Here is a 115,343-nt window from a genome sequence, read left to right on the forward strand (position 1 = left end):
TCGCTTCCGGTGTCGGTTATTATGGTGAAAATGCGTATTTGTTTGACGACTCAGGACAATTGACCTACCTAAGCCTTAAAGCGGAACGCAACCAACCCAAACTTAATGAAATTCTATCGACGCAGATTATCGAAGAGCCCACGGTGATTGCGACCTCAACTGACGGGAAAGCCTGGTATGGATACGGTAACAGTCAGGGTCAAGTTGTCGTTGTTCGACCTGAATTTAACGTTTCTTTTTCGGATAACAGAAGAATCCTGACTCCAGATCTAGATGCTTTTCTCGATGGTGAGTTGATTGTTATCGATGATAGTCGAGTATCTGTGAGTCAGTTAGCCCTAGCTGTAACAGATAGAGAAGCGATATTTGTTGCTATCAATGACCAAGGAAAGACAGTAGCAAAAAAGGTTCAGGCAGAGCTAAGTAGCAAAGGCGAAGTCGTTGCTCAGACTTTAACGATTCCTCAATTACCCTCAACGGTATCTAAACTTATTTTGGCCCCGGATGGTTCTCAGCTTTTCGCATTGTCTGGAGATGAGTTAATAGTATTAACGCAGGGTAGAAGAGGCTTTCAGGTAAGAGAAGTCCTCGATGTTACTTTAGGTGGGACTCTCCGAGGAGCTGCGAATATTCAGCTCTTGGCGGGAGCACAATCAGTATTGGTTACCCATAAAGAAGGTATTATTTCCCAATGGTTTGATGTTCTTAGTGAAGGAATGAGAACACTTACTCATATTCGGGATATAGAAGCGGAAACCGATCTCGCTGTGCTGGTCCCCAATGCCTATAAGAAAGGTTTTTTTGCTTTCCATCAATCAGGTATTTTGCAGTCCCATTATACGACGGGCGAAAACCTTGTTTATTCTGAGAAACTGTTTGAGTCAGCACCAAACGTTGCTTCGGTTTCTGGCAATGAAAATTATTTGCTTACTATCGAAAAGGATACGTTGAGCGTGTTTAAAGTTGATAACGCTCACCCTGAGATCTCGTTTAACTCATTGTGGAACAAGATTTGGTATGAAGGATATCCTGAACCTCAGTTTGTCTGGCAATCAACGGCATCAACAGATAGTTATGAGACCAAGTTTAGCCTGATACCATTAACATTTGGAACACTTAAGGCTGCTCTGTTTTGTATGTTATTTGCCGTTCCTATCGCGGTATTTGGTGCAATCTATACAGCGTACTTTATGACGCCTGCGATGCGTAAAGTCGTGAAACCAACGATCGAGCTTATGGAAGCATTGCCAACCGTAATCATCGGCTTTCTTGCTGGGATGTGGCTGGCTCCAATTGTTGAATCAAACCTTCCTGCAATTGCTTTAATCATTGTTGCTCTTCCACTATCAACGATTTTAATTGGCTCTCTCTGGGCTCTGATTCCAAAGAAGGTTTCTGAAAAGCAGACTAAAGGTTGGCACGCTTTATTGCTCATTCCTGTAATCTTGGTTATTACATCGTTGTCATTTTCATACAGTGCGGATATTGAGAGGCTGTACTTCTCTGGTGACATTCGTGTTTATCTGGCGGATATGGGCATCGACTTTGACCAAAGGAACGCGTTAGTTATTGGTATAGCGATGGGCTTTGCTGTTATTCCAAGCATATTCACCATTGCAGAGGACGCCATATTTTCTGTTCCTAAGCACTTGTCTGATGGTGCGTTGGCGTTAGGTGCAACCCCGTGGCAGTCGTTGACAAAGGTTGTTTTGCTCACAGCAAGTCCCGGTATTTTTTCTGCCGTTATGGTTGGTTTAGGACGAGCAGTTGGTGAGACTATGATTGTTTTAATGGCTACAGGTAACACACCAATACTGGATTGGAATATGCTGGAAGGCATGAGAACACTTTCTGCCACTATTGCGGTGGAGATGCCAGAGTCTGATGTGGGGTCGTCTCACTATAGGTTACTGTTCTTGTGTGCTTTGATATTGTTTATGTTCACCTTTGCTGTGAACTCACTGGCAGAGATGATTCGTTTCCGCCTTAGAAAAAAATACAGTTCAATGTAGTTATTCAGAAAGTTACGGTTTGATAGTTAAAGGTAGTTAGTTTGTTAGTTCAATGGTTTAAAGCAGGAAGACCCTGGGTCTGGTTATCGGGAGGAGCCGTCAGCATTAGTCTGGTATCGGTTCTTGGCCTGCTATTACTCATTGGATGGAAAGGGTTGACGTATTTCTGGCCTGCAAACGTGTACCAATGGGTTGATGTAGACGGGAATCGAATTGTTGGACAAATCTACCAACGAGATAAGGTTCCCATAGATCATGTCGTCAATGCGAAAGATCGTTTGCCAGCCGAGGTGTATGAGAGTGGTACTGCAGAAAGGCTGAATATTAAAGTGGGTAACCGGGAGCTATATCCACTCGATTTTATTAATGTATTCAGCAGTGATTTAGTTCAGGAAGAGACTCCAGAAAGCATTCTGGTGCTCGAAAGAACTCGTAATGGCGACTTTATTGGGAGGCCGATTGCGTATATCTCTGAGGGCGTGCGTTTTAATGAAAACATAGAGCAACGACTAGAAGAAGGCATTGAGTTTGCCAACCAGTTACGAGCTGAGATCGAGCAGGTTAAGTCAACAGAGGTACAGAATCAAAGCTGGATGTTAAGCCAGTTAAGGCTAAAGCGGAAAAAAGCGGAGCTTAACGGGCAACTTACGGATGATTATCTGAATGACTATAACCAGAAGAAAAATGAGATAGTTGAGAACTTATCTGAAGCCGAACACAGACTAGAGTTACTTAAAGACAGACTTGCTCAGGAGATTCTGGTTGTAGAAGAAATGAGTGGAAATCTCATTGAGCTTCCTATGGGAACGGTGCTTTCTGGTTGGTACCCCAATAAGATGGGAGGGTTTGAAAAGCTAGGACATTGGTTTGCTCAAGTTAAAAGCTTTTTAGTAGAAAACCCTAGAGAGGCAAACTCCGAAGGCGGTATCTTCCCAGCGATTTTTGGTACGGTTTTTCTTGTACTACTGATGTCTGTGATTGTCATGCCATTGGGTGTTATCGCGGCAATATACCTTCATGAATATGCAAGAGAAAGTGCGTTAACTCGCCTGATAAGAATTGCGGTCATAAATCTTGCCGGAGTACCTTCGATTGTTTATGGGGTGTTTGGATTAGGCTTTTTTGTTTATACCATCGGCAGCTCACTAGATAAGTTTTTATATGCAGATAAACTGCCAGAACCTACATTTGGTACTCCGGGGATTCTCTGGTCAGCACTGACGTTAGCTCTGTTAACTTTACCAGTAGTGATTGTTGCGACCGAAGAGGGCTTGAGTCGAATTCCGAACTCAGTCCGGCATGGTGCCTTAGCTCTGGGGGCAACTCAGTTCGAAACAATTTGGCGAATCGTATTACCGATGGCCAGCCCTGCAATCATTACCGGGTTGATACTGGCGATAGCCAGAGCAGCGGGAGAGGTTGCTCCATTAATGCTGGTAGGTGTTGTTAAACTGGCTCCAGCTTTACCTGTGGATGGTAATTTCCCATATGTTCATTTGGAACGTAAGTTTATGCATCTTGGCTATCACATATACGATGTTGGATTTCAGTCACCTAATATAGAAGCTGCTCGGCCTTTAGTGTATGCCACATCGTTTTTACTTGTTACAGTAATCGTTGGATTAAACCTTACGGCTATCAATATCAGAAATAACCTTCGGGAAAAATACCGTACTTTGGGGCAAAATTAAGCATGTTTTCGGTCAATACTGCACTGGGTTATAAACCACCATTAGATGTAAATAATCTTTCAGATGAGGACTCTGCGATTACGATCGAAGGTCTGAATCTGTTTTATAAAAATGGTGGTCAGGCACTTAAAGATATCTCGATGCGAATCCCCAAAGGGAAAGTGACTGCGTTCATTGGTCCATCGGGTTGTGGTAAGTCTACATTGCTGCGTTGTATGAATCGTATGAATGACCTGGTTGACGGCTGCAAAATAGACGGCAGAGTTTTGCTCCATGGCAAAAACGTTTATGACCCGCAAGTTGATGTTGCCACGCTGCGTAGACGTGTAGGAATGGTATTCCAGCGTCCGAACCCATTTCCTAAATCGATTTACGAAAATGTTGTGTTTGGACTCAGATTACAAGGCGTTAAAAATGCCAGAGCACTGGATGATGCCGCTGAGCGTTCACTTAAAGCTGCTGCACTTTGGGACGAAGTAAAAAACAGGCTTCATGAAAATGCGTTTGGGTTGTCTGGTGGACAACAACAGCGTTTGGTAATTGCCAGAGCAATTGCCATTGAGCCTGAAGTTTTATTGTTGGATGAGCCAACATCAGCATTGGATCCTATATCGACGTTGACGATTGAAGAGCTGGTATACGAACTGAAGACCAAGTACACGGTTGTGATAGTGACTCATAATATGCAGCAGGCAGCGCGAGTGAGTGATCACACAGCTTTTATTCACTTGGGGCAATTAGTTGAATATAGTGATACAGATTCCATATTTACTTCTCCAAAGCAAAAACGTACGGAAGACTATATAACCGGGCGTTATGGTTAAGGATTATTCTCATTAGCAGTAGGAGATAGCATGCATTTTGGCCGTCATATATCGGGGCAGTTTAACGTAGAACTGGAGTCGATCAGAACCCATGTGCTCACAATGGGGGGGCTGGTGGAGCAACAACTGTCATTTGCGATGCAGGCTCTGAACAAAGATGATATTGAGCTAGCGAAAAAAGTTGTACGAGACGACCACAAGGTGAATGCTATGGAAGTCTCGATTGATGAAGCTTGTACCCGAATCATCGCTAAAAGACAGCCGACTGCAATTGATCTTCGACTTATTATGGCAATCATAAAAACCATTACCGATCTCGAGCGTATTGGTGATGTTGCCACTCGTATTGCTTATGTTGCGATAGAAACGCCCTCATCTAAAGAACAGAAGTTTCATGTTTCACTAGAACCTCTCTGTCGACAAGCAATTGATATGCTTCACCAGGTTTTAGATGCGTTTGCCAGAATGGATGTCGATGCAGCAGCAGAAGTCTATAAGCTGGATAACCAACTGGATTCCGAGTATGAAGCCGTGATTCGACAGCTAATGACCTACATGATGGAAGATCCGAAAAATATTCCAAGCATTTTGCAGGTAATGTGGTCAGCAAGGGCGATAGAAAGGGTGGGTGATAGATGCCAAAACATCTGTGAATACATTATCTACTTCGTGAAAGGGAAGGATATCCGTCATCTCGATGAGGGTGATATCGATGAGTATATTAAGTAATTAATCTTGCTTATTAAAAGTTTGAAAGGAACTCTTGCTCTTGCTTATCGAGAAGCGTTTGAATGAGTGAGTTAAGCCACTTGGTCAGTGGATCATTGGTATTCTTTTGGTGGTAATGGCTTTTAAGAGGGTGGTAAACATCAATCCCCGTCAAGTCTACCTTTATTGCTCTTAGCTTAGGATGGTCCATAAATGGAAATATTGATGTTGTAGGAAGATACATATCTGTTTCCTGGATCACGTCAACTAAGGCCATTAGATACTCTGAGCGAAATCCTAGCTTAGGCTTATAGCCCAATGATTGAAGTACTTCTTCAGCGATAACGGTATAGCTATTCCATCCGGGAACGATCAGTGAGGCAAGCTCGTAGTCAGCAAACACATCTGGGCGAGTTACTCGCTCTTTGATTGGGTGCCCTTGTCTTACTGCAACATAAGAGTTCATTCCAATGAGAGTTTCAGTTCTGACCATTTTCGATGTGCTCGGTCTTTCGTGGTTAACTCCTATTAAAATTTCACCTTTCTCAATATCGGATAGTGTTGATGCGCTCCAGGAATGTATTTGAAGATCGGCTTTAGGTGCCAGTCTTTTAATTTCCTTTACAATTTTGCCTGATATTGCGCAGAGTACTGTTGAGTTTAGAGCTATCTTTATTGTCTTATCTATCGACATAAGATCTAGCTCCCGACCGAAGTTAAGCGTGTTGGAAAGCTCATTCATAATGGGAGCTAAGCGAGTGGCTAGCTCCTCTGCATATGCTGTCGCTGTTAACCCTTTGGGTGACTTAATAAATAGATCATCAGAGAAATGAACTCTCAGTTTCTGAAGGGACTGACTAATGGCGGGCTGAGAGACATAAAGCCTCTCAGACGCCTTGCGCATATTGAGTTCCTGAGACAGAACGATAAAGGTTCGTAGTAGATTTAAGTCCAGATTCTGATAGAGATCTTTTGCCATTTAAAACTTCTCAGGTACGTGTTGTTGTTCTTCAATCGGGGCTCGAATATACCCCTCTTTGCTAATTTCCGGTAGTTCGATTTCAGGGTGTTTAACTTCCTGATATTCAATGGAAGAGAGCAGATGACTAATGCAGTTCAGGCGTGCTCTTTTTTTATCATCAGAAGGAACAACCCACCAGGGGCACTGCTTAGTGTCAGTGTATTTAAACATCTGATCTTTTGCTTCGGAATATTCTTTCCAGCGGCTACGGGATTGCAGGTCCATCGGACTAAACTTCCAGCGTTTAACAGGGGTATTAATTCTTTCCAGAAAGCGTTTCTCTTGCTCTTCATCTGATACTGAGAACCAGTATTTAAGCAGGATTATGCCTGATCGAATGAGCATTCTTTCAAATTCAGGACAGGATCTTAAAAACTCCTCATACTCATCATCACTGCAAAATCCCATGACTTTTTCAACACCCGCACGGTTGTACCAACTACGGTCAAAAAGTACCATTTCTCCGGCGGAAGGCAGGTGTGCGACATAGCGCTGGAAGTACCATTGAGTTTTTTCTCTTTCGGTAGGTGCGGGAAGCGCAGTAACGCGACAAACTCGTGGGTTAAGCTTTTCAGTAATGCGTTTGATAACGCCACCTTTACCGGCAGCGTCACGTCCTTCAAACAAAACAACGACTTTAAGGCCTTCTTGCTTTACCCATTCCTGAAGTTTTACCAGTTCGATCTGTAGCTTCGCGAGCTCTTTTTCATACTCTTCTTTTTTCAGCTTTCCCATAATCAACCTACTTCCGCTTATTTACGTATATAAAATTATAGGACAGCTGTTGAAAAACTAATCTAATGATTTCAGTGAATTGAGGACCTGAGCGATTTTTTCGCTGCTTGTTACCGGAATTAAGTGGTCATTCACATCTGAGCTGCCCATACGAGCAGTGGCGGAATGATTCATATAACTGTCTCTTTGATATTTACCGGAGAGATGCACTTCTTTGATCCCGGTAACTGAAATTATTTCAGCAGCATTATCTGCGGTTACTCCTGCACCAGCCATAATGGAAAGCTGGTTACCGGCAAGTTGAGTCATGTGGGCTATTGTTTTAGTACCTTCAAGGGCGTTGGATTTAAGTCCTGATGTCAGTACCCTTTCACAGCCTAAAGATTTAATGTCTTCGATAGCTTTTACGTAGTCTCTGCAATGATCGATAGCACGATGGAAGGTTACTCCAAGTCCAGAAGCTGCTTGCATCAACTTTTGGCAAGCTTCTATATTTACATGCCCATCAGCAGTTAGAAGGCCAAACACGACACCATCCATACCTGCTTTTTTAGCCATATGTATATCTTCCATCATGGACTCGATATCGTCACTGTCGTACAGAAAATCTCCCTGACGAGGGCGAATCATGGCGTAAACAGGAACTGTTGATATTTTAGCGGCTTGCTTCATCATGCCATAACTCGGCGTTAATCCACCTAAAGCGAGAGAAGAGCAGAGCTCGATTCTGGTTGCACCACCGTTAACAGCGTTGTGAAGAGATTCAAGGTTATCGATACAGACTTCAATTTCAAAAGACATGGAGAGAGACTCAAAACTAAAACGGATAGAGCAAGAGCCTAGCAGGAAATGATGTGTGTACCAAATAGTGAAATATGAATAAGTGTTTGGTCGGTTCAGAACTGGAAATAAAAAGCCCGAACTGCTGTCCGGGCTTTTTTCTTGGGCTGATTATTACTTTATAACTGATTGGCGTGCGTTTTTCGCTTTATATATTATCCAACCAAGTCCGTTGAGCTTAGGACTAAGTAATTACTTGTTCAGGTCGTCAGCGTGCTCTGACAGGAACGCAGCTACACCAGTTGGAGTTGCGTCCATACCTGCTTTACCTTCTTCCCACTGTGCTGGGCAAACTTCACCGTTCTTCTCGTGGAAGTTTAGTGCGTCAACCATACGTAGCATTTCGTCAATGTTACGGCCAAGAGGAAGGTCGTTAACTACCTGGTGGCGTACAAGGCCATCAGAATCAATTAGGAAAGATGCACGGAATGCAACACCAGCTTCTGGGTGCTCGATGCCGTATGCTTGGCAAACTTCGTGCTTAACGTCAGCAACTAGAGGGTATTTAACTTCACCGATACCGCCGTCTTCAACAGCAGTGTTACGCCATGCGTTGTGAGAGAACTGAGAATCGATAGAAACACCGATTACTTCAACGCCTTTTTCCTGGAAGTCAGCAAAACGCTTGTCAAAAGCGATAAGCTCAGATGGGCAAACGAAAGTAAAGTCTAGTGGGTAAAAGAATACAACCGCTTTTTTACCTTTAGTGAACTCAGCGAAGTTGAAGTTTTCAACGATTTCACCGTTACCTAGCACAGCTGCAGAAGTAAAATCTGGGGCTTGACGACCTACTAGTACCATTTTATTGCTCCTAATTTAGAAATATTTTTCAAACCTTTGGGTTTGGTTCCGTGTTTCGACAAGGAAACTATAGTACATATTTGTGTATGTAAAAAAGCGAATTAAATAGATTGATTTAATCGAAAAAATCGATAAATTTAAATGCTCAGAATATCGAGTCAATTCAAACACTATTAGTAAGTGAATTGATAATAAATATAGATGGTTACTATGAATAAATGGCCTAGTTTAAAACAGCTGCATTATTTGGTTACGTTACATGAGACGCGCCACTTTAGTGAAGCTGCTGAGCGCTGCTTTGTCAGTCAGTCCACTCTAAGTAAAGGGATTCAGAACCTTGAAGAGATGATAGGTTGTCCACTTTATGAGAAGAAGGATAAAAAAAGTCCACTGGTGTTCACTATGGCTGGCGAAAAGGTCGTTGCGCAGGGACGAGAGCTTCTGGCTAAGGGACAGGATCTGATAGAGCTCGGAAAGCTATGTCAGGGTGGAACGATGAATGGACAGCTTAAAGTTGGGTGTATCCCGACGATTGCACCATTCTTACTGTGTGAGTTAGTTCAGGAAATTAACCAACGTTTCCCTGAGTTGGATTTGCTCCTTCGTGAAGATACAACCGCTAACCTTCTTCAGGCACTTAAGCATGGTGAAATGGACGTGTTGATTTTGGCGTTGCCCGTTGATATTGGCAATATGCATAGTCAGGTTGTTGGGCAAGATCCTTTTCGTATGGTCATCAGCCGTAATCAGGCTAGCAATATTCGTGTGCCTATTAAATATGATGACTTACCTGATGAATCCGTGTTCTTGCTCGAGAATGAGCACTGCCTGACAGAACATGCAGTTTCTGCCTGTAAGCTAACAGATAAAGAGAAAATTAACCCATTTACTGCCACCAGTCTTCATACTCTGGTGCAAATGGTAGCAAATGGATTGGGGACAACCTTTATCCCTCAAATGGCTATAGAGCACGGATTACTGGAAAATCAGAATTTGGTTGTGGTTGATCCACCAGGGCAGAAAGCTTATCGAGATATTGGTTTGGTGTGGAGGCCGAGTTCTTCCCGCTACGAAACCTTTGAACAGTTGGCTGATGTGGTGTCAGAACTGCTGTAAACTTTGTGCTTGAAGTATAGGAAGCATAGAAAAGAAAGGAGGGGGCGACTTGGGCTTCCGTCTTGCCCCCTTTGAAAAAGCTTCCCCCGGGGAAGGGGAAGTGATCGTTATGATTTTTGGTTTTTAATCGTTAACTTACTGACTCTTTAGCTTCCGTCGCATCGCATGAAGCACTGGTTCGGTATAACCGCTTGGCTGAGCTTTTCCTTCAAATATCAGCTCACACGCAGCTTTAAATGCGATGCTTCTATCAAAATCAGGTGCCATATTTGTGTAGCTGGTATCTCCCGCATTTTGCGTATCTACAATTGCCGCCATACGCTTCAATGTTTCCATAACCTGCTCTTCAGAACAAATGCCATGATGTAACCAGTTAGCTATATGCTGGCTGGAGATTCGAAGTGTTGCTCTGTCTTCCATCAGGCCAGTGTTGTTGATGTCTGGTACTTTAGAGCAGCCAACACCTTGATCTACCCAGCGAACAACATAGCCTAAGATGCCCTGTGTGTTGTTATCCAACTCTTTCTGAATATCGTCACTGGTAAGCTTTTGGTCACCCAGTAGCGGAATGGTTAGAATGTCATCCACGCTTGCCTGAGCACGGTTACGCAGTTCGTCCTGGCGGTTTGGTACACTTACTTGATGGTAGTGTAGAGCATGTAACGTTGCTGCTGTTGGTGAAGGTACCCATGCTGTATTTGCTCCAGCCATAGGGTGGCCTATTTTGGCGTCCATCATCTTTGCCATATTGTCTGGTTCCGGCCACATGCCTTTACCTATTTGAGCTTTGCCCGGAAGTCCGCACGCAAGGCCGATATCAACGTTCTGATCTTCATAAGCGCCAATCCAGGTCATGGTTTTTAGCTGACCTTTCGGAGCGAATGGGCCGGCTTCCATACTGGTATGAATCTCATCACCAGTGCGGTCAAGGAATCCGGTATTGATAAAGACCACACGCTCTTTCGCTGCTCGAATACACTCTTTAAGGTTTACGGATGTACGACGCTCTTCATCCATGATCCCGACTTTAATGGTGTTCTCTTCTAGTCCCAGCGCTTGTTCAATTCTACCGAATAGTTCAGTTGTAAACTCCACCTCTTCAGGGCCGTGCATTTTAGGTTTAACGATATTGATACTGTTGGCGGTAGAGTTTTTGAATGGGCTGTTTCCTTTCAAATCATGCATAGCGATAAGTGAAGAGATCATGCCATCCATAATGCCTTCAGGGATCTCGTTGCCATCTTTATCCAGAATGGCCGGGGTTGTCATCAGGTGTCCCACGTTACGGATAAACAGCATACTGCGCCCTTTCAGGGAGACTTCGCCACCGTTGATGCTGGTATAAACTCGGTCAGAGTTCATAGCTCTTGTCATTAGTTTGCCATTCTTCTCAAATGTATCCTGAAGATCACCTTTCATCAGACCTAACCAGTTCTTGTAGGCTAAGGCTTTATCTTCACCATCAACAGCAGCTACCGAGTCTTCGCAGTCCATAATAGTGGTAAGAGCTGACTCAACAGCAATATCTTTTATACCGGCAGCATCCTGCTTGCCGATTGGTGCGTTTGGATCAATTTGGATTTCAAGGTGCAAATTGTTGTGCTTTAAAAGGATTGCACTTGGTGAAGATGCTTCCCCCTGATAACCAACAAGTTGAGAGTCGTCGACGAGTGTTACCTGCTCACCATTGTCTAATGTCGCGCTTAGTGATGAGCCAACTGAGTAACTGGTGATATCCTTGTGTGAGGCGCCATTTAATGGAGCGACGGTATCAAGCAGTTCACGTGCAAATCCTATTACCTTGTTGCCACGTACTGGGTTATAAGCACTACCTCTTTCTGCTCCGTCTTCTTCGCTGATAGCGTCTGTGCCGTATAGCGCATCATATAAGCTGCCCCAACGAGCATTGGCCGCATTCAGGGCAAAACGTGCGTTCATTATAGGAACAACTAACTGAGGTCCTGCCTGAGTCGCAATTTCAGGCTCTACGTTAGCTGTTGTGATTTGAAAATCTTCACCTTCAGCAACAAGGTAACCAATGTCTTGTAGGAACGTTTTGTATTCCTTTGGGTTCAAAGGCTGACCCGCACGTTCTCTATGCCAATGGTCTATCTGACTTTGCAGGCTTTCCCGCTTTTCCAGTAGTGTTTTGTTTTTTGGTGAAAGGTCATCCAGAATAGATTCGAATGCCTGCCAGAATTTGTCTGCCTCAACTCCCGTTCCCGGAATGATTTGTTCATTAACGAGTGAGTATAGGGTGCCATCGATTTGCAAGCTTCCCTGTTGAATTCGATTGCTCATTGAGATCTCCCTGGACGATTCTTCGATTTTGACTATGTGAAAGAGTCTAGGGAGCTGGTTAAAATTTAGCTAATTTATAGTGGTTATAATCAGTATTTATTGTGTGAATATTGGTCTTATCTAACTTACTTTCTTCACGGTATCCAGCTCGGTTGCGGTCTCTTTTATCAGCCTTCGCATCCATTGGTGACCAGGGTTACTTTGAAGCAGTGGACTCCAGGCCATTTTCACCTCAAGAGGTTCAACATTAAATGGGGTAGGGCGAACAACCAGTCTCGGATTAATAACGTGAGAAAGTGCTATTTTGCTAGGAACAGTGAGGATAAGGTTCTTTTGCTCAGCGTAGAGTACCGCTGATAAGTAGTGCCGGGTGAACACGGTGATGTTGCGTGTTTTACCAATTTTCATCAGCGCTGCATCAACCCAACCTAACTTCTGGATATCACTTGGGTTTACACCCACACCAGTTCCCATACCTGTTTTGTTAACCCATACATGTTGCGCTTGCAAATAGCTGTTGAGGTCAAAGTGGTCTGCGATAGGGTTGTCTTTGCTAAAGACACAACTGAAGGTATCGTGCCAAAGGCTGGTTTGGTGAAATGATTGAGGGATGTTATCAAAACGATTGATAATTAAGTCCACAGAGCCTTGCTCTACATCCTGATAGTTCACGTCACTGGGCGTCATGATGTCCAGCCGGACTTTTGGTGCAATATCGTTTAAGCGTTCAAGCAGAGGAAGTATCAAAGTAGACTCAGAATAGTCACTCGCCATGATACGAAAGACTCTGTCACTGTCTTCTGCATTGAATTCAGCGGTTGGCTGTACCGCTTTCTCTATATTTGACAGAACGTTTCTGATCATAGGTTGAAGTCTGGTAGCTCGCTCTGTAGGAACCATGCCTTCATTAGTTCTTACCAGTAAAGGATCTCCAAACAGTTCTCGCAATCTTCTTAAGGCGTTACTCATTGCCGGTTGGCTAACACCAAGCTGATTTGCTGATCGGGTAACGTTTCTTTCCCTCAATAAAACGTCCAGATATACCAGTAGGTTAAGATCGATTCTATTAACATTCATGAAATAAATACCGAATATAGAGACTATAAATTAACAGGATTGTCACACATAGACTTAAACTTTGTCCGTGATGTACGTTTTATAACCGACTTAAGTTGGTCACATTATTAAATCCAAGAGCGAGGGAACGGTCATGACAAGTTTAACTAACGATATCAATTCGATAACTGAAGCAAAAAACGCAGCAGGTGCACCATGGGATGCCATTAGTCCCGAGTCAGCAGCTCGTATGCGAGCACAGAACAAATTCAAAACAGGACTAGAAATTGCCCAGTATACGGCTGATATCATGCGTGCAGACATGGAAGCGTACGATAAAGATAAATCTATGTACACGCAGTCGCTGGGTTGTTGGCATGGCTTCATTGGTCAGCAAAAAATGATCTCTATTAAAAAGCATTTTGGTGGCAAGACAGATCGTCGTTACCTGTACCTTTCAGGCTGGATGGTTGCAGCACTTCGCTCTGATTTCGGTCCTCAGCCTGACCAGTCAATGCATGAGAAAACAGCAGTACCTGCGCTGATTGAAGAGCTTTATACTTTCCTTCGTCAGGCGGATGCTCGTGAGCTTGGTGGCCTATTCCGTCAGTTAGATGCAGCGCGTGAAGCTGGAGATGTAGAAGCGCAAGCAACGGTACAAGAGCAAATCGACAACCATGTTACTCACGTTGTACCAATCGTTGCAGATATTGATGCCGGTTTTGGTAACGCAGAGGCAACGTACCTTCTTGCTAAGAAGATGATTGAAGCGGGCGCTTGTGCACTTCAAATTGAAAACCAGGTGGCGGATGAGAAGCAGTGTGGCCATCAGGATGGCAAGGTTACAGTTCCTCATGCAGACTTCCATGCAAAACTACGTGCTCTTCGTTATGCCTTCCTTGAGTTGGGTATCGACAACGGCATTATCGTAGCTCGTACCGATTCACTGGGTGCTGGTTTGACGAAAGAGATTGCTGTGGTTAAAGAACCTGGCGATCAGGGTGACGTATATAACTCGTTCCTGGATGTTGAAGAAGTTGATGCATCGGCTCTGCAGCAAGGCGATGTATGCTTCCAGCGTGATGGCAAACTTGTACGTCCTAAGCGTCTTCCATCTGGTCTGTATGAGTTCCGTAAGGGGACGGGTGAAGCTCGATGTGTATTCGATTGTATCGAAGCTATCAATGCGGGAGCTGACCTGCTTTGGATTGAAACTGAAAAACCTCACGTTGGCCAGATTGGCGGCATGATGGATGAAATCAAGAAAGTTCATCCGAACGCTAAGCTGGTTTACAACAACTCTCCATCGTTTAACTGGACTCTGAACTTCCGTCAGCAGGTATTTGATGCAATGGTTGAAGCAGGTGAAGATGTATCTGGCTACAATCGCGAAAGTTTGATGAGTGCTGAGTACGATGATACAGAACTAGGCAGAAAAGCTGACGATAAGATTCGTACCTTCCAGGCGGATGCGGCTCGCGAAGCGGGTATCTTCCATCACCTGATTACGCTGCCTACATACCACACCGCAGCACTGTCTACAGACAATCTTGCTAAAGAGTACTTCGGTAAGCAGGGTATGCTTGGTTATGTTGCAAACGTGCAGCGTAAAGAGATTCGCCAGGGAATCGCATGTGTTAAACACCAAAACATGTCTGGTTCAGACATTGGTGATGATCACAAAGAGTACTTCGCTGGTGAAAACGCACTGAAAGCAGCGGGTGAGCTAAATACCTCTCACCAGTTCGACTAACAACGATAAAACGCGTTATTAAAGGCGGCCTTGAGTCGCCTTTTTAGTCAAATTATTCTGATAACATCTTATTTTTCAGCCAGTTTTTATTGGAGTTCTTATGAAGGAAACGCCTTTACACCTGCAGGATGCAAACGAATTGCTTACCTCCGATGGCTTTAAATCAAATGGGGTTTGGTATCACGGTACTTCTTCTGCACTTTTGGAGTCTATTAAAGAACAGGGTTTGAAGCGGTCTGGCGATCAGGCTTTAAATGATGCGATGAAAAGCACGATGAAGACTATTGGCAACAATTATGTCCAGTCAGCAGAGCCAGTGTTTTTAACACAGAGCAAAGAGCTCGCTTACTATTGGGCTCAGCAAACTGTACATGAGAGAAGTGTTCGGTTTGATGGGGAGGAGCTACCTGTAGTATTCGAAGTTTCTTTGCCTGATGAACTAGAAAGTGGTGTAAAGCCTGATGTTGGTGCTCGTACTCTGCTTATGATGGATATGGGTGAGAAGTATATGGCGCATTTAGCTCATATTTACGAACAATGCGGCTTCGGTGTTCCCGACATTAACCTTATGAGTGCGGACCGAATGGAGTTTCAGAACAAGCTTGGGATGGTTTACATCGATAAAGACGTAGCCGCGGAGTTTGTGAAAGAGTTGTCAGAATAGGCGCAGGCAGTAGTGAGCGGCAGTAAGCCGCTCTTTCTATAGCAGGAGATCAGTTAAACACAACTTATAGTTCGTTGAGTTCGTCGTCGTACTCTTCTTCTTCGAAGTCCTGGAACTCACCTTCTTCTGGTTCTACTTCTTCCTGAAGTTCAAGTAAATGAATTGCAATCGTAACAAAGTCACTGTCAGTGATAATGCCAACGAGCAGCCCATTGTCTACAACAGGCAGGCACCCAACTTTATGCTTTTGCATATACGTTGCACTTTCTTTAAGTCCTGCATTTGGATCAACCGTCATCACATTTTTACGCATTGCGATATCTAATGGCGTAGTCAATGTATGAGATTTTTCTTCTGGAATTTTTTGTAAGCTGGACTCTTGTGCAGATAAAACATCACGTTGTGTAACCACCCCTAATAAGTGGTGATCCGTATCAACAACAGGGACATGGCGTATATCGTGCTCTTCCATTAAGTGTTTCGCATCTGCAAGAGAGTTCGACCGCAACAGGGTATGAGGGTTGCGAGTCATCATGTCTTCAACTTTGATCATCCCGACCTCCTGTAATTATTGTTCTAACTGGTTGATATGGTTTATCAACCTTTTATTAACTATAGGATTATTTAACGTATATATCTGCGAGGTGACCCCATTTTTTGATCGATTTTTGTAACGGAAAAATATGTCACATTAAGTTACAAAATGAATTACGGAATAATGTTTATTTTGACCAATTATTTTCCCTCTATTTCTTGCTATTAGCGGGCTTGAGCCTATACTACCCGATGCTAAATTTTTAACTTCAACTCGCCCCAAAAGAGCAGTCTATGCAAGTATCCGATTTCCATTTTGAATTACCCGATGAACTCATTGCCCGCTACCCGAAAGCAGAGCGCTCTTCGAGCCGCTTATTGCAATTAAGTGGTGAAACCGGGCAGGTAACAGATAGATCGTTCAAGGATGTACTTGATCTGGTGGAAGAGGGTGATCTTCTGGTTTTCAATAATACTCGTGTAATTCCTGCCCGTGTGTTTGGTAGGAAAGCCAGTGGCGGCAAGTTAGAAGTGCTTGTAGAGCGTATGCTTGATGAAAACACAATTCTGGCGCATGTTCGTTGTTCTAAATCTCCTAAGCCAGGAACAGAACTTTTCCTAGGAGAAGAGGACCAATATAAGGCAGAAATGGTAGCGCGACATGATGCGTTATTTGAGATTCGTATGAAGTCAGACAAATCGGTTCTGGATATCCTGAATGATGTCGGTCATATGCCGCTTCCTCCTTACATTGACCGTCCTGACGAAGACGCAGATAAAGAGCGCTATCAAACAGTTTACAATGAAAAACCGGGTGCAGTAGCAGCGCCAACTGCAGGTCTCCATTTTGATGACGAACTGCTGGAAAAAATTAAACAGAAAGGTGCTGAGTTTGCCTACGTTACGCTTCATGTTGGTGCTGGTACGTTCCAACCCGTGCGTGTAGACAATATTCATGACCACCATATGCACGCTGAGTATGTTGAAGTAACTCAGGAAGTTGTTGATGCTATCAATGCTACAAGAGCTCGCGGTGGACGCGTTATTGCTGTCGGTACGACATCAGTTCGTTCTCTTGAAAGTGCGGCTCAGAGTGCTCTAAAGAATGGTACAGAACTTGTGCCGTTTTTCGATGATACTGAAATTTTTATTTACCCGGGATATGAGTATCAACTTGTGGATTGTTTGATTACTAACTTTCACTTGCCAGAATCTACATTGATCATGCTAGTGAGTGCGTTTGCCGGGTATGAGAATGTTATGGCAGCGTATAAGCATGCGGTGGAGCAAGAGTACCGCTTCTTCTCCTACGGAGATGCGATGTTTGTGACTAAAAAGGGCTGATTGCTTCACCAGTTACACGATAGCTACGTCAAAAGTGCTCATTTACTATCGTAAACTCCGCGCTTTTTCCTTGCTCTAGTGAAACTGGCTTTGCAATAAGTCTTTTTAGAGTACTTAAGAAAAGATATTAACTTGTTCCTACGCTCCTGCGTGGGAATACATGCAGTAATCAAAGCTGTGTGAATAAATCAAAGGCGATGAGCTACGCTTATCTTGCCGAATTTAAAACCGCCAGACTGTTTCTCTGGCACATTGGAGGCTTCGTGAAATACGAACTATTTAAAAAACAAGGTAATGCACGTCGTGGTCAGCTGACATTCGAACGTGGTACGGTTCAAACTCCTGCGTTTATGCCTGTAGGTACTTACGGTACCGTTAAAGGTATGACTCCAGAAGAGGTTAAAGGTACTGGTGCAGAAATTCTGCTTGGTAACACCTTCCACCTTTGGTTACGTCCTGGCCAGGAAATCATGAAAATGCATGGTGACCTGCATGACTTTATGAACTGGCATGGCCCAATTCTTACCGATTCAGGCGGTTTCCAGGTATTCAGTCTTGGTGATATCCGTAAGATCACTGAAGAGGGGGTTCATTTCCGTAACCCTGTAAACGGTGACAAGATCTTCATGGATGCTGAAAAATCAATGGAGATTCAGAAAGATCTGGGCTCTGACATCGTCATGATTTTTGATGAGTGTACGCCTTACCCGGCGACTCATGCAGAAGCTAAGAAATCGATGGAAATGTCACTTCGTTGGGCAAAGCGTAGCCGTGACCACTTCAACAAGCTTGAGAACCCAAATGCTCTATTTGGTATTGTTCAGGGCAGTGTTTACGAAGATCTACGTGATGTTTCCGTAGAAGGTCTTACTGACATTGGCTTTGACGGCTATGCTGTTGGTGGTCTGGCTGTTGGTGAACCTAAAGAAGATATGCATCGCGTACTTGAGCATACTTGTCCTCAACTACCTGAAGATAAGCCTCGTTACTTGATGGGTGTTGGTAAGCCTGAAGACCTTGTTGAAGGTGTTCGTCGCGGTATTGATATGTTTGACTGTGTTATGCCAACTCGTAACGCGCGTAACGGTCACTTGTTTGTTACTGGTGGCGTGATCAAGATTCGAAATGCGAAGCATAAAACAGATACAGGTCCACTAGATGAGCACTGTGATTGCTACACATGTCAGAATTATTCTAAGTCTTACCTGCATCATCTTGATCGCTGTAACGAAATTTTAGGTGCACGTCTTAATACTATCCATAACTTACGTTACTATCAGCGTTTGATGGAGAGTATCCGCAAGGCGATTGACGAAGATCGTTTTGATGCGTTTGTAGAAGAGTTCTACGCTCGTCGTGATCGTGAAGTTCCACCTTTGAATAAATAAGGCTTATATTTAAGTCTTTATAGATTCGCTCAATAGTAGATCCAGATCTAAGTTGAGCGATTTGAAGCATGGAGTTGCTTACATGTTGGGTGTTTAGACCTTGAAAAGAAGTGTTTAGCACCCAATAGAGTATACAAATTAAAACTTTTATTAATAGAGGACGTTTTTGAATGAGTTTTTTCATTTCTCAAGCTCACGCAGCTGCTGAAGGCGCAGCACCGGGTGGTGGTTTCGAAATGCTAATCATGCTTGGCATGTTTGCAGTTATTTTCTACTTCATGATTTACCGCCCACAGAATAAGCGTGTAAAAGAGCACAAAGCACTGATGGCATCTATGTCTAAAGGCGATGAAGTTCTAACAGGCGGTGGTCTGGTTGGTAAGATTGTAAAAATCGCTGAAGACAACGACTACATCTCAATTGCCCTAAATGACAACAATGAAGTAACTATCAAAAAAGACTACGTTACAGCAGTGCTGCCAAAGGGTACGCTTAAATCTCTATAATAAGGCTTAAGGGTCCTCACTGTGCTGAACCGTTATCCATTATGGAAGTATCTGATGGTGGTTTTTGCCATTCTCATCAGTGCGCTATATGCCCTTCCAAATATCTACGGTGAAGATCCAGCAATTCAAATTACAGGGGCGCGTGGCGCCTCTGTTGATATGGCGACGCTGGATTCTGTCACCCAAGCTCTTGATGAAAAGAGCCTTTCTCATAAATCCATTGCATTAGAAAATGGATCAATTCTTGTTCGTTTTGGCGATACAGATACTCAGATCAGTGCTCGTGATATTATCAGCGAAGCTTTAGATGACGATGTTGTTGTTGCGCTTAACCTAGCACCTGCAACACCTGATTGGCTTGAGTCTATTGGAGCTGCTCCAATGAAGCTTGGCCTTGACCTTCGTGGTGGTGTTCACTTCCTTATGGAAGTTGATATGGATGCTGCGATGGATAAGCTACTGAGCCAGCAGGAAGAGGCATTCCGAACTGAGCTGCGTGAAGAAAAGATTCGTTACCGTGCTATCCGTAAGCAGGGTAAAGAAGCGGTAGAAATTGTTCTTCGCAACGCTGAGCAACTCGAACAAGCTAAACGTGTTTTGAGCACTCAGCATCAAGACATGGTGTTTACTGATTCAGACAGCAATGGACAGTTTTTGTTAACCGCGACGTTCAGCGAAGCACGTCTTGCAGAGGTTCGTAACTACGCTGTTGAGCAGAATATTACTATCCTTCGTAACCGTGTAAACGAGTTGGGTGTAGCCGAGCCGCTAGTTCAGCGTCAGGGCGCCAGCCGTATCGTAGTTGAACTACCTGGTGTGCAGGACACTGCCCGAGCAAAAGAAATTCTTGGTGCTACAGCAACGCTGGAATTCCGTGAAGTTGATGACAAAGCGGACCTTGCAGCAGCAGCGAGTGGCCGTGTTCCAGCAGGAAGTGAGCTTAAGCTAGACCGTGATGGCCGTCCGGTTGTTCTTAAGAAGCGCGTTATTCTTGGTGGTGAGAGCATTACTGATGCAAGCTCTAGCAACGATGAGTATGGCCGTCCTCAGGTAAACATTTCACTGGATAGTGAAGGTGGTAACAAGATGTCAGCATTCTCTAAGAAGAATGTTGGTAAGCTGATGGCTACCGTGTTTGCTGAGTACAAAGATAGCGGACGCAAAACACCTGAAGGTAAAGTGATCCTGGATAAACACGAAGAAGTGATTAACCAGGCAACGATTCAGACTGCGCTTGGCCGTAATTTCCGAATTACTGGTATCGATTCTCCTGCAGAAGCACACAACCTAGCACTGCTACTTCGTGCTGGTGCACTGATTGCTCCTATCTCAATTGTTGAAGAACGTACGATTGGTCCTTCTATGGGTCAACAGAACATCGATATGGGTATCCAGGCATGTATCTGGGGTATGGTAGCTGTAATGCTATTTACTCTTATTTACTACCGCAAGTTTGGTCTGTTCGCGAACATGGCGTTGATTGCTAACTTGGTTCTGATTATTGGTGTTATGTCGATGATCCCTGGTGCAACAATGACTCTGCCAGGTATCGCAGGTATCGTTCTTACCGTAGGTATGGCCGTCGATGCCAACGTTCTGATATTTGAACGTATACGTGAAGAGCTGCGCGAAGGCAGAAACCCTCAGCAAGCGATCCACCAGGGTTATGCGAATGCGTTTAGTACCATTGCCGATGCGAACATCACAACGCTGATTACAGCGATCATTCTGTTTGCTGTTGGTACAGGTGCAATCAAAGGTTTTGCCGTGACTCTGTCTATCGGTATTCTGACGTCTATGTTTACAGCCATTATTGGTACACGTTGTATCGTGAACCTTCTGTATGGTGGTAAGCGTATTAATAAATTGTCGATCTAAGGAAAAGTTATGTTTCAGATAATGAAGGCAGACAAAACGATCGACTTTATGCGTTGGTCGAAAGTGACGTTTGTACTTTCTATCGTTGTTATTCTAGGTGCGATCTTTACTTTATCTACTAAGTGGATGAACTGGGGATTGGACTTTACCGGTGGTACGTTGATCGAAGTTGGTTTCGAACAGCCAGCAGATCTAGAAAAGATTCGTACTTCACTTGAAGCGAAAGGCTTTGGTGATGCAACTGTTCAGAACTTCGGAAGTGCTCGTGAGGTGATGGTTCGCCTACGTCCTCGTGAAGATGCGCAAGGTGAAAAACTGGGTAACCAGATCCTTGATGCTCTGAAAGAGGGTACTGGTGAAGAAGTAGAAATGCGCCGTATCGAGTTCGTTGGTCCTAACGTAGGTGATGAGCTGACTGAGGCGGGTGGTCTAGCGATCATCGTTTCTCTAATCTGTATCCTGATTTATGTATCGATGCGATTTGAATGGCGTTTGGCTGCGGGTGCGGTATTAGCACTTGCTCACGACGTTATCATTACGCTTGGTGTGTTCTCGTTCTTACAGATCGAAGTCGACCTGACGATTGTTGCGGCACTGCTTACGGTAGTTGGTTACTCACTCAACGATACCATCGTTGTATTTGACCGTATCCGTGAGAACTTCCGTAAAATGCGTAAAGGCGAGCCGGCTGACATCATGAACGCCTCTATTACGCAAACACTAAGCCGTACATTGATTACGTCTGCAACAACCTTGTTTGTAGTTATCGCACTGTTTACTCAAGGTGGTGCTAACATTCATGGTTTTGCAACGGCATTGCTACTGGGTATCGTTGTAGGTACTTACTCGTCTATCTATGTTGCTTCGGCACTGGCTCTGAAACTGGGTATCCAGAAAGAGCACCTAATGCCACCTCAGATAGATAAAGAAGGTGCTGAGTTTGATGAGATGCCATAACGGTTAATATCGTTAGCGTTTTACAAATTATTGATTCTGAAGCCGCAGTGAAAACTGCGGCTTTTTTTGTAGGTTTATAAGTGATAGGTGACAGGACGGACTTTGTCCTACAGGTTGTACAGAGCTTGATGGAAATGGTTATCTTGGATACTCAAGTTAGTCGCTAAGTATGCATTAATACGCCTTAGCGTTGGAACGAGTGGTGGATTGTAAGTATAAAAAAGCCCCTACCAACTTAGTTGGTAGGGGCTTAACTGGTTTCAGCTGTGACGGGCTAAGAAACCAGCTATTCGAATAATCTTTGGCGAATTACTTAAGAATCGCTTCGTTACCGTGCTCACGGATGGTAGTCAGGATAGACTTAACACCACGTGCACTTGAACCAACTAGGTTACCAGATTGCATGTAGTTTGTGCCGCCTGAGAAATCAGTCAGGATTGCACCTGCTTCACGGGCGATAAGCTCACCAGCAGCCATGTCCCACGGCTTAAGACCTAGCTCAAAGTAACCATCTACACGGCCAGCAGCAAGGTAACATAGATCAAGAGCAGCAGAACCCGCGCGACGGAAGTCAGCACAGTCTACAAATAGTGAAGACATGATCTTGAAGTATGTTTCTGAGTGCTGCTTTTGCTTGAACGGGAAGCCAGTAGCAAGGATTGCACCCTGAAGATCTTTAATTGGGTTTACTCGGATACGAGCATTGTTTAGTTGTGCACCACTACCACGCTGTGCTGTGAATAGTTCGTTCAGCATTGGGTCGTATACACAAGCTACTTCAGTACGGCCATTCAGGCGAACTGCGATAGAAACTGAGAACTGAGGGAAACCTTTAACAAAGTTAGTGGTGCCATCCAGAGGGTCGATGATCCACTGTGCGTCTTTATCTTTACCTTCGATAAGACCACCTTCTTCACCGATGATACTGTGCTCAGGGTAAGAGCTTTTGATTGTATCAATGATGATCGCTTCGGCTTCTTTGTCTACGTTTGTAACAAAGTCATTAGTGCCTTTCTGAGATGTTTGAATTTTCTCAGCGTTTTCTAGAGATTTGGCAATATGGTTGCCTGCTTTTCGTGCAGCACGAATAGCAATGTTTAGCATAGGATGCATACAAATATACCCAACGGATGTTAAAGAACAGAAAGCGGCGGCGAGTATACCAAAGTTTCTAAAAAAAGGAAGTGGTTATTTTTTGTTCTACTTAATAGGCAGTGAAGGCCATCAGGTATGCTCTACTACACAAGCCGCATAATAATTGCAGTGGACAAAGGATTTTTGTTCTATGCATGCTTATTCCATAGAGCATACCTGACAGCCAATTGTGTATTTATATAAAGCATTAAAAAAAACAAGACAAAGTAGAGAGATCTCAGGTGTAGGTGGGCAGGTGTTAATTAGCAGACCCTTCGTGCCATGGATGGCATGTCGGAGCCCCATGGATGGGTTTATGCGTGTCTGTGTTTAACTCCTGTCCATCTGCTTTGGTTGGCAAATTCTAGATTGAAAACGTTAATTCCAATTTTCGATATGTTAATATCTCGCCCCTTAACAGATTTAATCAGGTTACTCCCGAATGCTAGAAAACGTAAAAATTGTTCTTGTTGGAACATCCCACTCCGGAAACATTGGCTCTGCGGCCAGAGCGATGAAAGTGATGGGGTTGAGTAACCTTGTATTGGTGGATCCTCAATGTGAAGTTGATGAACAAACATTAGCGCTGGCAGCCGGTGCTGGTGATATTGCTCAAAATGCGACAATCGTAAATACGCTGGAAGAGGCGATTGCGGATTGTGGTTTGGTGGTTGGTTCTAGTGCGCGTTCGAGAACACTTGAGTGGCCAATGCTTGAGCCTCGCGAATGTGGCGAAAAATTTGCAGTTGAAGGTGAATCTCACCCTGTTGCATTGATTTTTGGACGTGAGCGCACTGGCCTTACGAATGATGAGCTTCAGAAGTGTCATTTCCATGTTTGTATTCCTGCAAACCCAGAATATAGCTCTCTGAACCTCGCAATGGCGGTTCAGACTCTTTCTTATGAAGTAAGAGTTGCTTTCCTGGAAAGACAAAATGCAGCACATCCAACAACCGAAATAGAGTACCCACGTCACAAAGAGCTAGAGATGTTCTATCAACACCTTGAAAAAGTGATTGTTGATACCCAATTTATCTCTGAAGATAAGCCTAATCAGGTAATGAACAAGCTGCGTCGCCTTTTCAGCAGAGCACGACCAGAAATACAGGAAATTAATACTTTACGAGGCATTTTAACCTCCGTAGAGAAGTCCCTGAAGAGTGAAAAATAACCACTTTTTGAAGAAGGTTAAATACCTGACTATTTTAGTCAAATAAATACTTGACCAAATCTGTCAGGTATGAAAAACTTCCTGTAATTACTTGTCGTGGATACATGCATTATGAGACTTACATCGAAAGGAAGATATGCGGTAACAGCTATGCTGGATGTCGCACTACATTCGCAGGAATCACCTGTCCCTCTTGCTGATATTTCGGAGCGACAAGGCATTTCGCTCTCTTATCTAGAGCAGCTTTTTTCTAAGTTGAGAAAAGCAGGTTTGGTAGCGAGTGTTCGTGGTCCGGGCGGAGGCTATCGCTTAGGAACAGACGCTTATAAGATTTCTATCGGTACCGTTATTTCAGCGGTTGATGAATCTGTAGATGCAACTAAATGTTCTGGTAAAGGTGATTGTCAGGGTGGTACACGATGCCTGACACATACACTATGGCGCGATCTTAGCAACCGAATCAGTGATTTTCTTGACAATATCACACTCGGTGAGCTGATGAATGACAATGAAGTGTTAGAGATTTCTGACCGTCAGGATATCGAACTGGTGGTTAATAATAGTGGGTTTAAAACAACAACAAGCACTGCTCCACTCAGTGCAAATGTACGCTCTTAAACGCGGCAATTTTTCACCGGAGTAAAGAATGAAACTGCCAATATATTTTGATTATTCAGCAACATGCCCAGTTGACCCAAGAGTAGCTGAAAAAATGGTTCAGTACATGACTATGGATGGAACGTTCGGTAACCCTGCGTCGCGTTCTCACCGTTATGGCTGGCAGGCGGAAGAAGCAGTTGACACTGCTCGAGAGCAAATTGCAGACCTGCTAAATGCAGATCCGCGTGAAATCGTATTTACATCTGGTGCAACAGAATCAGATAACCTTGCTATTAAAGGTGCTGCGCACTTTTATGGCAAAAAAGGTAAGCACATCATTACCTGCAAAACAGAACACAAAGCTGTTCTTGACCCATGTCGTCAGTTAGAGCGTGAAGGCTACGAAGTCACTTATCTTGAGCCAGAATCAAACGGTATTATTGACCTGAACAAACTTCAGGAAGCTATTCGTGAAGATACGATTCTGATTTCTATTATGCACGTGAACAACGAAATCGGTGTCATCCAAGACATCAATGCGATTGGTGAGTTGTGCCGTGAGCGTAAGATTATTTTCCACGTAGATGCAGCACAGTCTGCAGGTAAACTTCCTATCGACGTACAGGAAATGAAAGTTGACCTGATTTCTCTGTCTGCACACAAAATTTATGGACCAAAAGGTATTGGTGCACTTTACGTTCGTCGTAAGCCTCGCATTCGACTTGAAGCTCAAATGCACGGTGGTGGTCATGAGCGTGGTTTCCGCTCTGGTACTTTGCCAACTCATCAGATCGTCGGCATGGGTGAAGCTTTCCGTGTAGCGAAAGAAGATATGCAGAAAGACTATGACCACGCTAAAGCATTGCGTAACAGACTGCTTGAAGGTCTGAAGGACATGGAAGCTGTGACTATCAATGGTGACCTGGAACAGCGTTTACCAAATAACCTCAACATCAGTTTTGCATTTGTTGAAGGTGAGTCGTTGCTGATGTCATTAAAAGATTTGGCGGTATCTTCTGGTTCAGCGTGTACGTCAGCAAGTCTTGAACCTTCGTACGTATTACGTGCGCTAGGTCTTGATGACGAGCTTGCACATAGCTCAGTACGTTTTTCATTCGGCCGTTTTACAACGGAAGAAGAAGTAGACTACGCAGCAGAACAGATTCGCGTAGCAGTAAACAAACTAAGAGAAATGTCCCCTCTATGGGATATGTATAAAGAAGGCATTGATTTGAACACTGTTGAGTGGGCTCATCATTAATCTTGAGGAAGTGAGGAATTAATTATGGCTTACAGTGAAAAAGTAATCGATCACTATGAAAACCCACGTAACGTTGGCTCATTTGAGAAAGATGATCCAAACGTAGGTAGCGGCATGGTTGGCGCTCCTGCATGTGGTGACGTAATGAAACTTCAGATCAAAGTAACACCTGAAGGCATTATCGAAGATGCTAAGTTCAAAACTTACGGTTGCGGTAGCGCAATTGCATCTAGCTCACTTGTTACAGAGTGGGTAAAAGGTAAGAGTCTTGACGAAGCTGCATCAATTAAAAATGCTGAAATTGCGGAAGAACTAGAACTGCCTCCAGTTAAAGTTCACTGCTCAATTCTTGCAGAAGACGCAATTAAAGCTGCGGTTTCTGATTATAAGAAGAAGCACCAGGAATAAGTAAAAATTTTACTGATAATAAGAGACAAAAGATAAGGTTGTAGTATGGGCATCACCATGACAGAAGCGGCAGCAAGTCGCGTAAAAGCATTTCTGGATAACAGAGGCAAGGGATTAGGTTTGCGTCTGGGTGTTAAAACGACAGGATGCTCAGGGATGGCATACGTCTTAGAATTTGTCGATCAGTTAAATGAAGAAGACCAGATGTTTACCGAAAAAAATGTAAATATCATCATTGATCCTAAGAGTCTGGTCTACCTGGATGGTACTGAGTTGGACTTTGTAAAAGAAGGTCTTAATGAAGGCTTCCAATTTAACAACCCTAACGTCAAAGATGAATGTGGTTGTGGTGAAAGCTTTACTGTGTAAGAACGACATCTCTTTTTATGAATCACTTTGAATTATTCGGGCTACCAATCCAGTTTAAGCTGGATGGTAGCCTTCTTTCTGCCCAATTCCGAGAGCTGCAAAAACGCTTTCATCCTGATAACTTTTCTACGGCATCTGAAAGAGATCGACTTCTGTCTGTACAGAAGGCCGCTCAAATTAATGATGCTTATCAGGTTTTAAAGAATCCTGTTTCACGCATTGAATACCTGCTTACCCTCAATGGACTAGACATCAGCCATGAAAAACAGACAGTGAAAGATCCTATGTTTTTGATGGAACAGATGGAGTTAAGGGAAGAGCTAGAAGAGATCACATCTGATGATGCGCTTTTTGACTTTGATTCTAAGGTCAGCAAAATGTACAAACAACAGCTTGCTGATACTGAAAAAGAGTTAGATGACGCTCAGTGGGAACTTGCTGCTGAGAGCGTGAGAAAGCTTAAATTTATTGCCAAATTAAAAAATGAAATAGAGCGGGTTGAAGACAAGCTTCTTGCCTAACCCTCATCTAAAGCGTGATATAAAATAGGGACGCTTAATGTTACTTCAAATTGCTGAGCCGGGACAAAGCCCTGCTCCTCACCAACAAAAACTCGCTGCGGGTATTGATTTAGGAACAACAAACTCTTTGGTTGCTTCCGTCCGTAGTGGTGAAGCTAAGCCTTTAGTTGACGCTCAGAACAGAGCAATTCTGCCTTCAGTTGTTCATTATACTTCTGAAGAAAATCAAGTTGGGCATGAAGCGAGAGAGAATGCTCAAAGTGACCCTCAAAACACGATTATTTCGGTTAAAAGGCTGATTGGTCGCTCACTGGCGGATATAAACAAACGTTATCCAACTCTTCCTTATCAATTTGAAGAAAGCGATAACGGCTTACCGCTTCTTAAAACCGAAGATGGCCTTAAGAACCCAATTCAGGTTTCTGCTGATATTCTAAAAGCGTTGAATGCTCGAGCAGAAGAATCACTGGGTGGTGAACTTGAAGGTGTGGTTATTACTGTTCCTGCATACTTTGATGACGCTCAAAGGGCAGGTACTAAAGATGCTGCCACTTTAGCTGGTTTAAAGGTACTGCGTTTACTTAACGAACCTACTGCTGCGGCAATTGCCTATGGCCTGGATTCAGGTCAGGAAGGCATTATTGCTGTCTATGATTTGGGCGGTGGTACTTTTGATATCTCTATCCTTCGCCTTTCTAAAGGCGTATTCGAAGTGCTGGCAACGGGTGGTGATTCAGCTTTGGGTGGTGATGATTTTGACCATCTTGTAGCAGAGCACTTCCAATCTCAAATTGGACTGGAGTCACCGCTTACTGCTGAGCAGAATCGTGCGCTATTAGATGCTGCGACAGAAGCGAAGATTGGACTTTCTCAGACAGATACCGTCGATGTTTCTGTATTAGGATGGGAAGGTTCTTTAACTCGTGAACAGTTCGAGTCATTGATTCAACCTTTGGTTAAAAAGACATTAATGTCTTGCCGTCGTGCCTTGAAAGATGCAGGTGTTGATGCAGAAGAAGTGATGGAAGTAGTTATGGTAGGCGGTTCTACCAGAACGCTTCTTGTGCGAGAAATGGTTGGTGACTTCTTTGGCCGTACTCCTCTAACTAACATCAACCCTGACGAAGTCGTTGCTATTGGTGCAGCTATTCAGGCTGACGTTTTAGCTGGTAACAAACCTGATGCAGAAATGCTGCTTCTTGATGTTATTCCTCTGTCTCTTGGTATTGAAACCATGGGCGGTTTGGTTGAGAAAATAGTTCCGCGTAACACTACGATTCCGGTGGCGAGAGCTCAGGAATTTACCACATTCAAAGATGGCCAGACTGGTATGCTTGTGCATGTCCTTCAGGGTGAACGGGAGATGGTCGATGATTGTCGTTCTCTGGCGAAATTCTCTTTAAAAGGCATTCCTCCAATGGCTGCAGGGGCTGCTCATATTCGGGTGACTTACCAGGTTGATGCTGATGGATTGCTTTCTGTTACAGCAATGGAGAAGAGTACTGGTGTACAGGCAGAGATTCAGGTGAAGCCATCTTATGGTTTGAGCGATGATGAAGTTGCGAACATGCTGAAAGACTCTATGACCTATGCCAAAGAAGACATGCTGGCGAGATCTTTGGCGGAACAGCGTGTCGAAGCGGATAGAGTTATTGAGGGCTTAATTGCGGCAATGCAAGCCGATGGTGATGCACTGCTTAGCGAAGAAGAGCGTGCAGAGCTACTAAAAGCGATTGAAGCGTTGATTGAGCTACGTAACGGTGACAATGCTGATGCGATAGAGCAGGGTATTAAGGACACAGATAAAGCGAGTCAGGAATTTGCTTCACGTCGTATGGATATGTCGATTCGTAAAGCGCTGGCTGGTCAGTCAGTCGACAACGTTTAAAAAATAAGTTTAAGCCCGAATAAGATTAAGCTCGATTTGAAATAAGGTAGAGAAAGTTATGCCGAAGATTATTGTATTACCGCATGAAGAGCTATGTCCGGATGGTGCGGTGCTGGAAGCAGATAGTGGTGAAACTGTTCTGGATGTCGCTTTAAAGAATGGTATTGGTATTGAGCATGCGTGTGAAAAATCATGCGCATGTACAACCTGTCACGTGGTTATTCGTGAAGGTTTTGACTCTTTGGAAGAGAGTGATGAGCTGGAAGACGATATGCTGGATAAAGCGTGGGGTCTTGAGCCAGAGTCTCGATTAGGTTGTCAGGCAAAAGTGGCAGATGAAGATTTGGTTGTCGAAATACCAAAGTACACGCTAAACCACGCATCAGAAGATCACTAATCAGTTATAGGTTTTAGTTTAGAGGATGGAAAAGTTATGAAGTGGACGGATTCATTAGATATTGCAATAGAGTTGGTTGAGAAGTTTCCGGATACCGATCCGAAGACGGTACGCTTTACCGATTTGCATAAGTGGATAACGGAACTTGAAGAGTTCGATGACGACCCAAATCGCTCGAATGAGAAAATCCTTGAAGCAATAATCCTGTGCTGGATGGATGAGATGGATTAAAACACCATTCTTCAATTTATTTAACAGTTTTTTATACAAATAGAAGGGCTTCGGCTCTTCTATTTTTTTTGTAATAGTGTAGCTTAAGTATTAACTCTGTTTTAAACGTTTCAGTTGTTCACTCCGCAGATACTCAAACACAAGAGAGCATTATTCCAGATGCGTTCTGAACCATTTTGTTCAGGCAATGACTAATACAACTGAAACCATCTCATAAAAGCAGCAAGTATTGAGACCATAGCTGCGTATAAAAAGACAAGGAGAAATCATGTCTACACAGATGCTAGTAAATATTTCAAATCAGGCAGCAGCACCACAGTGGGGTGAAAAAGCCATCCTTTCATTTGGTGACAATGGTGCAACGATTCATTTGGATGAAACTCATGATCTAGGCGCGATTCAAAAAGGTGCTCGTAAACTGATTGGTCAGGGTATTAAGTCAGTATCACTTCAGGGAGAAGGCTGGGGACTGGAAGAAATCTGGGCTTTTTATCAGGGTTACCGTACACCGAAAGGAAAACCTGAGATTGAGTGGACACCACTTGCAGAAGAAGATCAAAAAGAACTTGAGGCACGTGTTAAGTCTAGTGATTGGGTAAGAGATATTATCAATAAGCCTGCTGAGGAAGTGGCTCCGCGCCAGTTAGCAACTATGGCAGGTGAGTTTATCAAGTCACTTGCTCCTGAACATGTAACCTACAAAATCATTAAGGATAAAGACCTGCTGACTGAAGGCTGGGAAGGTATTTATGCGGTAGGGCGTGGTTCAGAGCGCACTTCCGCAATGCTTCAACTAGACTACAACCCGACTGGTGATGAAAACGCCCCTGTATTTGCGTGTTTGGTTGGTAAGGGAATCACCTTTGATTCGGGCGGTTATAGCCTCAAGCCTTCGAACTTCATGACATCTATGAAAGCGGATATGGGTGGCTCGGGAACCATTACTGGTGGCTTTGGACTAGCGATCATGCGAGGTCTGAACAAGCGAGTAAAACTGATTCTTTGCTGTGCTGAAAACATGATCTCTGGTCGAGCGCTTAAACTTGGTGATGTTATCAAGTACAAGAATGGTAAGACGGTTGAAATTTTAAATACCGATGCTGAAGGTCGCCTTGTTCTGGCAGACGGCTTGCTTTACGCAAGTGAACAAAACCCAGAGTTAATTATTGATTGTGCGACGTTAACCGGTGCGGCTAAAAATGCACTTGGTAACGACTACCACGCTTTGATGAGTTTCGATGAAGAGCTGTCTCATGTTGCTTTGGATAGTGCCCGTAAAGAAAAAGAAGGTTTATGGCCACTTCCGTTAGCGGACTTCCATCGTGGAATGCTGAGCTCAAACTTTGCAGATCTGGCGAACATCAGTAGTGGTGACTACACACCTGGAGCGAGTACAGCAGCGGCATTCTTGTCCTATTTTGTGAAAGAGCACAAAAAAGGGTGGTTACATTTTGACTGCGCGGCGACTTATCGTAAGACTGCTACAGATAAGTGGTCTGCAGGTGCGACAGGTATTGGTATTCGTACATTAGCTCGTATCCTTAATGAGCAGGCAAAATAAACATAAAATTATACTTATAAACAGGAGCTGCTCTAATCGTTTAGGGCGGCATTAGAAAGTAAAAGTAGTAAAAGGACACTCTATGGCCCTGGAAAGAACATTTTCAATCGTTAAGCCAGATGCAGTAAAAAGAAATCTGATTGGTGAAATCTACCATCGAATTGAGCAGGCAGGTTTGCAGATAGTTGCTGCTAAGATGCTACACCTGACAGATGAACAAGCGAGTGGTTTTTATGCAGAGCATGAAGGAAAACCATTCTTTGATGACCTTAAAGCGTTTATGACCTCAGGACCTGTAATGGTTCAGGTGCTTGAAGGTGAAAACGCGATCGAACGCTATCGTACACTTATGGGCAAAACAAACCCTGAAGAAGCCGCTTGCGGTACTATTCGTGCAGACTATGCCTTAAGTATGCGTTACAACTCGGTTCACGGTTCAGATAGCCCGGTATCAGCGGCTCGTGAGATAGAATTTTTCTTCCCTGAAGCAGAGATCTGCCCTCGACCAGCAGAGTAATTAAATAACTCCTTTCATTCCCACGCGTTGCGTGGGAATGCATACCTACATCACACTTTTCCTTGTTGAAACCGCTCAAACGCTGTACAATTCGCGCCCCTGTTTTAGTTCCGTCGTTGAGAGGCAACATGACCACTTCAAAAGTCAATCTAATGGATTTTGATCGCAAAGGACTTCGCGAGTATTTTGCGCAAGAGCTTGGTGAAAAAGCATTCCGTGCTGATCAGGTCATGAAGTGGATCTATCACTTTGGTTGCGATGACTTCAATCAGATGACCAACCTGAATAAGAAACTACGTGAAAAACTCTTAACGGTAGCTGAAATCAAGGCTCCTTATGTCTCTGATGCTCAGCACTCTTCAGACGGCACCATCAAGTGGGCAATGCGTGTTGGTGATCAGGACGTAGAAACTGTATATATTCCAGAAGATGATCGAGCAACGCTTTGTGTCTCTTCTCAGGTAGGTTGCGCACTGGAATGCAAGTTCTGTTCAACAGCGCAGCAAGGTTTTAACCGCAACCTCAAAGTATCTGAGATCATTGGTCAGGTGTGGCGAGCTGCTCGTGAGATCGGTCTTGAAAAAGAAACTGGTCGTCGCCCAATTACTAACGTAGTAATGATGGGTATGGGTGAGCCTCTTCTTAATATGAAGAACCTGCTTCCGGCACTTGAAATTATGTTGGATGACTTTGGTTTTGGCCTTTCTAAGCGTCGAGTAACCGTTTCAACATCCGGTGTTGTTTCTGGACTTGAGCAGATGACGAACAACATTGATGTGGCGCTGGCTATCTCTTTGCACGCACCAACGGATGAGCTTCGTCGCGAAATCATGCCGATAAACGATCGCTGGAATATCGAAGCGTTCCTTTCTGCCGTGCGCGAATACATTGCTTCTTCAAACGCAAACAGAGGCAAAGTGACGGTCGAGTATGTACTTTTGGATCATGTAAATGATGATATGGAACATGCAAGACAACTCGCAGAGTTACTGAAAGATACACCTTGTAAAATCAATCTGATTCCATTTAACCCTTACCCTGGTTCACCATACAACAAGCCAAGTAATTCTCGTATTGACCGTTTTATGAAAACGCTGATGCAGTACGAGAATACGGTAACAGTGCGTAAAACACGCGGTGACGATATTGATGCGGCTTGTGGTCAGCTTGTCGGAGATGTGATCGACCGTACAAAACGCACAAAACAGAACCAGTCAGGGGAACCTATCCCGGTAAAAAGCATCTGATTATCTGAACGATAGCCATGGATCCGGTGCAACTCTGACATAAATAGAGATTTGCTCCACATGAAAAGATGGTCAATGGCTACTTTTGTTGCTTGTTTTCTGGTTGGATGTGTTACAGTTAGCGAGCAAGAAGTGAATAGTAATTTCGATAGCTTGCAGGCTGCCAGAGCCAGAATTGTGCTTGGTTTGAGTTATCTAGATGCCGGAAATATGGTTAAGGCTAGAGAAAACCTCGAATTGGCGGTGAAGTACGCACCAGATTACTATCGTTCTTTAAATTCAATTGCTTACTACTACCAACAGGTCGGTGAGTTCGATCTTGCGGAGCAAGCATATATAAAAGCATTGCGGAAGTCTTCAGAGAACGGCGATCTGTTCAATAATTACGGTGCATTCTTATGTAAACGCGGCGAATACGATAAAGCTGATGAGTATTTTAACCGTGCTATTGAGCAGCCACATTACTACCGAGTGTCAGATAGCTATGAAAATGCAGCTGTTTGCGCTTTGAAAAAGGGTAATAAAAGGCAAGCCAAACACTATTTCAGGCGTTCTCTGAAACATGATCCTAACAGCCATATCTCTACTATCAAACTCTCCAGACTGGAGATCGAAGAAGGAGAGATAAATGCAGCGAGAGATCGACTTCTTAGGTTTCAACACAAATTTGGATACCGGCCAGCGAGTTTGGCTCTTTTAATAGAGTTAGAACAAAAAGCAGGTAATGAACACCTGGTGAGAGAGTACCGACAAACTCTGAATCGGCTGTATCCGGATTTCGAATAGATTTAGAAGTACATTGCGGATGAGTACGGAAAACGAGAATGTAATACCACAGGAAGCAGAGCTTGTTAAAGCAGGAGATTTGCTTCGTCAAAAACGTGAAGAGTTAGGCGTTTCACAAAAAGATATAGCAGATAGGCTGAGACTCAGAGTTTCAATTATCGAAAGTATCGACAATAACGATTTTGAATTTGATCATGTAGCTACGTTTACGCGTGGCTATTTGCGTTCTTACGCTAAGGCAGTTGGGCTGGATGAGAAAGAAGTTCTTTCTGCATTAGATGGTGCTGAGGATGCGCAGCATAGCCCGCAATCTATGCAGAGTTTTAGCCGTAAGACTAAGCGTGATAAGCATGATAGCCGCATAATAAGCCTGTCATGGATTATCTTCGCAGTAATTATTGGTATCTCATCAGTATGGTGGTACCAAAATCAACAAGATACTTTAGTTGAGGCGACTCAACAAGAGAGTCCTCAACCTGCGCTTGTTACTGAGCAGGATACAACGCCAGAACCTGTTCAGTTACCGGAAGTAAACACTTCAGAGTCAGAGGCAGTAGTTGAACCAGAAATCGTTGAAGAAGTGATTGAAGCTGAAGCAACGACAACTCCTGAACCTTTGGAGCCTGAAACTGAAGTTGTTGCTGAGGAACAAGAAGTTGCCCTGGAGCCGGAAACGCAGCCTGAAGAAGTAACTATCATCGAGATTACAGAAGAAGAGCCCGTTCAGTCAGAGGCGTTCGGGAATACTCTGGTCATGAACTTCTCAGCGGATTGCTGGGTTCAGGTTAAAGATGCAAATGGTAAGACATTGGTGACTGGCGTGAAAAAAGCAGGTCAGAACTTAAATGTAGCTGGTGAATTGCCGTATAGTGTCGTTTTAGGTGCTCCGGAAGGGGTAAAAATGACATTAGCAAGTGAACCTGTGGACCTTTCTGGGTATACTTCTGGCAAAGTCGCTCGATTCACTTTACCTTAGAAATCTATATGCAACACGAATCTCCTATAAAGCGTCGACCATCGACACGTATCTACGTGGGCGATGTGCCGATTGGTGATGGTGCACCAATCGCTGTTCAGTCGATGACAAACACTCGCACAACTGACATTGATGCAACTGTCGCACAGATTAAATCACTGGAAAAAGTCGGTGCAGATATCGTCCGTGTATCTGTACCAACAATGGATGCTGCGGAAGCATTTAAAGTGATTAAACAGCAAGTTTCAGTTCCTCTGGTTGCCGATATTCATTTTGACTACCGAATTGCGTTAAAAGTTGCTGAGTACGGTGTGGACTGTCTTCGTATTAACCCGGGTAATATCGGTAAAGAAGATCGCATTCGCGCAGTCGTTGATTGTGCTCGAGATAAAAACATACCTATCCGCATTGGTGTGAATGGCGGCTCTCTGGAAAAAGATATCCAGGAAAAATATGGGGAACCGACTCCGGAAGCCCTTGTAGAGTCTGCAATGCGCCACGTGGATATTCTTGACCGTCTTAACTTTGACCAGTTCAAAGTCAGCGTTAAAGCTTCCGATGTATTTCTTGCAGTAGATTCATACCGCTTACTTGCTCAGAAGATTGATCAACCTCTTCACCTTGGTATTACTGAGGCTGGCGGTGCTCGCGCAGGTTCAGTTAAATCAGCCGTGGGCCTTGGAATGCTGCTGGCAGAAGGGATTGGTGATACACTGCGTGTCTCTTTGGCTGCTGACCCAGTAGAAGAGATCAAAGTTGGTTTTGATATTCTTAAATCACTGAGAATTCGCTCACGAGGCGTTAACTTTATTGCTTGTCCGACATGTTCAAGACAGGAGTTCGACGTAATTAATACCGTCAATGCGCTCGAAGAGCGTTTAGAAGATATTATCACTCCAATGGATGTGTCTATCATTGGCTGTGTGGTTAACGGACCAGGCGAAGCGGAAGTCTCTCATATGGGCATTGCGGGTGGTAACCGCAAAAGTGCCTTTTATGAAGATGGCAAACGTCAGAAAGAGCGTTTTGACAACGATAATATTATCGACCAGCTAGAAGCTAAGATTCGTGCAAAAGCATCCATGCTAGATCAGGATAAGCGAATCGATATCAATCAAGTAGACGAAAACTAAATTCAACGATTACGGTAAAAAAACTGTGGCAAAAACTATTCAAGCAATCCGAGGCATGAACGACTGCCTCCCAACTAACTCTCCGCTTTGGCAGAAAGTGGAAGGTACTGTAAAAAGTGTAATCAGTGCTTACGGCTATAGCGAAATCCGCATGCCGATCGTTGAAATGACTCATTTGTTCAGCCGCGCTATCGGTGAAGTGACCGACGTAGTTGAAAAAGAGATGTACACATTTGAAGACCGTAACGGTGATAGCCTGACTCTTCGACCAGAAGGTACAGCGGGTTGTGTACGTGCCTGTATTCAGAACAGCCTGATTGCTCGCTCTGAAGAGCAACGCCTATGGTACATGGGGCCAATGTTCCGTCACGAACGCCCACAAAAAGGTCGCTATCGTCAGTTCCATCAGGTAGGTGTTGAAGTGTTTGGTCTTAACGGCCCGGACGTTGACGCAGAAATGATCGTTATGACCGCTCGCTTATGGCGTGAGCTGGGTATCTCTGAGCATGTTCGTCTGGAACTGAACTCAATTGGCTCTCTTGAAGCTCGCGCAAACTATCGTGATGCGCTGATTGCTCATCTTGAACAGCATATGGATGTACTGGATGAAGATGCTAAGCGTCGTATGTACACCAATCCATTACGTGTTCTTGATACAAAGAACCCTGATATTCAGGCGATCCTTGTTGATGCTCCTAAGCTTTCAGAATATCTGGATGAAGAGTCTAAAGAACATTTTGCAGGTCTATGTGAACTTCTTGATGCTGCAGGAATCGAATATCAGGTCAATGAACGTCTGGTTCGTGGTTTGGATTACTACAACCGCACAGTATTTGAGTGGATTACAGAGAGCCTTGGCGCTCAGGGTACAGTATGTGGCGGTGGCCGATATGATGGCCTTGTAGAGCAACTTGGTGGGAAGGCAACACCAGGTGTTGGTTTTGCTATGGGGCTGGAAAGACTAGTTCTGCTTCTGGAAACGCTTGAACTGAATGAAGTACGACGTTCTGTTGATGTATACATGGTTACCGCTGGTGAAGGCACTATGGCTGCAGGTATGAAGCTTGCTGAGCAGCTTCGTGGAGAAGTACCGGGCCTTCGCGTTATGAATCACTTTGGTGGCGGTAACTTTAAGAAACAATTTAAGCGTGCTGACAAAGTTGGCGCAGCAGTCGCATTAGTGTTAGGTGAGAACGAAGTTGCCGAAAACACGGTAGTACTGAAAGACCTGATTGGTGGTGAACAGCGCACTGTTACACAGTCTGAAGTCGCGTCTCAACTAGTAGATTTAATTTAAGAGGAATTAACGTGGTGGCACTACACGATAGCGAAGAACAACAGGTTGAAGCCATAAAGGATTGGTGGAAAGAGAATGGCAAAGCAGTCATTCTTGGTGGTGTAATTGGTATTGGCGGTATTCTTGGCTGGCAGTACTATCAGGACTCAGTAAAATCTGCAAAAGAAGCTGCATCTGAAAACTACACTGTAGCCGTAGAGACGCTGGCGTCTAAAGGTGTTGAAGCTGCACCACTAGCGCAAAGCTTTATCGACCAAAATAAGGACACAGATTACGCTAATCTGGCTGCTCTTCAGCTTGCACGTGTTCAGGTTGAAGCTGGTGAACTGGATGAAGCTTTAGCTCAGTTGAATTGGGTGAAGTCGAACACCAAAGATGAAGCAATGCTTCCACTGGTTTCGTTCCGAATTGCTCGTATTATGGCAGAGAAGGAAGAGCTTGATGAAGCTTTGGCTGAGTTAAATACAGTAACTTCAACAGCCTGGACTGGCCGCGTGGCGGAGCTTAAAGGTGACATCATGTTACTGAAAGGTGATAAGGAAGCTGCTTACAGCGCTTATACGGAAGCTCAGCAAGCTGGTGATGCTAGTCAAAGCATTCAGGTTAAACTGGATGATCTTGCCAAATAAGGGCTGACGGAATGAAGAAATTATTCAGCCGATTGTTGGTAGGTTCACTTATTGCTGCCGGACTCGCTGGTTGTTCAAGTGAAGAAGACACGGTCATCATGGCGCCTGTGCCTCAGGTAAGCAGTGAGTTCACCCCTGACAGTGTTTGGTCTTCATCTATTGGTAATGGAGTAGGCCAGTACTTCTCCAAGCTAACACCTGAATTCGAGTACGAAAAACTGTTTATTGCGGCTCGCGATGGTGAGGTGAAGGCGTTGGATCCAGAGAGTGGAAAGCTTATCTGGAAAACGGACCTGGAAGGCGATATCTCTGCACGCTTGTCTGGTGGTATCACAGCTTCCTACGGAAAGGTCTTTATTGGTTCTGAAAACGCAGAACTGATAGCGCTAGATCAGGAAACCGGTGAAGAGCTTTGGCGTTCTACGGTTGTTGGCGAGATTCTTGCGAAGCCTGTTACAGACAATAACTACGTTATCGTAAATACAAGTCGCGGAATGCTCACTGCTCTGGATGCAGATACTGGTTCTGAAGTTTGGACTATCAGCACTGAAGTTCCAAACCTGACTTTGCGTGGTGATAGTACGCCAAATACTACATCAGGTGGTATTTTCTGGGGTACAGCAAGTGGTCGACTTGCAGCTGCGATAGTTTCGCGTGGTCAGCTTATCTGGCAGCAACCTGTTGGTACGCCAAAAGGTGCGACAGAGATTGACCGTCTGGTTGATTCCGATGCTTCACCAATTATTTTAGGTAGCACTCTTTATACGGTGGGTATCAACGGCCAGCTTGTAGCGATTGATCTTCGTTCTGGTGCTCCTGTCTGGAAGCGGAAATATTCTTCTGCTTCAGACATGGCGACAGATGGTGCAAAGATTTTTGTTTTGACAGATAACGATCATCTTGCAGCTGTAGATATTCGAAGTGGTACGGAGATATGGACGAACTCGTCTATGGAGAACCGTCTGCTAACTGCTCCGCAAATTATTAATGGCTATCTGGTTGTTGGAGATAGTGAAGGTTACCTTCATTGGCTTGATCGTGAGACCGGTGAGTTTGTTGCTCAGCAATTGGTAAACGACAGTGGTTTTGCTGTTGGTCCGGTTGAGCTTACAGATGGCTATGTAATAGTGACTCGTAATGGCAAAATAAAGAAACTACGAATCGCTGAATAATTTGTGATAGACTTCACATCCGGCTCCTGGCTGTAAGGTCAGGAGCCGTTTTATTGAAAAATAGTGGGAAGTTTTAGGTAAGTATGAGCGAACTTACCTATAACTTCCTAAGGAAATAAATTTTTAGAGGTTGTTATGGTACCTGTTGTTGCTCTAGTTGGGCGTCCAAATGTTGGTAAGTCAACGCTATTTAACCGTCTTACCCGTACCAGAGATGCACTTGTTGCGGATTTTCCCGGGCTAACCAGAGACAGAAAATACGGTCAGGCTAAGCTTGGTGAACACGAGTTTATTGTCATTGATACGGGTGGTATTGATGGCACTGAAGAAGGTGTTGAAACCAAGATGGCTGAGCAGTCTCTTGCTGCTATCGATGAAGCTGATGTCGTATTGTTTATGGTTGATGGCCGTGCCGGACTTACGGTTTCAGATGAAGCAATCGCGATGCATCTGAGAAAGATCGAAAAGCCTGCAATGCTTGTTGTGAACAAAGTGGATGGCATTGATGCAGATGCAGCCAGTGCTGAGTTCTGGCAGCTTGGTATGGACAACATGTATCAGATCGCAGCGGCTCATGGTCGTGGGGTCGGTGCTCTTATTGATCGCGCTTTGAATCCTTTTGCTGAAGAACTGCTTGAGCAAGCCAAAGGAGAAATCGAAGATCTTACGGACATCGAGGACGCTGAAGAAGAGAAGCTGGACTACACCGAAGAAGAAGCGGAAGAAGAGTTCAAGCGTCTTCAGGATCAGCCAATCAAACTAGCTATTATCGGTCGCCCGAACGTAGGTAAATCGACACTGACCAACCGAATCCTAGGTGAAGAGCGTGTCGTTGTTTACGATATGCCAGGTACTACTCGTGACTCTATTTATATCCCTATGGAGCGTGATGGTCGAGAGTACGTATTGATTGATACTGCAGGTGTTCGACGTCGTAAGCGTATTAACGAAACGGTAGAGAAATTTTCTGTTGTTAAGACGCTAAAAGCAGTGGAAGACGCCAACGTTGTTCTTCTAATTATTGATGCTCGTGAGAACATCTCAGATCAGGATCTAAGCCTTCTTGGCTTTGCTCTAAACGCGGGTCGTTCTATTGTTATCGCAGTAAACAAGTGGGATGGTCTGGATACCGAAGTTAAAGAGTACGTGAAAAAAGAGCTGGACCGTCGTCTTGGCTTTGTCGACTTTGCTCGTATCCACTTTATTTCAGCGCTGCATGGTACTGGCGTAGGTCATTTATTTGAGTCAGTACAGGAAGCGTATAAGTCGGCAACAACTCGCGTAGGTACATCTGTTCTGACACGTGTAATGAAAATGGCGACAGATGATCACCAACCACCACTTGTTCGTGGCCGCCGCGTGAAACTTAAATATGCTCACGCTGGTGGATATAACCCACCAATTGTTGTTATTCACGGTAACCAGGTTAACGAGCTTCCGGATTCTTATAAGCGTTACCTGATGAATTACTACCGTCGTTCGCTGGAGATTATGGGCACACCTATCCGTATTCAGTTCCAGAATAGTGAGAACCCTTATGAGAGTAAAGCTGGCAACAAGCTGACCATTTCTCAGGAAAGGAAGAAGAAACGCCTTATGGGAATGATTAAGAACCGTAAGAAGTAGTTTAAGTTGATTGAAAATAGCGCCTGTCGGGCGCTATTTTTTTGCCGGAAGAATAATATCTCGTATAAATTACAAAACAGTGTATTTCGAATGGTGTGAATTCAGATCGTTTTTACAAAATATTAAGATCTGTAGATTTTTATATCTCACCTTGGGTTTTTATGCTTTTAAAAATCCAAAAACAGGATATGTAACTTATGCTTTCGGGATGTGGTTATATAAATGTTCTTAATTGGGCAGATCGCTGATCAAAATGAATTTAGCAGATGATCTCATAAAGATCATGGCAAACCAAAAGAGCTCAATTAAAGAACAGTATTGATTCTTTATTAGTGAAATCTAATTTTAGATTAAGTATGCTCTATGTCAGTGATAAAGATCTTGTTTACATATTTTTAAGTTTTAGGTGAATTGATGTCAACACAGAATATTTGTCCAACTTGTTCGAAAGAGCTTGGTTGGGAAGGTGGTAATTACAAATGTCAGGACTGTAAGGTTAGCTATAAGAAGTTCGCGTACTGTCCTGAGTGCGATGTGGAACTTGAGAAGCTCCAGGCTTGTGGTGCTGCCAGTTATTTCTGCAATACCTGTAATGAATTGAAATCTAAGAGTAGGGCACGATTTGAGTTTCGTCCGCTTTCCTAAATTGGCTAGCTCGGAAATTAGGGCATTACTACGTAAAGACGCTGTGAATACAATCCATGTACGCTCCAAATTTTTCATCCATGAAAAATAGGCTTTACTACGTAACACCCTGATATCCAACGATGATCTTCTGCAAACCTCGTTCCCACGCTCTCGCGTGGTAATGCATACCAGAGTGTATAATTTGTACTGGATTCTATAAGCGTCAGATATGAATCCCCACGGAGACCGTGGGAACTAGAAGAGTATATTGTTTCGGAATGAACTAGGGTAAACCAGAAGCTAGCTCACTACAGAACGAACTTCTCCATTAGCTAACTGAGTAATCAACTGGTCACCGCTTTTAGTATCAGATGCTTTGGTAATAACTTTACCATCGTCAGTTTTCGTAATGGAGTAACCACGCTTTAGCGTAGCGAGAGGGCTAACGGTATCCAGCTTTTCAGCAGCCAGAGCAAAAGAGTGTCGGGTGTTCAACAGCTTTCTGTCCATAGCGTCGATAAGCTTTTGCTTTGATTGAGCAAGTAGATACTGCTGCTGACTAAGCATTCTTTGCGGAGAGTTAAGATCCAGTCGATGGCTGAGATGGTTCAAGTTAGCACGTTCATCTTGAAAGCGGGTTTCCATTGCTGCTTTCAACCTGTTTTCAAGATCATCCAACTGTTGGCTTTGTTTTTCCAGATGGTAGTTCGGATGCTGTCTTTCCAATCGGTGAGTTAATTGCTGAAGCACAAGCTTGTTATCAGATAAATAGTGTCGGAAAGCATGACCAAGTTTTGCAGTTCTGGCATTTATTGCCTGTAGCTTATGGCTTTGATCCCGGCTAACCAATTCCGCTGCTGCTGAAGGAGTAGGTGCTCGGACATCCGCGACAAAGTCGGCAATAGTGACATCTATTTCATGACCTACAGCACTGATAACAGGGATTTGGCTGGAAGCGATTGTTCGGGCAACAATTTCATTGTTGAAACACCAGAGATCTTCTAGTGAGCCACCACCGCGACCAACGATTAATACATCACATTCATTACGACTATTTGCTCTGCCAATCGCCTGTGCAATCTGAATTGCAGCATCGTCTCCCTGAACCAGGGTTGGGTAAATAACGACAGGTAAGCTTGGATCACGTCGTTTAAGTACGTCTAATATGTCGAATAACGCAGCACCAGTTTTAGAGGTAATAACGCCAACACGTTGTGGGTTTTCAGGCAATGGCTGCTTTTGTGTTTGTGCAAATAGCCCTTCTGCGGCTAACTGCATTTTGAGTTTTTCAAACTCCTGTTGCAGTCGACCATCACCCTCGGGCTGCATACTCTCAATAATCAGTTGGTAGTCACCACGTGGTTCGTAAAGTGAAAGGCGTGCCTTAACCAATACCTGATTACCGTTTACAGGTTTGAACGTGACTCTTCGGTTATTGCCTCGAAACATGGCGCACTTAACCTGAGCGCGGGAGTCCTTTAACGAGAAGTACCAGTGCCCGGATACCGGAGCAGAAAAGTTAGATATTTCACCGACAAGCCAGACGACACCCATTTCATTTTCCAGAAGCAAGCGTACTTCTGCATTTAAACGGGATACAGTAAAGATATTTTTGTTGCTGCTAACAGATTGATCTCGAAAGGACACGGGAATACCACAGGACGTGAGTATGGAAATTAGCGGCAATATAATACATAGCAAGGGGTGGATTGCAAATAAAAGATAAAAAAATGAGTAGTCAAACGATTGCGCTGTGCGTATAATCCGTCTGCAATATCAGAGATGACAACTCCACTAAACATCTAGCTGCTGGGTATATAAACCCGTTGTGTGCAGAATGGATCTTTAGTGGAGTTGTCATTTATTTATCCCCTGTTATGCGAAACGACATGGGATATTCATTTTTTAACCTTTTTGTTGAGAGATATTGCAATGCTACGAATCGCAAAAGAAGCACTAACGTTTGATGACGTTCTGCTAGTCCCTGCACACTCTACTGTTCTTCCGAATACTGCGGATCTTCGCACCCGCCTGACTAAGAATATCGAATTAAACATCCCGATGCTTTCAGCGTCGATGGATACTGTAACGGAAGCACGTCTAGCAATTGCTCTGGCCCAGGAAGGCGGCATCGGCTTTATTCACAAAAACATGTCTATCGAAGGGCAGGCTGAACAAGTTCGTCTGGTTAAAATCTTTGAGGCAGGTGTTGTTGCACACCCTGTAACTGTAAAGCCAACAAATACAATCGCGGAAGTACTTGAGCTAACAGAGAAGAACGGCTTTGCTGGTTACCCTGTTGTTGGCGACAACAATGAGTTGCTAGGTATTATTACCGGTCGTGATATTCGTTTTGTAACTGATTTGAGCAAAACAGTTGATCAGGTGATGACACCGAAAGAGCAGCTAGCTGCTGTAAAAGAAGGTGCTTCTCGTGAAGAAGTTCAGGAGAAGATGCACGAAGCTCGTGTTGAGAAAGTGCTTGTAGTCAACGATGAGTTCCAGCTAAAAGGAATGATCACTGCAAAAGACTTCCACAAAGCAGAGAAAAAGCCAAACGCATGTAAAGATGAGCAAGGTCGCCTACGTGTAGGTGCTGCTGTTGGGGCTGGTGCTGGTAACGAAGAGCGCGTTGCTGCTTTGGTTGAAGCTGGTGTTGACGTACTTCTTATCGACTCTTCTCACGGCCATTCTGAAGGCGTACTAAACCGTATCCGTGAAACTCGTGAAGCTTATCCTGATCTGGATATCATTGGTGGTAACGTAGCAACAGGTGCTGGTGCAAAAGCTCTTATCGATGCTGGTGTAAGCGCAGTTAAAGTTGGTATTGGCCCTGGTTCTATCTGTACAACTCGTATAGTAACGGGTGTTGGTGTTCCTCAGGTAACTGCAATTTCAGATGCTGCTGAAGTAGCAAACGAGCACGGAATCCCAGTTATCGCTGACGGTGGTATCCGTTTCTCTGGTGACATCTGTAAAGCAATCGTTGCTGGTGCATCTTGTGTCATGGTTGGCTCAATGTTCGCTGGTACTGAAGAAGCACCGGGTGAAGTCATTCTTTACCAGGGGCGTTCTTACAAAGCATACCGTGGTATGGGTTCCCTTGGTGCTATGTCTCAGGGTTCTTCTGACCGTTACTTCCAGACTGACAATGCAGCAGACAAGCTGGTACCAGAAGGTATCGAAGGCCGTATTGCATATAAAGGTCGCCTGAAAGAGATTGTTCACCAGCAGATGGGCGGTTTGCGTTCTTCAATGGGTCTGACAGGTAGTGCCACAATTGAAGATATGCGTACTAAGGCTGAGTTCGTACGTATCTCTGGTGCAGGTATGAAAGAGTCGCATGTACATGACGTGCAAATCACCAAAGAGGCACCGAACTACCGTCTCGGATAATTTTTCAGGTTTTTCGTCGCTGGCTAGCACGATTTCTGCGTCTAAGGTGCTCATTTACTATCGTAAACTCTGCGCCTTATCCTTGAACTCGGGCTACCCAGCTTAGTAAAACAAGAAAAACACTTTCTTATATTTTTACCACTCGAAGGGATATGGGTGGATAAACTCAACAGATTTGAGAGAAAAAATGACAAAGAATATTCATGACCAGCGCATTTTGATCCTGGACTTTGGTTCTCAGTACACTCAGCTAATTGCACGTCGTATCCGTGAGATCGGTGTTTACTGTGAGCTTTGGAGTTGGGATGTAGACGAAGCGGATATCCGTGAGTTTAATCCAAACGGTATTATCCTTTCTGGTGGCCCGGAAAGTGTGACTGAAGATAACTCTCCACGCGCTCCTGAGTATGTTTTTAATGCTGGTGTGCCAGTATTTGGTGTTTGTTACGGCATGCAGACTATGTCTGAGCAGCTTGGTGGTAAAGTAGCGGGTTCAAATGAGCGTGAGTTTGGTTATGCTCAGGTTGAAGTGGTCGAGCAGTGTGAACTGTTCAAAAACATCGAAGATGCTATCGCTGAAGATGGCAATGCACTTCTTGATGTTTGGATGAGCCACGGTGATAAAGTCGTAGAAATCCCTTCTGATTTTAAAAAGATTGCTCAAACAGACACTTGTCCTTACGCAGCGATGGCAAACGAAGAGAAGCGCTTCTACGGCGTTCAGTTCCACCCAGAAGTAACCCATACTCGTCAGGGTATGCGTATGCTTGAGAACTTCGTTTTGAACATCTGTGGCTGTGAAAAGCTTTGGACATCTCAGTCAATCATCGATGATGCCGTGGCTCGTATTAAAGAGCAAGTTGGTGACGATGAGGTAATCCTTGGTCTGTCTGGTGGTGTTGACTCTTCTGTGGTTGCAATGCTGGTTCAGCGTGCGATCGGTGACAAGCTGACATGTGTATTTGTAGACAATGGCCTGCTACGTCTTGATGAAGGTAAGCAGGTTATGGAGATGTTTGGTGACCACTTTGGTCTGAACATCGTTCATATTGATGCTGAAGAGCGTTTCCTGAAAGCACTTGAAGGTAAATCTGATCCTGAAGACAAGCGTAAGACTATCGGCCACGTTTTTGTTGAAGTGTTCGATGAAGAGTCTAAGAAGCTATCTAATGCAAAATGGCTTGCTCAGGGAACGATCTACCCGGACGTTATCGAATCTGCGGCATCTAAAACCGGTAAAGCACACGTGATCAAATCTCACCATAACGTAGGCGGTCTGCCTGATGATATGGAAATGGGATTGGTAGAACCGCTGCGTGAATTGTTTAAAGATGAAGTTCGTAAGATTGGTCTTGAGCTTGGCCTTCCATACAACATGCTTTACCGTCACCCATTCCCTGGTCCGGGTCTTGGTGTTCGCGTTCTTGGTGAAATCAAGAAAGAGTACTGTGATCTATTGCGTCGCGCTGATGCTATCTTTATTGAAGAGCTTCACAATGCAGATCTTTACAATAAAGTATCTCAGGCATTTACAGTATTCCTGCCAGTTCGTTCGGTTGGTGTAATGGGTGATGGTCGTAAGTACGATTGGGTTGTTTCTCTTCGTGCAGTTGAGACTATCGACTTTATGACCGCGCACTGGGCACACCTTCCATATGATTTCCTTGGAAAAGTATCTAACCGTATCATCAACGAAATTGATGGTATTTCTCGAGTCGTTTACGATATCTCGGGTAAACCACCTGCGACGATTGAGTGGGAATAAACCTTCACTAAATCAATAAATTAAAGGTCAACTATTCGGTTGGCCTTTATTTATTTTACTGAGTAAAATATTTTTAGTGGATATCATCGAAATAGTGTTGAATACGACCAAAAATTAGACTAACATTCGCGCGCTAAAATAATTTTTGGTTTTTTAAAATTTTTTATATTCACACTTTGAAGGTTCCCCCCAATGTCGACTAAACTAGCGAATCCAGCACCACTAGGCCTAATGGGCTTTGGCATGACAACTATCCTGCTTAACATCCACAACGCAGGCTTTTTCCCACTAGACTCTATGATTCTTGCAATGGGTATTTTCTATGGTGGTCTTGGTCAGGTTATCGTCGGTATTATGTGTTACAAGCGTGGTGATACGTTTGGCACTACATCGTTTACTTCATATGGTCTATTTTGGCTAACGCTTGTTGGTCTTATCGTAATGCCTAAAATGGGACTGCCAGCAAGTCCTGCTTCTTTCATGGGCTGGTACCTGGCTTTATGGGCTGTTTTCACTGGCTTTATGTTCCTGGGTTCCCTTTGCTACCCAACAGCTAAGCAAATTGTTTTTGGCTCACTAACCATTTTGTTTGCTCTTCTGGCTGCTCGTGATTTTACTGGTAGCGAACTGATCGGTACTATCGCTGGATTTGAAGGCATCTTCTGCGGTGCGAGCGCTATCTACTTTGCTATGGCTCAGGTTCTAAACAACGAGTTTGGTCGCGTGGTTCTTCCTGTAGGTAAACCAATGATTGGTCGCTCTAAAGTTACAGAAACTCCTGCTGAACCAGTTGCTGCTTAATTTGTGACACAGAATTTTCTAAGAAAGGCTTTAGCTTAACCGCTAAAGCCTTTTTTCTTTCTGCTAACTCTTCTTCTAAACTTATTTTAAGAGTAGGGAGGACGGCCTATGAAAGAAGAAAAAGCCGGTACCTGTAAATACTGCAATGAAGATGGATGGAAATGCTCAGAACCAGCAGGTGAATCAGGGTTGTGCTATTGGCATGATCCGGGCATAGATAAAAGCTGTGATGATATTAAGGAGAGCATTGAGCGGTGGGCGAGAGATGGAAAACCTCTAGATGGCTTTCAGCTAGCCAGAACCAACCTTCATGATGTTAACCTCGTAAACAAAGGGCACAAGGCGGGTTACAATTGTCGCAATGCAGACTTCTATCGTGCAGACTTAACCGAAGCCCATTTCTTTGGCCTTGATCTCCGGGGCTCTTCCTTAATGAAGACAAAACTTCGTGGTGCCAATCTGCACTGTGCAAAGCTTGAAAACTGCAATCTCTTGGGAGCGGATCTGACCAATGCCAGGCTCGAGACTATCAACTGGGGGATCATGCTGAAGCAGGAAAAGAGAGCCTATGAAGCGCTGGACAAATGTAAAAAGGAAGAAGCAGTAGGTTTATGCCAAGAGGCGGAAGAAGTATGCAGAAACATACGTAAACAGTGCGAACGGCAGGGGCTATTTGAAACAGCAGGATACTTTTTTAAGAAAGAGATGACCTACCGGCGATATCAAATGCCAAGAATGAGTTTCAAGCGCTGGTTTTCCAAATCCGTCGATATATTTTGTGGTTATGGGGAGTCGCCTCTTAGAGTTGTCATTTTCTCGATTCTTTTCATCCTGATATGCGCGTTGGCTTACTTTGCATTGGGTACGGCTGCACAGAATCCAATTTATCCCGGTGCAACAGGGGTTATCGCAATGATTCTTGAGATGTTGAACGCCATTTACTTTAGCGTGGTGACCTTTACGACATTGGGGTATGGAGATATATCTCCTATAGGATTAGCGCGCTTTATTGCCGCGTTTGAAGCTTTTATAGGTAGCTTCACCATGGCTTTATTTGTGGTGGTATTTGTGAAGAAGATGACCAGATAGGTCGAGTTCAGGCTAAACCTCCAGGCATTAAAAAAGCGCCTTGAAAGGCGCTTTTTTAGTGTGAGCTATATGATTACTACTTGTTGCTTTCACCTGGTTCGGTGATCTGGTAAAGCGTCGGTTTGTGTTCTTCACAAACATCTTCGCAGTTACAAACTCGATCAACGCCAACACTATTAAGTCCGCCACAACTACCGGAAATAGTTTTCTTATTCAGAATTACACCGATTGCCATCAGCAGGATGACGATAAGAAAAACACCGAAGGTGATAAGTGCAGTTGTCATAACATTTGCCTAACTACTTATTAATAGATCGCAGAGATGATATACCACTCAACGAAATTCTCATAGCACGTTTTTTTCCACCACCACAACTACTGGTTATATGATCCATCAACCTGGAATCATTTAGGTGGCTTCTGCCATGATGTTTGTGCCCGTTATCATGACTGCAACCACAGCCAACATGTTTACTACCCTTTTGGGCGCTACAGCACGAATGACCATCTTCATGAGAACAACCGCCACCTTTTTTCCGATGGTTGTGAGATGGTCGACCCTGACTTGCATCTGTTAGCTCCGTCATCGGGCTGGTTGCTGCTGATGAAAGCGGTGTCTGAGAGTCAACCTTAAATACCCTTATTCCAGCAGATAGCAACTTACCCAATGCTCTTTCGCCAATGTTTCTTACAATAACGGCATCTGTTTCTAACTCTTTCAGCATCTTAATTGCAACGCTTTTCTCGCTGCATGAAGAGTTTCCTGCTGCGGGATTAGCCACGTTTTTTATCACTGAGCTATCGTCATCCAGCAAAGCAAACTGTGGTGCCTTGATAAAGTGATTTGCAACACAGTCTCGGCTGTGTGGTACAGCATAAATCATTCTGTTTCATCCTTATGCTCCGGGCTATGAATCGCATCCAGAACAAGTGCATTACCTTTAACTAAACTCTCAGCAACTTTGAACCTTGCTCGATTGATAATGTTGCCAAAAGTTTGCCTTGAAACGCCCATCTGGTCAGCAGCCTCTTGTTGACTCATATTCTGAAAATCTGCCAACCGAAGAGCTTCAAATTCTTCTGCCAGTAACTCGGTTTGTTCGAGTTGGTTAAGAGGTACACCATTTGGCTTAAAGCAGCTATGGGCTGGTCGTCCGCAAATACGACGACACTTTTTGGGTCTGGCCATTTGCTCTCCTGTTTGGGGTCCAGGTGAATATTACGCCCATAATTAGCATATGCCAATAATTATTTTTGGCATATGCTAATTAAAAGTGACTTTTATTCACCTGCTCTTCTTTTCGTTGATGCGGGAATAAAGCGATATAAATAATCTTTTTCCCGGTTTTTAGAGAAGAATGCTTCTAGTTCAATCAACATGCCTGGATTAGCTTTGTGATCATACTCTCTAGGGAAATCGACAAGGGGAGTAACAGTCAAGAAAAGCCATTTCTTATAGAGTCTCTGTTTCCAGGAAACGGAAATCCACGTATTGCTAATCTCTTTATCATGCTGTGGTTTGCCACTGATTCCTGTGGAGTACTCCAACAGGTGATCGGTATGGATTCGGTCATAATAGCTGAGCTGACTCACCAGTTCCCAGCCACGATCATCATATAAATACTGTGCGCTGTTACCAAACTTGAAAATATCTAATGGATTCTCTTCAAACGCGTGGTAGAGGTTTAGGTGTGTGACAGCACCGGCTCCTCTTGTGTGATAGTAAAAAACTTCCTGTTCCAGTTGAGCTGTCCAGGTATTTGATAAGTTTTCCACACGCTGGATGTTGGCTCTGGTAAACGGATCTAGTGGCAAACGAATTTTCACTCCTAAATCAAATCGGGTTAGCCAGCTTTGAATTTTTTCGTCGGATAATCTAACCCCCCGATGGCTCCTTGAGTTGCGCTGCTACCTTCAGATGGAAAATCTCTCTGTTTTGTTTCCAGTGAATCATAGTCATCGGGGTCGGTTTCTAAGATGATTTTCCAGTTACGTTTTATATGGGGTAAGTCAATTCTCGCAGATATTTTCTCTTTGGAGCTGAAGTAGCCTCGATGGGTATATTCACTCTGAATTTTGAATTTGACATAACTCCGGTTTACCAAATCATCATCTTCTTCTTTTTTACCTAAGCCTTCATCTAAATAAGTACTGACATCATGAATTTTCTCCGCGATATAGTTTTCAGTATTGTCTAGCCAGCTATCTTCTATAGGTGGAGGAACAATATCGTGTTGTTCACCTGCGGGTACCATGGCTATTTGGAATGAATTTTGATAATTATTATGGATATCTTGAGAAAATGCGCTGTCCAAAGGAAGAATGAAGGCAAAGAGTAGTATCAGCTTAATGTGAGTAGGACGCAAAAAAGATTTTCCGTCACCAGTGCATGACAGATAGAAGTTTGTAGATAGATTTCCCTTAAATATTTTCAAATATAAACAGTCTGTTATTGTAAGTTGTATAACTTAGTATAGGCAATTTAGTATAAGTTGATACTACCTATTTAGTTTACTTTTCAGTTCATTTTGTAGAAGTAGATGAGTTTTGCTTTCTCAACTAAGTTTAATAAGACAACTGTCGTTTTTATCAATACTAGGATTTCTATGTTAAAACAGAGTTTATTTATTGCAGGCATCTTACTTTTCTCAACTACCACATTTGCGAGTGAAGCAATGCGAGGAGAGAAAGGAAAATTTATTGTCGGCCTGGGACCAATAGAGCTAGGAAATGTAAGTATTGACTCCACCTGCAATGACACTACTTGTTTTTACAGAGCCAGAGCGAAAGGCTCTTTTATGTTTATTGGTGCCGATGTTAAAGAGAACGGATCGTTCAAGAGGCAGGGTCATAAAGTGGTTCCGGTTTCTACAGATTATGAAGAGAAGATTGGCTCTAAAAAGAAGGCTTATTCTTATGATTTTGTAGAGATGGAAATAAAAGATAAACGTTCAAATGAACAAAAAGAGCTACCGGAAAATACTTATACGTTTATGCCTTTATTAAATCAGGTAATTTTAGACCTGATGAACGGAGGGCCACAGGATGAGTATGAGTATCTTTCTAAGCACAAGCACAGAAAGGCAGTGATATCTGGTTATACCCGGAAAGAGACTGAAAATGGTCTGATGCATAGTTTTATAGGTACGCAGAAAGATAGCGAAATAGAATTCTACTTCCTACAAAAGGGAGAGAATATCAATCTCCACAAGATATCTTATGGAAGTTTCCACTTGTCACGTATTCAATAAGAAACAGGGGCATCTGCTCGCAAACCTTTACCAGTTGCTATATGATTAAATTATAACATATGCGCATTTGTTCTTATGTGCACATTATAAAAATTTAATAAATAGACGTTATGGTAACAAGTTGTGCTAGCTCCTGTAATAGATACCGAGAACTTACCCAAATTCTTAGAATTTGGGATGAGATTATCCGGAAACTTTGAATTTACGTTAAAAGACCAGAAGGGCTTCACATGCTCTTTTGTCGGCCTGAAAGAAGGTCAGTTTTTAATATTCGAAATTCACCTTCGTTCAGTTGATGAACTGTTTATCAGAAAACTGAACGGCGCCAATGTTGTGTTCCGAGGATTTTCAGACACTGAGAACGGTCATGTGATTGCTTTTCGAAGCACCGTAATTAGTATGAAATCCATGGGGACTCGCCTGCTATTCGTTAAGTACCCAATTTCGGTTGAAAGCAAACCTGTCAGAATGCACAAGCGTTTCAAAGTGAACTTCGATGCAGAAGTTTATGTAGAAAATAAGCGATATGAAGCGCGATTTTTAGATATCTCCCAATCTGGGTGCGCAGTACTTATTAAGAACGAGTCGGTAGAGCTGGAGCAAGGGGACGAGATTTTTATAGAGCCAGGAATTAAAAATATTCCTAAGCCCTACCCACAATGCAAAGTGGTTAATGTCCGGCACCAAGCGGATGGCACCGTTGTTGGTGTGGAACTCACTCCGGAACTGGATCTGACAGACGAACTGAAGCTAGAGGTATTTAGCCATATAATTCTGGAACACTAATTACGCAGTCAGACAGGGCGGACTTTCTGTACTTCAGCGCCACCAGACTCCAGAGACTTTAGCGCATTTGAGAACAAATAATCTGAAATAGCGCTTATTGCCTGGCCACTTCCTGCGTTATGACTTTCACCAAAAGTTGCCTGACCTACAACTAAATCAACATTCTCATCGTCTATCTGTACTTTGTCCCAAACTTGACTGCGTAATCGGTCAATCGCGATATGAGAGTTTTTGCTATCACAGTTGTATAAAAGTAAGGCGAATTGATCTTCTTCTATGTGACCAAGAACATCACTGTCTCTGGATACGGCTTTAATGACATCTGCACTATTTTTAACAAGCGTATCTATTTCATCTTCAGTATGAAGATCTTTAAGCTCGGAGAAGTTTTTGATACTTGCAATAGCTAACGTTACAGGCATGTGCTGGCGAATAGAAATACGCAGCAACGACTCCATCACCTGAACAAATAGTGGTCGGTTATACAGTTCAGTTAAAGGGTCATACATTCCCGGAATTGGAGGTGGCCGGTTTGCTGCCAGAGTTTCGCGGGTATATTCCATATAAGTATTCCTTTTTTCTATACATTAATAATATTAGCTGGAAACAACATATGGCAATTGAGGAGATATCGTATTTTTGAGAAACACTGGTAATAAATGCGTAGTTTCTCTTGAGCGAATTGAGCAACGCTAGTTCGTTAGTAGTAGAGGGGAGGGTGGTCGTACATAGACAAATAAAAAAAGAGCCAACCTTGGTTGACTCTCTGTAGCAATTAAAGATCTTGTTCTAACTCTATACAACGGTTCGAATCATACTGATCAAAGCGGCCTCGCGCACCTTTATAATGAATCGCAACAACCATTCCTTTATCGACAAAATATCTTAGATTGTCGCAAGAAACCTCTAGGCCAATTTTCTTTGTAATGTGTGGAAGCCAGTGATACCCCTCCGGAAGGGTTTGTACTAAGGTAATTGTACCGTCATCATCTATATCAAATTCTTCATAGGCAGCTAGGGCGTGGCGTGCTTCTTCTACGGTTTCTTTGTCAGCGGTGGGTGTGAGCCTTTCTGTTAGAGTTGATTGGCAAGCAGTGAGTAACATAGTCGAAAATATGCCAGCGACGATAAATTTAAATTTCATTATGTACCTGTATTTCATAGTTATTGTAAATGCCCAAGAATCATATTATATACATTGTTTATGTAAAGTGGGTCTTCGATATATGTAGAGTTTGTCACTAAGTAATTAATTATTAAGCAATTAATTATTAAGTGGTTACTTAAATACTGGTAGATTTGCTTTGTTGAAAGCTATAGCTCACGTGAGCACTTGTTCATTGAGTGGTTATCTCTTGTATACATAATCAGCGTGTTGTCATCGCTCATTGTCACTTTGTAAGTGCTATTTAACGTCTTTGGCATTTTCCGCTTAATGGCATAAACAAAAAAGTTTGATTGCTCATTGGAAGGAGTCATATCTAACTTGTTTGTCATTTCATTTAAAACGCCATTAACTAGCTCCCAAGTACCTTCTGCATTTACGGTAAAAGCCATGGGATCTTCGAATTTCCCAATTTTCTCTTCAAACTTACCGCTTCCAATGAATGAACCATCTTCTGAGAAGTTTATTTTATTTTCGAAGTTGAAATCTTTCCCTTGAATATCACTTGTAGAGCGACATGACCAACTTCCGACTAATAGTTTTGACGTAACATTGTTTTTAATTTCCACAGTAGGAGAGTGTATTAGGGTAGTCGTACAGGCCACTAGCATCGACGTAAAAAATAGTATGGTTATCGTTTTCATATTGAATACTTCTTAGTTTATTTGGACGACCATTATTCAATTTAACTATATGAAATACAAATGGATAAGGTGAAATTAATAGCTGGGATTTGCTTTTTTGAGGTTTGCTTCGTGTGTATTAGAAAACCCGGCGCATACTTTGATGAGCTGGGTTTTCTTAGGGGGGATTAAGCCGCTTTAGGCAGCAAAAAGATACCGGTAGGATTAATAGTTAGGTAAGCGTGATCGGAGATTTCCGGATCAAACTGAGAAGAGTTCAGCTGCAGCAGTAGTTCTTGGCCCTGCCACTCAACGGCAACCTCATACATGGAACCCATATAAACTACGTCCTTCACTTTACACTTCTGGCAATCTTCACCTTCACCAACCAGAAGGATAGCTTCAGGGCGCACACCAACCTGATATTCATCAGCCGGGAAGCCTCTTACCGTGTCATCATTTACAGGGATCTTGTAGCCATTAATATCGAGTAAGCTTTCCTGATAGTTTCCTGTAAAGATGTTGGCATCACCCATAAAGTTAGCCATAAACATTGAAGCAGGAGTACGGTAGAGATCGTCTGGTGTACCTTGCTGCATGATGTCACCATCCTTCATTACGATTACGGTATCAGATACCGCAAATGCCTCGGACTGATCATGGGTAACGTAAAGCGAAGTGATATTGAAACGCTGCTGAAGCTCGCGAATCGTTTCACGCATATTACGTCTTAGGTTGGCATCCAGGTTACTCAATGGCTCGTCAAACAGAAGCACCTTAGGCTTAAGAACCAGAGCACGAGCCAGCGCAACACGCTGCTGCTGACCACCAGAAATTTGATCCACAAAGCGATCACCCATGCCTTCAAGGTCTACCAGTTTTAAAGCTTCATCAACACGCTGTTTAATTTCATCAGCTGGCAGCTTAAGCATTTTCAGACCGTACGCGACATTTTCATACAGAGACATATGCGGGAACAGCGCGTACGATTGGAACACCATGCAGATGTCTCGTTGCTGGATTGAGGTGTTAGTGACATCCTCACCGTCGATAAAGATCTGTCCGCTGGTGGGCTTTTCAAGACCAGCTACCAGACGCAGTACCGTTGTCTTACCGCAACCGGAAGGACCGAGTAGGGTAATCAGTTTGCCTTTTTCGATCTCAAGATCCAGGTCGCCAATTACCGTGTTATTGCCAAAGCGCTTACAGATATTTTTTAGCACTACAAAGCTGTTGTCTTTCATTGTTTGTATCTCCGGTCCTTAATCTTGGTTCTTGGCTTTAGAGCGTGAAATCCGGGCTTCACCAACCAGGAAGTCGAAAGTGAGTATGATGGATAGCATGACGAATATAAGCAGCGAGCCATAAGCGATAGCGATACCGTATTCGCCATCCTCAACGCGGTTTAGTATGTATGAAGTTGCAACACGTGTTTCCGGTGTTACAAGGAAGATGATGGCACTTACCGTAGTCATCGCCCGCACAAAGCTGTAGATCAGCGAGGAAAGAATCGCAGGTCTTAGCAGCGGAATAAGAATGTGCATGATGGTCTTGAATGAGTTAGCACGCAGACTGAGTGATGCTTCATCCAGTGACTTATCGAGCTGTCCCAGTCCGGCAACACCCGCACGAATACCTACGGGTACGTTACGCATCACCATCGAGATAACCACGATTGCTGCGGTACCCGTCAGATAAACAGGTGCATCGTTGAATGCCAGGATGTAAGAGACACCCGCTACAGTTCCCGGAACGGCAAAACAGAGCATGGTGACAAACTCCACCACTTTCTTACCGTGGAACTGCTGACGAACAACAATGTAAGCAATCAACAGGCCGAAGGTTGCAGTGATAGGAGCAGCGATACCCGCATAAGTCATAGTACTGATAAGCGATGGCCATGCACCTTCACCTAAGCCCATACCAAACAGATTAATATAGTTTGCAAACGTTAATGTGTAATCCACACCCCAATTAACGGTGAAGCTACCAAATACGATACTTCCGTAAAGAAGTACATTAAACGCCATCCAGAAGTAGAGCATTGCAGATACAAACATGCGCAAGCTATTTGGTAGTGGCTGAACATCACCACGATAAGATTTACCTGAAATCGTCACGTAAGAACGTTTACCAATCCACAGGTATTGAACCACAAATATCGCCAGTGAGAAGAGCAACAGAACCGCACCAAGGGTACTTGCTGAAGCGTAATCCAGCTGTGCACCAGCGATGTAGAAGTAGATCTGTGTTGCCAGAACGTCGAAGCTTCCGCCCAGTACGAGTGGGTTACTGAAGTCAGCTAGCGACTGTACAAAAATAATCAGGAACGAGTTAGCCAGTGCTGGTTTTAGCAGAGGGATAACCACGTTAAAGAAGGTCTGATAGCGGTTTGCTCGAAGAGTATAAGATGCCTCTTCAAGAGATGGGTGCAGCGACTTCATCGCACCGTCCAGAATCATAAAGGACATTGGTGCAAACGCCAGCACCTGAGCCATCCAGATACCAGTAAAACCGTATAACCAGTTAGTCTGCTCTAAACCAAACCAATCAACCATCAACTCAGTAACATAACCTGAGCGACCAAGCATAAGGGTTACACCCAGGCCAACTACAAATGGTGGGGTTACGATTGGAAGAATAGAGAAAATACGAGCAATAAAGGCAGATTTTACGGCGATACGGGTTGAATAAATCGCGAATATCAATCCAAAGAAGGTTGCCGTGATACCTACAGAGGTACCCAGCATAATAGAGTTTGTGATGATCTGTACGATCTGTCGCTGGGAGAGAATTTCAATAAATTGCCAGGCGACAAAGTTCCCCATTTCGTCCTGAAACATTGGAACAAAAATGGCGATACTTGGGTAAAGAATAAAGGTTGTGATTAACCCTATGATGGTAACCAGCGAACCAATAACGAATACGTCACCACCAAGGTACTCAAGGCGGGCAAAGCCCAGCGTCATGATGCAACCTAAAGCGATAAACAGAACGATAGTCGCGTAGCCGAGGCCGTTTCCTGTTCCCCATGAAGAGAGAATGGTAAACAGCATGCAGAAACCGGAATACCCGATATCAAAGTAGTGGCGTTTTTTCTGATACTTATTCTGAGCCAGTTTAGGACGAGCAAGCAGAACAAGAGGTAGGCCAAACCAGAGCCAGGCAATATTCTGGCTGCTCCAGCCCATTGCATCTAAAAATTCATCAGATGTGGACTCAAACACGCCATAGTCGAGAGCGAAAACGGGTAGAAGAATGAAAGCAGCGACAATGGAAATAATCCAGTAAAACACCGGATCGCGGGTAGACTGCTCCTTGTGCAGATGTAGTGCGCTATCTGCAGCTAACTGAGGCATGATAATCACCTTGCTGTGTAGAATTTTTCAGGGAAGATTACCTTTCCTCCTGCCCGAGACCCCAATGGGCAGGAGAAGAGGTAATTTAATTTCGATTCCTGTCGGAACAGGGGGATCTAATTACTCACCCATTTTGACGACATTTACCCACTTCTTGATTAGGCGCTTACGAGTATCGGAAGCTCCGTAGGTGTCCATGTCATAGTTGATAAGATCAAGCTTGCTTGGATCCAGAGCGTAAGGAGATTGCTCTGCCTGAGTGTTAGTAAGAATCTGGAATGACTTACCCTTCTGCCATGCTAGCTGCTGACCTTCTTTAGAAAGTACCCAGTCGATGAACAATTTCGCGTTCTCTTCGTTACGAGCACCTTTGATCATACTTACACCACCAATTTCATAGCCAGTACCTTCACAAGGAGAGATAAGCTCAAGTGGTGCACCCTGAGATTGCTCAAGAGAGTAATCATGCAGGAAGCCGATGCCGATAGCGATTTCGCCACGAGCAGAGTTACGAGATGGAGTTACACCAGACTTAGTGTACTGCGAGATGTTTTTGTCTAGCTTCTTGAAGTATTCAAATGCTTTCTCTTCACCCCATAGCTGGATGAAAGTTGCCAGTGCTGTGTAAGCTGTACCAGAACTTTGAGGGTCAGCAATCTGAATCTCTTCTTTGTATTCAGGCTTAGTCAGGTCTTCCCAGCAGCGTGGAACTTCAAGGCCTTTTTCTTTCAGGCGTTCAGTGTTCACACCGTAACCAAGGATACCCATGTAAACCGCTGAAGAGTAGTTACCTTTGCGTTTTGCAGGGTCGCGGAACTCAGGAATGATGTTTTCAAGCTGTGGAGACTGGTATGCGCTCAGCAGATCCATTTCACCTGCCTGAGACTGAGGATCAAGTGTGCCGCCGTACCATACGTCAGCTCTTGGGTTTTTGCGCTCAGCCTGAATCTTCGCCAGCGTACTGCCTGAACCGTTACGTACGAATGAAGTCTTAACATCATATTTTTCAGAAAAGGCTTTTGTTTCAGCTTCACACATAGCGTTGGTAGCACTACAGTAGACAACCAGGCGGCCTTTAGCCATAACTTGTGGAGCTGCTGCTAATGCAGCTGAACCGATGACACAAGCAGCCAGTAGATGGCGACGGAATTTTCCTTTCATCTTTTGTTTCCTCTGTTATTGTTTTTCCCAATGCCAGAGTTCGCTGCTCTTTCGCATCGGGTGGATTTTACGTCTTTCGACGTTGCCATCCCCCCGATACATGTCGGGGTTAGGCGGGATCAGGTTCTGTGTCTGGTTCCTGAGCTTTAAGGAAAGGTAAAAGAAGTAAGCCAACCGACGCTGCAACCAGAGTTACGACGCTGAAAAAGCCTTCCCAGCTATATTGCTCTATAACCAGAGATATCGGGTAGCCAGCCAACGCTGCACCAAGATATCCAAACAGCCCGACAAATCCGGTAGAGGTTCCGGCCAGATCCTTATGAGAGCACTCTGCCGCAGCCATTCCTATCATCATTTGTGGACCAAAAATAAAAAATCCGATGGCAAACAGACATCCGGATAGCACGTATAAGTTATCCAGAGGTGTTAACCACAGCGCTGCCACTGATATGAAAATTCCCAAAGCAAATATCAGATTCATTGGCGCCCGGTTTCCATGGAAGAAGCGGTCAGAGCCCCATCCACCAAATAGGGAACCCAAGAAACCACCCACTTCAAACATCGATACCGCAGTGTTCGCTGCCATAAGGCTCGTATTATGTCTCTCAACCAGATAGAGACTTGCCCAGTCATTGATTCCGATTCGAACCACATAAACCAGCATGTATGAGCCGCACAACAGCCAGATATATTTGTTGCCAAGAACGTAGGTTTTAACCTTTTCCCTGAACAGCAGACCTACGCCTTCTCTCTCCTGCTGTTTCTCCAGAGGATCATTCCTCCAGTCTCCAACTGTGGGTAATCCCATGGTTCCGGGCTTGTCTCTAAGCCTTACGAACAGGATGGTTCCCATTACACAGGCAATAGTTCCAGCGATAAAGAATCCGAAACGCCACCCCCACTGCATAGCAATAAAGCCAATAATGATAGGTAACAGGGCGCCGCTCATATTGATGCAGGTGTTCCAGACCGACCACCAGAAGCCACGCTCAGAGCGCGAGTACCAGGTGGTCAGTATCTTGGCGCATGCCGGCCAGCCCCAGCTTTGGAAGAACGCATTCAGCATCCAGAGCAGTACCATTACGGTCAGTGAGGAGCTCAGGCCAAACAGAATATTCACAATGCCTGAAGCGATAAGACCAAGCCCCATAAAGTACTTAGGGTTAGACTGGTCACTGACCATTGCAGAGAGGAATTTTGATGTGCCGTAAGTGATGTAATACGTTGTTGCGATAACACCGATATCTGAATGTGTCAGCCCGAGATCATTTAACATGGCTGGCATCGTGAAATTCAGACTCTTTCGGGCAAAATAGAAAACACCGTATCCAACATACATCATCAACATCAGATGAATTCGCCAGTAGCGATATGTCGAGTCAATCTCTCTGCTGTCGGTAATCCTGCTCACAGGCTCCCTCACTTGCTGATGCCATGTTAGAAAAATAAATTTGAGAATGGATGAGATAGGTTTTTAGGCAAATAGGAAAAATTCCTAGTTTGGCGGTTTGTTCATTAACTTTGTGGGCAGGTTCACAACAACCCGTGTGCCGTTTCGATTTTCTACTTCGACATTGCCCCCTAAAGCGGTGACACGTTCTTCGATACCGCGCAAACCTGTGCCCAGTTGTCTCCAGTTGGATGGAATACCAATACCATCGTCCTGATACTCTAGTCGGAGTGAATGACCAGGGAACAGCGTTACATGGACATGACTGGCTCTGGAGTACTTGGTGGTATTGTTCAGCAACTCTTGCACTACTCGATACAGAGTAACGGTGGTGACTTCATCAAGTTGCTCTGTATTAAGCCCGATATTGATAGTGCATTCGATATCCCGCTCTTTAAACTTCATTTCGTGGGCAAGATGGGTAAGGGCATTTTCAAGACCGAGCTCATCCAAAATCTGAGGTCGAAGCTGGGTTAACAGGTGCCTTGTAGAGCTGTGTATTTTTAATGCAAGCTGGTTAATCGCATCGGAGATTTGTCGAGTCTGATCTTCATTTGCCGTTCTGTTTGCTAATGTGGCTTGAATTTGAATAGCAGTGATGTTTTGTCCGATCTCATCGTGCAGTTCACGCGCAACAGACTTACGGATATCTTCTTCTACATGAACCAGCTGTCTTGTCAGCAGTTGCTTGGTATGAAGTTCTTTCTCAAGATTTCGGTTTAACTGATGCAGTTTCTCAGACAGAAGGTGCTGACGACTGATGGCTATACCGAGCCCTAAACCAATCAACGCCTGAGTTGTAATAAAGATCTGCATCTCTTCAAAACTACTAAAAGATCCGGTGACTTTTCTGGCAGCCGTAAGAAGCACACTATTCATCACCGCTGCGAGCACGCCTCCTTGCCAGCCGTACTTGTACGCCATAAAAATGTTTGGAAGTAATACTATGATCAGAAGAAGTGTTGTGAGTTGTTCCTGAAAGACAGTTTCACTGATCAGGCCTATTACAAAGAAGGTTAATACCCACAGATAGGCTGATGGGCGAATGGTGACGGTTTTATGCACCAGCGCAGGTGACAACGGAACCCAGACTTTGTGTACCAGATAATCATGCAGCAGATAGAAGAAAGGTGCTAACAGTATGCCTCCGGTAACTGCAGCAACTATGCTGCTGTACAGCATCATTCTGTTGAGTTCGAGTGGTTTGCTCAATAATAGAAATAGCACAGATACTAATAAGGCACTGGCAAGGACAAAACCCATCAGAGCGAGTAACTGTTGCCAGTAAACATTAAGTTTGCGCCAACTGTACTGGAAAGGGCGGAGCAATAGCGCAGTAGCGAATGGCATTAATAGCAATAACAGATCGAACGGGACAAACTCAGTTGAAGAGGTAATTCCCAGCCACATCAGAAACTCGCTAAGAAGAATTACCCACCAGTATTGTGTCGGTGTGAGCAAAAGCGTCGAGATTCTTAAACCGACAGGGAATAGTAGCGCAGCGTAGTGGATGTCAGTAACCAGGTAACCACTGATACTCCACAAACAAAACCAGGTAATCGAATAGATTAGGAAGAGAAATGCCGAAGTAAATATCCGGTTTCCCGGAAAAGCGCTAGCTTTCATCGTCTGGTAACAGCTTGTGTTGGATTGCAAAGCGAATCAGATCCACATTATTTGATAGTCCTAGCTTTCCAAGAATATTTGCCCTGTGAACGTGCACGGTTTTGTGGCTTAAAGAGAGTTCAAATGCGACCTCTTTTACATCTTTCCCCTGAATCAGGTAGTCGAAGATCTCTTTTTCTCTCTTTGTGAGATCGGACAGCGCTGCTGGTGGAGCAGAAGCGTTACTCAGGTTAATTAAAGCATCAGCACATAGGTAGCGATTGCCGTTGGCAACCGTTCGGATTGCGGTAACTAACTCTCCCGGACCGCACCTTTTCGACAGATATCCAACGGCACCGGCGTCAATAGCTTTACTCACAAATGAAGCGGAGTCGTAGATACTCAGAATAATAGCTTTCAGGCCGGGTTTTTTCTCTCTTAACCTTTCAAGTAGAGACAAGCCACTTTCGTCAGGCATAGAGATATCAATTACAGCGACATCCAAAGTGGGGGAGTTGGACAGAGTATCAAAGGCATCTTTGGCAGAACTGAACTCACCTTCAACCTGTATATCAGATTCTACACTGAGCAGCTGAGCAAAACCCGAGCGAACCATGACATGGTCGTCTACCAACGCAACTGAAATCATTTTGAGTGCCTGCTTATGTTTCATATATATATCGAATACATGGTCTCAGAACAGATTGAGCGATTCAAAAACCTCCGAACTAAGCTGTGATGGTGGTCAGGCTTTTCTTTTATCTGAATCTCTACTTTCCTCACTTTTATCTATCTAACCGTCGATCTGAGTTTTAAGGATCAATTCATGATCTTTTTATTGATAAAAAACGTGATCAAAAACTCAACTATTCATCGAATGATTAAATCTCTGCCAGTGTGGTCACATTTTCATCGCTCAAAATTTGCCAATTTAATTTCTATTATAGATATTACTATTATAGAAATTTGGAGGTAAGCATGATTATTGAAGGTGCGTCAGGGCCACGAGAATTAAAAACAGAGAATCTGTCAGCTGATTTAGTTGTTGTCGGTGGTGGTTTATCTGGTGTGTGTGCGGCTATTGCGGCAGCAAGGAATGGGCTAAAGGTTGTACTTGTTCAGGACCGCCCGGTACTGGGTGGCAACGCTTCAAGTGAAGTTCGTTTGTGGATCCTTGGGGCAACTTCGCATGGAGGGAATAACAACCGTTGGGCGCGAGAAGGAGGGATCATTAATGAGCTTCTTCTTGAAAATCAGTTTCGTAATCCTGGTGGTAATCCAGTTATCTTCGACTCTATTTTGCAAGACTGGGTGACCAGAGAAATGAACCTGACTGTTATCCTCAATAGCTCAGTGTTTCATGCGGAGACCGTCGACAACCACATTCAGTCAATTCACGCGTTCAATTCCCAAAACAGCACCATGTATCAGATAGCGGGTAAGTTTTTTGCCGACTCTAGTGGCGATGGTGTGTTGACTCATCTATCGGGTGCAGCGTATCGAATGGGCGCTGAAGAAGCCGAAGAGTTTAATGAGCCAATGGCACCGGGTGATGACTACGGAAAACTTTTAGGCCACTCGTTGTACTTCTACTCAAAGGACGTAGGTAAACCGGTTGATTACGTCGCTCCTGACTTTGCTCTAAAAGATGTTCCTGCATTGATTCCAAGATATAAAAACTTCAAAGCGACCGATCAGGGTTGCTCATTGTGGTGGATTGAGTGGGGAGGCCGTCTGGATACCATTCACGAGTCAGAAGAGATAAAGACAGAACTTCAGAAAGTGGTATACGGTGTCTGGAATTACATCAAAAACTCAGGTGAGTTTCCGGAAGCGAAAAATCTTGCGCTGGAGTGGGTAGGGACGATTCCTGGTAAACGAGAAAGTCGCCGGGCTGAAGGTGACTATATTCTTCGTCAGCGCGATATCGTGGATCAGATAGAACATGAAGACAACGTGGCACATGGTGGTTGGTCTATCGACCTTCACCCTGCCGACGGTGTTTATGGTGCCAAAGGTGGCTGTAATCAGTATCACGCCAAAGGTGTGTTTGGTATTCCTTATCGCTGTATGTATAGCCGAAACATTGAAAACCTGTTTATAAACGGACGTCTGCTATCAGCTTCCCACGTTGCTTTTGGCAGTACACGTGTTATGGCAACATCAGCAGCAGTCGGGCAGGTAATTGGTACCGCTGCAGCGTTATGTGTTGAGGACAGAGTTAAGGCAAGTGATCTGCTAGAGCCAATAAGGCTTAACAACCTTAAACAGCGATTAGCTTCGGACGGGCACTACGTACCGAAGTTTGATGGCCTGAAACAAAATAACCTGGCTACCAGTGCTGCAATCAGTGTATCAAGTGAGCTTTCCCTTCATTCATTACCACATAATGGAGAATGGAAGGCTCTCATAGACAGCTACGCTCAGCTTATTCCCTTATATAAGCAACAAAAAACAGTAATGACTGTCCCGGTGAAAGTGACATCACCAACTGAACTTCGGGTAGAGATTCGAAAAGCAGAAAAACCTGAAAACCATACCCCTGAAACGCTGGTGGAATGGCACAGTTTTCTCCTGACTGAAGAGGATACGGAAGTCGCTATTCCTTTAAACCAAGGTTGTTCTGAGCAATATCTGTTTGTCTGCTTTATGCAAAATCCACAGATTCAAGTGGCATTGTCAGATGTCATGCTGACAGGATTAGTTACGGTTAAACAAGGTGGCCTCGCGAAAGTGAGTACAACCTCACGTCAAGAGGCACCAGAAGGTCTGGGTGTGGATAGCTTTGATTTCTGGGTACCGGAAAGAAGGCCGGAAGGAAAGAACTTAGCTTTTGAAATGACCGCACCACTTTTCAAATACGCGAAAGACAATCTAACATCCGGGGCCACTCGCCCAACATCAATGCCAAATGCCTGGGCAGCAGATTTGAATGACAAAGCGCCAATTATCACACTGGATTGGCCGGAAGGAGAGGGAATACAGGCGACGACTTTAACTCTCTTCTTAGATTGTGACTACGACCATCCTTTAGAAAGTGTTCAGTATCACCATAACGATCGAGTTATGCCACACTTGGTACATCAGTGCGAAGTGGTGTGCGATGGCTCGGTAATAACTAACGTGAAAAATAATCACCAAGGTGTAATAAGCGTGAGCTTACCCGAAGGTCGAGTGATTAATCAGCTAGCAATAAAGCTGACTAACTCACAAGGCCAACCGGTTTCAGTACTTGGTATCCGTGTGCAGTAACGCGCCCCTACGAATATAAAAGGAATAACAATGAAAACGATGAAAACTCTTGTTGCTTCGCTGACTCTTGCAGCAACGGCCTTTGGAACGGTCGCTGCAGAGAAAGAGATAACTTTCCTGAACTGGGTAACCGCAGAGCCTAGTAATCAGCCTGTTGTTCAGGGACTTATCGACCAAACTGGCGTACCAGTAAAAGTATTGTCCAGTTCCTGGGGCGATATGCAGAAAAACGTATTTCTACGTGTACGAACCAAACAGAATCTGGATGTTTATCAGAGTTCTGCCAAGTGGTTGCCGACCTTTGCTCAGCTTCCTAACTTGGTTGACTTTAATGAGGTGTACGGCAAGAAATATCTTGAATCTATTATCTCTCCAGCAGTTTTGGCTGCAGGCCAGTATAAAGGTAAGCAGTATGGTATGCCGTGGAACACTGGTTCAATCAGTCTGGTATCGAACACAGATGTACTGAGTAAAGCGGGTGTGTCTGAGAGTCCGACAACGATTAGCGAGTTCGTTAAGACACTTGAGAAGGTAAAAGCGAATAACCCTCAAAGTACGCCATATGCAATGATGACGAAAGGTAACAACCTTATTTCCAGTGATTTCCAGCTATGGCTTTGGGCGCATGGCGGCAGCATTTTCGATGAGAACGATAAGCTTGCTATCAACTCAGAAGCGACCGTTCAGACGCTTAATTTTATGAAAGATCTGATTGAGCGCGATCTTGCGACTCTGGATACCGACCGAGGTGCAGCGCGTCGTATGTTTGGTCAGGGCAATACCGCATTCTACTTTGACGCACCGGTTGCGAAAGGATTTGCACGAGACTTCAGCGGTCAGGGTGCTGATTACGATAAGTTCGTTTATCCAATTCAAGTCCCTGTAGCAAAAGAAGGCATGACACCGCACTCAATGGAGTGGGGCCACCTGCTTATCATGCTTAAAACAGACGCTGCTATGAAAGATGGCAAAGTCAGTAAAGACAGTGCTTCAGGTCGATTTGTTACCGGTATGACAATGGATGACGTAGTTCAGCTTGATTACTTTACTATGTCTGGCGCAATTCCGGTGACAAAGAGTGCACGAAATAATCCTCTGGTTACAAAAGAAAAATTCATTGTCGATTGGAATAACTCACTTGGATTGCCAAAGCGTAATGAACTTTCTCCACTGAAAAACAGTTCTAACTTTGTTGCTGTCGTGAGTGAAGAAGTTCAGTCGGTGATTTTGGGTAAAAAGGATGCCAAAACAGCCGCTGCTGAGATGGAATCTCGTATCCAGCGTCTGATGAAGTAAGGGGTTACCATGGACGTGGTATCACAAAAACAGATAAAGATGAGTGAAAATATGAGTCGCAGGCGGGGAAATTTAAAAAGAGGGGATAGGCGTTTTGCTTATCTGATTCTGATACCAGCGATGACCGCTTTTCTTGTCATGGTGGCTTATCCGTTTGTTGATGCCATGTCGATGGCATTCTATCAATACACTATTTACGACCTTGAACCGACGTTTATCGGGTTTGAAAACTTTATCACCATCTTAACCGATCCCTATGTTTTAGGATCATGGGTGACTACAGCAATCTTTGTCATCGGAACCACATTGCTGACCATGTTTTTGGGCTTGGCGTGGGCACTTTTGATGTATCAGGATTTCAAAGGGCGTGGCGTTCTGAGAACCATGACGCTTCTACCCTGGATTCTTCCAAGTACAGTGAGCGCATTTATCTGGGCGTGGATGCTGAACGGGAAGTACGGCATTGTGAATGTCATGCTGATGGGAACGGGTTTAATTGATTCTCCGATTCAGTTCCTGTCTGAAGATGCGGGAGCGATGGCCGCAGTAATACTTACCCGTGCCTGGATATCGATTCCGCTCTTTATGTCCTTCTTTTTAGCAGGGCTACAAGGTATGGACTACCAGCAGATAGAAGCGGCACGTATTGATGGTGCGGGCAACCTGAGAATTGTCAAAAGGCTGATATTGCCTCATCTAAAGCCAGTATTTTTGGTAACAGGTGCCTTAGGAATGATTGGTAACTTACAGCAGTTCGACATCATCTATGCACTTACAGGTGGTGGTCCGGTAAGAGCGACATCGGTTCTATCCATTGAAGTGTTCCGTCAGGCATTCGAGAACTGGGATCTTGGTATGGCATCAGCGATTGGTGTGCTATGGGTGTTTACGTTAATGCCTATTGTTGTCTTCTATTTACGTAGTCTGTTTAAGGAGGACTAGAGCATGTTTGAGTTACGCTCATGGAAAGCAAAAGTCGGCTTTATCGCAATGTTGATTACGATAGCATTCTTTCTGTTCTTCCCTGTTTACTGGGCATTTATCAGTGCCTTTAAGAACAATCAGGAGCTTTATCGGTTAGATCCAACATTGCTTCCGAACGAATTGTTTTGGGGACACTTTGTCTCTGCCATCGTTGACGGCAACATTTTGCTCCAGTTAAAGAACAGTTTGCTGACATCAACCTCTTCAGCGCTGTTGAACGCCACCTTGGCTGCATTAGCCGGATACAGCTTTGCAAAGTTTGAGTATCCAGCGAAGAAGCCATTGATGTTACTGATACTGTCGGCTCAGATGTTTCCGTTCGGTGTGCTGCTCATCAGTATCTACCCGATGCTACAGGCGGTAAATCTGCTCGACACCAAATTAGGCTTAACGATTTCATATATTGTTTTTGCTCTGCCTGTAAGTACCTATATGATGTATAGCTACTTCAAGCAGGTACCTAATGAGTTAATTGAGGCTGCAAAAGTGGATGGTGCCAGCAATATGAAAATATTCCGTCGTATTGTGATGCCAATTTCATTCCCGGCGTTTATCACGGTAACACTGTATGCGTTTATGTGGTCGTGGAATGATCTGCTTTACTCAATGACTTTAGTCACATCTGAAGAGAACAGAACCATAGGGCCGGGTTTGCTGCTTCGTTATATCAACGAAAACAATGCTGACTGGGGTGGTGCGATGGCCGCATCATTCTTAGCCGCAGCACCGGTGGTCTTGGTCTTTGCTGTCTTGCAGAAACAGTTTATCGGAGGGGTAACCTCCGGAGCGGTCAAATAAAGGAGTTGTATTTTGTCTTCGCAACCTAATCAGAGCTTAATCGATGGTATTCGTTGTTTTCAGGAGTTAACAACCAGTGACCGACCATTGGGAAATAAAGAGCTGGCAGAAAAGCTCGATATCAACATGGTCAGAGTTAACCGACTGCTGAGAACATTGAAATCGATTGGTATGGCGGAGCAAAACTCTCAGAAAAAATACATGCCTGGACCGGCAGTACACCTTTTAGCAGCTCAGAGTTTTCACAGCTCTGCGCTGTTCAGAGCCGCGACCAATGTAGCGATTAATACCAGCTACGATGATCGGACGCTGGCGATTGGTGTGCTTTGGAACGATTCAGTGGTGTTTATGTATCACGCAACAGCCGAGCAAAACCCTGCTCAGGGCTTAGGCGGATATCATGTTTACCATGTTTCTCAATCCTCCATCGGTAAGGTGCTTCTGGCGGAATTCAGTGACGAAGAGATCAATGATCGTATTGAACACTGGGAGCCAGAACAAAAGGCAGAGATATTAGATGAAGTCGATGCAGTGCGTCGCAATGGCTACATATGCCATTACGACGATGTCGGCACAATTAACAATATAGGTAGTGTTTTCTCGGTTGGAGGTGCCAAAGCGGGTATCGCTTTTACCGACATCCATATCTCTCCAGATGTACTGGATAGCTATGTTGAACAGTTGAAAGAACTCATCTCCGAGATCGAAAAACACGCTTGAAGTAGATACGAGGAATAACAATGGCTGATGTAAGTTTGAAATCAGTTGTGAAGCGTTTTGGACAGACTCAGACGATTCATGGTGTCGATCTAAATATTAAAAATGGTGAATTTGTTGTTTTTGTAGGCCCGTCAGGTTGTGGCAAATCGACATTGCTGCGAATGATTGCAGGTCTGGAAGAAGTGACCGAGGGCGATATCTTTATCGATAACCAGTGTGTTACTGATGCGCAACCGAGTGAGCGTGGTATTGCGATGGTATTCCAGTCTTATGCGTTATACCCGCATATGACGGTGCGTGAGAACATGAGCTTCGGTTTAGAGGTTGCGGGCGAGTCGAAAGAGTATATAGAGCAAAGAGTAAACGAAGCCGCTGAAATTCTGAAGTTGGGTGAACTATTAGATAGAAAGCCGAAACAACTTTCCGGTGGTCAGCGTCAGCGTGTTGCCATTGGCCGGACGATTGTACGTCAGCCGAAAGTGTTCTTGTTTGATGAACCTTTGTCTAATCTGGATGCTGAGCTCCGTGTTCAGATGCGTATCGAGATTTCCAAACTGCACGAACAGTTGGGCAACACCATGATTTATGTAACTCATGATCAGGTAGAAGCCATGACCATGGCAGATAAAATTGTCGTGCTTAGAGATGGACGAGTCGAGCAGGTTGGCACGCCACTGGAGCTTTACCATAAGCCTGAAAATAAGTTTGTAGCTGGCTTTATCGGGTCACCAAAAATGAACTTCCTGCCAGTAACGGTAGCATGCACAAGTTCAGAGAATATTACGGTCAAACTACCAGACGCTCAGGAGATAGTAGTAGATTTTGACGGCACGACAGTATCTGAAGGCCAGAAGCTGGAGCTTGGTGTCCGGCCCGAACACTTCTTTACCGGAGAAGGTGGAGATATCAATATGGAGATCTGTGTTGATGTGGTAGAGAAGCTTGGAGGAACAACGTATGTCTATGGAGAACTAGAATCTACACCTATGACTATTGAAGTTGATGGTGATATTCCGGTTAAAAAAGGCAGTCAGACCAAGTTCAGTTTCAACAAGGACAGAGTACATTTGTTTTTAGACAATGAAACAGCGTTGCCAAATGGCCGAGCATTTGAAGAAGAACTGTTAGAAGCTTAAGTGACGGATAGTTAGCTGTAATTGAAAAACTCCGCATCATGATTGTGCGGAGTTTTTTATTGGACATTTCAATCAGAAATTTATGTAAAACTAGAAATAGAAGTAACTGCCGACGAGAGCCGAATAATCCTGTTCATTGTAGAACTTAATATTTGAGTCCAGTTTTTCATACGATAACTGGCCAGTCAGGCTAAGGTTCTGTAGCCCAAACACACCAAGGTACTCATAAGAGAAGTTGATGCTCATACGGTCATCTTTTCGAGTCTTGTTAAACAATGGGTTTATCGCATCAAAATCGGCTTGTGAGTATCTGGCATCCAGAACGTAAGTCGAAGATCCAGCCATAACATAGTAGGTAACGCCAGCACCAATATTGTCATAGGCCATCGCTTTACCATCGGCATTATCTTTTCGATAAAACAGGGCGGGTTCGATAAACATGTTTTGGGACACAGGCAACCCAATTGCTAGTTTGCCTAAGTAGCCGTCACCATTTCTGTTCAGTTGTGAAGCATCGACATTGTTTGAAACTCCGGATGTTTCGGTATCCAGCTTTCTATCGTAATAGATAAAGTTCGCGGTAAGGCTGAGAAACTCATACTTAAGGCGGTAAGCATCTGCCTTGATATCAGTTTTTTTCTTTTTGAGTTCAATGCGTATGGGTTTTGCCATGTTTTTGCATCTACAACCGTTGGTGCGTATGAGATAGAAATTGCAGAATCGCGGCTGAACTGATTTTTGTATCCGACCTCTGCTGCCAGAATACCTCTGACAAAAGTGTCCTCGCTTTGTCCTAGAAAGATCTGATGATCACCGAACTGATAGCGAAGGCTACCTAGTGGGATAAAAACAGCTTCTGAGTCGGATTTACCATCTTGATTTAAGCTGGTTATCGTCTCGTCTTTCTCTGTATTGAAGTTACTGGTAAAGTTGGAGTATCCAGCGAAAATGCCGAATTCACCTGAAAAACCTTGCTCAGCGGGCTCTCCAACAGCATTTGCTGTGCCGGAAAGGGCAAGAACTGAGTAGAATAGACAACGGATAGTTTTCATGGTTTTCTCTAATGTTTTGATATTTATATAAAGTTACGACTTGGAATGAGAGAGCCGATGCACTGTATGATAAGTATGTTGTGCGACATATTTATCAAAGTGACCGCTGGGTCATTTAAGTGTGTTATACATTATTCTGACCGCGAGGTCACTATTAATTGATATGAGTTATGGAAAATAAGAAACGAGTGTTAAAAGGAAGCGCCCACGCTTCACCTGAAGTACGAAAGGCAGAGTTGCTTGAGGCTGCCATTATTTGCTTTGGTAGAAATGGTTATTTCGGGACGACAATTGATCATATTGCGAAAGAATCAGGTCTGTCTAAAGGCAGCGTATATCGTTTCTTCAAGAGTAAAGAAGATGTACTTCTCGGAATTGCGAGGATGATGGAACAACACTTTGACGATACCTATGAACATATCTATGAGTCGAGTGACAACCCTCGGGATGTCATGAGGTTAGTGTTCCAGTCAGCGGTTGTTTTTCTTTGTGAAAACCCTGAGATGGAGCGTACCTGGCGTGAGTTTGCGTTTCATCCGATGGCACAGAAAGAGTACGCAAGAATGCTCGATGACTACCGTAATGACCTTTCTGATATTTATCAAAAGGGAGTCGCGGAAGGTATTTTCATCGACCAGGATATGACTGCGGTATTTGATACTGTGCTTTCATATCAGGAAGGTTTATTTCAGCTCTCTTATGTTTTACCTGAATTTGATGCGATTCAAAGGTTCGAGTCAAGTTGGCCTGTTTTAGAACGCGCTTTTGTTAAACCAGAACACCTCTAGCTAACGCCTACCTCCCTTATGACTCTCAGGTACTGTCTAGTGTGGTACCTGAGTTTTCCGTATCTAATCCCTATTTTCTAACTCCCCATTATCTAATCCGTCTGCTTCTAACCTTGTTATTCCTTAATTTGCATAGTCATAAATAGGCTGATTAAATTTTAAGTGACTAATTCGTCACTTTGATGTATAAATGCGCTCAATAAAATAGTGACTTTGCAGTCACTATTGATGGATTACATGCGTAATTAGTTTTAAAGAGAGTAGAAAATGCGAAAATTCAGTCTACTGGTATTAGGAATTACTGCACTGAGTATGCAGGCTAATGCTAACGAAATTACAGAATCGGACGTTGAGGCTATTACTGTTGAAAGAGTCGCAGCCATAGAGGTGGTTCAGGGAACGATTGCTGAAAGAGTACTGGCTGAGGGACTAGCGCAGGGTATTCGTCGTGAATACCTGAGTTTTGAAAAGGGTGGTCGAGTTACCCTTATTTCAACGGATGTGAATGGGGTGAGTCTTAGAGAAGGCTCTCAAGTGAAAGGTCCAACAAAGAATGAAAAGTTTGGTCAGATTATCGCTAGCATCGATGAAAGGGCAGACAAAGAACGCTTGAATCAAACTATGGCGAGTTTGCAAGCTGCTGAGCAAAGAGTGGTGCAGGCGCAGTCGAATCTTATTCGTTCTGAAAATAACCTGAATTTGGCTAACGAAGAGTTTAAGCGTATTGAGTCTATTTATCGCAAAAAGCTGATACCAAAGAAGCAGTTTGATGTGGCCAAAACGGAACGATTGAATGCGGAAGAGGGAATCAAATCCGCGAAATCTGAGCTTTCTGCAGCAAGAAGTGACTTAGATGCTCAAACAGCTTCATTCAATCAGGCCAAGGTAGAACTGGAAAAAACCAGTATCTATGCTCCGTTTGATGGTGTGTTACGCACGGTGAATATTCGTCAAGGCGATTACTTTTCTGGCCCGGTTCAGTCTGTCACGGAGCGTGATAGAGAAGCCTCATCCGCAGTCGTTATTGTTGATACAAGCCAATATGAAGCGACTTTGAATGTGCCTGCTTATCTGGCGGGAAGTGTTTCTGAAGGCCAGACGGTTTATATTTCGTCTTCAGCCTTCGAGCTTCAACAAGCGGCTAACTCAGATTTTAAACTGGGAAGATTCGCTAAAGGGAAAGTGTACTCGGTGAGCCCGAGTATTAGCCTGGATAAGCGTTCTGTCCGGATAAAGGTTCACACAGAGGAAGGGGCTGAATACTTGCAAGATGGCATGTATGTCAGTGCCTGGATATTTACCTCGCTAAAAGAAGACGTTTTACTGCTTCCTTATTCCGCGGTAATGAGCCACGACAACGAGTTTTATGTTTATGTGGTTCGAGACGGACGAGCTTGGGTGACACCTGTTCAGATTGGTGCATACAATAACAATAACGTTGAGATCCTAAGTGGTCTGAAGCCATTTGATATCGTGGTAACGACAGGAAACCATAAGCTGGTACATGGTGCTCATATCCAAGTGATAAAGGAGCATTAAGATGGCTATCAGTACGTTATCTTACAAGCTGTTTATCGACAAAGTTATCTCGACGCTATTGATACTCATCCTGTCACTCGGTGGTGTTTTTGCTTTCAATTCGATGGTGAGGGAAAACAACCCAGATTTAGCCATTCCTTCTGCGCTCATAACGATAGAGTGGCCTGGAGCCGCAGCTCAGCAGATAGAAAAAGAAGTCACCAAGCCGCTAGAAGACATTCTTAATGGTATGAATGGCCTTAAGAAACTTAATAGTGGCTCTCAGTTCTCTTTTTCTATTGTTGCTGTCGAGTTTAGTGCCAATATTGCTATTCCAGAGGCGATGAATCAGCTGAGAGCAAAAGTGGACGAAGCAACAGCAAAGTTCCCCTCAGAGGTGAAGCGCCCTAAAATCGAGCAGGTATCCATCAATGATACTCCGGTAATCGAGTACATGCTGTTTGGTGAGCTTGATGACTACTCATTAAGTCGTGCTGTAAAGGCCATTACCAAGGCTCTGGAAAATCACCCTCAAATCCGAAAAGTCGATAAGGCTGGATTCCGTGATACTAGTGTTCACGTCCGCTTACTTCCTGATAGATTACGTTCTTTGAACATATCCCCGCTATTAGTGCAAAACCGTCTGCAACAAGCGAACAAGGATATGAGCTGGGGGGAGTTTGATGATGGAAACTCTGTTACTGGACTCTATTATTCGGGTCGTTTTGATTCTATTGAGATGCTTAAGGCTTTGCCGATAGCTAGAACTTCAGATAACCGGGTCATTAAACTGGAAGAAGTGGCACTGGTTTACAAAGGGTTGGATAAAGCTAAAACGGAAACCTATTTTTCTGAAAAAGGCTCAGAGTACCAGAAAGGGATCTCTATCGGCATCAAGAAAGCATCTGGTGCAGATACTATTGCTCTAGTTGAAGACGTGAAAGCCATGATGGCGGAAATGAAGAGCCAGAGTTTTTGGCCGCATGGCCTAAAGTACTCTACGGTAGCTGATGAAAGTGAGCTTATTAATGATTCATTTAATGAGATCTTTTCTAACATCTGGCAAGCGATGGTAGCGGTATTTCTGGTACTCATGGTGCTATTGACATGGCGTGAAGCGATTATTGCTGGGCTGGCAATTCCTTTAACATTCCTTGGAGTAATTCTGGTGCTTTGGATGATGGGCTCAACACTCAACTCCATGGTTATCATCGGAATGGTATTGGCTCTAGGTTTGCTGGTGGATGTTTTTATTCTAGTGATGGAAGGTATGCATGAACATATCTACGTCAAGAAGATGTCTTTCGCTGATGCAGCAGTAGCAACAGTAAAAACTTATGCAATGCCGGCATTTACCGGGCAGTTAACTACCATTTTGGCAATGAGCCCGATGCTGGCCATCGGTGGCACTGATGGTAAGTTTATCCGTCTGCTTCCATTGACCGGTGTATTGTGTCTGGTGATTAGTTATCTGGTTGCCTTTGTTATTGCTATCCCTATGTCACAACTCTTGCTGAAAGCTGAAAAACATACTCAGATCAGCAAGATGGATCAGTTTGCAAAGCAAATCAGCTCAAGTGTTAAAAACTGGCTGCAAAGCGTATTACTGGTAAGTAAAGCGCGAATCTGGGCGCTCATTGTATCAGTAGTCATGATTTGGCTAGGCTCTTCATATCTGTTTTCTCAGTTGCCTTCACTGTTATATCCGAAAGATGATGGCAGAAATATGGCGATAACAATTCGATTAGCACCAAATGCAACTCTTGAGCAGAGCCGGGAAGTAGCGGAAATTGCGGGAGACTACCTAAACAAGCAGCCTTTCTTTAACAACGTTACTATGTATGTCGGTAAGCGTTCTCCAATAGCCGTCGGATCTTTGAATGAACAGACCGCACGGAACACAAGCTATAACCTGGTTGGATTTTCTCTCCTCTTTAGCCGCAAAGAAGAGCGTGAAAGGATGGCTTACGAGTACATTGATGAGCTAAGAGTTGGTCTTGAGAAAAAGCTGGAAAATGTGCCGGGGATAACGCTTACTTTCAAAGCGGAAACGGGCGGTTCTTCGACAGATGACCCGCTCCAGATAGTAATTAAAGGCGACAATCTTTATGAGCTAAAAGCACACGCTGCAGAGGTTGAGAAGGCACTTTCTGGTATTCATGGAGTTATGGATGTTCGAAATAACCTAGGGCACTTCCGTAGTCAGTCACGTATTAAAGCCGATGCTGAAGCATTGAGCTTTCATGGGATTTCAGAGGATGATTTTGCCGCCCAACTACGAATTGCCAGTGAAGCGGATGAAATCGGCAAGTTTAAGATGGAAGGGACGCAGGACGATTTAGATATACGTTTGAGTACGTACTGGGATAGCCGGCCGGACGAGATAGGAGGCTCTAAGTCATACTCAGAAATCGAACTATTAGGTATTTTTAACGCTCGTAATGAGTCCGTACCTTTAGGTAATCTGATCGATTACGAAGTGGTAAATGTCCCGTCGGTGTATGTTCACAAAAGCGGTAAGCGTTCAATTACCGTTATGGCTAAGTTGGAAGGAACAACAGTCGGAGAAGTGATTACACAGATAGATCCTGAACTGAAAAATATGAACAAAATCTGGGGTAAAGGCTACAGCTACTACTTCTCTGGAGAAGCTGAGAGTGCAGGAGAAACCTACTCATCAGCCGGGATAGCGCTCGTGTTTGCTCTGTTGTTAGTATTTGCGGTTCTTACACTTAGCTTGGGTACCTTTAGTCAGGCAATGGTCGTTTTGTCTACGATTCCGTTAGCATTGATCGGCACATTTAGTGGCTTCTGGGCTTTGAATATGCCGTTTTCATTCCCAGCGATGATTGGCTTAATCTCCCTGATCGGTATCGTTGTTAATAACGCGATTGTCATGTTGGATACCATGAACAGTCACCGAAAAGCGGGGCGTTCTGTAAAAGAGTCTGCAGCGCTTGGAGCATCTGAGCGATTACGGCCAATATTAGGAACGACCATTACTACACTAGTCGGTCTTGTTCCGTTAGCACTGAGTAACCCAATGTGGTTCCCGCTGTGTATGGCGATAATCTTCGGGTTATTAGCATCTACGGTAATTGCAATACTGGTGATACCAGCTCTTTATGTTATTGCAACACCTGAGCGCTCTATCAACACTGTTGAATGCATAACAACTTAAAATTCGTGAAAACAGCCCTCTGTAATCGAGAGGGCTGTAGTTTACGGAAGCTCATTGTTTTCGCGACATGTGATGACATTCTTCATCATTTTTCTTTGTACTTGTCTTACTGTCTCAAGCTCTTCATCAGTAATATCTCGCGTTAGTAATTCGTTCCACCTATCAATGATCGCTACGAGATCGGATTTTAGCGCTATTGCATTGTCAGTCAGATAAACCAGTTTTGCTCTCGCATCATTTGGAGAGCTTTGTCTGGTGATCAGTTCTTTCTTCTCCAACTGTTTAAGAGATCTGGCTGCATTTGCTTTGTCTACCTGTACTTTCTGAGCCAAATACTCTTGAGTTACGCCTTGTTTGCTATAAAGCTCCATTACAAATGGAAGCTCAGAGAAGGAAATGTTGTATTCAGATAGCATGCTGCTTACAACCCCTTGCTCCTGGCGGTATAAGATGGCTATTTGTCGACTCAAAGGGTCACGTCTCTTTTTCAAACTTACTTACCTTTACAAATAAATTGTTGCGATCGCAACTAGTTTTAAGTCAATTTAGTTGTGGTCGCAACCAAATTGACTTTTGTGGAAAGATTTAACCACTTGTTGTGTCCGATTTTCTCAGTTTTTACTAATAAATGCAGTAATCGTAGCGGCACTGTGTGCAGCTTGATATACCAATACAAGGGTAATGCAATGAATTTCAAAACTAGTCAGACCGTTCTATTTACCATACTTGCTGGTGTTTTTAGTGCTCCTTATGTTAACGCACAAGATAGTTCAGGATCTGTTGCCTATATTAACGGACATATTTATACAGGGGATACCGCACAAAAATTTGTCTCTTCTGTTGTGATAGAAGAAGGCGTATTTCGTTATGTAGGTGATGACTGGAGCGGTGTGAAAAACAAAGGCCCAATCAAAGTTATTGACCTTAAAGGAAAAACGGTTGTCCCTGGATTATATGATAGTCATATACATCCTATTGGAGCGGGTGAAAAGCTGCTCTTTGAGTGTAACTTTTCACAACAAGCGAGTGTTGAAGAGATTTTAAGTGCAGTATCTAAATGTAGTCAGACGATCCCTGAGGGGAGCTGGATTACAGGTGGGAGCTGGGGGGCGGAGATACTTGCTGAAGAGAACCGGCCATCCATCGAAATGCTGGACAAGGCATCTAATGGTCGTCCTGTCGTCTTAACTGACTTTAGCCATCACAATATCTGGGTGAATAGCAAAGTTTTGGAACTCGCAAACCTTTCAGATAGTGAGCTAAGTAAGCATGGAGAGTTAGTTGTACGGGATGCTGAAGGTAACCTGACAGGGTTCTTTCTGGAGCAGGCGAATCGGGCTGTAAGCAGTGTTGTTCCTGCTCGCAGTGATAATGACTATAAGCTGGCGGCTAAAAAGGCGGTAGATGAGCTGAATAAAGTTGGCATTATTGGGGTGAAAGATTCTTATGTATTTGATACCCAATACAAAGCGTGGAAAGCGCTTGATGATGCCGGAGAGCTAACTGCGAATGTCGGTCTTTCATGGGGATGGCCTACAAGCAACAATATGACCAGGGATCAAACCCTTAAAGCTTTCACCAATATGGTAAAACCGAGCTCGGGGCACCTTTACGCTAATTTTGCCAAGATGACTTTGGATGGTATTCCGCCGACTAAAACCGCAGCGATGCTTGCACCATATAATCCAGAAGAGAAGGAGGTTCTCGGAACACTGAACTATTCCGAAAAACTACTCGCAACGAATCTAATGTGGTTGGATAAGAACGGCTTTACTACTCAGGTTCATGCAGTTGGGGACAGAGCGGCCCGTACCGTTCTTAACGCAGTTGAAAAAGTTCGTCAGATTCAGGGAGATTCAGGGCTAAGGCATGAGATTGCTCACGCATGCATTGTTGATCCTTCGGATATAAAACGCTTTTCTGAGATAAATGTTGTTCCAAACTTTTCACCAATATTCTGGTACCCAAGTCCAATACAAGATGGATTAGAAATGGTGATAGGAAAAGATAGAGCAACCCGAAATTGTGAGATTAAGACCTTGATTGAAAATGGATCTTTGCCAACAGGGGGATCGGATTGGCCGGTATCTTCGGATATGAACCCGTGGAAAGCGATGGAATCCATGATTACTCGCCAGGATCCAAACGGGTTGCGTCCCGATCAGGTGCTTTGGCCTGAACAACGTATCACCATCGAGCAGGCTATGGAGATTTATACTATAAATGGTGCCAGAGCACTTCGTATTGAAGATAAGAGTGGCTCAATAGAAAAAGGGAAATCAGCAGATATGTTGATTTTGAATCAGGATATTTTCTCTGTTGATTCTGAAAAAATAGGTGAGACAGAGGTATTGAGTACCATATTTGAAGGCGAAGAGGTCTACCAGCAGTAAATAGCACAGGCTGTATACAGAAGGTGCAGCGAATATTGCTGTACCTTCTGTATTAACTTAACGGATGAGTATCTATTCCTGAATAAAAGGTCTGTCTACCAGCCAGTTAATACTTTCGTGACCTATACAGTTTTCAATGATCTCTAAAGCTTGTTCTATCACTGTGTACTCACCACTCCGCCATCGGGCTTCAATCGGCGTGACATAGCCTTCCCGACCTAACTCTGTAATGACTTCCTGGATTTCAGGCCAGCTTTCAGCACACAAATGCTTAGGAAGAAAAGCCCAACCAGTTTTCTGCTTCAATGCCTCTTTCAGCAACTCTATATCGGTAATCGAGATATTGTTTGTTGTGAAGATAAGGTGACGATCAACGTATTTGTTGCTGTATGCTCGTGGAAGTACCTGAGTGTGGGAAACCAGCTCGGTAATATTGACGGGTTGCTGAGCAAAAAAATCTTTGTGGGCATAGAACCTGAAAGGCATATTGCCAATGAGTTTTCTGTCGGCGTCAAAGTCAGGTTCATCTTTAATCGTAATTGTCGGACTTAATGCCAGGTCAACTTGGTTGTTACCCAGCATCTGAATTGCTGTTGCCTGCTCGGTTTCGATAAGCTCTAGTCGAATGCCTTGCTCCAGTAGTTTCGACAATGCGCAAAGGAGTGAGCTTTTCGGTACGACATCAGTGTAAGCGATACGAAGCAATGTGCTGTGCTGCTGATCGGTTGCCTGATTGACTAACTCTTCCCAGGCCGCAATCTGTCTGCTCAATAGCACTGAGTGGCGATAGATCTTTTTACCTAGTGAAGTTAGCTCAATGGATCGAGAATGCTTCTCAAAGAGAGGTTGCCCCAACTCTTCTTCGAACGCCTCAATATGCTCAGATATTGTTGAACGTCCCTTTCCAAGTTGCTTCGCTGCCGCAGAAAAATTCTTGTGTCGGGCAACAAAAATAAATGACTTTAAATGGTTGTAATTAAACTCACTCACAGTGCTTCCTATTTAAAAACAGCTAACTCTATAAATATATCCGTAAATTAAAATGATGCCGTTGATATGCTTCATAGTAATTTTACCAGTGATAGAAAATATGTGATTCAGCACGGTATTTCCTTACAAAAAATAGGGAGTAAATGTATCTGCATTGTTACGGTTTTTACCCTTTGATAACAAGATTTGACCGCGGTCGATAGTTATGGTGTATAGGTCACACATTTACATCTGAAATTGATATCAGTTTTGAAACTAGCGCCGGAAATCCCGACACGCAGTGACTTGGTAAAAATACATGTTAGGACGGACAATTTTCATCGGACAAGATAAAAATGATGAAGGTCTATTATGTCAAAACATGAACAAGAGAATACCGATATTCAGGATTCCGGAAGACGTAACTTTTTTAAACTGGGCGTGGGTGCCGCCGCTGCTGTTGGGTTGGCAAGTGGAGCAAAAGCCACTGAGAAAGATCCACAATTTCGTAGCCGATTACATGAAGATTTTCCAGCCGCTATCGACTTTGATGTTATTGAGCCAATGCCTCAGGAAAACTCTGTCTGGGCGTTTATCTCTAGCAAAGCTCTAGGGGAAAAATATCCAGAGAGAAACCAAAACTTTGCCGGAGGATGGAATTTTCAGGAAAACAACTTCAATCCTATGGTGGGGTTGGATAACAACAAGTCGGGCATGCGCCAGTTAGATATGGCTCTCGAGTTTGCCAGCTGGTCTATGAATGATAGGTTGGCTCCGGCTTCTCAGCGTCTCGCTATTAACTCGGGTGTGTATAGCTGGGATCAGTCAGGTGTTTTTCCACAGAAATGGGAGTTCGCAAGTGGTGAAGAAGCGAGTCAGGCGATAAAAACCGCTGCACGTATGTTTGGTGCTGAGCGCTGCGGTATTACGCCGAATGAGCGTCTGTGGAACTTCGATCCGCTTTATGATTATGACGAGGACCGACAGGTATCCTGGGATGAGTTTCCGTTTAAACCTAAGTCAGTGATTGTGCTTCTGGTTGAAGAAGATTACGAAGCAATGGCGACAGCGCCATCTTATGTATCTGGTGCGGCAGTTGGTATGGGCTATTCCGATATGGCGTATGTTGCCGGTACCATGGCGAACTTTATTCGAACACTTGGCTATCATGCTGTCGCATCGGGTAACGATCTTGGCAATAGCGTTGCTTATGGTATTGCAGCAGGTCTTGGGGAAGGAGCTCGAAATGGCCACTTGATGGCGCCTCGTTTTGGTCCTCGTGTTCGTATCGCCAAGGTATACACCGATCTTGAATTACCGAAGGAAGCTTACGATAAGCCAAGAAGCTTCGGCATTATGGAGTTCTGTGAAAACTGTAAGCTTTGTGCAGATAAATGTCCTTCTCTGGCTATTTCGATGGATGAAAAACCTGGCTGGGGACCTACGTATGAAAATGGTGAAAATCCAGAGTACTCATGGCACCACCAACGAGGTGTTAAGAAGTTCTATAACGATGCGAAGAAGTGCTACAAGTACTGGGTTGATAGCGGAACCGACTGCGCTATCTGTTTAACCGCATGTCCATGGAATAAACCTGATTTCTGGCATCACCGTCTGATTGATGCTTCCAATGCTTATACCGGAGGACCGATTCACACCTTTATGAAGGTGATGGATGAGTTATTTGGTTACGGCAACGTATTTGATGAGCAGGCTGTACATGATTTCTGGCAGACCGGCAAAGATATCGAAGTATAACTGGAGGACAAAATTATGATGGAAATAATGTGGTACCTGCTTGGCATGTTAACAACGGCTGCAATCTTCGGATATCGTCATCTAAGCAAGAACTATCAGCTTAATTTAATTGCAAAGCTGGGCATTTTGGCTTCGGCAGCAGGTATGTGGTTTTGTATTGCCTGGTCATGGGCTTCATTTGTTGAGAGAGAACCTCAGTCGGGAGCGATGGGTTTAATTATGTTTGGTTTGATATCGGTAGTGATATTCACTCTGACATGGCGTACCCAGATAGCTCAAAACAGGATCAAGAACTAGAACGGCTGATCTTTTCAGGAGTGCCCAAACCGATGGCACTCCTGACTATGATTGCAGTGTGATACCTGTTTATTCATGTACTTGCACTGAAGCGACAAATGAACCAAAACGAGTAAAGACTATGACGTTACAACAGTCCTCTAATACACCCACTCAGGCTCAAAACCTCTATCTTATGGCTGCCAATCACTTGAAAGGAGTGCTAAAGGAAGCGGACAGTGAAGTTGCGATCGGGTATCTGGAACAAGCATCTGAGCTGGGGCTATGTGAAGCGCAATATCAGCTAGGAGTGATTTACGCGGAAGGTACACTGCGCCCTAGAGATTTAAAGTACGCGCAGCAGCAATTTGGTGTTGCAGCCGAGCAGGGATTTGTTCCGGCCAAATTTGCCTTAGCAACCTTACACGCAGAGTTCGATGAATATGAGAAGAGCTTTGAATTATTCAAAGAGCTTGCAGACAGCGACGTCACAGAAGCTCAGACTAATCTGGCGAATATGTACCTTCTGGGATTGGGCACAGAAAAAGATGTGAATACGGCCATTTATTATCTGACTAAGGCAGCTGAGAAAGGAGACAGGCTTGCCAGATATCGCCTCGGAGAGATCTATTATCGGGGAGATGATGTTGTTAGTAATTATCTGCTCGCAAGGCAGTACGTTGTTCAGGCTATGGAACAAAAGTATTTGCCAGCTTACCTGATTATGGCTTCTATGCTTGAGCATGGATACGGTATTACTCAGGATGTAGTACGCGCATACAGCTTATACCGGTTTTGTCAGCAATACGGTATGCCGGGGTTATCAGAGTTGATGAGTGACATTCTGAGTAACCTTGAACCGTTAGATGCAGAAAGAGCGAAAGCTTTGGCAGAGGAGTATTGCAACCATGAACCCATCCCTGTCTGAACACTGGCATACAGAGCTGATGCAATCGGCTTTTGATAGTATCGAGCTGACAAGCTTTGATATTTGGGCGGGGTTGAACCCCGAAGAGAAGCACTTCAGTAGCTTCAAGCCGGGTGAGTTTGACTACATGACCTTGCTGTATACAACAAAAAACGTTTCTTTAGAGCATGTATGGCAACACTCACCGCCATTTCTTAATCATCATGACAGAAATGTTGATCGGCTAATGAAATCGGAAGAACCTGTTTTGCATTGTAAGGGGTTGATAAGAAAAGAGTCTCAACCAGTATTAGAGCGTTTTGCTGATCAGCATAATTTTCTGCACCCTAAGACCTGTACTGTTTTGGTGCCAGTCAGCAGGGAAGTTGAGAGTCGCTGGAAGGCCGTACTTTCTATTAGCTTTATCGTCGAGCCCGAACACGGTGCGAGTGACTTTGTTTATCGTTATCGAACTAAGTTGTTACAGTGGGCTGATAAGGTATACCAGCTGTGGCGAGCATTTGAAGGCAACAAGTTCAACCTATATAAAGTGCGGGGGTTGTTGTGTGAAAACGCAGTCAAGGTTGCTGAATTGCTTATTCAGGGGCTTTCTGGAAAGAAAATAGCAGAGTGTCTACACATTACCAGCTCAGGGGTTGAATACCATATAGATACGATGCGGCAGGCGTTTGGTGCGAATAATCGTAGCCAACTAATAGCGGAGTTATTCCGGCGAGGCATTGTGTGTTGAAAGTGGAGGAGAAAAGGAGAAGATCATCTTCTCCTTTTTAATCACCTGTCTGTATTTAAAACGGAAATTAGAGAGCCTGTTTAAAGATCGCTTCCACTTCCAAAGGTGATGGTTGTCGAGGGTTGCCTCCAAGACAAACATCCTGAAGAGCTTTATCGATCCACTGACCAATATCAGATTCTTTTATACCAAGCTCGTTAAATCCTGATGGAATACCTACTTTTTCAGAAAGAGTACGAATCAGGCTGACTGCGAGTGTAGCAGCCTGCTGATCATTTAACTGACAAGTATCACCACCCATTACCTCGGCAATAACTCTGAAGCGCTCAGGGTTTTCTTGTGCGTTAAATTCGCAGACCTCAGGTAGCAAAATGGCATTGCAAACACCGTGTGGAAGGTTGTGTGTTGCACCTGGCTGATGGGCCATTGCGTGCACTAAACCAAGACCGGCACTGTTGAATGACATTCCTGCCAGATACTGAGCATCCGCCAGCTTAGCTCTTGCTTCAATATTACTGCCGTCTTCAACCGCAACGGGTAACCAAAGGTTGATAAGTCGTATAGCTTCAAGCGCGGTAGGTTGTGTCAGAGTGTGTGCTCCAGGGGTAACGTATGATTCAATCGCGTGAGTAAGTGCATCCATGCCTGTTGCAGCGGTTACATGTGCTGGAAGCCCTAGCATTAGTGATGGGTCATTAACCGCGACATCTGGCATTTGCTTGCTATCAACCAGCACCATTTTTACTGCGCGATCTTCGTCTGTGATCACAGAGTTCGATGTCATTTCAGCCGATGTGCCAGCGGTTGTATTGATAGCGATGAAGTAAGCACCGTTATTTACGACTTGCCCAACTCCCTCATACTGGCAAATATCGCCTTCGTTAGCGGTCATAATACGAATAGCTTTAGCACAGTCGATTGGGCTACCACCACCTACCGCAATAAAACAGTCGCAGCTGTTATTGGTATAAAACTCAACGCCTTCTCTAACTAGGTTTGCTGTCGGGTTGGGAGTCACTTTATCAAATACCACATAATCGAAACCTTTCTCATCCAGAGCAGCAAAAAGGCTACTCAATACATCCAGGTCGATCAGGTTCTTGTCCGTGACAATAAGTGCCTTTTTAACCGGCTGCTGGTTTAAAATCTCGATAGACTCTTTTACAGCGCCAACGCCAGACAGGGCTAACCTTGGCAAATTCAGTGCGAATACCATAATTATTTCCTTTAAAATTATTAGGCCCGCTGGATGCGGGCCTTACTGAATTATTTTTCTACGCGAAGACCGTAGGATTGGAATTTTTGCAAAACGACATCCATTTCTGATTCATCCAGAACAGGAACTTCTGCTTGTATTGATAGGGTTTTCAAATATAGCTCTGCAAGAACTTCACATTCATGTGCCAGCCAAAGTGCTTTTTCCAGCCCTTTTTCAGCCGCAATAAGTCCGTGATGCTGAAGAAGAATAGCCTTGCTCTTAGTCATGCCTTCGGCTACATAATCAGCAAGCTTAGCACTGCCAAAAGTAGCGTAAGGTACACAAGGTATTTCTGTCGCGCCCGATGCCGCAACCATATAGTGGATCGCAGGTATTGGTTTGTTAAGGATCGATACTGCGGCACAGTTGATCGAATGGTTGTGAACAACAGCATCGACATCCTCTCTTGTTTTGTAGCAAGTCAGGTGGAATAGCCACTCGCTTGAAGGTAGTTTTCCTTCTTCAAAATCACCATTTTCAGATACATACACGATATGCTCTGGTGTTAATTTTTCGTATGGAATCCCTGTTGGTGTAATTAGCATTCCGTTATCAAAACGCACACTCACGTTGCCAGCCGTGCCCTGATTTAAGCCCAGGCGGGTCATTTCCAGACAAGTATCAATAATTTGTTGCGATAGTTCATTACGTGTCATGACAATTCCTCAATGGGTGTAACACCCTTCTTTAAAATAATGTTGCCGTATTTCGCTGTTTCTCCAGTAAGGACAACGGCATAGCAATCTTTTACGCGCTCGTAAAAGGCGAATCTTTCTACTCGTGCAATCGTTGGGATTTCTGCGAGTGTTTTGTTGATAGCAAAGCGGTACTTTGCTTCGACCTGCGGATCTAGGGTGTCATTTTCCACCGCTTGCATCATAACGAGCGGTTCATCGCAGTACTGATCCAGTTCAAAAAGCGGGATGATGCCATTGAGCAGGGTAGCGACACCAACTCCGTCGGCTCTGATCACTTTCTTGCCAAATGTGCCCGCTGGAAAATGAGCGTCTGCCAGTAATATTTCGTCGCCATGACCCATTTCACAGAGCACTTCTAGCAGCTCAGGGCTGATTGCAGGATGAATTCCTTTAAGCATGTTTCATCTCCTGATATAGAGCTTGATAGCGAGATTGATTCTCACCGGGATAAATCGTTCTGTAGGAGGGCTTCATTGCCTTCTGAGCGTCATTCGCGGAGTCGTATACTTTGGCACCTGAAAAGGTGTACATTGCTGCTCCGATTACGGTTGCTTCAGGCTCTTCTACAATCTTCAGTGGTATGTTGAGAACATCTGCCCGAATTTGGTTCCACAAATCGTTTTTAGATCCTCCACCAACAACAACCAGAAACTCAGGTTTAAATCCGCCGATCTCTGATAGAGTCTCAAGGCTGTCTCGCAGTTTAAATGCCAGGCTTTCTAGCGCAGCACGGTAGATTTCACCTCGTGTTGTGTTGATCGAGATACCGCTAATCGCTCCGTCTCCACTGCCTTGCTGATTTGTCAAAAACTCAGGAGAGAATCGGACGCCATTGCAACCCACTTTAACTGCCTGACCTTCTTCGATCATGATGCGGTAGATATCATTTTTATCGGCAACGTCGTTAAATAGCTTGCCCGTTACCCACTCCATTACAGCACTTGAAAGCCATTGAATAGCGGGGTTAAACAATGTGTTATTTGAGTCAAACTCAGTGGTCAGCCCCTGTTGCAGATATTCACTCTTTAATGACGGACATTCAGAACGTGCCATCAGGATTTCCCAGGTACCAGAGCTTAGAAACGGCTGTCGTTCTTCAACTCCAGAACCAAATAAAGCAAACTGGGTGTCGTGACCTGTAGAGATAACCGGAATACCTTTAGGAAGCTTAAGTTCTTTTGCGATCTCTTCTTTTAGGTTGCCAACCTTTTCACCTGCATTAACCGTTTCAGGAAAATGCTCGGAAGTAAGGCCTAGATAATCGAGCACACCCGAATGCCAATCTCCAGATTCCAAGTCGGTAAGCATAGAGGTACCGGCCATGGTTCGGTCTGTACTTATCTCACCTGTAAGTCGATAGGTCAGCATAGAAGAGATAAAGATGAATTTATCCATACGCTGATAAACATCTGGCTCGTTGTCTTTTAACCATTTAAGCTTATACAAGGTGTTAAAGCTGTAATCTCCGATACCATTTTCTTTGTAGAACTCAGAGCGCTCTAAATCATTTTCTACCTGTTCCATGACTGGAATAGTTCTTGAACACTTCCATGAGATTACTGGATATATCTGGTTTCCTTCCGCATCAAAAGGAGCACCGTCAACACCAAAAGTGGTCACTGAAACTGCACAGATAGAGCTACTGTCAATTTGAGCTGTGATGGCCTGACTACACTCAACAAGCTTGTTCCAAATCTGTTCGAAATCCCAGGTGTGCTTTACTGGTTGTTCACCAGTTTGCTCGGTTTCGTTGCGAATATAATGAGATGCAACGATCTTACCTTCATGGTTTACCGCGATAGCTCTGACGTTGGTGGCACCGCAATCTAAAATAACGACATTAGACATAGTGATTCCTTACAGAGGAACCCGCTTAACGGGCCCCTCATACTGATTATTTGTACAGAGGGCCAAAGTTAGCGCAGGCACGGTAATCCTGGCCTTCTGCGTCCTGTCCAAATGCAGAGAATGAATGAGGACGGAATACCTTTTCATCACTAATGTTGTGCATAGATACTGGGATACGCAGCATCGATGCCAGAGTGATGAGGTCAGCACCTATGTGGCCGTGAGAAATAACACAGTGGTTTGCACCCCAGTTAGCCATTACAGAATAAACATCTCTGAATGCACCCTGACCAGTCAGGCGTGGTACGAACCACGTTGTAGGCCATGTAGGGTTAGTACGTTCATTCAATGTATTGTGCACCTCTTCAGGGAGATCGATAGAGTAGCCTTCTGCGATTTGCAGGACAGGGCCAAGACCACCGACAATGTTGATTCGATGCATAGTGAAAGGCATCGCCCCTTTTGTCAGGAAGTTTGAAGAGAAGCCGCCCCCACGGAAATACTCTTCAATTGCTGGTGGCCATACTGTTGCGTTCAGACAGTTTTTCACGTCCTCTTCGTTCATTTCCCAGTGCGGTTTCATCACCGGTTTGCCATTGGCATCTTTTGCTTCACCGCAGCCATCAAGTGCTGCTGAGCCAGAGTTGACCAGATGGATAAAACCAGACTCTGGGCGGTGGCCACTTACACGCTCAACTGCATCCTGAGACCAGTAAGTTCGTACGTCACAGAAAACCTGAGCTTCGCCAGTCAGAAGTTTGCCAAACAGCATATTAACGCCGTTCAGGCTGTCGTTTTCTGTTGCGATGGCAAAAGGTTCACGGATGCCATTCCAGTCAAACGAAGAGTTAAGGATAGCTTCGCTGAAGTCACCGTTAGGTAGATGATCAGTCCAATGACGCTGACCCTGGAATCCGCCAACAATGGCATTGTGACCCATAGATTCTTCACCAAAGCCAAGCTCTGCAAGCTTAGGGTTTCCTTCCATCAGGTCGCGCATAATCATCGTCATCTTGATTACGGTTGCCCAATCTTCAGCCTTACGCTCTTCAGTGAATGGAGTGCCGTTGTAGTCTTTACCTTCGCGACAGTATTCCTTCACCCAACCAAGAGCCAGTTCAAACTCTTCTTTGTCATATACTTCACGGTCCAGACGGCGTTTGATTTCTGTCATATCCACGTATTCATTGCGCATGCCCAGATACTTCTGGAAGAACTCAGGGTTTACAACTGAGCCTGCAATACCCATAGAAACAGAACCCATAGACAGATAAGACTTACCACGCATTGAGGCAACAGACAGGCCTGCACGGCAGAAGCGCAGAATCTTTTCCTGTACATCAGAAGGGATGCTTGTGTCATCGGCATCCTGAACTTCTTCACCGTAAATAGAGAAAGCAGGAAGTCCTAGCTGCGTATGACCCGCCATCGCTGCAGCAAGGTATACAGCACCTGGACGTTCTGTGCCATTGAAGCCCCAAATTGCTTTTGGCATATGAGGATCCATATCAATGGTCTCTGTTCCGTAACACCAGCATGGGGTTACTGTTAGAGTTAAACCTACGTTCTCTCTTTTAAACTTCTCACCGCAAGCTGATGCTTCTGCAACACCGCCAATGCAAGAGTCTGCAATGATGCACTCAACTTTCTCACCGCTAGCATGACGAAGGTTCTCTTCGATAAACTGAGCAGCAGATTTAGCCATATTCATGGTTTGCTCTTCCAGGGATTCACGCACTCCCATCTGGCGACCATCAATTGTCGGACGAATACCAATCTTAATTAGGTTTTTCATTGTTCTATTCTCTTAATACTTATTGTATGAAACTTGGATTAGTGGATTATTTAGTCACTCGGTAACCTTTTGCACCGAAGTAAATCAGGTAGATAAATCCAACCAGAGGAATAACGAATGCTGCTTTGATACCGGCTGCATCAGAGATTTGACCCATGATAGCTGTTAGAACAGCACCACCAAGGATTGCCATAATCAGGCAGCTTCCGCCGAATTTTGAATCACCACCAAGGTCACGAAGTGAAAGGCCAAAGATTGTAGGGAACATCAAAGACATACACGCTGAAACACCAACTAGAGCGTAAGCACCGGTAACGCCTCCAACAGACATGATGACACCTACTAGCACTGCTGCTACCAGAGCTAACATAGCGAGAAGACGTTCAGGAGCGATGTATTTCATCAGGCCTACACAGATAAAGCGGAATGCGCTGAATGTTACGATGGATGCCAACAGGAAGCTTGATGCTTCTGCTTCAGTCCCGCCAACTTCTGTCATCACGTAACGGATAGTCCATGACCAGCAACCAATCTGAGCACCTACATAGAAGAACTGACCCAATACACCTTTTACAAAATGCGAGCGCTTGATTAAGCGGCCGAAAGTCTCAGATAGAGAGCTAGAAACCCCATTTACTACAGACGTATCTTTTGCGACAGGCATCTTGGTCATTAGGATGGCAAACCAGATAACAAAAATAACCGCAGCAACACCCAGGTAAGGCATCATTACCGCATCTAGTTCAGCAGCCTGAATACTTGCTAGCTGCTCAACAGGCATTTGCGCACGCTCTTCATCTGTCGCAGGGTTCAACTGTGAAAGAATGTAAAATTTACCGATCAGAACTCCTGTAATAGAACCTACAGGGTTAAATGCTTGTGCGATATTTAAGCGTCGGGTTGCTGTCTCTTCCGGCCCCATCGCAATAATGTATGGGTTAGCACTTGTCTCCAGAATAGATAAACCACCCGCGAGTACAAAAAGTGCCATTAGGAAAGGCATGTACGCCATTGCCTGAGCCGCAGGGTAAAAAAGAAGTGCACCAGTGGCGAATAGTCCAAGCCCTAATAGAACACCAGCTTTGTAGCTAAATCTTTGAATAAAAAGGGCAGCTGGAAGAGCTAGAACAAAATAAGCACCATAAAAAGCGGTTTGCACTAGACCCGATTGCATGTCGGTTAAGGTAAATACTTTTCTGAACTGTGCAATTAGCACGTCAGTCATGTTATTTGCTAAGCCCCATAAGGCAAAGCAAGTTGTTAATAAAATAAATGGAACGAGTATCGATCTTGGGATAACTTCCGTTTTATTTTGCGATGGTATTGAGGCACTAATGGTCTCTGTCATAATAGTTTCCTTTTATAACCTTATATATTTCACGTTATTGGATTATTTTGCCTTAAGGCATATTATTTGAATTTTATATAGTTAATATTTCTGGTTGAAAGTATTCGTTATTTATACAAACACCAGCATTGCTAAATATTTGTTTTTCTTCATCCGATGGTTGGGCATTAGTAATAAATATATCTAATGCATTAATATCGGAGATCTTCAGTAAACTTCGTTTATTAAACTTCGACTTGTCAGCAATGAGTGCAACTTTGTCTGAAGCTTCGATCAGTGCTTGTTTTATTTCATAGTTGTATTCGTTTGAGTCCCAGACTCCACTTCTCACATCTATGCCAGCACATGATATAAAACTAATATCGAGGGATATTTTATTGATAGTATTTCTGGCAATAATTCCATAAAAGGATTTATATTTGTTGGAGTAATTCCCTCCTATACTAACAATATTAATTTTATTCTTGTTTTCTAATGCGGTAATAATATTCAAAGAATTAGTAACGACAGTACATTTTATGTTTGGCATAGACTGTGCGAGCAACCAACTGGAGGAGCTTGCATCCAAGCCAATAACAGTATGTTCTTGTATACTTTTTAATGCTATCTCTACTAAAGATTGTTTATCTTCAATATTACTTTTTGCTCTCTGAGTAAACGAAGTGCCAACATCACTAGCTTCTTTGCTCATTGCTCCACCATGGATACGAATCAGGCTACCTTTATTGTCAAGGTGACGTAGATCTCTTCTGATAGTTTCCACAGAGACATTGAACGTTTGTGCCAGCTCATCAACGCTAATATGTTTTACATCGTTGACCAGATTTACAATTTGGTTTTTTCGCATACCGCTCTCCTTCGATGGGATAAATATAATGACCCCAATACCAAAAAAATAAGAGGTCAATCACACTCAAGAAGCGAATGCCCGAAAATGACCGATTTAATGCCCGCTTTCCGTTTTAAAGTAGAAAATCGGTCATTCCTGGTATTGTTTGACTTTTTGTGGGCATTATGGTGATTTGAGTCACGCTTTGAATGGTCATAAAGGTTGGTGTAACGCCCTAGATTGGTGCTCGCCTTTTAACACGGAGCATCTCATCCCTAATCTATGCGCTACTATTATTGTTACTTCGAAACAATATGTTGTTTTTTTATGTAATGACAGAAGGAGTATATGTTTCGGGTTTATAGGCGTACAACTTGCTTAACTGGTTGTTAGGTAATAAAAAAATAATAGGGATAGATATGTATAGAAAGTCTTTAATCGCGTTTAGTGTGGCTTTGGCTCCGTTTTCTGTCTATGCGACATCAACTGGTGCTGATGTTGCTGATAGTGTTGCTCCTGAGCTAACCAGCAAGGTGACCAGTAAACAGAGCGTAGAATCGAATGAGTACATGGTTGCTGCAGCGAACCCACTCGCAGTACAAGCTGGATATGATGTACTGAAAAAAGGTGGTACTGCAGCTGATGCTTTGGTTGCGGTTCAAACGGTTCTTGGCTTAGTAGAGCCTCAGTCCTCTGGACTCGGTGGAGGTGCTTTCCTAGTCTACTATGATGCTGCAAACAAGAAGCTTACCACTTTTGATGGTAGGGAAACGGCTCCACTCGCAGTGAGGCCAGAACTGTTTCAGGACGAAAATGGCAAACCACTCAAGTTCTATGATGCTGTGGTTGGTGGCCGATCTGTCGGTACTCCCGGAACAGTGAAGTTAATTGCGACCATGCATGAAAAGTACGGCAAGAAAGAGTGGTCAGAGCTACTTCAGCCTGCGAAGGTTTTGGCTGAGGGAGGGTTTTCTGTATCTGAGCGCCTAGCCTCGTCTATTGAAAGGGATAAGAAGCGGCTGAGTCGTTATCCGGACACAAGAGCATATTTCTTCACAAAAGATGGCGAACCTTTAAAAGAGGGTAGCCTCTTAATGAACAAAGCTTACGCCAATACTCTGGATATGTTAGCAAAAGGCGGGCAGGAAGCTTTTTATTCAGGACAGATAGCTAAAGATATTGTCAAAAAAGTCACGAGTATCAGTGACAACCCTGGGTATTTGGCTCTGGAAGATTTAGCTATCTATAAAGTGAAAGAAAGGGAAGCGACATGTGGAAAATATCATCAATATGATGTCTGCGGTATGGGGCCTCCAAGTTCAGGAGCGCTTACTGTTGGTCAAATCTTAGGTATTGTTAGTCATTTTGACTTGAAATCAATGGGCTCAGATAGCCCTAAAGCGTGGCAAATCATCGGTGATGCCTCTAGGCTGGCATTTGCTGACCGAGGTCGATACATGGCTGACTCTGATTTCGTACCTATGCCTGATGGATTGCTCGATGCTGAGTATCTGGAGAGCCGAGCCAAGCTGATTTCAGAAGGGAAAGCGCTCACTGAAGTTGCTCCGGGGAATCCACCTTGGAAAGAGCGAATGGCACTTGCAGATGACCAATCTATTGAGTTACCAAGCACGACGCACATTGTGATAGCTGATGCAGCAGGAAACATTATTTCTATGACAAGTACTGTGGAAAATGGCTTTGGTTCCCGCGTTATGAGTAACGGCTTTATCCTCAATAACGAGCTAACAGACTTTTCTTTCGCTTCTTACAAAAATGGTTACCCAATCGCAAACCGTGTTGAACCGGGCAAGCGTCCTCGCTCTTCCATGACACCTACTATTGTGCTGGAGAATGGCAAGCCATATATGGCAGTAGGATCACCGGGTGGTTCTCGTATCATAGGCTATGTTGCACAAACACTTATCGCCCACTTAGATTGGGGGATGGACATTCAAGATGCGATCAACATGCCTCATTTAGTTAACCGTTTCGGAACCTATGATCTGGAAGAGGGGACGGATGCTGAACGTTTCAAAGAGCCGCTAGAGAGTATGGGGTTTAAGGTAAATATCCGAGATCTTAACTCAGGGCTACATGGCATTGTTTTCTCGGAAGGTAAGCTCATTGGTGGCGCTGATCCTAGACGAGAAGGCATTGTGATGGGGAATTAAGATACTTCCTCTGGTATTAATCCTTCGTTTCTGAATCAATAAGATGTGCTCAAGTTTTTGAGCACATCTTCAATGCTTCTATTGGCTTAACTGGAGCGCAGAAATAGTATCCTTGCAAAAATACAGGGGAGTAATCTTGTAGATATTTATACTGTTGGTATTCCTCTATACCCTCAACAACAACCTTTCTGCCAACCTTGTGGCATAGATCGATCATACAGTCGAGCAACAAATTGTCGTTGCTCTTTTGGTCTAGTATCGATTTGGCGTACTGCTTGTCTATTTTCAGGTATTTAATATACGGGTTTTTCAGTAGCTCAAAGTTAGCATAACCACTTCCAAAGTCATCAATAGCAAAGCTTATCCCTTCGTTAATCAGTTCATCCATATTTGCTTTAACAGTTTGGCTAAGTGCGAGCTTTTCTGTTTCTATTACTTCAAAAATAACATACGGCATAAATTGACGGTGAGAGCTGAACTGCTCCTCCACCATTTTTGCAAACCCTTCTGTCGCCAGATCCTCGGAAGATATATTGATGCTGATAGGTACTAGTTTTATACCTCTCTCTTCCATTTTCTGGAATACGGAGATAACTCTACTGATCATCAGTTTAGTGATTCGGTAATGGAGATGGGGGATCTGAGAGATAACCGGAATAAATACACCTGGTCCAACATTAGCCTTGTTCTTCCAGCGGATAAGAGACTCGAATGAGTACGGTGTATCCGTACTGGTGGCTTCGTATATAGGTTGAAGTACTACAGAAAAATCTTTTCCTCCGCGGCTCAAACTTGTTTCTATCTCTTTTGCAATGTGCTTATTGAACATCTCTTGTTTGTAGAGTTTTTCGTTGTGATAAAAGATACCATCTACACGAGATAATGCTTTTTGCATGTCGAACGATAGACGTCTCTCGACTTTTTCTATTCCAAATATTGATGAACGACTTGTCAGGCTCAGTGAAGAAATAGCGTAGTCTATAGGTACAGGAGTGCCAAAAAAATCGACGCTTTTGGGTAAGTTGCCCATAATCTTCTTTTGTAAATTTTTAGCTTCACTTTGGTTCATCTCTGTCTGGCTTACAAAAGCCATAATCAAATACTCATTGTCATGAACGGCTAAAGCAAAAGGGTTAAAGCGCTTGTTGATTCTGCGAACCAGATCTTGCATAGGATCAACACACTCTTCTATTGAACGGAAAAGTGGATTTGTACGTCCCAACTTAATAAGAGATACATGATAAGTCGCAGAGTCTGAGTTTAATTTAGCTAACTTTTTGGTCAGGAGAGCCATTGTCGGCAGGTTGCTACCACAATGGTAATACTGTGTGCGCTCGACTGTTTTCTGACGGTCTTTTGCCTCTTCCAGAGCCTTGGTACTTTTACGGCGGTTCCCTTCCGATTTAAGAAGAATGACTAAGCATACAATGATACTTACGATACCGTAATAATACATAGGGCTAGGAAGCATAGAGAGCAGACTCCAGTTATTAAAGAGTCGTAATTATATTGTTATTGATTTTTTTGTAAACGATGTGATTATCAAAAATATCATGCAGTTAAATTTATTTAATAGCTCATAACTGCATGGCAACCGTTTGCGAAGTCAGGCAAGTGCTACTAACGTGCTGATATGAAATTTATTGCTATAAGCTATGAGATTTTGATTTAACTTCCAATTGTTTGAAGTTGAGCATGTTTGGTGGAGTACTTGAGTTATTTATCTGTCTTCATTCGTAACTGTTACATCCTTTTTCACCCAAAAATAATCAGTTCCTAATAACTTAGCTCTTTCAGTGAACATTCCAATACCACTAATATGTTGTTTATTGTGTGTTGTACAACTTTTGGGTTGTTTAAGGGGAGTGATGTAAAGCTATCAACCTTACTAAGAGTATTGGAAGGGCTTGACTTGGAACTCTTGATTATTCCAAAAAGGACAAAAGAGCTTTCCATTCTCTAGTCAACGCTAATTCGTAATCAGATATCTCCCCCTCTATGATACGCTCACTTAAATCAAGGTGAGGCTCAAAGAATGTCCTTGCTGCATCAGCGTCAGTTATACGAGCACTTATACCACCCAAAGTATTGCTTTGTAATGCTTGATTCGCAATCCATTGTTCAGAGCCATAAGTGGCAAGTTCCTTCAGCTTTAGCAACTGAGTTTGTTTCTCGGCTAAATTGACTTGATATGAGTGATTTTCTGGTTGTTGGAGTGCTTTGGTTTGCGCTTCTAGAGCTTCGTGCTCTTTAAACCTGATGTCGTCCTCGGTGGCAAGTTGACGTGCTAGGACTATCGCTTCTTGTTTATCTTTAGTGCCAAGCAAATGTTTAAACACCTTCTTGTTAAAGAATGGTTGTGACGTTTCTGGAATGCGTCGTTGATACTGATAAACGCCGTTTCGTTTTGTGAGATACAAAGACTCATCTCCGTCCGATGTAGAACAGTGATGTACTGCGCTGGCGTAAGTTGATCCTGTGTTTCAACTTGTTGTAAATTAATGATATTTACTGATTTGACTTTTAGTGGTGTACCCTGTGGTGTACCTATTTGTTTGAATTGGCTTGAGTTAGCTTCATTGTGAGAAAGAATCATTTACTCCTGATTCTACTGGGCACCTAGTTAGGGGTAAGTGCCTTGAAGCCTCTTTCTATCGTTAAGGAAATACGTAAATCCTTATAGTACGTCAGAGAGATAAAGCTACTTGGTGATTACCTAGAGCTGACGGATTGTTCTCAGGAAGTTATGACTACTTATTGAGTGGATTGGTTGCTTGAAATTACTTCATATTTCTCTATTTTTATTTTTAGCTCTTCATTTTCTTTTTTTAACTCTTCTATAGATAAAAGGCTTTCAAATATCTCATTGTTTTGTTGAGTTTTTTCATCCATTTCGGGTATTAATAAACTAGATTCCATCCTTCTGTTTTTCTTTATTAGATTGACGTAATTTATTAGTAAGTCATTAACGACTTTTGTTTTCGAAATTTTTTGTCGTTCAGATATAAATTTCAGTGCTTTTTGGGCATTGGTTGATAGTGATAGTGTAACGTTTTTTGATTTTTTTGAGTAACTATTCCATGCCGACCTTACTAAGGTAGCTCTGTGTTTCTCTGCATGGTCAAAAATATTGTTACTTAGCCAAACTGACAAAAAGGCATTGCAAAAATCAGTGTCGCTGTAGATAGGACGATCTTCTACGAGTTGAATTATCCAGTCTTGTTTTTTTGCATAGGACCTCAACCATCGTGCCATTTCAGGATCTTCAGGGTTAAACCATTCCATCTTTTCCACAATTGATTTTCCAGCCATCTCGTTTCATCACTCATTAAAGCTATTGGATTGACCTAGTTTATAACAATGTTTTGAACTAGTTGTAAGCACCAATTCAAACTTTTCTGTAACAATTCATGAGTAGTATCACAAAAAAATTCATATGCATGTTTGTATCGTAACTAAAACAATATTTGAAACTTGTTTTGACTTTTGGTTTGTGTGAGGGTTAAGGTAAAAAAATAGGGTATATATGGTGAAGTGTGATGTGTGAATTTTATGACTTGCCACCTGTGATAGATGGTTTTTCACCAGAACACCGGTATCTATGGATTGCACTTTGCTTTGATGCTGCAAAAAAAAACAAAGACGGCATTAGTGTGGTGGGTGATGTAGGTATTGATGTCTCAATAGATCACTTGAAAGAGATGTTTGGTGCTACTCCGAAGACAACGGCAGAGGTTCTAAGCTGTTTTGAGAGGGAAGGATTAGCAGTAGTATGGCGACGAGAGGATACTAAGAAAAAAGTACTTAGTATTACCTCTGAGTACATGCAGAAAATTCAGTCAGCCATGTCAAGTCGTGTTGATGAACAGATTGAGTACCTATTCTCGCCCAAAGTCAGAGAAAGCCTCTCTGAAGTAAGTCACACAGAAAAAGTTAAGCTTAGAAGCTCAAATTTACTTTTGATGGCAATTTTTCTCTCGCATTCTAATAGCGTTGGTTTTGTTGATGGCCTTACAAATCAGAAAATGCGAATGCTTATGGGGGGAATAACTGAAAGTCGGCTGAAATCTCAGATTGATACACTACGTAAAATTTCATTTATCGATGTGGTCGGTAAAGGGGGAGTTTTATCTATCTACTTTGGGAAATTTAGTAGAAGATACTTTATCACCTTAAACTTATTTATTGATAGTGATAGTGGTGTAGTCAACGAAAATCGTGGAGTCTCTGCATATGATGTTCCTCCTCCGTTTTCAGGCCATAAGTATCAAGGAAGGCTTAGCTTTGGGTATGATTTCGATTTTGATTTCCCTTTTAAAATAGTTCACTTCATCAGAGCATTGTATGACGTGGCAACATTTCAAGAAAAAGTAGTTGTAGATGGATTTGCTTTATCACGGTTAGAGTACGCTCCATTTGTAAATGAAAAGCATGCTTACCAAGCGATAACTACCAAGATTGAACAATTGGCTTCCTGTGTGCTTAAAGAAGAATGGGATGAACTTAAACGGATAATATCTTCTCCTGATCAAGCTGAAGAGTTTAAAAAAGTCCGAAATAATATATGGGAAAAAATTTCTGATAGGGAGATGGTCGGCTATTCCTCAGTTTTTACTGATAAGCATTTGGCCGAATTGACTAGAGAGTTTGATGTTTCTGAAGAAGCTGAAGTAACAAAAAAACATGATGTGGCTATTAAAGTGAAAGAGTCGTTAAACCCAGTGCGTTGTTTTATTGGTCGAATGCTATTGTCATTGTCAATGAATTTGGCGATCTCTATTCAGAGGGTTATGGCCAAAAATTGTTTAATAGATAATGGCCTGAAGGAGGTTAGTATTATTCTTTCTAACTTTATTCCTTATACATTAAAAGCCGATTTTTCTCAGCTATCTTCTTGTGATGTTTCTATTCGTATTGCTGATAAAAATAGAATATACGATATGGAAATGGCAGTGCTAACGCCTGAGGAGAAAATGAGGATATTCAAAGGTGACGATGATGAGGAGAAACAGGTTTTGAGAATCGAAAGCTACTTATCGTTAGAAGAGTACCTAGCACATTTAAAAACGCCAATAACCATAGAGTACCGTTATGCGATTAGATCTTTTTTAGCGTCTTGAGTATGGCGTGTTGATTTTAACTTCAGAGTAGTAGAAATCGTCGGTTTTGTCGTTTGATCAAAAATTTGTGGGTTGATAAATTTTTTCAGAAGTCTGTCAGTGATTTCTTGTGGTGCGTTGGCTGTTTTTAAGCCATGCTTAAAGCTTAGAATGTCGGTTATGGTTAATATATTACCTATCCAATACACCACACACCACCTCTAACTACCATAGATAACCTATCAATTATTTTTAACATCAACCTCCCTTTCTATACCAACATAACTAAAGGTATAGAAAATGAGAAACCGTAAAAACAAAAATCTATCAATAACCAAGAAAGATACATACAGAGGGTTACCTATCCTTCCGGCTAAAGAAGGGATGGTTATCAACTATCTAGATAAGATTTACGACACTTTCGATAATGCTCTTTCTGACCACCCCAGAACGATGGCTGTTAGAGTTGATTTACGACTTCCTTTGTTTAGTAGTGGGGTCAGTGGAGATGTCATGAAGCGCTTCATTGCGTCGCTTAAAGCTCAAATAGACTCTTATCTCAAAAGGAAAAAAAAGAATAACAAGCGTGTCAGGCAGTGCAATGTACGCTATGTATGGGTGAAAGAGCGGAATACCGCACTCAGTCAACATTATCATCTTGTGCTTCTGTTCAATAACGATGTCTATAACACTTTAGGTCGTTTCGGGAATAGAGATAACTTATCTTATCGCATCCAACGAGCCTGGTGCAGTGCTGTTGATAAGGATATGGATGAAGGTGCGAGGTTGGTCCACTTCCCTGAAAACCCAACTTATTATGTTGACAGCAATTCCGATGATTTTGATGAGCAACTATCAGACTTGTTTGAGCGTGCTAGCTACCTAGCGAAAGCAGAGACTAAAGAGTATGGAGACCGCTCACGTAGCTTTGGTTGCTCAAGAAGATAAACATGCCGGAGGCTTTCTCCGGCTTTTTCACATCATAATGGGTCTTTAGAGACTGCCTGTATCTCACTAAGCAAATAACCGCGCTGTAATAGCTCTATAGTTGCTAACAAGCGAGTTAGGTGTATGGTGGGATGTAATTTAACCATATCGAATAGGTCGTAATCGCTGGCGTCTTTTACGATTGCTTTTGTACGTTGATATTGCTCGCTGAGGTGCTGATAACCAGCAAGTGCAGCCTGGAGCATTATCTTAGCAAGCTTCTCTTTCATGGAGTGATTGAATGTCATGGTGTGTCCTTTTCGGTGGAGGTTGATAACAAAACGGGGCCCAAATAATTTTTAACGTTGCTGCCTTATCTGTTGAGGAGAAGTACTTCCACTTCACCAATAGCGAGGAGCAATAAAATGGAAAACAAACCTAATTCGAATGTAGCGCCAGGGCGTATCCAAAGAACGACTGAGCAGGAAGCAGAGCTTGAGGTAATTGACGGCCATACGCTGGATGAAGAGGCAGCTATCATTGATTGTGAATTATGGGGTGAGTTATTCGCTGAAGAGCCACCAGAGGCCAGGAGAAAGCCCCGTGTTGACCAGTTGGCCTGGGAGAAGGAGTTTGCAAGGGAGGCGTTATTTGACCGACTGCATTGCTGACTTCATTTATTACGCGAGTAGAAGGAGTGGACTGATTGCCCACTCCTTGTTTATCTGCTTACATGTTAAGGCAGACAGACTCACTATCTACGGATTGTAGATTTGCTTTGTCCTTACCACATTGAATGCTGTACGTCCCGTTGGCGTGAGTTGTACGTTCAATCCACAGGCCCGTGTTACGATGCTGAGTGACAATAGAGCCACCAGCTGTTGGATATTCGTAGTTGATACGAATCCAGGTGCCAGCATTGTAACTATCAGTCTCTGCGATATCTGGTTTCATGTAGTTAACAGAGTCCAGGCGTCCTGGTTCCGTGATGGTGTTCTGAACTAGGCTGTTCATCAGGTCATCCACATCAGTGTTATCCCCTTTGCTGAAATCGAATTGTGCATACTTTAAGAAGCTGCCGATATCGCGCTTCTGATAAGCTGTCACGATAGAGCTAGATAGGTTCGCTTGCGTATCCAGAGCTTTACACTCATCGACGGTGTTAACGGTGCTGTCAGCGCGAGCAGAGAACTCGTAGATAACGTTAGATACTACGCGGGTAACTTCTTTCTCAACGTCGTTACCGTCTTCATCTTTCTCGGTGATGGTTTCAGTTACGGTAGTGAACTCTGCATCTTGAGAAGCGCGGTCTTGCACCATACAGCTGTAGTTATCAGACAGCATTGCAGACATCACAATGTAACGTGAGTGACCAACGCCGTTAGCGACTGTTTTGGTGTTCTCCAGATAATCCACCATCTTGCCGATAGTTTGTAGGTCATCGGATACTTCAAACACTTTAGAAATGCTATGGGTGGGAGAGCCTATCCACTCGCGGCGATACCATTTGGTTGCAACTTCGCTTGAGTCAGATTCTGGGTTGCCCAGGTAGTATTCCACATACGCTTCGTTAGCATCTGGATTGGCTTTCTCAAACGCCGTGGTTTCCTGGAAGGCTTTCGCCATACCGACTACTAGGCGTTGTGCCAGCTTATGCTGCGTATCGTTACCAGAAGCAATGAAATCGCCGTACAGGTCTTTAACAGTCATGTTGTAACGACCAGCGAGACGAAACTCTTGCTGCGCAACACGCTGTTTGATTCTGGCTTGTAAGGCATTGTCCTCAGCCAGTGCATGACAGTCTGACATGCCTTCACGCTCTAGCTCTTGTTTGATACTGTTCCAGATGACCGTGGTAAATGGTGTGGTGGTCCACAAGTCATCACTGGTGTTATCCGAGGAGAACTTCGGTGGGAAGGTGAGGCGATAGGCTTCACTCACTGCGCCATAATCAGAATCGTAAGCACCCACCGGAACATCAATCACGACAGGTGAGAATGTTTGGCAGGTATCGAGTACATCAGTAAACTCAAAGCGGCCATTCTGGTCTGTCTTTGCTGTCGGCTCGCCTTCATCCCATTGGTCATTGAAGTTGTAATCCAGAAAGGCGGTTGCGCCTTCCACATAACCATCGATAGCCAGCCCTGAGACTTTTGCTGTTGGTGTGGAGGGTTGACTCGGTGAGGTTGATGAGCTTCCACCACCGCCGCCCCCACAGGCAGCCAGAGCGACAGAGAGTGCAACCGTTGTTAGTGCTAGATATTGAGTGTTCATTATTTTTCCTTGTTATTTTTAATGTTGATAGTGCCTTTAACAAAGGCGATACGTTAAAAGCGTTGTTTATGTGCCAGGGCTCGTTTGCTTGTCCGGTATCGCTAGGCCAGCAAGCGAGAAAACGGGTGGATAAGTAAATTCAAAGGTCGTGATGTACACGCTCTGAACGTCGGTTAGCGCAATGACCTCCCGTTCGGATTCATGTTGGTAGGCGAGATACAATTCACCGGATTCCCAGATGATGCCAAGTGGCTGAACGTACTGAGTGGTAGGCGCATCTGTCTGCGTGAGGTGGATTTCTCTTTGGTAGTAAATCGCTAGGCTGAGCTTTTCAAAGATGCTGGTGTCGTAGTGATGCGTGGCAGGACTGCGCGGATAGCGCACATCAATACGTGGTGAAGATGTCGAACCATTTTGATGAAACGGCATAAAGGTACTGGTTACCGCTTCTCCAAATTCAGGTGGGAGGATAGCTGTCAGGCCAGCAACACTGAGTGCCAGTAGCATGGATTCCCTGGGGCTAAAAGCAAAGGGTATGCTCTGTCTTCGCCTGTAACCGTAAGGGATGCTGCGTTCATCTTTCTCTACATCGAAGTAGTGTGTGATGATATTCAAGCAGCGCTGTACGGTACGTTTTGAACGATTCAGCCCTGATTCAGTGAGTTTATCAGTCAGTGCCTGTACGGTAATTTTCTGGGTGGTTGGGATAAGGGAATACACCTCGAAGACGAGTTCAAGGTGCTCAATCCTCGTCCTGTTTTGACGTTTGAGGTCGGGCATGGGCATCACCATTTTGCACGCACACAAAGGCACTCACCACACGCTCTGGTGGTGAGGTAGGTACGTTGCTTTATTCGTTAAAGACGAAGGCTGGTGGCCACACAGCCCTGTAGGGTTACTTCTTGTAGTTCACTACTAGCTTGTCAGCGAGCGGGTACTTTGCGATTTCGTAGTCCGGGTTTATGGTTGCCAGATTATGGGCTGCAATAGCCGCAGCCGAGCCCAGACCGAACAGGACCGCAGGACCAGAAGCGAGTGCCGCCGCCATTGTGGTAGAGCGGCCAGCAGTATAAATCCGACACGACAGTCCCTGGCTTTCTATCAGACGTTCGACACGTTTGACTGTCTGGCTGAAGTTCTCAACGTGTGTCAGCGTGAACGAATCTTTCTTCTTGATGAGGGCGGTGACGGCCTCATCGTCGAGGTGATGAAGCTTATGACTCATAAGACCTCCTTAACTAATTTAGATAGGACAAATTTTTCATGGGGTTAGGATACGAACGACCAGGACAAATGGTGTCACGCTCAGTTTGCTCCAGTGAAATCTGTGATTTAAGCAACACTATGTATAGGTCAGTGGTTGGATAGGGAAGCGGTGAGCAATACAAACTTTGCTTGGCATAAAGCCTGTTTATGAAGGTGTGTAATCGGAAGTAGGGCGATGCGACGAAAAATGGCTTGCTCGCGTCTTGCCTATGGTTGAGGCCTTATTCCATAAGGGTTTGTGGCTCTGTAAGGAGCGAGTGAAACGGCAATTATCAGGCTCTATTGAGGGGTGACAGAGACGTCATCATAAGCGTCCATATCGATATAACTCAGGAAGTTACTTTCCCAAAGTTGATAGAGCGCGCAGGCATCATCACTCTGGCTCATCGGTAGCCACCCTTGGTAAGTGGTAAAGAATTGTCTGACACGAAAATCAAAATCCAGACAGCGTTCTAGCTCAGGATAGGCGTTTCCAGCGTAAGCAAAATCCGTGATGTATTCGATAGTCCAGGCTCCACCCGCAGACTGACAAATGGCTATCTCTACCGGATGGAAACCACCAGCTTGAGCACTGTAGGACTTATCGCGGAAGTTGAATACCAGGTAGCTGCTGGTGGCAGAATCCGGATTGGTCAGGTACTGACAGGTGTAGTGGTGTGACAGCAGCGTATGCAACTTGTCAGCAATCGGCAGCATTGAGGTACAGAAGGTTAACTGGGACATAGAGCGTCCTCCTTTTAGTTTGTATGAAGAAAGGGAGATAGGGATTAGCTGAATGTGCCAACCATAGACAGTTGCACATCATCAAATGCACCTAAAGACAGGTGACGAGCGAAGGCTTTCACCCAGACCGATAGCAGTTCTTGTACGTCAGGGTGGGACAAATCCGCCGCGCCGGTATCAGGCTGATAACACCAGCGATTGGTGAGATGGAAGTACAGCTCGGGCTCAACAGCCGTGCTGCTTTCAGAGGGATACGAGAAGCTCGCAAAGAACACCACCGTCCAGTTATCCAACGGAGATTCACGTTTAAACTGAACCTCGATTGGGTGTAGCCCTTGTCTGCTTCGGTAGTAACCCACCTGGCGGCAGTTCAGCACGATACGCTCAGCGTTATCAGTGATGGCATACCTGGCGAGAAGGCGCTCTAGCTGCGTATACAGTGCACTGTCCAGGTGAATATCTCCGTAGTGTTGTTCAATCATAGCCAGCCCCTCTCTGCAAATGAGGTGCAGGTTTCACCTGTCACGATATGATCCAGTACTCTTACGTCCACCAGCGAAAGGGCGTCTTTGAGTCTGTCTGTAATGCGCCTGTCGGCCTGTGATGGTGTGGAGTCACCAGATGGGTGATTATGAGTGAGAATGACTGCTGCGGCGTTAACCGCTAAAACGGCTTTCACCACTTCACGAGGGTAGACACTGGCGGCATCCACTGTGCCTTGAAACAACTCTTTGAACTCAATCAACCGGTTCTGGTTATCGAGCAGCAGCAAGGCAAACACCTCCCGTTCAAATCCGCCTAACTTACAGCGTACGTACTCTTTGGTGGCATCGGGATTGGTCAGGGCATCTCCGCGCACATAACGGTTTGCCAGTATCTCAGCGGCATGCTCCAGGATTTGGTTTTCCTGGTAGCGCTGCTGTTTTTGGTATTCATCGGTTTTCGGACTCATTTTCAGGCTCCTAAAAGTCATCAATAGGGTTATTCCTGTTGATGACATATACCTGATTATTTTTTGAATTCAGGCCGGTAGAGCCAGTGCCTTCTTTTTTTACACCAGCGGCTCATCCCATGAGGACCTAAGACATAGGGGGACGTCCCATGAGATTTCTAAAGCTAAAAGAAGTAATGCAAAAGACGGCCCTGAGCCGCTCGGCGATTTACAGAAAGATGGATGAAGGAAGCTTTCCGAAAACAATAAGTTTGGGGGATAGGGCTGTCGCTTGGCTCGAAAGTGAAATTGAAGAGTGGATGGAATGCTGTTTAGCTAAAAGGTAGTTTGGGATTAGATATATCAGATTGAAAAAAGATTAACAAATTGGGTGTGGGATACGTATCAGTTATACACCAAGGAGCGTAGCTGCAAAAAACCTTAAGAAAGTCAGTGGTGAATGCAGACTTTCTCCACACAGTGGTCTAAAATATTAATTCTCCAAATACTGTTAATAACTAATAAAATCCATTATGAACGAGCAATCAGATCAAGTTATGACTCTTGAAGAGCTAGCAGTGTACCTTAAGTTGCCAAAGTCAACGGTTTATAAACTAGTGCAAGATGGCCGCATTCCTGGTCAGAAACTAGGAAAACAATGGCGTTTCGGTAAGCAAGCTATTGATTTATGGCTGGATAATCGCTCATCCAACATGGAGGGTAACTAATATGTTTACGCCTCATCAAAGTTCATATTTTGCTCATTGGTTGACGCAAGCTGGCAAGGTAGAGAATCAAGTATCAAGAGTAATGGCTTCGGCAAGGGTAGATATGAACCCTCACCAAGTTGATGCAGCATGCTTTGCTCTACAGTCCCCTTTATCTAAAGGAGTGCTGCTTGCCGACGAGGTTGGTTTGGGTAAGACTATTGAGGCTAGCTTAGTGATAGCTCAGAAGTGGGCAGAGCGTAAGCGTCATATTCTCTTAGTGGTTCCGGCTTCGCTTCGCAAACAGTGGAACCAAGAATTACAAGATAAGTTTGAGTTACCTTCGGTCGTTCTGGACAGTAAAATTGTTGCTGAACTCAAGAAACAAGGCCACGTAAGGCCATTTGAGCAAGAAGACAACATTGTTATCTGCTCCTATGATTACGCAGCCCGACAAACAGACCTGCTAAAGCTGGTGGATTGGGATCTCGTCGTATTCGATGAAGCACACAAGCTACGTAATATCCATCAGAAAAACGGAGCTAAAAGAGCTAAAGCTGTTGTTGAAGCGACAGCTCACGCAGATAACAGGGTGCTGCTATCTGCAACTCCTCTTCAAAACAATCTCATGGAACTCTACGGATTGAGTAAGGTGATTGACCCTCACTATTTTGGAGATGAGAAGTCGTTTAAGTCCCTTTACGTCAATCGTCAGAAAAACAAGAACACGTTAGAAGATTTGAAGCAACGTATTGCTCCTCTTTGCCATAGAACTTTGCGAAGACAGGTGCAACAAGAAGGCGGGATAAACTTCACTAATCGTTATTCGCTAACTCAAGACTTTACGCCAACAGATGAAGAGTGGGTTCTTTACAAAGAGTTATCTGCTTACCTACAGTCATCTGGAAATATAGCAATCAGTGCTCAAGCAAAGCATTTGGTTAGTATTGGGTTAAGAAAAATTTTGGCTTCTTCATCTTTCGCTGTTGCTGACACATTGAAAGGAATGATTGAACGACTTAAGTTAAAGCAGCAACTAGATGAAGAATCTTTAAATGATCTAGAAGAAGCAGACGACTGGTTGGATGCTGATTTGGGTAAGCAAGAGGACTCCTCTGCCAATAAGGAACCGACAAAGCTAGAGCTGGAAATTGAATTACTTAGCAAGTTTCAGCAAATGGCGGAGAACATTCGAAGTAATGCCAAAGGTGATGCGCTACTGATAGTTCTTGAGAAAGCGATGTCGATGACGGAATCGCTTGGAGGACAACGTAAAGCTGTTGTATTTACAGAGTCTTGTCGAACTCAGCAGTATCTCATGCAGCTCCTGGAAGCAAATGGCTATGCGGATAGAACCGTTTTACTAAATGGATCAAATAGTGATGCAAAGTCTCAACAAATATATCAAGATTGGTTGAGACAGCATGAAGGTTCAGCTCGAATTAGCGGCTCAAAAGCAGCAGATATGAAAGCTGCTTTAGTGGATCACTTTAAAAGTGATCAGGCTGACATTCTGATCTCAACCGAAGCCGGTGGTGAAGGTATCAACCTTCAGTTTTGTTCTGTACTCATCAACTATGATCTGCCCTGGAACCCTCAAAAAGTTGAACAGCGCATCGGACGTGTTCATCGATATGGTCAGAAAAATGATGTGGTTGTTGTTAACTTTGTTAACCGAAAGAACCCGGCGGATAAGCGTGTTTTTCAACTGCTAAACGAAAAGTTGAAATTATTTGAAGGTGTTTTTGGTGCATCAGATGAAGTCCTAGGCGCTATCGAAGACAACATCGATATCGAAAAGCGTATCTATGAAATCTATCAAAAGTGTCGAAGTGATGAAGAGATTGAGGAAAGCTTCAATCAGCTTCAACAAGACATGGAAAAAGAACTGGAGCTTAGGGAGCAGCAAGCTCGCTATACATTGTTGAACAACTTCGACCGAGATGTCGTTGCAGCACTAAAAACAAGACGTGATGAGAGCGAAGATTTTCTGCAAGAGTACGAACGGGTCTTGCTTGACTTGGCAAAAGCAGAGCTGCCACAGGCAACCTTTAATACCAATCATTTTGTATATGATGGTAAGCGCTATGACTTAAGCTGGTCACTGGCAACTCAAAACGATTCGGAGTTCTTCCGCCTACAGGCAACTGAGCATTATCTGGCTTGGGAGCTAGTTCAGAGAGCAAAAGAGCATGAGCTATCACCTGTTCACTTAACCTTTAGCTACGATCAGTTGGTGGGTAATTATTCGGCTTTACAAGCGCTTATTGGTCAATCAGGTAAACTTTGCGTTATTGAAGTTATTTTCTCATTTAACAACAACAAGACCGAGCAGAGAAAGACAATGGTGTTGGCCGTAACTGATCAGCAGCAACGATTGGACCTAAAAAACGCTGAGCAACTGCTTTCTATCCCTGCTCAGGCTTCGCCACTTCAAGGAGGCATAGAAGATCAACTCTTTGAGCAGTGGAAGCAAGAGGAGCTTGAACAGCAGCGCGCACAGACCGAAGACGAGTTAGATGAATACCTTGAACGCGAATCAGAAAAGCTGGAACGATGGGCTAATGACAAGCGCGATAGCCTGTTTGAAAGTGTTGGGTCACTTGATGACGAGATCCGGCAACTGAAAAAAGAGGCAAGACAACTTGCCTCTACCCGAGAAAAAATTGAAGCTAAGAAAACGCTTAGAAAGCTAGAGCGAAAACGGGATGATGCTTTGAGTGAATACCATAACTCGAAAAAGCTTATCGAAGAGGAAGAAGATAGGCTATTGGATGAAGTGAGCGATAAGTTAGAGCTCACCTGCGAAGTTCGGGAACTATTTACCGCAACCTGGACACTCACCCGCTAAGCGAGAAAAAGAGAATGGAAAGAGAAAAGTTAACTAAAGAGCTGTTGTTCCATATTCGCTTAGGCGAGGACTCCAGCATTGAATTCAAAGCTGTTACCTTTGATGGAAACAAGCCCAAAAATCCAAACAAAGACAAAATGGCTCATGAAATAGCCGCCTTTGCCAATGGCAAAGGAGGGCGGATTCTGTTGGGTGTAGATGATAAAACTCGTGATGTAATAGGTATCGACGAGGAGCAGGTAGATAACACCGAGCTTTGGATTGTTAATATCAGCCAGCAAAATATTAATCCTCCTGTTCAGCTAGACACAAGGATTTTGCAACTGCCTAATCAGCAGGGCGACCTAAAAACTGTCATCTATGTTGATATTCCCAGAAGCATCTCGGTGCACCAAAGTGCAGGACGTTACTATCAGCGAGTTGGCTCTACCAAGCAAGAGATGAAGCCTGAAGTATTAGCCCGTTTGTTCCAGCAACGTTCTCAGGCTCGTCTCATTCGCTTTGATGAAACTCTGGTGCCAGGGACCAGTAAGGAAGATATTGATTCGTCCCTTAAGCAACGCTTTTTAAAGCCTGTTACGCCAGAACATGAGCAATTCCATAAACTTCATCTGACAGCCAAGGATGACTATGGTGATGTGGGGCTTTCTGTTAGTGGTGTATTACTGTTAACTGGCAACCCTACCCAATGGCTACACAACGCCTATATACAGTGCGTGCATTACAGTGGCACATTGCGAGATGCCAATGATCAACTGGATGCTCAAGATTTAACTGGCCCTATAGATCAGCAGATCAATGGCGCTTTGGAATTTGTGAAGCGCAATATGCGGACAGAAGCCACCAAAGCCGTAGGCAGAATAGATATACCTCAATATGACCTAGGAGTCTTGTTCGAGGCTATCGTCAACGCAGTGGCACACCGTGACTATTCCATGACGGGGCGACGCATCCGTTTACACATGTTTGCCGACAGGTTAGAGCTTTTCAGTCCTGGTCAGCTTTCTAACAGCCTGACCATTGATGGCCTTATGGAAAACACCGTCACTCGTAATGAAGCGTTGGTAAACCTGCTCAGTCGTTACTATCAGGCAAGAGAAGAGGCGGGGCGACAAGCTCTAATTGAGCGCCGGGGAGAAGGCGTACCTAAAATCATTAACACCAGCAAAGAGTTAAGCGGTAAAGAACCTGAATACCGCCTGGTCGACGACTCAGAGCTACTCCTCACCATTTATGCTGCAAGTAAGCAGAAGGAACAGGATTAATCAAATGACAATAACAAAAATGGATGGCAACTCTCTGGACATTAGTGCGCAACGTAAGCAAGAGCTGAAGCAGCTATTTCCTTCAGCATTTACTGAAACCAGAAACGATGCTGGGGAAATCGTAGAAACTCTGGATTTTGAGCGCCTCAAAGCCGAATTAGGTAGTTTCAGTGACGTTTACGATAATCGCCGTGAGCGTTATGGTATGGACTGGCCAGGCAAGCGAAATTGTTTGCGCCTGATTCAAGAGTCAAGCCGCGCTACCTTGAAACCTTGCCGTGAAGAGTCGGTAGATTTTGATAATACTGAAAATCTCTTTATTGAGGGTGATAACCTGGAAGTACTGAAGCTACTGCAAAAGAGTTATTACGGTCAGGTGAAGATGATCTATATCGATCCGCCTTACAACACCGGTAAAGAGTTTATCTACCCGGATAACTTCTCAGAAAACCTGGACACCTACCTTGAATATGCAGGGTTGAAAGAGGTCGGCGGTGAAGGCAAAAAATGGAGTAGCAATAGCGCCAATGAAGGTCGTTTCCACACCAAGTGGCTTAACATGATGTATCCACGCCTCTATTTGGCACGTAACTTATTACGCGAAGATGGTGTGATTTTTATCTCCATTGATGAAAACGAAGTAGAAAACCTTCGGAGATTATGTGATGAAATCTTTGGGGAAGAGAATTTTGTTTCAACCATTGTCTGGGAGAAACGTTATAGCCCTCAAAATGCTGTTAAATGGTTCTCTGAATCCCATGACTTCGTAATTGTATACGCACGTAACAAACTAAACTGGTATCCAAATCTATTAGAGCGCTCTAACGAAATGAATGCTCGCTACAAGAACCCTGACAATGATCCAAGAGGAGTTTGGAAGCCAGCAGATGCAACCGCACAGGGTGGGCATGGTACGAAAAGTCAGTTTTATGAGTTAACTGCCCCTAATGGAAAAAAACATACTCTGCCAAATGGAAGGTGTTGGCTTTACACCGAAGAAGTTTTTCAAAAGATGGTGTCTGAAAATCGAATTTGGTTTGGAGCCGATGGCAATAATGTTCCAGCTGTTAAACGTTTCCTGTCAGAAGTAAAGCAGGGAACGGCTTGTCAAACAATCTGGAAATACTCAGATGTCGGGCATAATCAAGAAGCAAAAAAAGAAGTTAACTTGTTGTTTCCTGAATCATCTGTTTTCGATACGCCTAAACCGACGAGGCTCATCGAGCGTATGTTAAAGGTTGCTACAGATAAAGGCGATCTTGTCTTGGATTTTTTCTCGGGCTCAGCTACAACAGCACACTCGGTGATGCAGCTAAACAGCAAAGATGCAGGTAGTCGGAAATTTATAATGGTTCAACTACCTGAAGCTTGTGAAGAATCATCAGAACCATTCAAGGTAGGATTTAGCACTATTTCAGATATTGCCAAAGAACGCATCCGCCGAGCAGGTCAAAAGATTCACACTGAAATCGAAAACAAGTTCGAACCTGATCTTGGTTTTAAAGTGCTGAAGCTTGATCAAAGCAACTTCAAGCAGTGGCAAGCGCCTAGCAAAGATGTGAGTGATGATGACTTAGTGCAACAAATGGAGCTATTGGTTGAGCATGTTGAGTCTGATGTTTCGCAAGAAGATCTGCTTTATGAATTGCTGATAAAAGCAGGGATTATGCCTACCGAAAAGATAGAAGCCATTGAGCTAGCTGGGCAAACTCTGTTCTCCGTCGCAGAAGGTACGTTATTGATTCACCTTGCTGAAACTATTGAACAGTCATTGATGAATGCTGTCCTAGAGCAAGCACCAAGCCAGTTTATCTGCCTTGATTCAGCATTTCACGGTAATGATCAGCTAAAGGCTAACGCTGTACAAACCTTTACGGCATACAATCAAAACCGCGATAAAATTGAACAAATTGAATTTAAAACGGTATAGGTGGGGCAAATGAAGCTTAAATTTAACCCTAACCTGGACTACCAAAAACAGGCAATTCAATCGACATTAACACTGTTTGAAGGGTTATCTAATGATGGTGATGCCTATGTGGAGCACGGCATTGCCAACACTTTAGATATGAACCCAGAGAAGATGCTGGCGAACTTGAATAAGGTGCAAGAGCAGAACTTTATTGAAAAGTCGGCTAGTTTGCTTGATGACAATGATGTTTATCCTTTCCCTAATTTCTCGGTGGAGATGGAAACCGGTACGGGTAAAACCTATGTGTATCTGCGAACCCTTTTTGAGCTCAACAAAAATCTGGGGCTGAGAAAGTTCATCATCGTTGTACCTTCTGTTGCTATTCGTGAAGGTGTTCTAGCATCATTAGCCAGTATGCGAGAGCATTTTTTAAAGCTCTACGATAAAGTTCCTTTTGATCATTACGTCTATAACTCAAAAGATCTTTCTAAAGTTCGCCAGTACGCCACAGCAAACACAATGCAGATCATGGTCATCAATATTCAGGCATTTCAGCGTGATGCAGGCGATATTGAGAGCTATGATGCGCTAACACCAGAGCAGATTAAAAAGCTCTCAGTGATCCACCGTGAGCAAGACAAAATGTCGGGTATTCGCCCGATCCAGTTTATTCAAGAAGTTCGTCCCGTTGTTATTATTGATGAGCCGCAATCGGTTGACACCACCGCCAAAGCTAGGCGTGCCATCAACCACCTAAAGCCGATGTTTGCTTTGCGATACTCTGCTACCCATAAAAATCCCTACAACGTACTTTATGAACTTGGACCAGTAAAAGCCTATGACATGAAGCTGGTAAAACAGATTTCTGTAGCGTCTATTCAGGCAGAACAGGATATTAACCAGACCTACATTAAGCTCTCTGACATAGGCTACGCGGGTAAAGCTAAAACTCCTTCAGCCACTGTTATGATCTTTGAAGAAACTCCTAACGGAACCAACGAAAAAGCAGTAAAACTTAAGCAAGGAACTGACCTCTCAGACCATACCAACCGTGAGGGCTATGAGGGTTATGTCGTGGATGAGATCTACGCAGAACCAGGTGCTGAGTATGTACGATTTACCAATAATGTTGTCCTCGAGCCTGAGGAGGAAAAAGATAGCATCCAAGACGAAGTGCTACAGGAGCAGATTCGACAGACTGTTCTAGCTCATTTCAACAAAGAGCGAGCGCTTCTTAAGCAGGGGCTTTCAGTTAAAGTCTTATCACTTTTCTTTATAGATAAAGTGGCAAACTATCGCTTCTATGATGAGCAAGGCGTTCGCCAAAAAGGTAAGTTGGCACTTTGGTTTGAACAAGCCTATCAGGAAGTTTCTCAATTACCTCAGTTTGCTCAGTTGCCTAAACGCAGTGTAGAGCTAGTTCATGACGGTTACTTTGCTGAAGTGAAAAAGCGCGGCAAGGTGGTCGATGTTAAAGACACCTCTGGTACAACAAAAGATGATGCTGAAGTATATGAGCTGATCATGAAGAACAAAGAGCGACTGCTGGATGAGAGTGAACCACTACGCTTTGTCTTTAGTCACTCGGCACTCAAAGAGGGCTGGGATAATCCGAATGTCTTTCAAATCTGTTCTTTACGAGAGTTTGGGAGTGAAAAGGAGCGTCGACAAACCCTTGGTAGAGGTTTGCGCTTGGCAGTTGATGCTAATGGCGAGCGTCTGTATAACCCTCAGGTGAACCGCCTGACAGTTATCGCTAGCGAGTCGTTTGAAGATTATGCCAAGAACTTACAAACCGAGATGGAAAAAGATATTGGTGGTGGCTTTAAGTTTGGCCGAGTGCCATCTATCGCTTTCGCATCTTTGGTTGGAGTAGATGACAACACCCTAGGGCAAGAGCGCTCTAAACAGCTTTGGCATGAGTTAAAGCAAGAAGGCTATATCAACGGTAAAGGGGATATAGAACCTAAGTTCAATCCTGATGATTTGTACTTTGAACTTAAGCTTTCAGATGAGTATCAGCCTATGGAAAGCGATATCATTGATAAGCTTAAAAGCTTTATGTTTGAAGGCCGGGTTCAAAATGAACGTAAGCGTGTACCTGTTAATTTTGACAAAAACGTTTATCTTAACCCTGATTTTAAAGCTTTATGGGAAAAAATTTGCCAAAGAACACGTTACTCTATTCGGTTTGAGACAGAAGAGCTGATTGACCTTGCGGCTAATAACTTAAAGTTCATGCCGATAATACCTCCTGTTTCGCTGACGGTTGAACAAACACAAGCTAGTGTTACTGAAGCAGGGGTTGGAGCTGAACGTGTCATTCAGGCTCCAAAGGTACGTTATATCACCTCTCATGAACAGTTGCCGGACTTGCTCACTGCTTTACAGAGTAGAACTGACCTAACTCGGAGTACTTTGCTTGCGATCATAAAGAAAGGTGCTCGCTTAAGTGAATTCAAAACTAACCCACAAGCTTTCATTACCGAAGCAGCAAAGCAAATCAATAAGGCTCTTACGGATTTGTTGGTGAAGGGTATTCGTTACGAGAAGATTGACGGTGAGCAATATCAAATGGAGAGGTTTGAAGAGGCTGAGCTTGAAGCTTATTTGGACAGAGCTTATCGAGTGCAGCATGCAGATACAGGAGAACACGTACAAACGCCTTATGATTACATCCAGTACGATTCAGATATTGAGCTAAAAACTGCCCGTGCTTTGGATGGGGCTAAAAACATCAAGTTTTTCTGTAAGCTTCCTAGCTGGTTCTCCATCCCTACTCCCGTAGGAGAGTATAACCCTGATTGGGCTATCGTACTTCAAGGTGATAAGAAGGTGTATTTGATCCGAGAGACTAAATCTACTCATGATGAAGAGAAGCGTCGTAAGGAAGAGAACCTCAAGATATGTTGTGGTACTGCTCACTTTGATGCACTCGGTGACGTTGACTATTCCGTTGCTATAACAATAGCGGAGGTAGTTTCTCCTAGCTACGGTTCTTAAGCATAAAGCGTTAGTCGGACAGAAAACTAGGCGGTATTACTTGAAAGTGATCGCCTAGTTATTTATTTTTAAAGTGTTTTTCTTGCTTTGGCAAGAATGTAATATAATTCTATATCATTGATATTTGGATGGGCTTTTGGTGATTTGATGAGTGCAACAGTAGATATGTTCGAAGCTCAGTATGAAGACAATTTCTTACTAAGAGATCTTGGAAGTATAGTTAAGAGGGCTGACATAGCACTTACCGAGCTTGTTGCTAATGCTTACGATGCAGGAGCTTCCAAAGTTGATATTCATATACCTGAAGGCTTTAATCAGTTGTTAACCATCTCAGATGATGGTGTAGGTATGACGGAAGAAAACTTCAGACAACGATGGATGACGCTGCGATATAATCGAACCCTACATCAAGGCGAACACGTTGAATTTCCGCCAGAAAGGCAAGGAATTAAGCGAAGAGCGTTTGGCCGGAACGGGATTGGTAGACATGGGCTTCTATGCTTCAACGATGAGTATAGTGTGGAA

Annotated in this window: 105 protein-coding genes and 1 pseudogene (2 of these 106 only partly in view); 63 read left to right on the forward strand and 43 right to left on the reverse strand. The window is 43.8% G+C overall.

Annotation, left to right across the window (positions count from 1 at the left end; translation table 11 throughout):
* The 4 genes in view from SNR28_RS12280 to phoU are tightly spaced (at most 41 nt apart) and all read left to right on the forward strand, a layout consistent with a single transcriptional unit that may run on beyond the window.
* Positions 1–2,012, forward strand: the 3' portion of a protein-coding gene (locus SNR28_RS12280) for an ABC transporter permease subunit (protein WP_375752756.1). The gene continues 214 nt to the left of window position 1, outside the view; 2,012 of the gene's 2,226 nt are visible here — the last part of the coding sequence; the start codon falls outside the window, past its left edge; its stop codon occupies positions 2,010–2,012.
* A 41-nt stretch (positions 2,013–2,053) separates the two neighbouring features.
* A complete protein-coding gene (pstA, locus tag SNR28_RS12285) occupies positions 2,054–3,703 on the forward strand; it encodes a phosphate ABC transporter permease PstA (RefSeq protein ID WP_375752757.1) in 1,650 nt (549 codons plus the stop codon).
* Between the two features lie 2 nt (positions 3,704–3,705).
* On the forward strand, positions 3,706–4,527 hold the full coding sequence (gene pstB / locus SNR28_RS12290; protein ID WP_375752758.1) for a phosphate ABC transporter ATP-binding protein PstB: 822 nt from the start codon (positions 3,706–3,708) through the stop codon (positions 4,525–4,527).
* Between the two features lie 30 nt (positions 4,528–4,557).
* On the forward strand, positions 4,558–5,256 hold the full coding sequence (gene phoU, locus SNR28_RS12295; protein WP_375752760.1) for a phosphate signaling complex protein PhoU: 699 nt from the start codon (positions 4,558–4,560) through the stop codon (positions 5,254–5,256).
* 13 nt (positions 5,257–5,269) lie between these two features.
* On the opposite strand, the gene SNR28_RS12300 is transcribed toward phoU, so the two are convergent.
* From SNR28_RS12300 to SNR28_RS12315, 4 genes are all read right to left on the reverse strand, one after another.
* Positions 5,270–6,214 carry a LysR family transcriptional regulator gene (locus SNR28_RS12300; RefSeq protein WP_375752761.1) on the reverse strand — a complete coding sequence of 315 codons (945 nt, stop codon included), beginning with the start codon at positions 6,212–6,214 and terminating at the stop codon, positions 5,270–5,272.
* A complete protein-coding gene (gene ppk2, locus SNR28_RS12305) occupies positions 6,215–6,991 on the reverse strand; it encodes a polyphosphate kinase 2 (protein WP_375752763.1) in 777 nt (258 codons plus the stop codon). It lies immediately after the preceding gene.
* A 57-nt stretch (positions 6,992–7,048) separates the two neighbouring features.
* A complete protein-coding gene (locus tag SNR28_RS12310) occupies positions 7,049–7,792 on the reverse strand; it encodes a copper homeostasis protein CutC (protein WP_375752764.1) in 744 nt (247 codons plus the stop codon).
* Positions 7,793–8,023: 231 nt separating this feature from the next.
* Positions 8,024–8,632, reverse strand: coding sequence for a peroxiredoxin C (locus tag SNR28_RS12315; protein ID WP_375752766.1), 609 nt, complete (start codon positions 8,630–8,632; stop codon positions 8,024–8,026).
* A gap of 210 nt (positions 8,633–8,842) precedes the next feature.
* On the opposite strand from SNR28_RS12315, the gene SNR28_RS12320 reads away from it, so the two are divergent.
* On the forward strand, positions 8,843–9,748 hold the full coding sequence (locus tag SNR28_RS12320) for a hydrogen peroxide-inducible genes activator (RefSeq protein WP_375752767.1): 906 nt from the start codon (positions 8,843–8,845) through the stop codon (positions 9,746–9,748).
* Between the two features lie 135 nt (positions 9,749–9,883).
* On the opposite strand, the gene SNR28_RS12325 is transcribed toward SNR28_RS12320, so the two are convergent.
* Both SNR28_RS12325 and SNR28_RS12330 read right to left on the reverse strand, forming a co-directional pair.
* The gene (locus SNR28_RS12325; protein WP_375752768.1) at positions 9,884–12,049 is read right to left on the reverse strand and encodes a malate synthase G; all 2,166 of its coding nucleotides are present in this window, start codon (positions 12,047–12,049) and stop codon (positions 9,884–9,886) included.
* Between the two features lie 120 nt (positions 12,050–12,169).
* Positions 12,170–13,126, reverse strand: a complete 957-nt coding sequence (locus SNR28_RS12330; RefSeq protein ID WP_375752769.1) for a LysR family transcriptional regulator — start codon at positions 13,124–13,126, stop codon at positions 12,170–12,172.
* Positions 13,127–13,259: 133 nt separating this feature from the next.
* Between SNR28_RS12330 and SNR28_RS12335 the strand changes: the two genes are divergently transcribed.
* Together SNR28_RS12335 and SNR28_RS12340 are read left to right on the forward strand one after the other, a co-directional pair.
* Positions 13,260–14,858, forward strand: coding sequence for an isocitrate lyase (locus SNR28_RS12335; RefSeq protein WP_375752770.1), 1,599 nt, complete (start codon positions 13,260–13,262; stop codon positions 14,856–14,858).
* An 88-nt stretch (positions 14,859–14,946) separates the two neighbouring features.
* Positions 14,947–15,522, forward strand: a complete 576-nt coding sequence (locus SNR28_RS12340) for a hypothetical protein (protein ID WP_375754074.1) — start codon at positions 14,947–14,949, stop codon at positions 15,520–15,522.
* A gap of 64 nt (positions 15,523–15,586) precedes the next feature.
* Here SNR28_RS12340 and SNR28_RS12345 read toward each other — a convergent pair whose 3' ends face one another.
* The gene (locus SNR28_RS12345) at positions 15,587–16,075 is read right to left on the reverse strand and encodes a CBS domain-containing protein (protein ID WP_375752772.1); all 489 of its coding nucleotides are present in this window, start codon (positions 16,073–16,075) and stop codon (positions 15,587–15,589) included.
* 275 nt (positions 16,076–16,350) lie between these two features.
* On the opposite strand from SNR28_RS12345, the gene queA reads away from it, so the two are divergent.
* From queA to secF, 5 genes are all read left to right on the forward strand, one after another.
* Complete coding sequence (queA, locus tag SNR28_RS12350; protein WP_375752774.1) at positions 16,351–17,400, forward strand: tRNA preQ1(34) S-adenosylmethionine ribosyltransferase-isomerase QueA; 1,050 nt, start codon at positions 16,351–16,353, stop codon at positions 17,398–17,400.
* Positions 17,401–17,663: 263 nt separating this feature from the next.
* The gene (tgt, locus tag SNR28_RS12355) at positions 17,664–18,788 is read left to right on the forward strand and encodes a tRNA guanosine(34) transglycosylase Tgt (RefSeq protein WP_375752775.1); all 1,125 of its coding nucleotides are present in this window, start codon (positions 17,664–17,666) and stop codon (positions 18,786–18,788) included.
* A 170-nt stretch (positions 18,789–18,958) separates the two neighbouring features.
* Positions 18,959–19,294 (forward strand): preprotein translocase subunit YajC, encoded by a 336-nt coding sequence (gene yajC / locus SNR28_RS12360; RefSeq protein ID WP_375752776.1) that lies wholly within the window; start codon positions 18,959–18,961, stop codon positions 19,292–19,294.
* 21 nt (positions 19,295–19,315) lie between these two features.
* On the forward strand, positions 19,316–21,172 hold the full coding sequence (secD, locus tag SNR28_RS12365; RefSeq protein WP_375752778.1) for a protein translocase subunit SecD: 1,857 nt from the start codon (positions 19,316–19,318) through the stop codon (positions 21,170–21,172).
* A 9-nt stretch (positions 21,173–21,181) separates the two neighbouring features.
* Positions 21,182–22,129 (forward strand): protein translocase subunit SecF, encoded by a 948-nt coding sequence (gene secF, locus SNR28_RS12370; protein ID WP_375752780.1) that lies wholly within the window; start codon positions 21,182–21,184, stop codon positions 22,127–22,129.
* A 309-nt stretch (positions 22,130–22,438) separates the two neighbouring features.
* Here the strand turns inward: secF and suhB are convergent, their stop codons facing one another.
* Positions 22,439–23,242, reverse strand: coding sequence for an inositol-1-monophosphatase (gene suhB / locus SNR28_RS12375; protein ID WP_375752781.1), 804 nt, complete (start codon positions 23,240–23,242; stop codon positions 22,439–22,441).
* A 463-nt stretch (positions 23,243–23,705) separates the two neighbouring features.
* On the opposite strand from suhB, the gene trmJ reads away from it, so the two are divergent.
* The 20 genes from trmJ to SNR28_RS12475 all read left to right on the forward strand — a co-directional run bounded on the left by trmJ (position 23,706) and on the right by SNR28_RS12475 (position 41,698).
* Positions 23,706–24,434, forward strand: coding sequence for a tRNA (cytosine(32)/uridine(32)-2'-O)-methyltransferase TrmJ (gene trmJ / locus SNR28_RS12380; protein ID WP_375752783.1), 729 nt, complete (start codon positions 23,706–23,708; stop codon positions 24,432–24,434).
* Positions 24,435–24,545: 111 nt separating this feature from the next.
* Positions 24,546–25,052 (forward strand): Fe-S cluster assembly transcriptional regulator IscR, encoded by a 507-nt coding sequence (gene iscR / locus SNR28_RS12385; protein WP_375752784.1) that lies wholly within the window; start codon positions 24,546–24,548, stop codon positions 25,050–25,052.
* Positions 25,053–25,080: 28 nt separating this feature from the next.
* Positions 25,081–26,295, forward strand: a complete 1,215-nt coding sequence (locus SNR28_RS12390) for an IscS subfamily cysteine desulfurase (RefSeq protein ID WP_375752785.1) — start codon at positions 25,081–25,083, stop codon at positions 26,293–26,295.
* 24 nt (positions 26,296–26,319) lie between these two features.
* Entirely contained in the window at positions 26,320–26,703 is a 384-nt protein-coding gene (gene iscU / locus SNR28_RS12395; RefSeq protein ID WP_375752787.1) for a Fe-S cluster assembly scaffold IscU, read from the forward strand.
* 45 nt (positions 26,704–26,748) lie between these two features.
* Complete coding sequence (gene iscA, locus SNR28_RS12400) at positions 26,749–27,072, forward strand: iron-sulfur cluster assembly protein IscA (RefSeq protein ID WP_375752788.1); 324 nt, start codon at positions 26,749–26,751, stop codon at positions 27,070–27,072.
* Between the two features lie 17 nt (positions 27,073–27,089).
* A complete protein-coding gene (gene hscB / locus SNR28_RS12405) occupies positions 27,090–27,593 on the forward strand; it encodes a co-chaperone HscB (RefSeq protein WP_375752790.1) in 504 nt (167 codons plus the stop codon).
* A 37-nt stretch (positions 27,594–27,630) separates the two neighbouring features.
* Positions 27,631–29,481 carry a Fe-S protein assembly chaperone HscA gene (hscA, locus tag SNR28_RS12410; RefSeq protein WP_375752792.1) on the forward strand — a complete coding sequence of 617 codons (1,851 nt, stop codon included), beginning with the start codon at positions 27,631–27,633 and terminating at the stop codon, positions 29,479–29,481.
* A gap of 58 nt (positions 29,482–29,539) precedes the next feature.
* Positions 29,540–29,878, forward strand: a complete 339-nt coding sequence (gene fdx, locus SNR28_RS12415) for an ISC system 2Fe-2S type ferredoxin (protein ID WP_375752794.1) — start codon at positions 29,540–29,542, stop codon at positions 29,876–29,878.
* Positions 29,879–29,914: 36 nt separating this feature from the next.
* Entirely contained in the window at positions 29,915–30,109 is a 195-nt protein-coding gene (iscX, locus tag SNR28_RS12420) for a Fe-S cluster assembly protein IscX (RefSeq protein WP_375752795.1), read from the forward strand.
* Positions 30,110–30,377: 268 nt separating this feature from the next.
* On the forward strand, positions 30,378–31,670 hold the full coding sequence (gene pepB, locus SNR28_RS12425; RefSeq protein ID WP_375752797.1) for an aminopeptidase PepB: 1,293 nt from the start codon (positions 30,378–30,380) through the stop codon (positions 31,668–31,670).
* Positions 31,671–31,752: 82 nt separating this feature from the next.
* On the forward strand, positions 31,753–32,187 hold the full coding sequence (gene ndk / locus SNR28_RS12430; protein ID WP_375752798.1) for a nucleoside-diphosphate kinase: 435 nt from the start codon (positions 31,753–31,755) through the stop codon (positions 32,185–32,187).
* Between the two features lie 128 nt (positions 32,188–32,315).
* Positions 32,316–33,434 (forward strand): bifunctional tRNA (adenosine(37)-C2)-methyltransferase TrmG/ribosomal RNA large subunit methyltransferase RlmN, encoded by a 1,119-nt coding sequence (locus tag SNR28_RS12435; protein WP_375752800.1) that lies wholly within the window; start codon positions 32,316–32,318, stop codon positions 33,432–33,434.
* A 60-nt stretch (positions 33,435–33,494) separates the two neighbouring features.
* A complete protein-coding gene (pilW, locus tag SNR28_RS12440; RefSeq protein WP_375752802.1) occupies positions 33,495–34,220 on the forward strand; it encodes a type IV pilus biogenesis/stability protein PilW in 726 nt (241 codons plus the stop codon).
* A 19-nt stretch (positions 34,221–34,239) separates the two neighbouring features.
* The gene (gene rodZ, locus SNR28_RS12445; protein ID WP_375752804.1) at positions 34,240–35,196 is read left to right on the forward strand and encodes a cytoskeleton protein RodZ; all 957 of its coding nucleotides are present in this window, start codon (positions 34,240–34,242) and stop codon (positions 35,194–35,196) included.
* 8 nt (positions 35,197–35,204) lie between these two features.
* Complete coding sequence (ispG, locus tag SNR28_RS12450; protein WP_375752805.1) at positions 35,205–36,329, forward strand: flavodoxin-dependent (E)-4-hydroxy-3-methylbut-2-enyl-diphosphate synthase; 1,125 nt, start codon at positions 35,205–35,207, stop codon at positions 36,327–36,329.
* Positions 36,330–36,354: 25 nt separating this feature from the next.
* A complete protein-coding gene (hisS, locus tag SNR28_RS12455; protein WP_375752806.1) occupies positions 36,355–37,626 on the forward strand; it encodes a histidine--tRNA ligase in 1,272 nt (423 codons plus the stop codon).
* A 14-nt stretch (positions 37,627–37,640) separates the two neighbouring features.
* Positions 37,641–38,255 (forward strand): YfgM family protein, encoded by a 615-nt coding sequence (locus SNR28_RS12460; protein ID WP_375754075.1) that lies wholly within the window; start codon positions 37,641–37,643, stop codon positions 38,253–38,255.
* A gap of 11 nt (positions 38,256–38,266) precedes the next feature.
* Positions 38,267–39,427: an outer membrane protein assembly factor BamB gene (gene bamB, locus SNR28_RS12465; protein WP_375752808.1), complete on the forward strand. Its 1,161-nt coding sequence runs from the start codon at positions 38,267–38,269 to the stop codon at positions 39,425–39,427.
* A 135-nt stretch (positions 39,428–39,562) separates the two neighbouring features.
* Positions 39,563–41,053: a ribosome biogenesis GTPase Der gene (gene der / locus SNR28_RS12470; RefSeq protein ID WP_375752810.1), complete on the forward strand. Its 1,491-nt coding sequence runs from the start codon at positions 39,563–39,565 to the stop codon at positions 41,051–41,053.
* 414 nt (positions 41,054–41,467) lie between these two features.
* Positions 41,468–41,698: a zinc ribbon domain-containing protein gene (locus SNR28_RS12475; protein WP_375752811.1), complete on the forward strand. Its 231-nt coding sequence runs from the start codon at positions 41,468–41,470 to the stop codon at positions 41,696–41,698.
* Positions 41,699–41,980: 282 nt separating this feature from the next.
* Here SNR28_RS12475 and xseA read toward each other — a convergent pair whose 3' ends face one another.
* Positions 41,981–43,327: an exodeoxyribonuclease VII large subunit gene (xseA, locus tag SNR28_RS12480; protein WP_375752813.1), complete on the reverse strand. Its 1,347-nt coding sequence runs from the start codon at positions 43,325–43,327 to the stop codon at positions 41,981–41,983.
* Between the two features lie 285 nt (positions 43,328–43,612).
* Here xseA and guaB point away from each other — a divergent pair, with 285 nt between their 5' ends.
* The 4 genes from guaB to SNR28_RS12500 all read left to right on the forward strand — a co-directional run bounded on the left by guaB (position 43,613) and on the right by SNR28_RS12500 (position 48,731).
* Complete coding sequence (guaB, locus tag SNR28_RS12485; protein WP_375752814.1) at positions 43,613–45,076, forward strand: IMP dehydrogenase; 1,464 nt, start codon at positions 43,613–43,615, stop codon at positions 45,074–45,076.
* A 187-nt stretch (positions 45,077–45,263) separates the two neighbouring features.
* Complete coding sequence (guaA, locus tag SNR28_RS12490; protein WP_375752816.1) at positions 45,264–46,841, forward strand: glutamine-hydrolyzing GMP synthase; 1,578 nt, start codon at positions 45,264–45,266, stop codon at positions 46,839–46,841.
* A gap of 192 nt (positions 46,842–47,033) precedes the next feature.
* Positions 47,034–47,642, forward strand: a complete 609-nt coding sequence (locus tag SNR28_RS12495; RefSeq protein ID WP_375752818.1) for an acetate uptake transporter — start codon at positions 47,034–47,036, stop codon at positions 47,640–47,642.
* Between the two features lie 108 nt (positions 47,643–47,750).
* Positions 47,751–48,731: an ion channel gene (locus SNR28_RS12500; protein WP_375752820.1), complete on the forward strand. Its 981-nt coding sequence runs from the start codon at positions 47,751–47,753 to the stop codon at positions 48,729–48,731.
* Between the two features lie 76 nt (positions 48,732–48,807).
* Here SNR28_RS12500 and nqrM read toward each other — a convergent pair whose 3' ends face one another.
* The 5 genes from nqrM to SNR28_RS12525 form a co-directional block, all read right to left on the reverse strand.
* A complete protein-coding gene (gene nqrM, locus SNR28_RS12505) occupies positions 48,808–49,017 on the reverse strand; it encodes a (Na+)-NQR maturation NqrM (RefSeq protein ID WP_375752822.1) in 210 nt (69 codons plus the stop codon).
* Between the two features lie 13 nt (positions 49,018–49,030).
* A complete protein-coding gene (locus SNR28_RS12510) occupies positions 49,031–49,615 on the reverse strand; it encodes a NifB/NifX family molybdenum-iron cluster-binding protein (protein ID WP_375752824.1) in 585 nt (194 codons plus the stop codon).
* Positions 49,612–49,920 (reverse strand): DUF134 domain-containing protein, encoded by a 309-nt coding sequence (locus SNR28_RS12515; RefSeq protein WP_375752825.1) that lies wholly within the window; start codon positions 49,918–49,920, stop codon positions 49,612–49,614. The genes SNR28_RS12510 and SNR28_RS12515 overlap by 4 nt, the downstream gene beginning before the upstream one ends.
* Before the next feature lie 92 nt (positions 49,921–50,012).
* Positions 50,013–50,558, reverse strand: a complete 546-nt coding sequence (locus SNR28_RS12520; protein ID WP_375752826.1) for a hypothetical protein — start codon at positions 50,556–50,558, stop codon at positions 50,013–50,015.
* Between the two features lie 17 nt (positions 50,559–50,575).
* The gene (locus SNR28_RS12525) at positions 50,576–51,097 is read right to left on the reverse strand and encodes a hypothetical protein (RefSeq protein ID WP_375752828.1); all 522 of its coding nucleotides are present in this window, start codon (positions 51,095–51,097) and stop codon (positions 50,576–50,578) included.
* A 240-nt stretch (positions 51,098–51,337) separates the two neighbouring features.
* On the opposite strand from SNR28_RS12525, the gene SNR28_RS12530 reads away from it, so the two are divergent.
* The gene (locus tag SNR28_RS12530; RefSeq protein WP_375752829.1) at positions 51,338–51,982 is read left to right on the forward strand and encodes a hypothetical protein; all 645 of its coding nucleotides are present in this window, start codon (positions 51,338–51,340) and stop codon (positions 51,980–51,982) included.
* Positions 51,983–52,159: 177 nt separating this feature from the next.
* Positions 52,160–52,768, forward strand: a complete 609-nt coding sequence (locus SNR28_RS12535) for a PilZ domain-containing protein (RefSeq protein WP_375752831.1) — start codon at positions 52,160–52,162, stop codon at positions 52,766–52,768.
* Between the two features lie 8 nt (positions 52,769–52,776).
* Here the strand turns inward: SNR28_RS12535 and SNR28_RS12540 are convergent, their stop codons facing one another.
* The 9 genes from SNR28_RS12540 to SNR28_RS12580 all read right to left on the reverse strand — a co-directional run bounded on the left by SNR28_RS12540 (position 52,777) and on the right by SNR28_RS12580 (position 62,780).
* Positions 52,777–53,331 carry a GGDEF domain-containing protein gene (locus SNR28_RS12540; RefSeq protein ID WP_375752832.1) on the reverse strand — a complete coding sequence of 185 codons (555 nt, stop codon included), beginning with the start codon at positions 53,329–53,331 and terminating at the stop codon, positions 52,777–52,779.
* A 212-nt stretch (positions 53,332–53,543) separates the two neighbouring features.
* Complete coding sequence (locus SNR28_RS12545) at positions 53,544–53,912, reverse strand: hypothetical protein (RefSeq protein WP_375752833.1); 369 nt, start codon at positions 53,910–53,912, stop codon at positions 53,544–53,546.
* A gap of 170 nt (positions 53,913–54,082) precedes the next feature.
* The gene (locus SNR28_RS12550; protein ID WP_375752835.1) at positions 54,083–54,577 is read right to left on the reverse strand and encodes a hypothetical protein; all 495 of its coding nucleotides are present in this window, start codon (positions 54,575–54,577) and stop codon (positions 54,083–54,085) included.
* A gap of 167 nt (positions 54,578–54,744) precedes the next feature.
* Positions 54,745–55,800, reverse strand: coding sequence for a ferric ABC transporter ATP-binding protein (fbpC, locus tag SNR28_RS12555; RefSeq protein ID WP_277825920.1), 1,056 nt, complete (start codon positions 55,798–55,800; stop codon positions 54,745–54,747).
* Positions 55,801–55,818: 18 nt separating this feature from the next.
* Positions 55,819–57,915 (reverse strand): ABC transporter permease, encoded by a 2,097-nt coding sequence (locus SNR28_RS12560; protein WP_375752837.1) that lies wholly within the window; start codon positions 57,913–57,915, stop codon positions 55,819–55,821.
* 120 nt (positions 57,916–58,035) lie between these two features.
* Positions 58,036–59,076: an ABC transporter substrate-binding protein gene (locus SNR28_RS12565; RefSeq protein ID WP_375752838.1), complete on the reverse strand. Its 1,041-nt coding sequence runs from the start codon at positions 59,074–59,076 to the stop codon at positions 58,036–58,038.
* Between the two features lie 109 nt (positions 59,077–59,185).
* Positions 59,186–60,499, reverse strand: a complete 1,314-nt coding sequence (gene uhpC / locus SNR28_RS12570) for an MFS transporter family glucose-6-phosphate receptor UhpC (RefSeq protein ID WP_375752839.1) — start codon at positions 60,497–60,499, stop codon at positions 59,186–59,188.
* A 72-nt stretch (positions 60,500–60,571) separates the two neighbouring features.
* Positions 60,572–62,152, reverse strand: a complete 1,581-nt coding sequence (gene uhpB / locus SNR28_RS12575; protein WP_375752840.1) for a signal transduction histidine-protein kinase/phosphatase UhpB — start codon at positions 62,150–62,152, stop codon at positions 60,572–60,574.
* A complete protein-coding gene (locus SNR28_RS12580) occupies positions 62,142–62,780 on the reverse strand; it encodes a response regulator (protein ID WP_375754076.1) in 639 nt (212 codons plus the stop codon). The genes uhpB and SNR28_RS12580 overlap by 11 nt, the downstream gene beginning before the upstream one ends.
* Before the next feature lie 329 nt (positions 62,781–63,109).
* On the opposite strand from SNR28_RS12580, the gene SNR28_RS12585 reads away from it, so the two are divergent.
* From SNR28_RS12585 to SNR28_RS12610, 6 genes are read left to right on the forward strand one after another with little or no spacing between them, the layout of a single operon-like run.
* Positions 63,110–65,383 carry an FAD-dependent oxidoreductase gene (locus tag SNR28_RS12585; RefSeq protein ID WP_375752842.1) on the forward strand — a complete coding sequence of 758 codons (2,274 nt, stop codon included), beginning with the start codon at positions 63,110–63,112 and terminating at the stop codon, positions 65,381–65,383.
* Positions 65,384–65,413: 30 nt separating this feature from the next.
* Positions 65,414–66,679, forward strand: a complete 1,266-nt coding sequence (locus SNR28_RS12590; RefSeq protein ID WP_375752843.1) for an ABC transporter substrate-binding protein — start codon at positions 65,414–65,416, stop codon at positions 66,677–66,679.
* Positions 66,680–66,688: 9 nt separating this feature from the next.
* Complete coding sequence (locus tag SNR28_RS12595; RefSeq protein WP_375752844.1) at positions 66,689–67,621, forward strand: carbohydrate ABC transporter permease; 933 nt, start codon at positions 66,689–66,691, stop codon at positions 67,619–67,621.
* A gap of 3 nt (positions 67,622–67,624) precedes the next feature.
* Positions 67,625–68,461, forward strand: a complete 837-nt coding sequence (locus SNR28_RS12600; RefSeq protein WP_375752845.1) for a carbohydrate ABC transporter permease — start codon at positions 67,625–67,627, stop codon at positions 68,459–68,461.
* A 12-nt stretch (positions 68,462–68,473) separates the two neighbouring features.
* On the forward strand, positions 68,474–69,181 hold the full coding sequence (locus SNR28_RS12605) for an IclR family transcriptional regulator (protein ID WP_375752846.1): 708 nt from the start codon (positions 68,474–68,476) through the stop codon (positions 69,179–69,181).
* A gap of 20 nt (positions 69,182–69,201) precedes the next feature.
* On the forward strand, positions 69,202–70,317 hold the full coding sequence (locus SNR28_RS12610) for an ABC transporter ATP-binding protein (RefSeq protein WP_375752847.1): 1,116 nt from the start codon (positions 69,202–69,204) through the stop codon (positions 70,315–70,317).
* Positions 70,318–70,407: 90 nt separating this feature from the next.
* Here the strand turns inward: SNR28_RS12610 and SNR28_RS12615 are convergent.
* Positions 70,408–71,369 (reverse strand): annotated as a pseudogene (locus SNR28_RS12615) (DUF2860 family protein).
* A gap of 170 nt (positions 71,370–71,539) precedes the next feature.
* On the opposite strand from SNR28_RS12615, the gene SNR28_RS12620 reads away from it, so the two are divergent.
* From SNR28_RS12620 to SNR28_RS12630, 3 genes are all read left to right on the forward strand, one after another.
* Positions 71,540–72,157, forward strand: a complete 618-nt coding sequence (locus SNR28_RS12620; protein WP_375752848.1) for a TetR/AcrR family transcriptional regulator — start codon at positions 71,540–71,542, stop codon at positions 72,155–72,157.
* Between the two features lie 267 nt (positions 72,158–72,424).
* A complete protein-coding gene (locus SNR28_RS12625) occupies positions 72,425–73,696 on the forward strand; it encodes an efflux RND transporter periplasmic adaptor subunit (protein WP_375752849.1) in 1,272 nt (423 codons plus the stop codon).
* A 1-nt stretch (position 73,697) separates the two neighbouring features.
* Entirely contained in the window at positions 73,698–76,856 is a 3,159-nt protein-coding gene (locus tag SNR28_RS12630; RefSeq protein ID WP_375752850.1) for an efflux RND transporter permease subunit, read from the forward strand.
* A gap of 41 nt (positions 76,857–76,897) precedes the next feature.
* Here the strand turns inward: SNR28_RS12630 and SNR28_RS12635 are convergent, their stop codons facing one another.
* Entirely contained in the window at positions 76,898–77,347 is a 450-nt protein-coding gene (locus SNR28_RS12635; RefSeq protein ID WP_375752851.1) for a MarR family winged helix-turn-helix transcriptional regulator, read from the reverse strand.
* Between the two features lie 195 nt (positions 77,348–77,542).
* On the opposite strand from SNR28_RS12635, the gene SNR28_RS12640 reads away from it, so the two are divergent.
* A complete protein-coding gene (locus SNR28_RS12640; protein ID WP_375752852.1) occupies positions 77,543–79,249 on the forward strand; it encodes an amidohydrolase in 1,707 nt (568 codons plus the stop codon).
* Between the two features lie 72 nt (positions 79,250–79,321).
* On the opposite strand, the gene SNR28_RS12645 is transcribed toward SNR28_RS12640, so the two are convergent.
* Positions 79,322–80,239 (reverse strand): LysR family transcriptional regulator, encoded by a 918-nt coding sequence (locus SNR28_RS12645; RefSeq protein ID WP_375752854.1) that lies wholly within the window; start codon positions 80,237–80,239, stop codon positions 79,322–79,324.
* 351 nt (positions 80,240–80,590) lie between these two features.
* Here SNR28_RS12645 and SNR28_RS12650 point away from each other — a divergent pair, with 351 nt between their 5' ends.
* The 4 genes from SNR28_RS12650 to SNR28_RS12665 all read left to right on the forward strand — a co-directional run bounded on the left by SNR28_RS12650 (position 80,591) and on the right by SNR28_RS12665 (position 83,910).
* Positions 80,591–81,976 carry a reductive dehalogenase gene (locus SNR28_RS12650; protein WP_375752855.1) on the forward strand — a complete coding sequence of 462 codons (1,386 nt, stop codon included), beginning with the start codon at positions 80,591–80,593 and terminating at the stop codon, positions 81,974–81,976.
* Positions 81,977–81,991: 15 nt separating this feature from the next.
* Positions 81,992–82,273: a tetrachloroethene dehalogenase gene (locus SNR28_RS12655; protein ID WP_375752856.1), complete on the forward strand. Its 282-nt coding sequence runs from the start codon at positions 81,992–81,994 to the stop codon at positions 82,271–82,273.
* 121 nt (positions 82,274–82,394) lie between these two features.
* Positions 82,395–83,180: a tetratricopeptide repeat protein gene (locus tag SNR28_RS12660; protein ID WP_375752857.1), complete on the forward strand. Its 786-nt coding sequence runs from the start codon at positions 82,395–82,397 to the stop codon at positions 83,178–83,180.
* Positions 83,161–83,910: a helix-turn-helix transcriptional regulator gene (locus tag SNR28_RS12665; protein WP_375752858.1), complete on the forward strand. Its 750-nt coding sequence runs from the start codon at positions 83,161–83,163 to the stop codon at positions 83,908–83,910. The genes SNR28_RS12660 and SNR28_RS12665 overlap by 20 nt, the downstream gene beginning before the upstream one ends.
* A gap of 67 nt (positions 83,911–83,977) precedes the next feature.
* Here the strand turns inward: SNR28_RS12665 and fucO are convergent, their stop codons facing one another.
* From fucO to SNR28_RS12700, 7 genes are all read right to left on the reverse strand, one after another.
* Positions 83,978–85,126 carry a lactaldehyde reductase gene (gene fucO / locus SNR28_RS12670; protein WP_375752859.1) on the reverse strand — a complete coding sequence of 383 codons (1,149 nt, stop codon included), beginning with the start codon at positions 85,124–85,126 and terminating at the stop codon, positions 83,978–83,980.
* A 50-nt stretch (positions 85,127–85,176) separates the two neighbouring features.
* The gene (gene fucA, locus SNR28_RS12675) at positions 85,177–85,824 is read right to left on the reverse strand and encodes an L-fuculose-phosphate aldolase (RefSeq protein WP_375752861.1); all 648 of its coding nucleotides are present in this window, start codon (positions 85,822–85,824) and stop codon (positions 85,177–85,179) included.
* Complete coding sequence (gene fucU, locus SNR28_RS12680) at positions 85,821–86,264, reverse strand: L-fucose mutarotase (protein WP_375752863.1); 444 nt, start codon at positions 86,262–86,264, stop codon at positions 85,821–85,823. Before fucU ends, fucA begins: the two co-directional genes overlap by 4 nt.
* The gene (fucK, locus tag SNR28_RS12685; protein ID WP_375752864.1) at positions 86,257–87,714 is read right to left on the reverse strand and encodes an L-fuculokinase; all 1,458 of its coding nucleotides are present in this window, start codon (positions 87,712–87,714) and stop codon (positions 86,257–86,259) included. The genes fucU and fucK overlap by 8 nt, the downstream gene beginning before the upstream one ends.
* 46 nt (positions 87,715–87,760) lie before the next feature.
* Positions 87,761–89,509, reverse strand: coding sequence for an L-fucose isomerase (fucI, locus tag SNR28_RS12690; RefSeq protein WP_375752865.1), 1,749 nt, complete (start codon positions 89,507–89,509; stop codon positions 87,761–87,763).
* A 46-nt stretch (positions 89,510–89,555) separates the two neighbouring features.
* On the reverse strand, positions 89,556–90,857 hold the full coding sequence (fucP, locus tag SNR28_RS12695) for an L-fucose:H+ symporter permease (RefSeq protein WP_375752866.1): 1,302 nt from the start codon (positions 90,855–90,857) through the stop codon (positions 89,556–89,558).
* 73 nt (positions 90,858–90,930) lie between these two features.
* A complete protein-coding gene (locus SNR28_RS12700) occupies positions 90,931–91,704 on the reverse strand; it encodes a DeoR/GlpR family DNA-binding transcription regulator (protein ID WP_375752867.1) in 774 nt (257 codons plus the stop codon).
* A 401-nt stretch (positions 91,705–92,105) separates the two neighbouring features.
* On the opposite strand from SNR28_RS12700, the gene ggt reads away from it, so the two are divergent.
* Complete coding sequence (ggt, locus tag SNR28_RS12705) at positions 92,106–93,860, forward strand: gamma-glutamyltransferase (protein ID WP_375752868.1); 1,755 nt, start codon at positions 92,106–92,108, stop codon at positions 93,858–93,860.
* A gap of 49 nt (positions 93,861–93,909) precedes the next feature.
* On the opposite strand, the gene SNR28_RS12710 is transcribed toward ggt, so the two are convergent.
* The 3 genes from SNR28_RS12710 to SNR28_RS12720 form a co-directional block, all read right to left on the reverse strand.
* The gene (locus SNR28_RS12710; protein ID WP_375752870.1) at positions 93,910–95,331 is read right to left on the reverse strand and encodes an EAL domain-containing protein; all 1,422 of its coding nucleotides are present in this window, start codon (positions 95,329–95,331) and stop codon (positions 93,910–93,912) included.
* Between the two features lie 454 nt (positions 95,332–95,785).
* On the reverse strand, positions 95,786–96,280 hold the full coding sequence (locus tag SNR28_RS12715; RefSeq protein WP_375752871.1) for a DUF6538 domain-containing protein: 495 nt from the start codon (positions 96,278–96,280) through the stop codon (positions 95,786–95,788).
* A gap of 334 nt (positions 96,281–96,614) precedes the next feature.
* The gene (locus SNR28_RS12720; RefSeq protein WP_375752872.1) at positions 96,615–97,172 is read right to left on the reverse strand and encodes a hypothetical protein; all 558 of its coding nucleotides are present in this window, start codon (positions 97,170–97,172) and stop codon (positions 96,615–96,617) included.
* Positions 97,173–97,399: 227 nt separating this feature from the next.
* Here SNR28_RS12720 and SNR28_RS12725 point away from each other — a divergent pair, with 227 nt between their 5' ends.
* Positions 97,400–98,980, forward strand: coding sequence for a hypothetical protein (locus SNR28_RS12725; RefSeq protein ID WP_375752873.1), 1,581 nt, complete (start codon positions 97,400–97,402; stop codon positions 98,978–98,980).
* A gap of 279 nt (positions 98,981–99,259) precedes the next feature.
* Positions 99,260–99,907 (forward strand): inovirus Gp2 family protein, encoded by a 648-nt coding sequence (locus SNR28_RS12730; RefSeq protein ID WP_375752874.1) that lies wholly within the window; start codon positions 99,260–99,262, stop codon positions 99,905–99,907.
* A gap of 32 nt (positions 99,908–99,939) precedes the next feature.
* On the opposite strand, the gene SNR28_RS12735 is transcribed toward SNR28_RS12730, so the two are convergent.
* Complete coding sequence (locus SNR28_RS12735) at positions 99,940–100,194, reverse strand: hypothetical protein (protein ID WP_375752876.1); 255 nt, start codon at positions 100,192–100,194, stop codon at positions 99,940–99,942.
* Between the two features lie 117 nt (positions 100,195–100,311).
* Here SNR28_RS12735 and SNR28_RS12740 point away from each other — a divergent pair, with 117 nt between their 5' ends.
* A complete protein-coding gene (locus SNR28_RS12740; protein WP_375752877.1) occupies positions 100,312–100,557 on the forward strand; it encodes a hypothetical protein in 246 nt (81 codons plus the stop codon).
* 58 nt (positions 100,558–100,615) lie between these two features.
* Here the strand turns inward: SNR28_RS12740 and SNR28_RS12745 are convergent, their stop codons facing one another.
* The 6 genes from SNR28_RS12745 to radC all read right to left on the reverse strand — a co-directional run bounded on the left by SNR28_RS12745 (position 100,616) and on the right by radC (position 105,101).
* Positions 100,616–102,160, reverse strand: a complete 1,545-nt coding sequence (locus tag SNR28_RS12745; RefSeq protein ID WP_375752878.1) for a hypothetical protein — start codon at positions 102,158–102,160, stop codon at positions 100,616–100,618.
* Between the two features lie 66 nt (positions 102,161–102,226).
* Positions 102,227–102,880 carry a helix-turn-helix transcriptional regulator gene (locus SNR28_RS12750; RefSeq protein WP_375752879.1) on the reverse strand — a complete coding sequence of 218 codons (654 nt, stop codon included), beginning with the start codon at positions 102,878–102,880 and terminating at the stop codon, positions 102,227–102,229.
* A gap of 175 nt (positions 102,881–103,055) precedes the next feature.
* Positions 103,056–103,385 carry a hypothetical protein gene (locus SNR28_RS12755; RefSeq protein ID WP_375752880.1) on the reverse strand — a complete coding sequence of 110 codons (330 nt, stop codon included), beginning with the start codon at positions 103,383–103,385 and terminating at the stop codon, positions 103,056–103,058.
* Between the two features lie 320 nt (positions 103,386–103,705).
* A complete protein-coding gene (locus SNR28_RS12760; RefSeq protein ID WP_375752881.1) occupies positions 103,706–104,149 on the reverse strand; it encodes a DUF2787 domain-containing protein in 444 nt (147 codons plus the stop codon).
* Between the two features lie 44 nt (positions 104,150–104,193).
* A complete protein-coding gene (locus SNR28_RS12765) occupies positions 104,194–104,631 on the reverse strand; it encodes a DUF2787 domain-containing protein (RefSeq protein WP_375752882.1) in 438 nt (145 codons plus the stop codon).
* The gene (radC, locus tag SNR28_RS12770; RefSeq protein WP_375752884.1) at positions 104,628–105,101 is read right to left on the reverse strand and encodes a DNA repair protein RadC; all 474 of its coding nucleotides are present in this window, start codon (positions 105,099–105,101) and stop codon (positions 104,628–104,630) included. The genes SNR28_RS12765 and radC overlap by 4 nt, the downstream gene beginning before the upstream one ends.
* Positions 105,102–105,250: 149 nt before the next feature.
* On the opposite strand from radC, the gene SNR28_RS12775 reads away from it, so the two are divergent.
* The 7 genes from SNR28_RS12775 to SNR28_RS12805 form a co-directional block, all read left to right on the forward strand.
* Positions 105,251–105,427 (forward strand): AlpA family transcriptional regulator, encoded by a 177-nt coding sequence (locus tag SNR28_RS12775; RefSeq protein ID WP_375752885.1) that lies wholly within the window; start codon positions 105,251–105,253, stop codon positions 105,425–105,427.
* Between the two features lie 186 nt (positions 105,428–105,613).
* Positions 105,614–105,808, forward strand: a complete 195-nt coding sequence (locus SNR28_RS12780) for a helix-turn-helix domain-containing protein (RefSeq protein WP_375752887.1) — start codon at positions 105,614–105,616, stop codon at positions 105,806–105,808.
* A 1-nt stretch (position 105,809) separates the two neighbouring features.
* Complete coding sequence (locus SNR28_RS12785; RefSeq protein WP_375752888.1) at positions 105,810–108,638, forward strand: SNF2-related protein; 2,829 nt, start codon at positions 105,810–105,812, stop codon at positions 108,636–108,638.
* 14 nt (positions 108,639–108,652) lie between these two features.
* Positions 108,653–109,903, forward strand: a complete 1,251-nt coding sequence (locus SNR28_RS12790) for an RNA-binding domain-containing protein (protein ID WP_375752889.1) — start codon at positions 108,653–108,655, stop codon at positions 109,901–109,903.
* Positions 109,904–109,907: 4 nt separating this feature from the next.
* On the forward strand, positions 109,908–111,833 hold the full coding sequence (locus SNR28_RS12795) for a site-specific DNA-methyltransferase (protein ID WP_375752891.1): 1,926 nt from the start codon (positions 109,908–109,910) through the stop codon (positions 111,831–111,833).
* A gap of 9 nt (positions 111,834–111,842) precedes the next feature.
* Entirely contained in the window at positions 111,843–114,818 is a 2,976-nt protein-coding gene (locus tag SNR28_RS12800) for a DEAD/DEAH box helicase family protein (RefSeq protein WP_375752892.1), read from the forward strand.
* 147 nt (positions 114,819–114,965) lie between these two features.
* A protein-coding gene (locus tag SNR28_RS12805) for an ATP-binding protein (protein ID WP_375752893.1) crosses the window boundary here: on the forward strand, positions 114,966–115,343 show its start. It continues 1,563 nt past the right edge of the window; 378 of the gene's 1,941 nt are visible here — the first part of the coding sequence; it begins with the start codon at positions 114,966–114,968; the stop codon falls past the right edge of the window.

The sequence above is a fragment of the Vibrio iocasae genome, assembly GCF_042245395.1.
In the GTDB taxonomy this organism is placed as follows: Bacteria; Pseudomonadota; Gammaproteobacteria; order Enterobacterales; family Vibrionaceae; genus Vibrio; species Vibrio iocasae.

What these genes read in the sequence shown, in the direction of transcription:
- SNR28_RS12580 (WP_375754076.1), bottom strand. Translation starts at nt 62,780, where the DNA reads ATGATTTCAGTTGCGTTGGTAGACGACCATGTCATGGTTCGCTCGGGT.
- secF (WP_375752780.1), top strand. Translation starts at nt 21,182, where the DNA reads ATGTTTCAGATAATGAAGGCAGACAAAACGATCGACTTTATGCGTTGG.
- ndk (WP_375752798.1), top strand. Translation starts at nt 31,753, where the DNA reads ATGGCCCTGGAAAGAACATTTTCAATCGTTAAGCCAGATGCAGTAAAA.
- SNR28_RS12610 (WP_375752847.1), top strand. Translation starts at nt 69,202, where the DNA reads ATGGCTGATGTAAGTTTGAAATCAGTTGTGAAGCGTTTTGGACAGACT.
- fdx (WP_375752794.1), top strand. Translation starts at nt 29,540, where the DNA reads ATGCCGAAGATTATTGTATTACCGCATGAAGAGCTATGTCCGGATGGT.
- SNR28_RS12655 (WP_375752856.1), top strand. Translation starts at nt 81,992, where the DNA reads ATGATGGAAATAATGTGGTACCTGCTTGGCATGTTAACAACGGCTGCA.
- radC (WP_375752884.1), bottom strand. Translation starts at nt 105,101, where the DNA reads ATGAGTCCGAAAACCGATGAATACCAAAAACAGCAGCGCTACCAGGAA.
- SNR28_RS12560 (WP_375752837.1), bottom strand. Translation starts at nt 57,915, where the DNA reads ATGCCTCAGTTAGCTGCAGATAGCGCACTACATCTGCACAAGGAGCAG.
- SNR28_RS12310 (WP_375752764.1), bottom strand. Translation starts at nt 7,792, where the DNA reads ATGTCTTTTGAAATTGAAGTCTGTATCGATAACCTTGAATCTCTTCAC.
- SNR28_RS12390 (WP_375752785.1), top strand. Translation starts at nt 25,081, where the DNA reads ATGAAACTGCCAATATATTTTGATTATTCAGCAACATGCCCAGTTGAC.
- SNR28_RS12700 (WP_375752867.1), bottom strand. Translation starts at nt 91,704, where the DNA reads ATGCGAAAAAACCAAATTGTAAATCTGGTCAACGATGTAAAACATATT.
- pstB (WP_375752758.1), top strand. Translation starts at nt 3,706, where the DNA reads ATGTTTTCGGTCAATACTGCACTGGGTTATAAACCACCATTAGATGTA.
- SNR28_RS12330 (WP_375752769.1), bottom strand. Translation starts at nt 13,126, where the DNA reads ATGAATGTTAATAGAATCGATCTTAACCTACTGGTATATCTGGACGTT.
- SNR28_RS12300 (WP_375752761.1), bottom strand. Translation starts at nt 6,214, where the DNA reads ATGGCAAAAGATCTCTATCAGAATCTGGACTTAAATCTACTACGAACC.
- SNR28_RS12315 (WP_375752766.1), bottom strand. Translation starts at nt 8,632, where the DNA reads ATGGTACTAGTAGGTCGTCAAGCCCCAGATTTTACTTCTGCAGCTGTG.
- der (WP_375752810.1), top strand. Translation starts at nt 39,563, where the DNA reads ATGGTACCTGTTGTTGCTCTAGTTGGGCGTCCAAATGTTGGTAAGTCA.
- nqrM (WP_375752822.1), bottom strand. Translation starts at nt 49,017, where the DNA reads ATGACAACTGCACTTATCACCTTCGGTGTTTTTCTTATCGTCATCCTG.
- SNR28_RS12745 (WP_375752878.1), bottom strand. Translation starts at nt 102,160, where the DNA reads ATGAACACTCAATATCTAGCACTAACAACGGTTGCACTCTCTGTCGCT.
- SNR28_RS12500 (WP_375752820.1), top strand. Translation starts at nt 47,751, where the DNA reads ATGAAAGAAGAAAAAGCCGGTACCTGTAAATACTGCAATGAAGATGGA.
- SNR28_RS12775 (WP_375752885.1), top strand. Translation starts at nt 105,251, where the DNA reads ATGAGATTTCTAAAGCTAAAAGAAGTAATGCAAAAGACGGCCCTGAGC.
- SNR28_RS12620 (WP_375752848.1), top strand. Translation starts at nt 71,540, where the DNA reads ATGGAAAATAAGAAACGAGTGTTAAAAGGAAGCGCCCACGCTTCACCT.
- fucO (WP_375752859.1), bottom strand. Translation starts at nt 85,126, where the DNA reads ATGGTATTCGCACTGAATTTGCCAAGGTTAGCCCTGTCTGGCGTTGGC.
- SNR28_RS12625 (WP_375752849.1), top strand. Translation starts at nt 72,425, where the DNA reads ATGCGAAAATTCAGTCTACTGGTATTAGGAATTACTGCACTGAGTATG.
- iscU (WP_375752787.1), top strand. Translation starts at nt 26,320, where the DNA reads ATGGCTTACAGTGAAAAAGTAATCGATCACTATGAAAACCCACGTAAC.
- pilW (WP_375752802.1), top strand. Translation starts at nt 33,495, where the DNA reads ATGAAAAGATGGTCAATGGCTACTTTTGTTGCTTGTTTTCTGGTTGGA.
- SNR28_RS12530 (WP_375752829.1), top strand. Translation starts at nt 51,338, where the DNA reads ATGTTAAAACAGAGTTTATTTATTGCAGGCATCTTACTTTTCTCAACT.
- SNR28_RS12780 (WP_375752887.1), top strand. Translation starts at nt 105,614, where the DNA reads ATGAACGAGCAATCAGATCAAGTTATGACTCTTGAAGAGCTAGCAGTG.
- hscA (WP_375752792.1), top strand. Translation starts at nt 27,631, where the DNA reads ATGTTACTTCAAATTGCTGAGCCGGGACAAAGCCCTGCTCCTCACCAA.
- SNR28_RS12585 (WP_375752842.1), top strand. Translation starts at nt 63,110, where the DNA reads ATGATTATTGAAGGTGCGTCAGGGCCACGAGAATTAAAAACAGAGAAT.
- SNR28_RS12510 (WP_375752824.1), bottom strand. Translation starts at nt 49,615, where the DNA reads ATGATTTATGCTGTACCACACAGCCGAGACTGTGTTGCAAATCACTTT.
- fucK (WP_375752864.1), bottom strand. Translation starts at nt 87,714, where the DNA reads ATGTCTAATGTCGTTATTTTAGATTGCGGTGCCACCAACGTCAGAGCT.
- SNR28_RS12720 (WP_375752872.1), bottom strand. Translation starts at nt 97,172, where the DNA reads ATGGCTGGAAAATCAATTGTGGAAAAGATGGAATGGTTTAACCCTGAA.
- SNR28_RS12515 (WP_375752825.1), bottom strand. Translation starts at nt 49,920, where the DNA reads ATGGCCAGACCCAAAAAGTGTCGTCGTATTTGCGGACGACCAGCCCAT.
- SNR28_RS12710 (WP_375752870.1), bottom strand. Translation starts at nt 95,331, where the DNA reads ATGCTTCCTAGCCCTATGTATTATTACGGTATCGTAAGTATCATTGTA.
- fucI (WP_375752865.1), bottom strand. Translation starts at nt 89,509, where the DNA reads ATGAAAAACCTAATTAAGATTGGTATTCGTCCGACAATTGATGGTCGC.
- SNR28_RS12565 (WP_375752838.1), bottom strand. Translation starts at nt 59,076, where the DNA reads ATGAAAGGAAAATTCCGTCGCCATCTACTGGCTGCTTGTGTCATCGGT.
- SNR28_RS12765 (WP_375752882.1), bottom strand. Translation starts at nt 104,631, where the DNA reads ATGATTGAACAACACTACGGAGATATTCACCTGGACAGTGCACTGTAT.
- SNR28_RS12545 (WP_375752833.1), bottom strand. Translation starts at nt 53,912, where the DNA reads ATGAAATTTAAATTTATCGTCGCTGGCATATTTTCGACTATGTTACTC.
- SNR28_RS12475 (WP_375752811.1), top strand. Translation starts at nt 41,468, where the DNA reads ATGTCAACACAGAATATTTGTCCAACTTGTTCGAAAGAGCTTGGTTGG.
- rodZ (WP_375752804.1), top strand. Translation starts at nt 34,240, where the DNA reads ATGAGTACGGAAAACGAGAATGTAATACCACAGGAAGCAGAGCTTGTT.
- SNR28_RS12335 (WP_375752770.1), top strand. Translation starts at nt 13,260, where the DNA reads ATGACAAGTTTAACTAACGATATCAATTCGATAACTGAAGCAAAAAAC.
- guaB (WP_375752814.1), top strand. Translation starts at nt 43,613, where the DNA reads ATGCTACGAATCGCAAAAGAAGCACTAACGTTTGATGACGTTCTGCTA.
- SNR28_RS12535 (WP_375752831.1), top strand. Translation starts at nt 52,160, where the DNA reads ATGAGATTATCCGGAAACTTTGAATTTACGTTAAAAGACCAGAAGGGC.
- iscX (WP_375752795.1), top strand. Translation starts at nt 29,915, where the DNA reads ATGAAGTGGACGGATTCATTAGATATTGCAATAGAGTTGGTTGAGAAG.
- ppk2 (WP_375752763.1), bottom strand. Translation starts at nt 6,991, where the DNA reads ATGGGAAAGCTGAAAAAAGAAGAGTATGAAAAAGAGCTCGCGAAGCTA.
- hscB (WP_375752790.1), top strand. Translation starts at nt 27,090, where the DNA reads ATGAATCACTTTGAATTATTCGGGCTACCAATCCAGTTTAAGCTGGAT.
- SNR28_RS12790 (WP_375752889.1), top strand. Translation starts at nt 108,653, where the DNA reads ATGGAAAGAGAAAAGTTAACTAAAGAGCTGTTGTTCCATATTCGCTTA.
- ggt (WP_375752868.1), top strand. Translation starts at nt 92,106, where the DNA reads ATGTATAGAAAGTCTTTAATCGCGTTTAGTGTGGCTTTGGCTCCGTTT.
- SNR28_RS12540 (WP_375752832.1), bottom strand. Translation starts at nt 53,331, where the DNA reads ATGGAATATACCCGCGAAACTCTGGCAGCAAACCGGCCACCTCCAATT.
- suhB (WP_375752781.1), bottom strand. Translation starts at nt 23,242, where the DNA reads ATGCATCCTATGCTAAACATTGCTATTCGTGCTGCACGAAAAGCAGGC.
- SNR28_RS12495 (WP_375752818.1), top strand. Translation starts at nt 47,034, where the DNA reads ATGTCGACTAAACTAGCGAATCCAGCACCACTAGGCCTAATGGGCTTT.
- SNR28_RS12800 (WP_375752892.1), top strand. Translation starts at nt 111,843, where the DNA reads ATGAAGCTTAAATTTAACCCTAACCTGGACTACCAAAAACAGGCAATT.
- fucA (WP_375752861.1), bottom strand. Translation starts at nt 85,824, where the DNA reads ATGACACGTAATGAACTATCGCAACAAATTATTGATACTTGTCTGGAA.
- fucU (WP_375752863.1), bottom strand. Translation starts at nt 86,264, where the DNA reads ATGCTTAAAGGAATTCATCCTGCAATCAGCCCTGAGCTGCTAGAAGTG.
- yajC (WP_375752776.1), top strand. Translation starts at nt 18,959, where the DNA reads ATGAGTTTTTTCATTTCTCAAGCTCACGCAGCTGCTGAAGGCGCAGCA.
- uhpB (WP_375752840.1), bottom strand. Translation starts at nt 62,152, where the DNA reads ATGAAAGCTAGCGCTTTTCCGGGAAACCGGATATTTACTTCGGCATTT.
- queA (WP_375752774.1), top strand. Translation starts at nt 16,351, where the DNA reads ATGCAAGTATCCGATTTCCATTTTGAATTACCCGATGAACTCATTGCC.
- SNR28_RS12600 (WP_375752845.1), top strand. Translation starts at nt 67,625, where the DNA reads ATGTTTGAGTTACGCTCATGGAAAGCAAAAGTCGGCTTTATCGCAATG.
- SNR28_RS12650 (WP_375752855.1), top strand. Translation starts at nt 80,591, where the DNA reads ATGTCAAAACATGAACAAGAGAATACCGATATTCAGGATTCCGGAAGA.
- SNR28_RS12435 (WP_375752800.1), top strand. Translation starts at nt 32,316, where the DNA reads ATGACCACTTCAAAAGTCAATCTAATGGATTTTGATCGCAAAGGACTT.
- SNR28_RS12755 (WP_375752880.1), bottom strand. Translation starts at nt 103,385, where the DNA reads ATGAGTCATAAGCTTCATCACCTCGACGATGAGGCCGTCACCGCCCTC.
- SNR28_RS12735 (WP_375752876.1), bottom strand. Translation starts at nt 100,194, where the DNA reads ATGACATTCAATCACTCCATGAAAGAGAAGCTTGCTAAGATAATGCTC.
- SNR28_RS12740 (WP_375752877.1), top strand. Translation starts at nt 100,312, where the DNA reads ATGGAAAACAAACCTAATTCGAATGTAGCGCCAGGGCGTATCCAAAGA.
- phoU (WP_375752760.1), top strand. Translation starts at nt 4,558, where the DNA reads ATGCATTTTGGCCGTCATATATCGGGGCAGTTTAACGTAGAACTGGAG.
- SNR28_RS12795 (WP_375752891.1), top strand. Translation starts at nt 109,908, where the DNA reads ATGACAATAACAAAAATGGATGGCAACTCTCTGGACATTAGTGCGCAA.
- fucP (WP_375752866.1), bottom strand. Translation starts at nt 90,857, where the DNA reads ATGACAGAGACCATTAGTGCCTCAATACCATCGCAAAATAAAACGGAA.
- bamB (WP_375752808.1), top strand. Translation starts at nt 38,267, where the DNA reads ATGAAGAAATTATTCAGCCGATTGTTGGTAGGTTCACTTATTGCTGCC.
- SNR28_RS12345 (WP_375752772.1), bottom strand. Translation starts at nt 16,075, where the DNA reads ATGATCAAAGTTGAAGACATGATGACTCGCAACCCTCATACCCTGTTG.
- trmJ (WP_375752783.1), top strand. Translation starts at nt 23,706, where the DNA reads ATGCTAGAAAACGTAAAAATTGTTCTTGTTGGAACATCCCACTCCGGA.
- SNR28_RS12725 (WP_375752873.1), top strand. Translation starts at nt 97,400, where the DNA reads ATGTGTGAATTTTATGACTTGCCACCTGTGATAGATGGTTTTTCACCA.
- SNR28_RS12630 (WP_375752850.1), top strand. Translation starts at nt 73,698, where the DNA reads ATGGCTATCAGTACGTTATCTTACAAGCTGTTTATCGACAAAGTTATC.
- ispG (WP_375752805.1), top strand. Translation starts at nt 35,205, where the DNA reads ATGCAACACGAATCTCCTATAAAGCGTCGACCATCGACACGTATCTAC.
- iscR (WP_375752784.1), top strand. Translation starts at nt 24,546, where the DNA reads ATGAGACTTACATCGAAAGGAAGATATGCGGTAACAGCTATGCTGGAT.
- SNR28_RS12550 (WP_375752835.1), bottom strand. Translation starts at nt 54,577, where the DNA reads ATGAAAACGATAACCATACTATTTTTTACGTCGATGCTAGTGGCCTGT.
- SNR28_RS12760 (WP_375752881.1), bottom strand. Translation starts at nt 104,149, where the DNA reads ATGTCCCAGTTAACCTTCTGTACCTCAATGCTGCCGATTGCTGACAAG.
- fbpC (WP_277825920.1), bottom strand. Translation starts at nt 55,800, where the DNA reads ATGAAAGACAACAGCTTTGTAGTGCTAAAAAATATCTGTAAGCGCTTT.
- iscA (WP_375752788.1), top strand. Translation starts at nt 26,749, where the DNA reads ATGGGCATCACCATGACAGAAGCGGCAGCAAGTCGCGTAAAAGCATTT.
- guaA (WP_375752816.1), top strand. Translation starts at nt 45,264, where the DNA reads ATGACAAAGAATATTCATGACCAGCGCATTTTGATCCTGGACTTTGGT.
- SNR28_RS12660 (WP_375752857.1), top strand. Translation starts at nt 82,395, where the DNA reads ATGACGTTACAACAGTCCTCTAATACACCCACTCAGGCTCAAAACCTC.
- pepB (WP_375752797.1), top strand. Translation starts at nt 30,378, where the DNA reads ATGTCTACACAGATGCTAGTAAATATTTCAAATCAGGCAGCAGCACCA.
- SNR28_RS12785 (WP_375752888.1), top strand. Translation starts at nt 105,810, where the DNA reads ATGTTTACGCCTCATCAAAGTTCATATTTTGCTCATTGGTTGACGCAA.
- SNR28_RS12665 (WP_375752858.1), top strand. Translation starts at nt 83,161, where the DNA reads ATGAACCCATCCCTGTCTGAACACTGGCATACAGAGCTGATGCAATCG.
- SNR28_RS12595 (WP_375752844.1), top strand. Translation starts at nt 66,689, where the DNA reads ATGGACGTGGTATCACAAAAACAGATAAAGATGAGTGAAAATATGAGT.
- SNR28_RS12590 (WP_375752843.1), top strand. Translation starts at nt 65,414, where the DNA reads ATGAAAACGATGAAAACTCTTGTTGCTTCGCTGACTCTTGCAGCAACG.
- SNR28_RS12730 (WP_375752874.1), top strand. Translation starts at nt 99,260, where the DNA reads ATGAGAAACCGTAAAAACAAAAATCTATCAATAACCAAGAAAGATACA.
- SNR28_RS12320 (WP_375752767.1), top strand. Translation starts at nt 8,843, where the DNA reads ATGAATAAATGGCCTAGTTTAAAACAGCTGCATTATTTGGTTACGTTA.
- SNR28_RS12640 (WP_375752852.1), top strand. Translation starts at nt 77,543, where the DNA reads ATGAATTTCAAAACTAGTCAGACCGTTCTATTTACCATACTTGCTGGT.
- SNR28_RS12325 (WP_375752768.1), bottom strand. Translation starts at nt 12,049, where the DNA reads ATGAGCAATCGAATTCAACAGGGAAGCTTGCAAATCGATGGCACCCTA.